General features: G+C 72.1%; 103 protein-coding genes and 2 tRNA genes (1 of these 105 running past the window's edge). 44 read left to right on the top strand and 61 right to left on the bottom strand.

From position 1 onward, the window contains the following. Positions 1-1,178: the 5' portion of an efflux RND transporter periplasmic adaptor subunit gene (locus ACE3Q8_RS00525; RefSeq protein ID WP_374467909.1), read on the bottom strand. The gene continues 10 nt to the left of window position 1, outside the view; only the first 1,178 of its 1,188 coding nucleotides appear in the window; the start codon lies at positions 1,176-1,178; the stop codon falls past the left edge of the window. Between the two features lie 224 nt (positions 1,179-1,402). Here ACE3Q8_RS00525 and ACE3Q8_RS00520 point away from each other — a divergent pair, with 224 nt between their 5' ends. Further along, on the top strand, positions 1,403-2,005 hold the full coding sequence (locus ACE3Q8_RS00520) for a TetR/AcrR family transcriptional regulator (protein ID WP_374467907.1): 603 nt from the start codon (positions 1,403-1,405) through the stop codon (positions 2,003-2,005). Here the strand turns inward: ACE3Q8_RS00520 and ACE3Q8_RS00515 are convergent. Further along, on the bottom strand, positions 1,963-3,099 hold the full coding sequence (locus tag ACE3Q8_RS00515) for an acyl-CoA dehydrogenase family protein (RefSeq protein WP_374467904.1): 1,137 nt from the start codon (positions 3,097-3,099) through the stop codon (positions 1,963-1,965). The genes ACE3Q8_RS00520 and ACE3Q8_RS00515 overlap by 43 nt on opposite strands. 149 nt (positions 3,100-3,248) lie before the next feature. Here ACE3Q8_RS00515 and ACE3Q8_RS00510 point away from each other — a divergent pair, with 149 nt between their 5' ends. Next, positions 3,249-3,947, top strand: a complete 699-nt coding sequence (locus ACE3Q8_RS00510) for a winged helix-turn-helix transcriptional regulator (protein WP_374467903.1) — start codon at positions 3,249-3,251, stop codon at positions 3,945-3,947. 40 nt (positions 3,948-3,987) lie between these two features. Next, complete coding sequence (locus ACE3Q8_RS00505) at positions 3,988-5,793, top strand: M14 family metallopeptidase (RefSeq protein WP_374467901.1); 1,806 nt, start codon at positions 3,988-3,990, stop codon at positions 5,791-5,793. 3 nt (positions 5,794-5,796) lie between these two features. On the opposite strand, the gene ACE3Q8_RS00500 is transcribed toward ACE3Q8_RS00505, so the two are convergent. Continuing rightward, on the bottom strand, positions 5,797-6,129 hold the full coding sequence (locus tag ACE3Q8_RS00500; RefSeq protein WP_374467899.1) for a TfoX/Sxy family protein: 333 nt from the start codon (positions 6,127-6,129) through the stop codon (positions 5,797-5,799). Positions 6,130-6,137: 8 nt separating this feature from the next. Next, a complete protein-coding gene (gyrB, locus tag ACE3Q8_RS00495; protein WP_374467897.1) occupies positions 6,138-8,564 on the bottom strand; it encodes a DNA topoisomerase (ATP-hydrolyzing) subunit B in 2,427 nt (808 codons plus the stop codon). A 222-nt stretch (positions 8,565-8,786) separates the two neighbouring features. On the opposite strand from gyrB, the gene ACE3Q8_RS00490 reads away from it, so the two are divergent. Beyond that, positions 8,787-10,376 (top strand): TonB family protein, encoded by a 1,590-nt coding sequence (locus ACE3Q8_RS00490; protein ID WP_374467895.1) that lies wholly within the window; start codon positions 8,787-8,789, stop codon positions 10,374-10,376. On the opposite strand, the gene recF is transcribed toward ACE3Q8_RS00490, so the two are convergent. Then, positions 10,331-11,470: a DNA replication/repair protein RecF gene (recF, locus tag ACE3Q8_RS00485; protein ID WP_374467893.1), complete on the bottom strand. Its 1,140-nt coding sequence runs from the start codon at positions 11,468-11,470 to the stop codon at positions 10,331-10,333. The genes ACE3Q8_RS00490 and recF overlap by 46 nt on opposite strands. 103 nt (positions 11,471-11,573) lie before the next feature. Here recF and ACE3Q8_RS00480 point away from each other — a divergent pair, with 103 nt between their 5' ends. Both ACE3Q8_RS00480 and ACE3Q8_RS00475 read left to right on the top strand, forming a co-directional pair. Further along, complete coding sequence (locus ACE3Q8_RS00480) at positions 11,574-13,292, top strand: tetratricopeptide repeat protein (protein ID WP_374467891.1); 1,719 nt, start codon at positions 11,574-11,576, stop codon at positions 13,290-13,292. A gap of 86 nt (positions 13,293-13,378) precedes the next feature. Beyond that, complete coding sequence (locus tag ACE3Q8_RS00475; RefSeq protein WP_374467889.1) at positions 13,379-14,182, top strand: isocitrate lyase/phosphoenolpyruvate mutase family protein; 804 nt, start codon at positions 13,379-13,381, stop codon at positions 14,180-14,182. Here ACE3Q8_RS00475 and ACE3Q8_RS00470 read toward each other — a convergent pair. Beyond that, a complete protein-coding gene (locus ACE3Q8_RS00470) occupies positions 14,172-14,786 on the bottom strand; it encodes a hypothetical protein (RefSeq protein ID WP_374467887.1) in 615 nt (204 codons plus the stop codon). The two genes, ACE3Q8_RS00475 and ACE3Q8_RS00470, sit on opposite strands and share 11 nt — an antisense overlap. Before the next feature lie 149 nt (positions 14,787-14,935). Between ACE3Q8_RS00470 and polA the strand changes: the two genes are divergently transcribed. Continuing rightward, positions 14,936-17,806 (top strand): DNA polymerase I, encoded by a 2,871-nt coding sequence (gene polA / locus ACE3Q8_RS00465; RefSeq protein WP_374467885.1) that lies wholly within the window; start codon positions 14,936-14,938, stop codon positions 17,804-17,806. Positions 17,807-17,809: 3 nt separating this feature from the next. Here the strand turns inward: polA and ACE3Q8_RS00460 are convergent, their stop codons facing one another. Together ACE3Q8_RS00460 and ACE3Q8_RS00455 are read right to left on the bottom strand one after the other, a co-directional pair. After that, on the bottom strand, positions 17,810-18,649 hold the full coding sequence (locus ACE3Q8_RS00460) for a metallophosphoesterase family protein (protein WP_374467883.1): 840 nt from the start codon (positions 18,647-18,649) through the stop codon (positions 17,810-17,812). A gap of 14 nt (positions 18,650-18,663) precedes the next feature. Beyond that, positions 18,664-18,852: a hypothetical protein gene (locus ACE3Q8_RS00455; protein ID WP_374467881.1), complete on the bottom strand. Its 189-nt coding sequence runs from the start codon at positions 18,850-18,852 to the stop codon at positions 18,664-18,666. 152 nt (positions 18,853-19,004) lie between these two features. Between ACE3Q8_RS00455 and ACE3Q8_RS00450 the strand changes: the two genes are divergently transcribed. Next, the gene (locus tag ACE3Q8_RS00450; RefSeq protein WP_374467879.1) at positions 19,005-19,367 is read left to right on the top strand and encodes a hypothetical protein; all 363 of its coding nucleotides are present in this window, start codon (positions 19,005-19,007) and stop codon (positions 19,365-19,367) included. Here the strand turns inward: ACE3Q8_RS00450 and ACE3Q8_RS00445 are convergent. Both ACE3Q8_RS00445 and ACE3Q8_RS00440 read right to left on the bottom strand, forming a co-directional pair. Then, positions 19,364-20,836: a CehA/McbA family metallohydrolase gene (locus ACE3Q8_RS00445; protein WP_374467877.1), complete on the bottom strand. Its 1,473-nt coding sequence runs from the start codon at positions 20,834-20,836 to the stop codon at positions 19,364-19,366. The two genes, ACE3Q8_RS00450 and ACE3Q8_RS00445, sit on opposite strands and share 4 nt — an antisense overlap. Then, the gene (locus tag ACE3Q8_RS00440; RefSeq protein WP_374467875.1) at positions 20,836-23,346 is read right to left on the bottom strand and encodes a TonB-dependent receptor; all 2,511 of its coding nucleotides are present in this window, start codon (positions 23,344-23,346) and stop codon (positions 20,836-20,838) included. Before ACE3Q8_RS00440 ends, ACE3Q8_RS00445 begins: the two co-directional genes overlap by 1 nt. A gap of 223 nt (positions 23,347-23,569) precedes the next feature. Here ACE3Q8_RS00440 and ACE3Q8_RS00435 point away from each other — a divergent pair, with 223 nt between their 5' ends. Further along, on the top strand, positions 23,570-24,670 hold the full coding sequence (locus ACE3Q8_RS00435) for an endonuclease/exonuclease/phosphatase family protein (RefSeq protein ID WP_374467873.1): 1,101 nt from the start codon (positions 23,570-23,572) through the stop codon (positions 24,668-24,670). Here ACE3Q8_RS00435 and ACE3Q8_RS00430 read toward each other — a convergent pair. The 4 genes from ACE3Q8_RS00430 to ACE3Q8_RS00415 form a co-directional block, all read right to left on the bottom strand. After that, the gene (locus tag ACE3Q8_RS00430) at positions 24,664-25,479 is read right to left on the bottom strand and encodes a hypothetical protein (RefSeq protein WP_374467872.1); all 816 of its coding nucleotides are present in this window, start codon (positions 25,477-25,479) and stop codon (positions 24,664-24,666) included. The genes ACE3Q8_RS00435 and ACE3Q8_RS00430 overlap by 7 nt on opposite strands. Beyond that, positions 25,472-27,007: an alkaline phosphatase gene (locus ACE3Q8_RS00425; protein ID WP_374467871.1), complete on the bottom strand. Its 1,536-nt coding sequence runs from the start codon at positions 27,005-27,007 to the stop codon at positions 25,472-25,474. Before ACE3Q8_RS00425 ends, ACE3Q8_RS00430 begins: the two co-directional genes overlap by 8 nt. A gap of 4 nt (positions 27,008-27,011) precedes the next feature. Further along, positions 27,012-29,576, bottom strand: coding sequence for a TonB-dependent receptor (locus ACE3Q8_RS00420; protein ID WP_374467869.1), 2,565 nt, complete (start codon positions 29,574-29,576; stop codon positions 27,012-27,014). Positions 29,577-29,668: 92 nt separating this feature from the next. After that, entirely contained in the window at positions 29,669-30,775 is a 1,107-nt protein-coding gene (locus tag ACE3Q8_RS00415) for a phytase (RefSeq protein WP_374467867.1), read from the bottom strand. Positions 30,776-30,877: 102 nt separating this feature from the next. Here ACE3Q8_RS00415 and ACE3Q8_RS00410 point away from each other — a divergent pair, with 102 nt between their 5' ends. Next, on the top strand, positions 30,878-33,148 hold the full coding sequence (locus tag ACE3Q8_RS00410) for a TonB-dependent receptor plug domain-containing protein (protein ID WP_374467865.1): 2,271 nt from the start codon (positions 30,878-30,880) through the stop codon (positions 33,146-33,148). Between the two features lie 10 nt (positions 33,149-33,158). Here the strand turns inward: ACE3Q8_RS00410 and ACE3Q8_RS00405 are convergent, their stop codons facing one another. Next, positions 33,159-33,473, bottom strand: coding sequence for a hypothetical protein (locus tag ACE3Q8_RS00405; RefSeq protein ID WP_374467863.1), 315 nt, complete (start codon positions 33,471-33,473; stop codon positions 33,159-33,161). A 281-nt stretch (positions 33,474-33,754) separates the two neighbouring features. On the opposite strand from ACE3Q8_RS00405, the gene ACE3Q8_RS00400 reads away from it, so the two are divergent. After that, complete coding sequence (locus ACE3Q8_RS00400) at positions 33,755-34,252, top strand: recombinase family protein (protein ID WP_374467862.1); 498 nt, start codon at positions 33,755-33,757, stop codon at positions 34,250-34,252. Then, complete coding sequence (locus tag ACE3Q8_RS00395; protein ID WP_374467859.1) at positions 34,253-34,900, top strand: prepilin peptidase; 648 nt, start codon at positions 34,253-34,255, stop codon at positions 34,898-34,900. It begins immediately after the preceding gene. Here ACE3Q8_RS00395 and gspN read toward each other — a convergent pair. From gspN to ACE3Q8_RS00325, 14 genes are all read right to left on the bottom strand, one after another. Further along, complete coding sequence (gene gspN / locus ACE3Q8_RS00390) at positions 34,897-35,598, bottom strand: type II secretion system protein N (protein ID WP_374467857.1); 702 nt, start codon at positions 35,596-35,598, stop codon at positions 34,897-34,899. The two genes, ACE3Q8_RS00395 and gspN, sit on opposite strands and share 4 nt — an antisense overlap. Continuing rightward, positions 35,598-36,062, bottom strand: coding sequence for a type II secretion system protein GspM (gspM, locus tag ACE3Q8_RS00385; protein WP_374467855.1), 465 nt, complete (start codon positions 36,060-36,062; stop codon positions 35,598-35,600). The genes gspN and gspM overlap by 1 nt, the downstream gene beginning before the upstream one ends. Beyond that, a complete protein-coding gene (gene gspL, locus ACE3Q8_RS00380) occupies positions 36,059-37,168 on the bottom strand; it encodes a type II secretion system protein GspL (RefSeq protein WP_374467853.1) in 1,110 nt (369 codons plus the stop codon). The genes gspM and gspL overlap by 4 nt, the downstream gene beginning before the upstream one ends. After that, positions 37,165-38,133: a type II secretion system minor pseudopilin GspK gene (gene gspK, locus ACE3Q8_RS00375; protein WP_374467851.1), complete on the bottom strand. Its 969-nt coding sequence runs from the start codon at positions 38,131-38,133 to the stop codon at positions 37,165-37,167. The genes gspL and gspK overlap by 4 nt, the downstream gene beginning before the upstream one ends. Beyond that, positions 38,130-38,717, bottom strand: a complete 588-nt coding sequence (gene gspJ / locus ACE3Q8_RS00370) for a type II secretion system minor pseudopilin GspJ (protein ID WP_374467849.1) — start codon at positions 38,715-38,717, stop codon at positions 38,130-38,132. The genes gspK and gspJ overlap by 4 nt, the downstream gene beginning before the upstream one ends. After that, the gene (gspI, locus tag ACE3Q8_RS00365; RefSeq protein WP_374467847.1) at positions 38,714-39,079 is read right to left on the bottom strand and encodes a type II secretion system minor pseudopilin GspI; all 366 of its coding nucleotides are present in this window, start codon (positions 39,077-39,079) and stop codon (positions 38,714-38,716) included. The genes gspJ and gspI overlap by 4 nt, the downstream gene beginning before the upstream one ends. Next, complete coding sequence (locus ACE3Q8_RS00360) at positions 39,063-39,548, bottom strand: GspH/FimT family pseudopilin (protein WP_374467846.1); 486 nt, start codon at positions 39,546-39,548, stop codon at positions 39,063-39,065. The genes gspI and ACE3Q8_RS00360 overlap by 17 nt, the downstream gene beginning before the upstream one ends. Next, positions 39,517-39,966, bottom strand: a complete 450-nt coding sequence (gspG, locus tag ACE3Q8_RS00355) for a type II secretion system major pseudopilin GspG (RefSeq protein WP_374467844.1) — start codon at positions 39,964-39,966, stop codon at positions 39,517-39,519. The genes ACE3Q8_RS00360 and gspG overlap by 32 nt, the downstream gene beginning before the upstream one ends. A gap of 8 nt (positions 39,967-39,974) precedes the next feature. Next, entirely contained in the window at positions 39,975-41,192 is a 1,218-nt protein-coding gene (gene gspF / locus ACE3Q8_RS00350) for a type II secretion system inner membrane protein GspF (protein ID WP_374467842.1), read from the bottom strand. Next, complete coding sequence (gene gspE / locus ACE3Q8_RS00345) at positions 41,179-42,654, bottom strand: type II secretion system ATPase GspE (RefSeq protein ID WP_374467840.1); 1,476 nt, start codon at positions 42,652-42,654, stop codon at positions 41,179-41,181. Before gspE ends, gspF begins: the two co-directional genes overlap by 14 nt. Next, entirely contained in the window at positions 42,651-44,723 is a 2,073-nt protein-coding gene (gene gspD, locus ACE3Q8_RS00340) for a type II secretion system secretin GspD (protein ID WP_374467838.1), read from the bottom strand. Before gspD ends, gspE begins: the two co-directional genes overlap by 4 nt. After that, a complete protein-coding gene (locus ACE3Q8_RS00335) occupies positions 44,720-45,544 on the bottom strand; it encodes a type II secretion system protein N (RefSeq protein ID WP_374467836.1) in 825 nt (274 codons plus the stop codon). Before ACE3Q8_RS00335 ends, gspD begins: the two co-directional genes overlap by 4 nt. 109 nt (positions 45,545-45,653) lie before the next feature. Then, positions 45,654-48,269 carry a TonB-dependent receptor domain-containing protein gene (locus ACE3Q8_RS00330; protein ID WP_374467834.1) on the bottom strand — a complete coding sequence of 872 codons (2,616 nt, stop codon included), beginning with the start codon at positions 48,267-48,269 and terminating at the stop codon, positions 45,654-45,656. Positions 48,270-48,337: 68 nt separating this feature from the next. Then, complete coding sequence (locus ACE3Q8_RS00325) at positions 48,338-49,816, bottom strand: hypothetical protein (protein WP_374467832.1); 1,479 nt, start codon at positions 49,814-49,816, stop codon at positions 48,338-48,340. A gap of 249 nt (positions 49,817-50,065) precedes the next feature. Between ACE3Q8_RS00325 and ACE3Q8_RS00320 the strand changes: the two genes are divergently transcribed. Continuing rightward, positions 50,066-50,275, top strand: a complete 210-nt coding sequence (locus ACE3Q8_RS00320) for a hypothetical protein (protein ID WP_374467830.1) — start codon at positions 50,066-50,068, stop codon at positions 50,273-50,275. Between the two features lie 172 nt (positions 50,276-50,447). On the opposite strand, the gene ACE3Q8_RS00315 is transcribed toward ACE3Q8_RS00320, so the two are convergent. Then, positions 50,448-50,523 (bottom strand) — tRNA-Ala (locus ACE3Q8_RS00315). A 123-nt stretch (positions 50,524-50,646) separates the two neighbouring features. Between ACE3Q8_RS00315 and ACE3Q8_RS00310 the strand changes: the two genes are divergently transcribed. The 5 genes from ACE3Q8_RS00310 to ACE3Q8_RS00290 all read left to right on the top strand — a co-directional run bounded on the left by ACE3Q8_RS00310 (position 50,647) and on the right by ACE3Q8_RS00290 (position 53,351). Next, positions 50,647-50,964 carry a YggT family protein gene (locus ACE3Q8_RS00310; RefSeq protein WP_374467828.1) on the top strand — a complete coding sequence of 106 codons (318 nt, stop codon included), beginning with the start codon at positions 50,647-50,649 and terminating at the stop codon, positions 50,962-50,964. A 3-nt stretch (positions 50,965-50,967) separates the two neighbouring features. Beyond that, positions 50,968-51,249 carry a DUF167 family protein gene (locus ACE3Q8_RS00305; RefSeq protein ID WP_374467826.1) on the top strand — a complete coding sequence of 94 codons (282 nt, stop codon included), beginning with the start codon at positions 50,968-50,970 and terminating at the stop codon, positions 51,247-51,249. A gap of 67 nt (positions 51,250-51,316) precedes the next feature. After that, complete coding sequence (locus tag ACE3Q8_RS00300) at positions 51,317-51,601, top strand: hypothetical protein (RefSeq protein WP_374467825.1); 285 nt, start codon at positions 51,317-51,319, stop codon at positions 51,599-51,601. Positions 51,602-51,825: 224 nt separating this feature from the next. Continuing rightward, positions 51,826-52,557, top strand: a complete 732-nt coding sequence (locus tag ACE3Q8_RS00295; protein ID WP_374467823.1) for a BON domain-containing protein — start codon at positions 51,826-51,828, stop codon at positions 52,555-52,557. Between the two features lie 47 nt (positions 52,558-52,604). Then, a complete protein-coding gene (locus ACE3Q8_RS00290; RefSeq protein ID WP_374467821.1) occupies positions 52,605-53,351 on the top strand; it encodes an NAD-dependent deacetylase in 747 nt (248 codons plus the stop codon). Between the two features lie 23 nt (positions 53,352-53,374). Here the strand turns inward: ACE3Q8_RS00290 and minE are convergent, their stop codons facing one another. The 10 genes from minE to hemC form a co-directional block, all read right to left on the bottom strand. Next, positions 53,375-53,635, bottom strand: a complete 261-nt coding sequence (minE, locus tag ACE3Q8_RS00285) for a cell division topological specificity factor MinE (RefSeq protein ID WP_374467819.1) — start codon at positions 53,633-53,635, stop codon at positions 53,375-53,377. Next, on the bottom strand, positions 53,632-54,453 hold the full coding sequence (gene minD / locus ACE3Q8_RS00280) for a septum site-determining protein MinD (RefSeq protein WP_374467817.1): 822 nt from the start codon (positions 54,451-54,453) through the stop codon (positions 53,632-53,634). Before minD ends, minE begins: the two co-directional genes overlap by 4 nt. A gap of 40 nt (positions 54,454-54,493) precedes the next feature. Beyond that, positions 54,494-55,192: a septum site-determining protein MinC gene (minC, locus tag ACE3Q8_RS00275; RefSeq protein WP_374467815.1), complete on the bottom strand. Its 699-nt coding sequence runs from the start codon at positions 55,190-55,192 to the stop codon at positions 54,494-54,496. Beyond that, positions 55,189-55,392, bottom strand: coding sequence for a hypothetical protein (locus tag ACE3Q8_RS00270; protein ID WP_374467813.1), 204 nt, complete (start codon positions 55,390-55,392; stop codon positions 55,189-55,191). The genes minC and ACE3Q8_RS00270 overlap by 4 nt, the downstream gene beginning before the upstream one ends. A gap of 105 nt (positions 55,393-55,497) precedes the next feature. Beyond that, positions 55,498-56,211 carry a division plane positioning ATPase MipZ gene (locus ACE3Q8_RS00265; RefSeq protein WP_374467812.1) on the bottom strand — a complete coding sequence of 238 codons (714 nt, stop codon included), beginning with the start codon at positions 56,209-56,211 and terminating at the stop codon, positions 55,498-55,500. Between the two features lie 128 nt (positions 56,212-56,339). Continuing rightward, positions 56,340-56,415: transfer RNA gene (locus ACE3Q8_RS00260), tRNA-Thr, on the bottom strand. Positions 56,416-56,453: 38 nt separating this feature from the next. Next, positions 56,454-57,980: a heme biosynthesis protein HemY gene (locus ACE3Q8_RS00255; RefSeq protein ID WP_374467810.1), complete on the bottom strand. Its 1,527-nt coding sequence runs from the start codon at positions 57,978-57,980 to the stop codon at positions 56,454-56,456. Then, complete coding sequence (locus tag ACE3Q8_RS00250; RefSeq protein WP_374467808.1) at positions 57,977-58,831, bottom strand: COG4223 family protein; 855 nt, start codon at positions 58,829-58,831, stop codon at positions 57,977-57,979. The genes ACE3Q8_RS00255 and ACE3Q8_RS00250 overlap by 4 nt, the downstream gene beginning before the upstream one ends. Next, the gene (locus ACE3Q8_RS00245) at positions 58,828-59,532 is read right to left on the bottom strand and encodes a uroporphyrinogen-III synthase (protein ID WP_374467806.1); all 705 of its coding nucleotides are present in this window, start codon (positions 59,530-59,532) and stop codon (positions 58,828-58,830) included. The genes ACE3Q8_RS00250 and ACE3Q8_RS00245 overlap by 4 nt, the downstream gene beginning before the upstream one ends. Positions 59,533-59,636: 104 nt before the next feature. Beyond that, positions 59,637-60,599: a hydroxymethylbilane synthase gene (hemC, locus tag ACE3Q8_RS00240; RefSeq protein ID WP_374467804.1), complete on the bottom strand. Its 963-nt coding sequence runs from the start codon at positions 60,597-60,599 to the stop codon at positions 59,637-59,639. A 72-nt stretch (positions 60,600-60,671) separates the two neighbouring features. Here hemC and tsaD point away from each other — a divergent pair, with 72 nt between their 5' ends. The 5 genes from tsaD to ACE3Q8_RS00215 all read left to right on the top strand — a co-directional run bounded on the left by tsaD (position 60,672) and on the right by ACE3Q8_RS00215 (position 64,608). Next, positions 60,672-61,760 (top strand): tRNA (adenosine(37)-N6)-threonylcarbamoyltransferase complex transferase subunit TsaD, encoded by a 1,089-nt coding sequence (gene tsaD, locus ACE3Q8_RS00235; RefSeq protein WP_374467802.1) that lies wholly within the window; start codon positions 60,672-60,674, stop codon positions 61,758-61,760. Beyond that, the gene (locus tag ACE3Q8_RS00230; RefSeq protein WP_374467800.1) at positions 61,757-62,746 is read left to right on the top strand and encodes an NAD(P)H-dependent glycerol-3-phosphate dehydrogenase; all 990 of its coding nucleotides are present in this window, start codon (positions 61,757-61,759) and stop codon (positions 62,744-62,746) included. The genes tsaD and ACE3Q8_RS00230 overlap by 4 nt, the downstream gene beginning before the upstream one ends. After that, on the top strand, positions 62,746-63,033 hold the full coding sequence (locus tag ACE3Q8_RS00225) for a YciI family protein (RefSeq protein ID WP_374467798.1): 288 nt from the start codon (positions 62,746-62,748) through the stop codon (positions 63,031-63,033). Before ACE3Q8_RS00230 ends, ACE3Q8_RS00225 begins: the two co-directional genes overlap by 1 nt. Continuing rightward, on the top strand, positions 63,017-63,382 hold the full coding sequence (locus tag ACE3Q8_RS00220; protein WP_374467796.1) for a Rieske (2Fe-2S) protein: 366 nt from the start codon (positions 63,017-63,019) through the stop codon (positions 63,380-63,382). Before ACE3Q8_RS00225 ends, ACE3Q8_RS00220 begins: the two co-directional genes overlap by 17 nt. A gap of 140 nt (positions 63,383-63,522) precedes the next feature. Continuing rightward, positions 63,523-64,608, top strand: a complete 1,086-nt coding sequence (locus tag ACE3Q8_RS00215) for a cell wall hydrolase (RefSeq protein WP_374467794.1) — start codon at positions 63,523-63,525, stop codon at positions 64,606-64,608. Here ACE3Q8_RS00215 and ACE3Q8_RS00210 read toward each other — a convergent pair. Continuing rightward, on the bottom strand, positions 64,605-65,363 hold the full coding sequence (locus ACE3Q8_RS00210) for a creatininase family protein (RefSeq protein ID WP_374467792.1): 759 nt from the start codon (positions 65,361-65,363) through the stop codon (positions 64,605-64,607). The genes ACE3Q8_RS00215 and ACE3Q8_RS00210 overlap by 4 nt on opposite strands. Positions 65,364-65,903: 540 nt before the next feature. Here ACE3Q8_RS00210 and ACE3Q8_RS00205 point away from each other — a divergent pair. Genes ACE3Q8_RS00205 through ACE3Q8_RS00195 form a run of 3 tightly spaced genes read left to right on the top strand, consistent with a single transcriptional unit; the run spans position 65,904 to position 70,430 of the window. Beyond that, positions 65,904-66,395, top strand: a complete 492-nt coding sequence (locus tag ACE3Q8_RS00205; protein WP_374467790.1) for a hypothetical protein — start codon at positions 65,904-65,906, stop codon at positions 66,393-66,395. A 29-nt stretch (positions 66,396-66,424) separates the two neighbouring features. Next, positions 66,425-68,437, top strand: coding sequence for a TonB-dependent receptor plug domain-containing protein (locus ACE3Q8_RS00200; protein ID WP_374467788.1), 2,013 nt, complete (start codon positions 66,425-66,427; stop codon positions 68,435-68,437). 55 nt (positions 68,438-68,492) lie between these two features. Then, positions 68,493-70,430, top strand: coding sequence for a methyl-accepting chemotaxis protein (locus ACE3Q8_RS00195; RefSeq protein ID WP_374467786.1), 1,938 nt, complete (start codon positions 68,493-68,495; stop codon positions 70,428-70,430). Between the two features lie 7 nt (positions 70,431-70,437). Here ACE3Q8_RS00195 and ACE3Q8_RS00190 read toward each other — a convergent pair whose 3' ends face one another. Continuing rightward, entirely contained in the window at positions 70,438-70,992 is a 555-nt protein-coding gene (locus ACE3Q8_RS00190; protein ID WP_374467784.1) for a DUF2939 domain-containing protein, read from the bottom strand. Between the two features lie 109 nt (positions 70,993-71,101). Between ACE3Q8_RS00190 and acs the strand changes: the two genes are divergently transcribed. Next, the gene (gene acs, locus ACE3Q8_RS00185; protein ID WP_374467782.1) at positions 71,102-73,054 is read left to right on the top strand and encodes an acetate--CoA ligase; all 1,953 of its coding nucleotides are present in this window, start codon (positions 71,102-71,104) and stop codon (positions 73,052-73,054) included. A 4-nt stretch (positions 73,055-73,058) separates the two neighbouring features. On the opposite strand, the gene ACE3Q8_RS00180 is transcribed toward acs, so the two are convergent. Next, a complete protein-coding gene (locus ACE3Q8_RS00180) occupies positions 73,059-74,039 on the bottom strand; it encodes a small ribosomal subunit Rsm22 family protein (protein ID WP_374467780.1) in 981 nt (326 codons plus the stop codon). Positions 74,040-74,169: 130 nt separating this feature from the next. Here ACE3Q8_RS00180 and ACE3Q8_RS00175 point away from each other — a divergent pair, with 130 nt between their 5' ends. Next, positions 74,170-75,402, top strand: a complete 1,233-nt coding sequence (locus ACE3Q8_RS00175) for a pentapeptide repeat-containing protein (RefSeq protein ID WP_374467778.1) — start codon at positions 74,170-74,172, stop codon at positions 75,400-75,402. Between the two features lie 7 nt (positions 75,403-75,409). On the opposite strand, the gene ACE3Q8_RS00170 is transcribed toward ACE3Q8_RS00175, so the two are convergent. Together ACE3Q8_RS00170 and ACE3Q8_RS00165 are read right to left on the bottom strand one after the other, a co-directional pair. Beyond that, positions 75,410-76,183, bottom strand: coding sequence for a molybdopterin-dependent oxidoreductase (locus ACE3Q8_RS00170; RefSeq protein WP_374467776.1), 774 nt, complete (start codon positions 76,181-76,183; stop codon positions 75,410-75,412). Next, positions 76,180-77,010, bottom strand: coding sequence for a cytochrome b/b6 domain-containing protein (locus ACE3Q8_RS00165; RefSeq protein ID WP_374467774.1), 831 nt, complete (start codon positions 77,008-77,010; stop codon positions 76,180-76,182). The genes ACE3Q8_RS00170 and ACE3Q8_RS00165 overlap by 4 nt, the downstream gene beginning before the upstream one ends. Positions 77,011-77,116: 106 nt before the next feature. Between ACE3Q8_RS00165 and ACE3Q8_RS00160 the strand changes: the two genes are divergently transcribed. Further along, the gene (locus ACE3Q8_RS00160) at positions 77,117-77,413 is read left to right on the top strand and encodes a hypothetical protein (protein WP_374467773.1); all 297 of its coding nucleotides are present in this window, start codon (positions 77,117-77,119) and stop codon (positions 77,411-77,413) included. A gap of 54 nt (positions 77,414-77,467) precedes the next feature. Next, positions 77,468-78,388 carry a thioesterase family protein gene (locus tag ACE3Q8_RS00155; RefSeq protein ID WP_374467771.1) on the top strand — a complete coding sequence of 307 codons (921 nt, stop codon included), beginning with the start codon at positions 77,468-77,470 and terminating at the stop codon, positions 78,386-78,388. On the opposite strand, the gene ACE3Q8_RS00150 is transcribed toward ACE3Q8_RS00155, so the two are convergent. Further along, positions 78,385-79,272 carry an alpha/beta fold hydrolase gene (locus ACE3Q8_RS00150; RefSeq protein ID WP_374467769.1) on the bottom strand — a complete coding sequence of 296 codons (888 nt, stop codon included), beginning with the start codon at positions 79,270-79,272 and terminating at the stop codon, positions 78,385-78,387. The genes ACE3Q8_RS00155 and ACE3Q8_RS00150 overlap by 4 nt on opposite strands. A gap of 52 nt (positions 79,273-79,324) precedes the next feature. On the opposite strand from ACE3Q8_RS00150, the gene ACE3Q8_RS00145 reads away from it, so the two are divergent. Together ACE3Q8_RS00145 and ACE3Q8_RS00140 are read left to right on the top strand one after the other, a co-directional pair. Continuing rightward, the gene (locus tag ACE3Q8_RS00145) at positions 79,325-79,759 is read left to right on the top strand and encodes a DUF488 family protein (RefSeq protein WP_374467767.1); all 435 of its coding nucleotides are present in this window, start codon (positions 79,325-79,327) and stop codon (positions 79,757-79,759) included. 55 nt (positions 79,760-79,814) lie between these two features. Continuing rightward, positions 79,815-80,690, top strand: coding sequence for a crotonase/enoyl-CoA hydratase family protein (locus tag ACE3Q8_RS00140; protein WP_374467765.1), 876 nt, complete (start codon positions 79,815-79,817; stop codon positions 80,688-80,690). A 21-nt stretch (positions 80,691-80,711) separates the two neighbouring features. On the opposite strand, the gene ACE3Q8_RS00135 is transcribed toward ACE3Q8_RS00140, so the two are convergent. Next, the gene (locus ACE3Q8_RS00135) at positions 80,712-81,263 is read right to left on the bottom strand and encodes a hypothetical protein (protein WP_374467764.1); all 552 of its coding nucleotides are present in this window, start codon (positions 81,261-81,263) and stop codon (positions 80,712-80,714) included. A gap of 165 nt (positions 81,264-81,428) precedes the next feature. Here ACE3Q8_RS00135 and ACE3Q8_RS00130 point away from each other — a divergent pair, with 165 nt between their 5' ends. The 3 genes from ACE3Q8_RS00130 (at position 81,429) to ACE3Q8_RS00120 (ending at position 83,331) form a co-directional block, all read left to right on the top strand. Continuing rightward, positions 81,429-82,115, top strand: coding sequence for a TMEM175 family protein (locus ACE3Q8_RS00130; RefSeq protein WP_374467762.1), 687 nt, complete (start codon positions 81,429-81,431; stop codon positions 82,113-82,115). A 203-nt stretch (positions 82,116-82,318) separates the two neighbouring features. Then, on the top strand, positions 82,319-82,738 hold the full coding sequence (locus ACE3Q8_RS00125) for an ester cyclase (RefSeq protein ID WP_374467760.1): 420 nt from the start codon (positions 82,319-82,321) through the stop codon (positions 82,736-82,738). 2 nt (positions 82,739-82,740) lie between these two features. Beyond that, on the top strand, positions 82,741-83,331 hold the full coding sequence (locus ACE3Q8_RS00120) for a TetR/AcrR family transcriptional regulator (RefSeq protein ID WP_374467758.1): 591 nt from the start codon (positions 82,741-82,743) through the stop codon (positions 83,329-83,331). Positions 83,332-83,426: 95 nt separating this feature from the next. Here the strand turns inward: ACE3Q8_RS00120 and ACE3Q8_RS00115 are convergent, their stop codons facing one another. The 3 genes from ACE3Q8_RS00115 to ACE3Q8_RS00105 all read right to left on the bottom strand — a co-directional run bounded on the left by ACE3Q8_RS00115 (position 83,427) and on the right by ACE3Q8_RS00105 (position 85,637). Beyond that, complete coding sequence (locus tag ACE3Q8_RS00115; RefSeq protein WP_374467756.1) at positions 83,427-83,915, bottom strand: NUDIX domain-containing protein; 489 nt, start codon at positions 83,913-83,915, stop codon at positions 83,427-83,429. A gap of 181 nt (positions 83,916-84,096) precedes the next feature. Further along, complete coding sequence (locus ACE3Q8_RS00110; protein ID WP_374467753.1) at positions 84,097-84,447, bottom strand: hypothetical protein; 351 nt, start codon at positions 84,445-84,447, stop codon at positions 84,097-84,099. Between the two features lie 8 nt (positions 84,448-84,455). Next, entirely contained in the window at positions 84,456-85,637 is a 1,182-nt protein-coding gene (locus ACE3Q8_RS00105) for a S1C family serine protease (RefSeq protein WP_374467751.1), read from the bottom strand. Between ACE3Q8_RS00105 and ACE3Q8_RS00100 the strand changes: the two genes are divergently transcribed. After that, a complete protein-coding gene (locus tag ACE3Q8_RS00100; protein WP_374467749.1) occupies positions 85,636-89,613 on the top strand; it encodes a CHAT domain-containing protein in 3,978 nt (1,325 codons plus the stop codon). The genes ACE3Q8_RS00105 and ACE3Q8_RS00100 overlap by 2 nt on opposite strands. A gap of 7 nt (positions 89,614-89,620) precedes the next feature. On the opposite strand, the gene ACE3Q8_RS00095 is transcribed toward ACE3Q8_RS00100, so the two are convergent. Beyond that, positions 89,621-90,295: a CHAP domain-containing protein gene (locus tag ACE3Q8_RS00095; RefSeq protein ID WP_374467747.1), complete on the bottom strand. Its 675-nt coding sequence runs from the start codon at positions 90,293-90,295 to the stop codon at positions 89,621-89,623. Positions 90,296-90,795: 500 nt separating this feature from the next. On the opposite strand from ACE3Q8_RS00095, the gene ACE3Q8_RS00090 reads away from it, so the two are divergent. Then, positions 90,796-91,599, top strand: a complete 804-nt coding sequence (locus tag ACE3Q8_RS00090) for a TerC family protein (RefSeq protein WP_374467745.1) — start codon at positions 90,796-90,798, stop codon at positions 91,597-91,599. A gap of 120 nt (positions 91,600-91,719) precedes the next feature. After that, the gene (locus ACE3Q8_RS00085) at positions 91,720-93,396 is read left to right on the top strand and encodes an ice nucleation protein (RefSeq protein WP_374467744.1); all 1,677 of its coding nucleotides are present in this window, start codon (positions 91,720-91,722) and stop codon (positions 93,394-93,396) included. A gap of 4 nt (positions 93,397-93,400) precedes the next feature. Here the strand turns inward: ACE3Q8_RS00085 and ACE3Q8_RS00080 are convergent, their stop codons facing one another. Further along, a complete protein-coding gene (locus tag ACE3Q8_RS00080; RefSeq protein ID WP_374467742.1) occupies positions 93,401-95,560 on the bottom strand; it encodes a primosomal protein N' in 2,160 nt (719 codons plus the stop codon). A gap of 66 nt (positions 95,561-95,626) precedes the next feature. On the opposite strand from ACE3Q8_RS00080, the gene fsa reads away from it, so the two are divergent. Genes fsa through ACE3Q8_RS00065 form a run of 3 tightly spaced genes read left to right on the top strand, consistent with a single transcriptional unit; the run spans position 95,627 to position 97,892 of the window. Beyond that, complete coding sequence (gene fsa / locus ACE3Q8_RS00075; RefSeq protein ID WP_374467740.1) at positions 95,627-96,280, top strand: fructose-6-phosphate aldolase; 654 nt, start codon at positions 95,627-95,629, stop codon at positions 96,278-96,280. A 17-nt stretch (positions 96,281-96,297) separates the two neighbouring features. Continuing rightward, on the top strand, positions 96,298-96,981 hold the full coding sequence (locus tag ACE3Q8_RS00070) for a DUF484 family protein (RefSeq protein ID WP_374467738.1): 684 nt from the start codon (positions 96,298-96,300) through the stop codon (positions 96,979-96,981). Continuing rightward, entirely contained in the window at positions 96,966-97,892 is a 927-nt protein-coding gene (locus tag ACE3Q8_RS00065) for a tyrosine recombinase XerC (RefSeq protein WP_374467736.1), read from the top strand. The genes ACE3Q8_RS00070 and ACE3Q8_RS00065 overlap by 16 nt, the downstream gene beginning before the upstream one ends. Here ACE3Q8_RS00065 and ACE3Q8_RS00060 read toward each other — a convergent pair. The 8 genes from ACE3Q8_RS00060 to ACE3Q8_RS00025 all read right to left on the bottom strand — a co-directional run bounded on the left by ACE3Q8_RS00060 (position 97,858) and on the right by ACE3Q8_RS00025 (position 107,398). After that, positions 97,858-98,193: a hypothetical protein gene (locus ACE3Q8_RS00060; protein WP_374467734.1), complete on the bottom strand. Its 336-nt coding sequence runs from the start codon at positions 98,191-98,193 to the stop codon at positions 97,858-97,860. The genes ACE3Q8_RS00065 and ACE3Q8_RS00060 overlap by 35 nt on opposite strands. Before the next feature lie 51 nt (positions 98,194-98,244). Further along, positions 98,245-98,709: an N-acetyltransferase family protein gene (locus ACE3Q8_RS00055; RefSeq protein WP_374467732.1), complete on the bottom strand. Its 465-nt coding sequence runs from the start codon at positions 98,707-98,709 to the stop codon at positions 98,245-98,247. After that, complete coding sequence (gene lpdA / locus ACE3Q8_RS00050; protein ID WP_374467730.1) at positions 98,691-100,088, bottom strand: dihydrolipoyl dehydrogenase; 1,398 nt, start codon at positions 100,086-100,088, stop codon at positions 98,691-98,693. The genes ACE3Q8_RS00055 and lpdA overlap by 19 nt, the downstream gene beginning before the upstream one ends. Positions 100,089-100,188: 100 nt before the next feature. Continuing rightward, complete coding sequence (odhB, locus tag ACE3Q8_RS00045; protein ID WP_374467728.1) at positions 100,189-101,472, bottom strand: 2-oxoglutarate dehydrogenase complex dihydrolipoyllysine-residue succinyltransferase; 1,284 nt, start codon at positions 101,470-101,472, stop codon at positions 100,189-100,191. Positions 101,473-101,538: 66 nt separating this feature from the next. Next, positions 101,539-104,490, bottom strand: coding sequence for a 2-oxoglutarate dehydrogenase E1 component (locus ACE3Q8_RS00040; RefSeq protein ID WP_374467726.1), 2,952 nt, complete (start codon positions 104,488-104,490; stop codon positions 101,539-101,541). Positions 104,491-104,574: 84 nt separating this feature from the next. Further along, positions 104,575-105,453 (bottom strand): succinate--CoA ligase subunit alpha, encoded by an 879-nt coding sequence (sucD, locus tag ACE3Q8_RS00035; protein WP_374467724.1) that lies wholly within the window; start codon positions 105,451-105,453, stop codon positions 104,575-104,577. Between the two features lie 5 nt (positions 105,454-105,458). Further along, positions 105,459-106,658 carry an ADP-forming succinate--CoA ligase subunit beta gene (sucC, locus tag ACE3Q8_RS00030; protein ID WP_374467722.1) on the bottom strand — a complete coding sequence of 400 codons (1,200 nt, stop codon included), beginning with the start codon at positions 106,656-106,658 and terminating at the stop codon, positions 105,459-105,461. A gap of 191 nt (positions 106,659-106,849) precedes the next feature. Beyond that, a complete protein-coding gene (locus ACE3Q8_RS00025; RefSeq protein ID WP_374467720.1) occupies positions 106,850-107,398 on the bottom strand; it encodes a DUF2306 domain-containing protein in 549 nt (182 codons plus the stop codon). Between the two features lie 155 nt (positions 107,399-107,553). Between ACE3Q8_RS00025 and ACE3Q8_RS00020 the strand changes: the two genes are divergently transcribed. Continuing rightward, positions 107,554-108,330: a LytTR family DNA-binding domain-containing protein gene (locus ACE3Q8_RS00020; RefSeq protein WP_374467718.1), complete on the top strand. Its 777-nt coding sequence runs from the start codon at positions 107,554-107,556 to the stop codon at positions 108,328-108,330. On the opposite strand, the gene ACE3Q8_RS00015 is transcribed toward ACE3Q8_RS00020, so the two are convergent. Next, on the bottom strand, positions 108,327-108,869 hold the full coding sequence (locus ACE3Q8_RS00015) for a GNAT family N-acetyltransferase (RefSeq protein WP_374467716.1): 543 nt from the start codon (positions 108,867-108,869) through the stop codon (positions 108,327-108,329). The two genes, ACE3Q8_RS00020 and ACE3Q8_RS00015, sit on opposite strands and share 4 nt — an antisense overlap. A 119-nt stretch (positions 108,870-108,988) precedes the next feature. Between ACE3Q8_RS00015 and ACE3Q8_RS00010 the strand changes: the two genes are divergently transcribed. After that, positions 108,989-110,218: a hypothetical protein gene (locus ACE3Q8_RS00010; protein WP_374467714.1), complete on the top strand. Its 1,230-nt coding sequence runs from the start codon at positions 108,989-108,991 to the stop codon at positions 110,216-110,218. Between the two features lie 90 nt (positions 110,219-110,308). Beyond that, positions 110,309-110,693 (top strand): hypothetical protein (locus ACE3Q8_RS00005; protein ID WP_374467712.1); only part of this gene is annotated, 385 nt, incomplete at its 3' end.

Genomic DNA, 110,693 nt, shown 5'->3' with positions numbered 1-110,693 from the left:
GAGCGACCCGTGTCGGCTTGGGCGACGCGCAGGGGCGCGCCGGTGAGCTGGGCCAATTCGGCCTCGGGCAGGCGGAAGGGCTGGACCGTGGGCTTCACGGCTTGTCCGGGCTTCACCCGCTGGCCGCCGTTCACGATGACCACGTCGCCGGGCTTGAGGCCGGCGCGCACGATCCTGAGGTCGCCCACGCGCGGGCCGACCGTCACCGCCCGGTACTGGGCGACGCGGTCCCCGCCCACCACCAGGACAAAGCGCTTGCCGAGGTCGGCGGCGATGGCGCGGTCCGGGATGAGGGCCACCGGCTCGGGACGCGAGCCCACCAGCTTCACGCGGGCGAACAGGCCCGGCGTGAACCGCCCGTCGGGATTGCTGAAGATGGCGCGCCCCTGGATCGTGCCGCTCTGGGCGTCGACCACGTTGTCGACGAACACCAGCCGCCCCTCGTGGGGATGCCCCTGCTCGTCCATCAGGCCCATGTAGACGGGCCCCGGCTGAGTGCGCGCCGTCTCGGCGTACTTCAGGTAGGTCTGCTCGTCGGCGTTGAAGGTGGCGTAGATCGGGCTGTCGGAGACCACCGTGGTCAGCACATCGGAGCTGCTGACCAGGTTACCCTCGGTGATCAGGGCCCGCGACACCCGGCCGGAGATCGGCGCGGTGATGCGGGTGAACTCGAGGTTGAGCTTGGCAGAGGCAAGGGCGGCGGCGGCGGCGTCGAGGGTCGCGCGGGCGGCCTTCTCCTCGGAAACCAGGCGATCGTACTCGCTGCGGGCGAGCGCCGCCTGCTCCACCAGCCGCTCGCCACGACCGCGGTTGGCCGCGGCGAGTTCGAGCCGGGCGCGGCCGGCGGCGACCTCGGCCGTGAGCCGGGCCACCTCGGCCTGGAACGGCCGCGGGTCGATCTGGAACAGCACCTGGCCCTTGCGGACCGTGGCGCCTTCCTGGAACCGGACGCTGTCGATGTAGCCGCCCACGCGCGGGCGGACCTGCACGGTGTCGACGGCTTCGAGACGGCCGGTGAACTCGTCCCAGGTCGGCAGCTCGCGTACGACCACCGGCGACGCGGTCACCTGCGGCGGCGGCGCCTCGGCGGGCCCCTGCTGGGCGCGGGCGCCGCATCCGGCGATGAACAAGGACAGAGCCATCATGGCGCCGAAAGGCGCGATGGAACGCACACGCATGACCAAGCTCCAGCTTCAGTTTGGGCCGCAGGCGTCTTGAACTCCGCGCCTGATCGGCTCACATTGGCGATGTGACTATACCGTTCGGTATCACCTGCAAAGACGATACTGACCGGTCACTCACACGTCAATGCAAGGAAAAATGAAAGTTGGTGGGAGGGAAAATGGAAGGTGGGAGTACAGCCAAGGTGGGTAGCGCTACCGTAGGTGGCAAGGGACCGGACGTGAAAAAGTCCGCCCGCGATCGAATTTTCGAAACGGCCTGCGAGCTGTTCTACGAGCGCGGCATCCGTGCGGTGGGCGTCGAAACCATCGCAGCCGAGGCCGGCGCGACCAAGATGACGCTCTACCGGAACTTCCCCTCGAAGGATGAGCTCGTCGCCGCGTGCCTGCGCGAGCAGGCTCGGGAAAGCTGGAGCTGGTGGGACGAGGTCATCGCCCCGCACGCGGGCGATCCGCGCCGCCAGCTCGAGGCCCTGTTCGAGGCTTTCGGCCAGAAGACCTGCGGCGACACCCGCGGCTGCGCGCTGTCGAACGCCGCCATCGAACTGCACGAGCCGGACCATCCGGCGCGGGGGGTGGCGGTGGATCACAAGACGGAGATGCGAGCCCGGATCGGCGACCTCTGCCGCGAGGCGGGCGCGCCCGACGGCACACTGGCGGACGGGCTGTTCCTGCTGCTGGAAGGCGCCTACGTGGCCCGGGTGACGTTGGGCGAAGACGGCCCTGTCCGCGGCCTGAGCGCTGCGGCCAGGGCCCTCATGACCTGTGCGCTGGACGGCGCTCAGCCGTCGAGGTCGAGCCCCAGGGCCAGCCGCCCCGCGTAGCGGAGCTGCGGCTTCTCCTGCAGGGGATGGAAGCGGGCGCCCTGCACGTCCCGGAACGCCCGCTCCAGCCCAAGCTCGCGGTAGAAGGCGCGACCGCCCACCGCTTCCATGGCGCGCTCCGCGGTCCGGATGGCGGCCTGTCCGGCGATCTGGCGCAGCGCCATGACCCGGCCGGTCGTCTCCGGCCCTGGCCAGGATGACGCAGCAAGCTGAACCATCGCATCGACAGCCGTCTCGCAGCCGATGAAGGCCGTCTCCATCTCCCCGACAAGCTGCACGAGCCCCTCGTCGGGCGCCCGCTTGCGGACCGCCTCGAGCGCGATCGCCCGGGCGCCTCCCGCCACACCGCGATACGCCGAGTAGATGATCGGAAAGGCGATGAGGCTGATGGCGTGGAACAGGGGGTTCCACATGCCCTGCGGCCGGCGCCCGGCGATTGCGGCGTCCGGCACGAACACCTCGGAGAGCTCCACGTCGTGCGACCCCGTCGCCCGCATCCCGAGCGTACGCCAGGTGTCCAGGATCCGGACCCCGTCCGCCTTCAGCGACACAGCGAAGTGCAGAACCGTGGGGCCCGCTTCGGGATCGTCGTAGACCGCGCTGGTGTTGAGCAGGTCGCCCGCGGGACAACCGCTGGAAAAGGCCTTGCGGGCCGTGATGCGGAACCCGCCGTCCACCTTCTCCGCGCGGCCGACGCTTTGAAGCCAGTCGGACCCGCCACTGGAGACCAGCACGAGGTCCTCGGCCGCGACCCGCTTCAGCAGGCCCTCGGTGGGCGCCCCCTCGTGCGTCCGCCGCCACACCGCCAGGGCTACGATGTGGCTGTGCATGGCGAAGGCCAGGCCGGTGGAGCCGCAGCCTGACGCCAGGATCCTGACGACCTCACAGAGCGACGCGTAGCTGGCCCCGCCGCCGCCGAGGTCCTCAGGCACATGCGCCTTGAACAGTCCGGCCGCCTTGAGCAGCGCAAACGCGTCGGCGGCGAACAGGTCCTCGGCGTCGCATCGGGCGGCGCCGGCGGCGATCTCGCCACGCAGCGCCTCGGCGCGAGCGGCCCACTCTGCGGGACGGGAAAGGGTTTCGACTTGGGTCATGGGGAGAGCCTTCGGAAGATCGTTGTTCCGCGAGCATCCGCCTGCCGCCGCCCCTTGGCCAGTTCAGGATCTGAACCGCGGCCGGTACAGCATCTGAACTAGCAGCGTTCTTCGAAGGGCGTACTCTTGGCCCAGCAAGGGAGGCGCCCATGGCTCAGTCCGGATATCTGCAGTTCTGCCCCGTCGCCATGGCGGCCGAGCTGCTGTGCACGCGCTGGACAGCCATAGTGCTGCGGGAGCTGCACGCCGGAACCGCGCGGTTCAACGACCTCCGGCGTGGCGCGCCGCGCATGTCGCCGGCCTTGCTCTCCCAGCGGCTGAAGGAGCTGGAGGCGGCCGGCCTGGTGGTGCGCCGCCCGGCTGCGGGCGAGCCGGGCGTGCTCGAGTACCGCCTGACCGACGCCGGCCTGCAGACACGCCCCTTCGTCGAGGCGCTGGGCGCCTGGGGTCAGCGCTGGATCGACCCTGAGCTCTCGCTGCAGCGCCTCGACGCCCAGTTGCTGATGTGGGACATGCGCCGCAACCTCGACCCCACCCCGCTGCCGCCGCGCCGCAGCGTCATCATGTTCAGGTATCCGGAGCAGCCGGAGGGCCTGCGGTCGTTCTGGCTGGTGGTGGCGCCCGACGCGCCGACGGACCTCTGCTCTGTGGATCCTGGATTCGACGTCGATCTCTACGCCACCAGCGACCTTCGGACGATGACCGCCATCTGGATGGGGGTGGACACCGTGCGGGCGGCCGTGAACAGCGCGCGCCTCACCCTGGTGGGTGACGGCAAGCTGGCGGGAGACATGCAGAGCTGGCTGGGGCTCAGCCCGTTCGCCCGGGAACAGAGGCTGGCAAGCTGAGCCGCGCTTCCCCGGGCCCGGTCATGCGGTAAGAAGGCGCATGCGCGCCCTTGCCCTCGCTCTCGCCGCCGCCCTGTTCGCCGCGCCCGCAGCCGCCCAGCCGGAGGCCCGCTTCGCCGACATCCTGCCGCCGGCCCCCGCCTGGCGCGGGGCGAGCGAGCGGCTCGTGGCGCCGGCGAACCACCCCTGGATCACTCCGGCCGAGAAGGCGGGCTTCCGCACCACGCCGTCCTACGCCGAGACCCTGGACTACCTGCGCCGGCTCGCCGCCGCCTCCGACCTGATCCGGCTCGAACGGTTCGGCGACACGCCGGAGGGGCGGGAGCTGGTGGTGGCGGTGGTCAGCAAGGACAAGGGCCGGCTGGATCCCAAGAAGCCGGTCGTGCTGGCCCAGGCCGGCATCCACTCGGGCGAGATCGACGGCAAGGACGCCGGCCTCATGCTGCTGCGGGACATCACCCAGCGCGGCAAGGCGGACCTGCTGGACAGCGTCAACCTGCTGTTCGTGCCGGTGTTCAACGCCGACGGCCACGAGAACACCTCACCGTACAGCCGGCCCAACCAGCGCGGGCCCGAGAGCCAGGGCTTCCGCACGACGGCCCAGAACCTCAACCTGAACCGCGACTACGCCAAGCTCGACGCGCCCGAGATGCAGGCGATGCTGGCGCTGATCGGCCGCTATGACCCGGACCTTTACCTCGACCTTCACGTCACCGATGGCGTCGACTACGTCCACGACATCACCTTCTCCTTTCCCGGCTGGGGCGGGCGCTACGCCCGCAGCCCGCGTTCGGGCGCGTGGCTGGACAAGGCGCTCCGGCCGGCCATCGAGCAGGCGCTCAGCCGCAACGGCCACTTCCCGGCCCCCTACCTCGACCCCATCGACCCGCGGGCGCCGGAGAAGGGCTTCGCCGTGGGAGCGGACACCGCGCGCTTCTCCACCGGCTTCGGCGACCTGCGCCGGATGCCGACCGTGCTGGTCGAGACCCATTCGCTGAAGCCCTACCGCCAGCGGGTGCTGGGAACCTACGTCCTGCTGGAGGCGACCCTTCGCGCCACCGCGGCGGGCGCAGCCGAGCTGGAGGCCGCCCGGTCGGCGGACCGGACGCTCAGGCCCGACCGCGTGGTGCTGTCCTGGAAGCCCCTGGCGCAGCCGGTGGACCGGATCCTGTTCCGACCGGTCCGCCGGGAGACCTGGCGCTCGGGGGCGTCGGGCCGTGAGGAGGTCCGCTGGCTCGGCCGGCCTGGCGAGCCGGTGCAGGCGCCGGTGTTCGTCTCCGAGCCGGACGTGGTGGTCCAGCGGCCGGCCGCCTACTGGGTGCCGGCCCACAAGTCCGAGGTGATAGACCGGCTTCGCCGGCACGGGGTCTCCTTCGAGATCCTCCGGGCGCCGCGCACGGTGGACGTCGAGCTCACCCGTCTCGTGGCGCCGAAGCAGGAGCCGGCCATGGAGGGCCGCTTCCCGGTGGGCGCGCAGGACTATGTGGCCGCGCGGCGGAGGGTGACCTATGCGCCGGGCTCCGTCCGCGTTCCCACCGACCAGCCGCTGGGCGAACTCGCCAGCATCCTGCTCGAGGCGCGCAGCCCCGACAGCTTTCTGGCCTGGGGCTTCTTCCCCGAGATCCTGCAGCGCACCGAGTACATGGAAGGCTACGTCATCGCCCCGCTCGCGGAGCGGATGCTGAAGGACGACCCGAAGCTCGCCGCCGAGTTCCGCGCCCGGCTTGCCGCCGACCCGGCCTTCGCCGCTGACGGCGACGCCCGCCTGCGCTGGTTCTACGAGAAGACGCCGTACTTCGACCCGCGCTACCTGGTCTATCCGGTGGGGCGCGAGACGGCGGGCTGAGGCTCAGCCCTTGCGCCAGGCGGCCTCCAGGGCGCGGCGGGTCCAGGCGGCGGCCACGTCGGGATCCTCCCAGACCTCTTCCGGCGCCTGGCGGTACGAGGTCTCGCGCACCTCGCCGGTCTTGGTCGCGTAGCGGAAAGGCTCAAGGGCGAGCTCGTCGAACTCGGCCGCGGTGACCGCATCCGACTTCAGGTAGAGCGTGTCGGCGATGGCCAGCGCGAACATGCGCTCGCCGGAGAACACGCCGACGCCGCCGAACATGCGCCGCGTCCGCAGCTCGGGGGCGGCGGCCAGCGCCTCCCGGACCTGCTCGAGGAAGGACGCGCTGACCGCCACGGCGGGCCCTAGACGTCGACCTCGGCGTCGAGGGCGTTCTCCTGGATGAACTCCCGGCGCGGCTCGACCAGATCGCCCATCAGCCGGGTGAACATGTCGTCGGCGTCGTCCGCATGGGTCACCTTCACCTGCAGCAGGGTGCGGGCGTCGGCGTCGAGCGTGGTCTCCCAGAGCTGATCCGGGTTCATCTCGCCCAGACCCTTGTAGCGCTGAATCTTCAGCCCCTGACGGCCGGCGTCCATGATCGCGTTCACCAGGTCGATTGGACCGCGGACGGTGGTGGTCTTGTCACGCCGCGTGAAGGTGGCGACGCCCGAGAAGACCTCCGCCAGCTCCTTGGACCGCTCGGCCAGGCGACGCGCGTCGGCGGCGTGCAGCAGGATGTCGTCCAGCACGATTCGTTCCGAGACGCCGCGCCGGACCCGGCTGAACACGTAGCTGTTCTGTTCGCCCTTCTCGCCGCTCCACGAGCCGTCGCCTTCCTCGGCGTAGAGGTCGAGACGCCGCGCCGCGGCCATGGCGTCGCCGCCGCCATCAACGAAGAGGCCGGCCAGGGCCGACTGCTCGATGGCGAAGGCTGGCGCGCGTGTGGCCAGCCGCTCCACGTTGGCCTTGGCGCCGCGCGAAGTGTTCACCAGCGCCAGCAGATCCTTGCCCGCGAGCCGCTCGCCCGAGGCGAGGTCGAGGGTCGCCCCGTCGGTGCCCTCGTCGACGAGGTAGGTCTCGAGCTCGGAGTCGTCCTTCAGGTAGCGGGAGGACTTGCCCTTGGCCGCCTTATAGAGCGGCGGCTGGGCGATATAGAGATACCCGCGCTCGATCACCTCCGGCATCTGGCGGTAGAAGAACGTCAGCAGCAGGGTGCGGATGTGCGCCCCGTCCACGTCGGCGTCCGTCATGATGACGATCTTGTGGTAGCGCAGCTTCTCGATGTCGAAGTCGTCGCGGCCGATGCCGGCGCCCAACGCCGTGATCAGCGTGCCCACCTGGTCGGACGACAGCATCTTGTCGAACCGCGCCCGTTCCACGTTCAGGATCTTGCCCCGAAGCGGCAGGATGGCCTGGTTCTCACGGTTGCGGGCCTGCTTGGCCGAGCCCCCGGCCGAGTCGCCCTCCACCAGGAAGATCTCGGACTTGGCCGGGTCCTTCTCCTGGCAGTCGGCGAGCTTGCCGGGCAGCGAGGTGATGTCGAGCGCCGACTTGCGGCGGGTGAGCTCGCGGGCCTTGCGGGCCGCCTCGCGGGCGGCGGCGGCCTCGGCGATCTTCTGGACGATCATCCGGGCCTCGTTCGGGTGCTCCTCGAACCAGGTCCCCAAGCCCTCGTTCACCAGGCTCTCCACGGCCGGGCGCACTTCCGAGGACACCAGCTTGTCCTTGGTCTGCGACGAGAACTTCGGGTCCGGAACCTTCACCGACAGCACGCAGGTGAGGCCCTCGCGGGCGTCCTCGCCCGACACGCTGACCTTCTCGCGCTTCGCCGCGCCGGAGCTCTCGGCATAGCCGGAGATGATCCGCGTCAGCGCCGAGCGGAACGCCGCCAGGTGGGTGCCGCCGTCGCGCTGCGGGATGTTGTTGGTGAAACAGAGGACGTTCTCGTGGTAGCCGTCGTTCCACCACAGGGCGAGGTCCACCTCGACGTTCTCGCGCTTGCCGCGGACGACGATGGGCTGCTTGATCAGCGGGGTCTTGGCCTTGTCGAGGTGACGCACGAAGGCCTCGATGCCGCCCTCGTAGCTCATCACCTCCTCGAACGGCTCCGCGCCGCGCAGGTCCTTCAGCCAGATGGTGACGCCGGAGTTGAGGAACGCCAGCTCGCGCAGGCGGTGCTCCAGGGTCTTCAGGTCGAACTCGATGAACCGGAAGGTGTCGGTCGACGGCAGGAAGGTGACCTCCGTGCCGGTGAGGAACTCGCCGTTGTCCCGCTTCGGCGACGTCCCCGTCACCGCCAGGGGGGAAACCGCGTCGCCGCGACGGAACTCCATCTCGTGGGTGAGCCCGCCACGGTGGATCTTCAGCTTCAGGAAGTCCGACAGCGCGTTCACCACCGAAACGCCCACGCCGTGCAGACCGCCGGAGACCTTGTACGAGTTCTGGTCGAACTTACCGCCGGCATGGAGCTGGGTCATGATGACCTCGGCCGCCGAGACGCCCTCGCCCTCGTGGATGTCGGTGGGGATGCCGCGGCCGTCGTCGGTGACGGTGCAGGAACCGTCGGCGTTGAGGATCACCTCCACCCGGGTCGCCCAGCCGGCCAGGGCCTCGTCGATGGCGTTGTCCACCACCTCGTAGACCATGTGGTGCAGGCCCGAGCCGTCGTCGGTGTCGCCGATGTACATGCCGGGGCGCTTGCGCACGGCGTCGAGGCCCTTCAGGACCTTGATCGACTCCGCGCCGTACTCGGCCGCGCCATTCCCGTTGGTCTCGTTCTCTTCGCTCATCACACGTCCAGTTGAATCGGACCGGAGACCCCGACTGGAGGCCGCTCGCCCGCATTCCAATGCAGAGGGACCGGCGCCTTCCCGCGCCCGCCGGCCGGAATCGGCCGAATCTGTCACGACAATATAGGGATGATGCGCGCGCGGCGCACCTGCCCGCGTGCGCGCACGTACGCGCGAGCGGCCACGCTTGCTCCCCGGAAGCCGGCTGGCCACTGTGGCGGCATGCCGTCCGCCCTCCGCTTGGCCCCCCTCCTGGCCGCCCTCCTCGCATCGCCGGTCGCGGGCCAGGGCCTGGTCACCGAGCCCGACTGGCTGCGCCGCCCCTCCGGCGAGGACATGGCCGACGCCTACCCGATGATCGGGCAGGTGCTGGAGATCGAGGGCCGTGCGGTGATCGCCTGCGCGGTCAGCACCGCAGGCCTGCTGGAGGGCTGTTCCGTCGTCGAGGAGGCGCCGGCGGCGATCGGCTTCGGAGCGGCGAGCCTCGAGCTCAGCCGCCTGTTCCGGATGCGGCCGCTGTCGCGCGACGGGGAGCCGGTGACGGGCGGGACCGTGCGGATCCCCATCGCCTTCCGCCTGCCGCCTCCGCGCCCCGACCCGCCGACGGCGGGCGTCCCGCCGACCGCGGCGGCGCTGGCGGCCGGCCGCGCCATCGTCGACGGGCTCGAGGTGATCCCCGCCGCGCAAGCGCACTACGAGGCGCGCGCCCAGACCCTGATCACGACCACGCAGACGGCCGCGGCCGAAGCCGACCGGCGGGCCGCCGCCGAGGCGCTGCGCGCCGCCGTCGGCGCCCGGATGCCGGAGCTGCGGGAAGCCTATGCCGCCGCCTTCGCCCGCGCGCTGAGCGAGGCCGAGCTCACGGCCCTGGCGCAGGAGGCCGGCACGCCTGGTCGGGCGGTGTGGCGGCCGGGGCAGGCGCGGGAGGCGCTGGAGCAGGACCTCCACGGCGAGTTCCTGCGCCGGGCCGCCCCCGTGGCCCGCGCGGCCTTCTGCGCGAAGCACGCCTGCGCGCCGCGAGGTTCGGCGTTCCTGCCGCGCGCCGACGATCCGATCTGGGAGCCGATCTGGGCGGACCGGCCGAACCCCGGCGCGGTCATCGCCGCCACGCCCATGGTCGCGAAGCTGATGGGGCTGGGCGGTCAGGTTCGGCTGCGCTGCCGGGTGACGCGCAACGGCGTGCTGGAGGACTGCCGCGCGGTCGCCGAAGCGCCCGCCGGCCTGGGCTTCGCCGCCGCCGCCGTCCGGCTCTCGCAGGCCTATCGCCTGAGCCCCACGCAGGCGGCGGGAGGCGCCGCCGGCCAAACCATGGGGCTCGACATCGTGTTTCCGGCCCTGATCCCGCGGGCCGCCTATGCCCCGCGCAAGGGCGCCAGCCGCGCGGCCCGAGCCGCCGCCGAGGCCTATGTGGCGGCCGCCTATCCGGACCCGCCGTTCAGCGAGGCGCAGCTCGCCACCATGCTCGGCGAGCGCCCGCAGGGCGCGGACGCAGCCGCCTACGCGGACGCCCTCGCCGCCGTGCGCCAGGGATTCGCCCAGGCGACGGCGGAGATCCAGGCGCTGCGGGCCGACGCCTATGCCGCGGAGTTCGCCGCCGAAGAACTGACCGCCGCCGCCGCCTTCGCCCGGACGCCCAGCGGCCTGGCGCTGCGGCGCGCCGGCCCTACCCTGGGACCGGCGCTGAACACCGCCTATCAGCAGTGGCACGCACGCATCCTCGCGGAGGCCCGCACGGCCTACTGCCGGGGACGCCCGTGCGGTCAGCCTCAGCCGAGCGGCGCGAGCTCCGCCCCGTCCACACGGACCCCCTGAGCACGGCCCTTCAGCTCCTCGAACAGGTGCTCGTCGGTGCCGGTGAGGAAGGCCTGCAGGCCCAGCGCGGTGATCTCGTCGAACAGGGCCGCGCGGCGGCGGCGGTCGAGGTGGGCGGCCACCTCGTCCAGCAGCAGGATCGGTGAGGGCGAGGCCGAGGCGCGGGCGAGCCGCGCCGCCTGGGCGAGCACCAGGTTCAGGATCAGCGCCTTCTGCTCGCCGGTGGAGCACTCGGCTGCGGGACGGTCCTTCTCGGCGTGCAGCACGGCGAGGTCGCCACGGTGCGGACCGGTGAGCGCGCGGCCGGCGGCGGCGTCGCGCTCGCGCGCGCGGCGAAGGGCCTCGGCGAGGCGGCCCTCGATCTCGGCGATCTCCGCCCCCGCTCCGGCCATCTGCTCCCACTCGCCGGTCAGGCTGAGCCGCGCCTGCGGGAAGGGACGCTCGCCACGGGTGCCGATCTCGGCCTGCAGGGCGCCCAGCGTCCGGGCGCGGGCCTCGGCGATCAGCGCGCCGGCCTCGGCCAGCCGGGCCTCCAGGGCGTCCAGCCACGCCGGGTCGGCCGGCCCGTCGACCAGGAGCCGCATGCGCTCGCGCTGGGCCTTCTCGTAGGCGGTGGCGTGCGCCGCGTGGCGAGGCTCGGCGGCGAACACCAGACGGTCGAAGAAGCGCCGCCGCTCGCCCGCGCCTTCCAGGAACAGGCGGTCCTGGGCGGGCGTGAGCCAGACTTGGCGCACGTGCTCGGCGAGCCGGCCGGGCGGGACGGTCTCGCCCTCGATCCGCACCGTGCGGCGTGACGCGCCGGCCTGCTCCACTCCCGTGCCGAGGCGGGTCTCCTCGCCCGCCGCCGACACCAGGGCGGCCACCGCCCAGGCCCGGCCAGCCGTCTCGCCCGGAAGGCGCCGGCCCACCTCGGCGAGGCTGGAGCCCCGCAGGCCGCGGCCGGGGGTGAAGAAGCTGACCGCCTCCAGCAGATTGGTCTTCCCGGCGCCGTTCGGGCCCACGAGGAACACCGACAGGCCGTTCAGGGCGACATCGGCCCGGGCGTAGGACCGGAAGTCCGTCAGGGTCAGGCGGGTCAGGGCCGTGGCGGTCACCGGCCGGTCATAGCCGGTTTGCGGGGCGCGAGGCGAGCGCCGGCCAGACGATCTTGGCGCCGCGCCGGCGCCACGGCTAAGACGGGACGAACGGGAGCTTCGCGTGTCCCCCAGCAGCGCCGCCATCGACCCCAGGATCGAACAGGCCCGGGCCCACCACCGGGCCGGCCGAGCGGCGGAGGCGCAGGCGCTCTGCGAGGCGGTTTTGGAGACGGCTCCGGACGATCTCGCCGCGCTGAACCTCCTCGGCCTGCTGCTGCTCCAGGCGGGGCAGCACGACCGCGCCGCGCCGGTCCTGCGCCGGGTGGTCGCCCTCGATCCCTCCGCCTGGCGGGCCTTCGGCCTGCTGGGTGTGGCGCTCCGCAGGCGCGAGCCGCGCGCCGCACTGGAGGCCTACGACCGCGCGCTCGCCCTGAACCCGCGCGACGCGGCCAACCAGAACAACCGCGGGAACGTGCTGCTCGACCTCGGCCGTCACGCCGAGGCGGCGGCGGCGTTCGAAGCCGCCGTGGCGCTCAGGCCGGACTATGCGGTGGCGATGATCAACCGCGCCCGGGCGCTGGTGGCGCTCGGTCGTCCGCAGGAGGCGCTCGAGGCCGCCGAGGCGGGCCGGGCGCTGGGGCTTGACGACGCCTCGGCGCGGCTGGCCTGGGCCGGCAGCCTCATGGGCCTGGAGCGCTGGGACGAGGCGCTCGCCGCCTACGACTCCGCGCTCGAGCGCGACCCGCGCAGCGCGGCGGGCCACCACGGCCGCGGGCAGGCTCTGCTGGAGCTGGACTTCCTCAAGCCGGTCGCGCCGGAGACGAACCGCGCGGCCCTGGCGAGCTACGACCGGGCGCTGGAGCTCGACCCCCACGCGGCGGAGACCCGCTGGAGCCGCGCCCTCACCCGCCTTCGCCTCGGACTGCTCGCCGAAGGCTGGGACGACTACGAGGAGCGGTGGCAGGCGCACAGCTTCGTCAGCCGTTCGGCCGGGCTGGTCCTGCCCTCGCTGCGCGGCCGCCTCGCCCACCGGGCGGAGCGTGAGCACCTCGCCGGCAAGCGCGTGCTGCTGGTCTCCGAACAGGGGATCGGCGACGTCCTGATGTTCGCCAGCATGATCCCGGACCTGCAGGCGCTGGCGGGCGGCGTGGCCCTGATCTGCGAGACCCGGCTCCACCGCCTGTTCGGGAACAGCTTTCCGGGCTTGGAGCTGGTGGCGCCCGGCGCGCCCGCGCCGCCGCACGACCTGGTGCTGGCGATCGGCAGCTTAGGCCGGCTGTTTCGCCTCACGCCCGCGGATTTCCCCGGCCGCCCCTACCTCTCGCCGTCGGAGCCCGCACGCCGCGCCTGGGCCGAGCGGCTGGGGCCCAGGCGCGGTCGGCTGCGGATCGGGGTGTCGTGGCGGGGCGGGCTGGCCAGCACGGGGCGCTCGGCGCGGTCGCTGGAGCTCGCGCAGCTCGCGCCCCTGCTCGACCTGCCGGACTGCGAGTTCGTCAGCCTGCAATACGGCGAGGTGGCCGAGGAGCTGGCGCAGGTGAACGCCGGCCGCGGGATCCCCATCGTTGCGCCGGCCCCGGACACGGTCAGCGACTTCGACGACCTTGCCGCGGCCGTGCTGGCCATGGACCTGGTCGTGTCCGTCCAGACGGCGCTCGTGCATCTGAGCGGCGCGGTGGGTCAGCGGTGCCTGGTGATGGTTCCCCGGCGTCCGGAGTGGCGCTACGGGCTGAGCGGCGAGGCCATGCCCTGGTACGGCTCGGTGCGGCTGTTCCGGCAGGGGCACGAGGGCGACTGGAACCGGGTCATCGCACGCGTCGCCGACGAGATCCGGCGCGCCTGACGGACCGAGTCCGAATTCCGCGAGCGGGATGTCACAAGCCTCGCCATATCCTCGTCCTGCACGGGCAAGCCGACGAGGAGGGCGAGATGGACCAGAAGAACACGGCGCAGGCGTTCGAGGCGCTGCACCACGGGCCGGAGATCCTGATCCTGCCGAACGCCTGGGATGCGGCCAGCGCGGCCCTGATGGCCGACGCCGGCGCGAAGGCGGTGGCCACCTCGTCGGCGGCGGTGGCCTGGGCGCACGGCTACCCGGACGGCGACGCCCTGCCGATGGAGAAGGTCATCACGACGGTGGCCGAGATCGCCCGGGTGACCGATCTGCCGGTGACCTGCGATTTCGAGGGCGGCTACACCGACGACCTGGAGGTGCTGGCGGACAACATCGTGCGCGTCATCGAAGCCGGCGCGGTGGGGGTGAACCTCGAGGACGGTGGCCGTGATCCCGAGCTCCACGCCCGCAAGATCGCCGCGGCACGGGCGGCGGCCGAGCGCGCTGGCGTGCCGCTGTTCATCAACGCCCGCACGGACGTCTATCTGCGCGGTCTGGCTGAGGGCGAGGCGGCGTTCGCTGAGACCGTGCGGCGCGCGGCGCTCTACGCCGAGGCCGGCGCGAGCGGGATCTTCACGCCGGGCGCCAAGGACGAGGGCCTGATTGGCCGCCTGGCCGAAGCGATCCGGCTGCCGCTGAACATCATGTTGCTGCCGGGCCTACCACCCGCCGCGCGGCTCCGGGCGCTGGGCGTGCGGCGGCTGAGCTCGGCGACCGCGCCGTTCCGCCTGGCCTATGCGAGCCTCGCCAAAGGGGTCGCCGCCTACCTGCAGACCGGCGAGGCCGGAGCCTTCGCGTCCGAGGCCCTGCCGAACCTGAACCAGCGCTTCAGCGCCTGAGCGCCACCTCGCCCATGTGGGTCAGCCCGCTGTGCGTGTCGGCCCACACCTCGCCGCCGATGTCGCGCCAGCGGCGTCCGAAGGCCTGCCAGTCGTTCAGGTAGCGGCGGGTCCCGGGCTCCACGAAGCTGTCGAAGACCATCAGAGCGTCCGGCGCGCGGGCGCCCTGCACGTCGCCCAGCTTGGCCACCAGGTGCGGATAGGCGGTCCGAAGCCGCTCGGCGGCGGGGCGGGTGATCATCAGGAACCCGGCGCCGAGGGCGGCCACGCGGCGGAAACCGTCGGCCCCCGCAGCGGTCGGCTGGGGCAGCTCGTCCGCCTCCCAGGCGAGCGCGCCGGCGGCGAGCGCGGCCGGATCCTGCGCTCGGCGCGGATACAGGCCGCCCGCCACCTCGTGCCCGCTGTCGAGCAGGCGGAACACCGCCTCGGGCGGGAAGCCCACGTCGGCGTCGACGAACAGCAGGTGGGTAGCCTCGGAACGCAGGAACGCCGAAAGGTAGCTGCCCCGTCCGCGGCCGATCAGCGCCTCGCCGCCGCCGACGTCGGTCCACAGGCTGACCCCACGCGCCGCGCAGGCCGGCCGCAGCGCCAGGAGCGAGCGCATGTAGGTCACATGGGCCTGACCGCCGTAACAGGGGGTCGCGAGGTGGAGAAAGGGTGCGGAGCCGGCCACTCCCGTTCCTTAGACGCGCGGCGCGGTTTCGGCCAAGGGTCGCAGATGACCTTCCGGCCTCGCGCGCCTATGTTCCGCCCATGACCGACACCCTCGACGCCGCCCCCCAGACCCTGGCTGAGATCCCGCGCGAGCCGACGCAGGACGGCCCCAAGGTCCGCCTCTACCTGGTGGACGGGTCGGGCTTCATCTTCCGGGCGTTCCACGCCCTGCCCCCTCTGACCCGAAAGTCGGACGGTCTGCCGGTGGGCGCGGTGTCGGGGTTCTGCAGCATGCTGTGGAAGCTGCTCGTGGACATGAAGACGGCCGAGGACGCGCCGACCCACCTGGCGGTGGTCTTCGACCACTCCGAGGACACGTTCCGGAACAAGCTTTACGACCAGTACAAGGCCCACCGCCCGCCGCCGCCCGAAGACCTGGTCCCGCAGTTCCCGCTGGTGCGCGAGGCGACCCGCGCCTTCGGCGTGCCCTGCCTTGAGCTGCCCGGCTACGAGGCGGACGACCTGATCGCCGCCTACGCGTGCAAGGTCCGCGATCTGGGCGGCGAGGTGATGATCGTCTCGTCCGACAAGGACCTGATGCAGCTCGTCGGCCCGCAGGTGTTCATGCTGGACACCATGAAGAGCCTGAAGATCGGTATCGAGCAGGTCATCGAGAAATTCGGCGTTCCGCCGGAGAAGGTCGTCGATGTGCAGGCGCTCTGCGGCGATTCGGTGGATAACGTGCCGGGCGCCCCCGGCATCGGCATCAAGACCGCCTCGCAGCTCATCAATGAGTACGGCGACCTCGACACCCTTCTCGCCCGGGCCGGCGAGATCAAGCAGCCCAAGCGCCGCGAGACCCTGATCGAATACGCCGACCAGATTCGCCTGTCGCGCGAGCTGGTGAAGCTCGACTGCGACACGCCGCTGCCCTGCCCCATCGACGAGCTGGCGGTGGACGATCCCGATCCGGCGGTGCTGGCCGAGTTCCTCGAGCGGATGGAGTTCCGGACGCTGGCGCGCCGGATCGGCGACGGCAAGGCCGGCGCCCAGGCGCCCGTGGCGACCCCCGCCCCGGAGGCCCGCGCCAGGCCCGCCCCGCAGCACGGCCCCGTGGACGTGAAGGCCTACCAGTGCGTCCGCGACGTGGCCACGCTCGAGGCCTGGATCGTGCGGGCGCGCGAGAGGGGCGTGGTCGCCTTCGACACCGAGACGGACGCGTTGTCCGCCACCAGCGCCAACCTGTGTGGCCTGTCGCTGGCGGTCGCGGCCGGGGAGGCCTGCTACATTCCGGTCGGCCATGAGCACGAGGGCGACGGCGGGCTGGACTTCGAGGCCAAGGAGGACCTGGCCCAGATCCCCTGCGAAGAGGTGATCGCCCACCTGAAGCCGCTGCTCGAGGACCCCTCCGTCCTGAAGGTGGCGCAGAACGGCAAGTACGATCTCGCCGTTCTGTCGCGCTACGGGATCCAGGTGTCGCCGATCGAGGACACCATGCTCATCTCCTTCACCCTTCAGGGGGGCCTGAGGAAGAGCCACGGCATGGACGAGCTCTCCAAGGAGTGGCTGGGCCACGAGCCGATCAGCTTCAAGACCGTCGCCGGGACCGGGAAGGGCCAGAAGAGCTTCAAGCACGTGAAGCTGGACGAGGCGACCTGCTACGCCGCCGAGGACGCCGACGTGACCCTGCGCCTCTACGAGCACCTGCGCCCGCGGCTGGCCGACGAGAAGCTGGTCACCGTCTACGAGACCCTCGAGCGGCCGATGCCGAAGGTGCTGGTGGAAATGGAGCTGGCCGGCGTCAAGGTCGACCCCGAGCGGCTGCGCCAGCTCTCCAACGACTTCTCGGTGCGGATGGGCGAACTGGAGGCCGAGGCGCACCGTCTGGCGGGCCGGCCCTTCAACCTGGGGTCGCCCAAGCAGATCGGCGAGATCCTGTTCAAGGAGATGGGCCTCGGCTCGGGCAAGTTCACCGCCACGGGCCAGCTCTCCACCGACGCCTCCATGCTGGAGGACCTGGCGAACCAGGGCCACGAGCTGCCGCGTGTGCTGCTCGACTGGCGGCAGCTCTCCAAGCTGAAGGGCACCTACACCGACGCCCTGGTGGCGGCGATCGACGAGAAGACCGGCCGGGTGCACACGTCCTACTCGCTGGCGGCGGCCACCACCGGGCGGCTGGCTTCCACCGACCCGAACCTGCAGAACATCCCGATCCGCACCGAGGAAGGCCGCAAGATCCGCCGCGCCTTCATCGCCGAGCCGGGCAACGTCCTTATCAGCGCCGACTACAGCCAGATCGAGCTGCGCCTGCTGGCCCACATCGGCGACATCCCGCAGCTCAAGCGGGCGTTCAAGGAGGGCCTCGACATCCACGCCATGACGGCCTCGGAGATGTTCGGCGTGCCGGTCGAGGGCATGCCCGCCGAGGTCCGCCGCCGGGCCAAGGCCATCAACTTCGGCATCGTCTACGGCATCTCGGCCTTCGGCCTCTCCAACCAGCTCGGCATCAGCCGCGAGGAGGCCGGGGCCTACATCAAGACCTACTTCGAGCGCTTCCCGGGCATCCGGACCTACATGGACCGCATGCAGCAGCAGGTGCGCAGCCAGGCCTTCGTCACCACCATCTTCGGCCGCAAGGTCCACATCCCCGCGGCCCGCGGCAAGAGCCAGGCAGAGCGCGGCTTCGCCGACCGGGCGGCGATCAACGCCCCGATCCAGGGCGCCGCTGCCGACGTGATCCGTCGGGCCATGGTGCGGATGCCAGGGGCGCTGCGCGAGGCCGGCCTGACGGCGAAGATGCTGCTGCAGGTGCACGACGAACTCGTGTTCGAGGCGCCCGAGGCCGAGGCCGACCGGGTGATCGAGGTGGCGCGCCGGATCATGGAGACCGCCCACGAGCCGGCGGTGTCCCTGTCGGTGCCACTGGTGGTCGAGGCCCGCGCCGCGCCCAACTGGGACGACGCCCACTAGGCCTCAGCCGAAGCGCCGCTCGGCCTTCACCTGGATCAGCCGCTGGTCCTCGCCGTCCAGCCGGACGGCGGTGAGCACGCCCGTGGCGTAGCAGCCCGTGTCGACGCCCAGGCGGTGCGGCAGGAGCTGCGCCTCCTCCATGGGCGTGTGGCCGTGGACGATCACCTTCCCGAAGGGGCCCTTCTCCTGGAGGAATTCCTGGCGGATCCAAAGCAGGTCGCGCTCCGCCTGCTGGTCCCAGGGGACGCCCGGCCGGACACCGGCATGCACGAACGCGTAGTCGCCGACGTCCACGATCAGCTCCAGGCCCTGGTAGAACGCCCGGTGCTCCGGCGGCAGGCGCCGGTCGAGGTCGTCACGCACCCGTGCCCACGCCTCGGTGTCGGTGCGGGTGGCGGGCGGCTGCACGCCGTAGGAGACGAGCGTCGGCCCGCCGCCGTGCTCCATCCAGGTGGCGCCGAAGGCGGGCTGGTCGAGGAACTGCAGCAGGGCCTCCTCGTGGTTGCCCTTCAGCGTGCGCACCTCGAGGCCGGCGGCGTCGCGCATCTTCAGCACCAGGTCGACCACGCCGCGGGACTCCGGCCCCCGGTCCACGTAGTCGCCCAGGAACACCAGCAAGGCCGGCGCGGCGGGCGGCGCGGCCTCCAGGTCATCGGCGATGGCGCGGATGAGCGGCTGCAGGGCATCGAGCCGGCCGTGGACGTCGCCCACGGCATAGACCCGCCGTCCGCCCGTGCTGGGCGGGGCTTCACGCTTCTTGATGCGGCCGAACAGGCGGTCGAGGAACAGGGGGCGGGCTCTCGGTTGAGCTCGAAGGATAGGCGCGGCGGCGGGCCGGGACAACGCGGCGCGGCGGCTCAGGCCGCCAGGACCATCACCTGCTCGCCCAGGCGCCACGCTTCGATGCTCTGAAGGCTGAGGTCGGAGATCTTCCGGCGCATGGCCGCCAACAGCTCCACCTCGTCGGCGCAGGTGAGCGCCTCGAACTGGGGCGGCTGGCCGTCGTCCCTGTGCAGGTAGAGCTCGTAGGTCTGGCGCAGCGCCACGTTCTGGACTCCCCGGCGCAACCTCGCGCCTTGTTCCACCCGCCCGATACCACCATCGGGTGCGGCGTTCGCCTCCGGTTCGATACGGAGGGGGCAACCGGGCGCGGGACCGGCGCTTTTCACCTTTTACGGCTGGGTTGCAGGAGACAGCGATGGCGAAGAAGCGGAACAAGGTCCCCAAGCGGATCGCGGGCGTGAAGGTGCCGAAGGCGGTGCGCCGGGGCCTGAAGGACCTGGCCCGGAGCCAGAACGGCAAGACGGTGATCGCAGAGGCGTTGCTGGCGGCCGGCGCGCTGCTTGCCGCCGTGGAGGCGAAGCCGGGCTCGGCCGCCCGGCGGGGCGCCACGTCGGCCGGTCGGAAGCTGAAGCCGGCGGCGGTCGCGGCCACGGCCGCGGCGGTGGAAGGTCGCGCCTCGCTGGCCGCAGCCTTCGAGCACGCGACCCGCTCGTTCACCGAGGCGCTACGGAGCCCCCGCTCGATTGCGACTCGCGAACCTCCGACCGCCGCGCACTAGCGCGGCGCGAGGTAGACCGGGTTTCCAAGCAGCCAGAGCCGGCCATCCGGCCCCCTCACGTCGACGCGCACCCAACCGGAGGCTCCTGGCGCCAGCGAGAGCGTGCGGGTTTCCTCAGGGGCCAGCACCGCCTCGCCGCCCGACGCGCCCTGCGCGCCTGGACCCGCCAGAGAGATCCGCCCGCCCGGCGCGCCCTTGACGGTGGCCGCGAGGCGAACCGACGCGCCGGCCGGCGGGAAGAGCACGCCGCCCATGTGCGCCGAGGCCGGGCCGGCGCTGGCCGTCACGTCCAGCAGGCGGTCGCGCGAGCCCTCGACATCGACGAACACCCGACCGGACTTCAGTCCGGCGAGAATGGCCGCCTGGGACAGGTTCTCGGCGTAGACCACCGTGGTCGGCGAGCCCACCGACTGCGGCTCGGCGAGTGGCTTCAGGGCATCGTGGTTGTCGGACCCGCCCACGCCGGTGATCCGGCGGCCTTCATCCAGCCGCGCCTCCCAGAACCGGATGCCCGACAGCGGTCCCTCGGCGCCGCCCGGCGTGCCGCCGTTCACCGCCTCGATCATCGGAATCCGGGCGTAGTCGGTCGCGGCCGTCCAGCCGCAGCCCATGCAGGCTGCGCCCGAGGGCATCCCGGGGTGGTTCAGCGAGATCAGGCCGGCGGCGGCCTCGACCTGGTCCAGGATGCGCCCGAGCGTCGGCGCCCGCGGCCCGCCGAGCTGGAAATCCAGCGGCGCGGTGACGCCGAAGACGTTGGCGTGGCCCTGGAAGGTTGTGATCTCGCGCCCAGGGATCAGCAGCAGGCCGGCGAAATAGGGCTGCAGCTCGGCGAGGGCTTGGTGGTGCGAGGGCGTGTTGTGCTCGGTGACCGCCGCGAAATCGAGGCCGCGGGCCTGGGCGGCGGTGAGCGTCAGGTCGAGCGGACACGGCACGCGGGCCCCGCCCGTCGCGGCGCACGAGCCGTCCGAGTGGCCGGTGTGCAGGTGCAGGTCGCCCCGGTACCAGCCCGGCCCGACTTTCAGCGGCGCGGGCGCGAACCCCTCGAACCGTCCGCGCTCGAAGGTGATCCGCGCCGTGTAGGGCGTGCGCGCATCCTTGCGGATGTGGGGCACGCCGAGGATCAGCTTCCACTCGCCGGCCGGCAGCGGCCCGGGCAGGTAGGAGGGCGTGGCCCAGGTCTCGCTGACGCTGAACCGGACCTTGGCGCCGCCGCTCCAGCCGCGGAACCGCTGCGGGTCGCGCAGGCCGAGGTCGATGACCGTGCGCTGAGCCTTGTCGTAGTCGAACTCCACCGTCACCGCCGTGACCCCGGCCGGCACGCGGAAGGGGACCTCGCGATAGGTGGCGTTGTCGGTCCCCGTCATCTCCCCCGTCAGGGTGAGGTCCGGGGCGGCGGCCGAGGCCGGCGGCGCGAGCAGCGCCGCGGCGACGGCCGCCGCCGTGGCGAGGGCGGCGGCGAGTTTGCGCATCAGAACCAGAATAGCACGGCCGCGCGGAAGGTCCGCCCCAGCTCCGGACGGGCCAGGTAGTACTTCGCGCCCGCCTCGCCCGAGATGAACTGGCCGGCCCGCGGGTTGCCCTCGGTGAGGCCGATCTCGTTGGTCAGGTTCGTACCGTAGGCGTAGAGGCTGACCTGGTCGGTCAGGTTCCAGCGCACCTGGGCGTTGATCAGGTGGTAGTCCGGGATGACCAGGGTGTTGGCCAGGTCCGAGAACCGCTTGCCGAAGTACTGCACGTCGAGCTCGGCCCGCAGCCGGCCGTCCAGCAGGTTCAGCGCCGGGGTGAAGCGGGCGCTGACCTTGGGCGAGCGGATGATCAGGTTGTCCGAGAAGTCCCGGGGACGCAGGCACTCCGTCGGGGAGGCCGGCGTGTCGGTGGGCGCCGGACAGGCCGCGCCCGCCGGACGGGTCACCCGCTCGCTGAACACGAAGTGGCCGAGGCGGGGATCCTGCAGGGTCGCGGTGAGCGTCGCGTCGAACCAGTCGACCGGGCGAACCGTCCCCTCAAGCTCGACGCCGTAGGCCTTGGTGGAGGCGAACTCGGTGCGGCTGACGAAGGCGTTGGTGGCCGCGTCGTAGCGCGTCTCGGTGAAGCTCTGGCTATCGAAGTGGGTGTAGAAGGCGGTGGCGTAGACCGTGAACATCGGCCGGTTGATCTTCACCCCGGCCTCGGCCAGATCGATGCCCTGGGCCCGCGGATCGGTGCGGGTCGGGTTGGTGATGAAGTCGCCCAGCGACGGCAGGCGGAAGCCCTTGGTGTAGCGGGCGAAGACGCCGAGGTCCGGCTGGATCTGGTAGTTCACGCCCACCGTGGCGCCCCAGTCGTCGAAGCTGCGGTCCAGCGCGTCGTAGACGCCCGTGCCGCTGATCGCCTGGTCGTCGGCGAAGTTGTTGGCCAACTGGTTCAGGTTGATGGTCGCGCTGCGCTCGTTGCGGCCGGAGAGCTCGATCTGCTCCCAGCGGACGCCCAGGTCCACGCGGAGCCGGTCGGTGATCCGCCACTCGTCCGAGGCGTAGAGCGCCCAGGTGTCGGACTTGCCCTCGGCGTTGTTGAACTGGCTGCCGTAACGGGACACGCCGTTGTCGGTGAAGCTGGTCACCACCTGGCCCGCCGCGTTGAGGCCGACGAGGTTCAGCAGGCGAGCCTGTTCGCGCACGTCCACCAGGACCGCCGCGCCCTGCTGGATGAAGCTCTCCTCGGCGCGAGCGTAGTAGAGGCCGAGCGCCACGTCGTGCGACTGACCGCCGACGTCGAAGGTCCGCTGCAGGCGCAGGTCGTTGACCACCTCGTCGAGCTCGATGTCCTGCTCGCGCATGAAGGCGTCCATGACGAGGCCCGTGCCGTTCTGGCCGGCCACGTCGAAGGCCTGGCCGCCGTTCACGTAGGTGAGCCGGCCGGTGGTGACGCCGATCGGGGCGCGAGCGAGATCGCGGGCGATGCGCGCGGAGGCCGCCTCCGGCGTGTTCGGGTAGAAGCCGGCGCGGACCAGGTGGCTGGTGCGATAGCGGAAGCCGTCGCGAAGCTCCCAGCCGCCGAGGTCCAGCGAGCCCTGCAGCGTGTACTGGGTGAGCTTCAGGTCCGAGCCCTTGGTGTTGTCGAAGGTCACCGGGCCGCGATTGGTGCGGAAGGTCAGCTTCGCGGTCTCCGGGCCGGCGAGCGTCCCGTAGTTGGCGTCGAAGCCGGGGATCTCGGCCGTGTCGCCGTTGCTGTCGAAGGTCAGCGGCACCGGCAGGTAGAAGATGGTGTTGTCGTCGATATGCTTGACGTTGAAGTCGAGCGAGCCGCCCTCGAAGTCGCGGCCGACGGAGAACCGCACCTGGCCGCCCTTGTTGGCGTCGTAGCCGGGGTCGCGGACGCCGTCGTCCTGCCGGTAGAAGCCGCCCAGGCCGACGCGGAAACCGGCCACCTGGCCGCCCACCCAGGCGTCGCCGCGCCAGTAGCCCCAGTCGCCGACCTCGGCCTTGGCCACGCCCTCGAAGTCCTGGGTGGGCTTGCGGGTGATGAAGTTGACGATGCCGCCGGGCGCGTAGGAGGCGAAGATCGACGAGGGGCCGCCGCGCACCACCTCCACCCGCTGCACCGTCTCGTCCAGCCGGAACGAGAAGTCGGAGTTCAGGAAGCCCAGCCCCCCGTCGTGCTGCACCGGCAGGCCGTCCTCCTGCAGCGCGATCGCCGCGAAGCCCTCGATGGGGATGCCGCGCGCGCGGATGTTGGCGCCGCCGACGCCGCCGGACGCCTCCACCCAGAAGCCGGGCACGTTTTTCAGCACCTCGGCGACGCTTGGCGGGGACTGCAGGCGCAGCTTCTCTTCGGACACCGTGGTGATGGCGTAGCTCGCCTCGACCTTCCGCTGCGCCTCGGAGCCCACGCGGCCGGTGACGACCAGTTCCTCCAGGTCGACGGCGCTCTCCTGGGCGAGCACGGGCTGGGCGGCGGCCAGCGCACAGGCAGCCGCGGCGGCGAACAAAGCGTACTTCATCGGAATTCCCCTCTCGATTGGCCGGGGCTCCTAGTGGCGTTCGATCACGGTGCGGCGACGGGACTGCGACGGCGGCATGACGCTCCGCCGTCGGAAGGCGCCTCCTCGGTTCGGCGAGGCTCGGCTGTCATCCAGATTTGCCTTGGACTTCATGGGCTTGTCACCGACTCGGGCGAGACGGACCGCGCCGAAACGAACCCCCGACGGCTTCGGAGCGAAGGCGATGGACCTGGCGATGCTTGCGATGGCGCCGCTTCACGCCGCCGCCTCGATGGCGGTTCCACTGGCTGCGGCGCCCGCTCCGCCCCCCGCCGCCGCGCCGCTCCCGGTGGCGCGGGTCGACGCCCCCCACTCGGCGGAGATCAGCGTCCTGACCTACAATGTGAAGGGCCTGCCCTGGCCGGTCGCGAAGGGCCGCGCCCGCGCCCTGCGCGAGATCGGCGAGGAGCTCGCCGCCATGCGCCGCGAGCGCCGGCAGCCGGACGTGGTGCTGCTGCAGGAGGGCTTCCGCGGCGAGATCGCCGAGCTGGTCGGCGCCAGCGGCTACGCCTACTGGGCCAAGGGCCCGGATCGCGCCGCCCAGCCCGCGGCGGGCGGCGCGCGGCGCAGGCTCGCATCCCTGCGCTACGCCCTGTCCGGCGAGGGGTGGGGCAAGCTCACCGGCGGCGGGCTGCACGTGCTGAGCGACCTGCCGATCCTGGAGGTGAAGGCCGCCGCCTACAGCGCCTGCGCGGGCTTCGACTGCTTGGCCAACAAGGGCGTGATGCTGGTGAGCGTGGCGCTGAACGACGCGCCGGTGGAGATCGACGTCGTCAATACGCACCTGAACTCGCGCCGCGCGGCCAAGGCGCCGGTCGAGCGGACCCTGGCGGCGCACAACCGCCAGATGGAGGAGCTGCTCGCCTTCGTGGCCGACAACGCCGGCGCGGGCCGCCCGCTGCTGGTGGGCGGCGACTTCAACGTCAGGAACGCGCCCGAGCGCTACTATCACAAGGCGTCGGCCCGGCCCTTCCGGGTCGTCAGCGAATACTGCCGCACCACCGACCCCGCCTGCGCCCCGCCCGGCGAGGAGGCCGAGCCCTGGCTGCGGTCGCAGGACCTGCAGGCCTTCGCGAGCCCGTCCGACGTGCAGGTTCGGCCGATCCGGGTGGAGACCGCCTTCGACGGGGCCCGCAGCCCCAGGCTCTCCGATCACGACGGCTATCTGGTGCGTTACCAGCTCACCTGGTCGCCGGCCGAGCGGGCGCAGCCCCAGCCGGCCCGCGGGCTGACCGTGAAGCCGCAGTTCCGCAACCTCGGCGCCCGCGTCTCCTGGACCTACTGAGCCGGACCGCCGACCTCGGGCAGGCGGGCGGCGACCACCTCGCGCACCTGCCGCCGGATACCGAACAGCACACGCCCGGCCGAGCGGTCGAAGGCGATGGCCTGCCCCTCCATGGGAACCTCGATGGTCGCCAGGTGCTGCAGCACCGACCCGCCCCTGGGCAGGGACAGGACATAGGCCTCGGTGTGGTCGTGGCCGGTGACGTAGAGCCGGCCGTCGGGGCCCCAGGCGCCGCCGGAGGTGCTGCGCGGCGCGAACCGGGCGAGGACCGCGTCGGGGAAGCTCCAGGCCTCGAGCCGGCGCCACTGATCGTCGAACTTCAGGAGGGCCGTATAGCGGTGGTCCCGGCCCGGCTCGCCGCCGCGGCCGTCGTAGTTGGCGAACGCCGCCCACCAGGCGCCGTCCTTGCGGTCCACCCAGGTGAGCGAGCCCGGCTGCTCGGGCCCGAGCGCGACGCTGCGCAGGTGGGCCATCCGCACCGGATCGAACACCTCGACCGAGCTGCTCATCGGCAGGGCCGGATAGTTGGAGGCCGCGCAGACCAGCTCCCGGCCGACGACGGCGCACGAATTGAGGTGCGGGAAACGCGCCGGGTCGCCGGACCATTCGGCCACCTTGCGCCCGGTCCGCCGGTCGTACTTGGCGATCACCGAGTTGCCCACGGCGTAGAAGTGGCGCGCGTCCACCGCCACGCCCTGGTTGGCTTCCGGGGCGGGCCAACGGCCGACCGTCTCGGCCTTCAACGCCGGCTGGGCGGAGGCGCCGGACGCCAGGAAGGCCAGCGCGACGGCGAGAAGCGGCCTAAGCACGCTGCAGCCCCGGACGGCCGGCCTCCACGTGGAAGCGGACAATGTCGCGCACCGGCGACTCCGGCACGAGCGCACTGTCGATGGCGCGGAAAGTGACGTCGCAGCCGCCGGGCGTGATCTCCACGCGGCCGTAGCCGCGCCGCTCGCCCTCCGTGAAGGTCAGCCGCGGGTTAGCCTGCATCAGCGCCTGCAGGTCGGCGTTGGTGGCGCCGAGGGAGCTGATCGAGCCGCCCACGAACTCGCTGGCGATCGGCCGCCCCTCCTCCAGGCCCAAGTCGGCGGCGATGAAGCAGTGGATATCCCCGCCCAGCACCACGGGGTTCGGGACCTCGGCGTCGCGCCAGCGCTCCAGGATCCGCCGGCGCGTCTGGGCATAGCCGCCCCAGCCGTCGTTGGAATAGCGCAGGCCCTCCGGCGTCGGGCGCTGGATCTCCCCCATGGCGTACTGCTGGGCGAGCAGGTTCCAGCGGGCTTTGGAGCCGCCGAGCGTGTCCAGCAGCCAGCGCTCCTGCGCGGCGCCGAGCAGCGAGCGGGAAGGGTCCGTCCGTTCCGGGCAGTCGGGGATCAGCTTCTCGTCGGAGAGCACGTCGCAGGTGCGGTGCGGGCGATTCTGGCGCGTGTCGAGAAACTGGAACTGCGCGAGCCGTCCCCAGTCGAGGCTGCGGTGCAGCAGCATCTGGGGCCCCACCGGGATCGACCGGCGGCGGAGCGGCATGTGCTCGAAATAGGCCTGGTAGGCCGCCGCCCGGCGGCGGAGGAACAGCGCCGGGTCACTGTTCGCCCGGTCCTGGTCGCCGCCGTAGTCGTTCTCCACCTCGTGGTCGTCCCAGATGACCATCCAGGGCGCCGCAGCGTGCGCCGCCTTGAGCTTGGGATCGGACTTGTAGGCGCCGTACCGGATACGGTAGCCGCTCAGGTCGGTGGGCTCCGGACCGGGATGCCGGCGCACGCCTTTGTTGGTGGCCGCCTGCTCGTAGATGTAGTCGCCGAGGAAGAGGACCAGGTCCGGGTCGTCGGCCACCAGGTGGTCGTAGGCGCCCCAGAAGCCGGCCTCGTATTTCTGGCAGGAGCCGTAGGCGAGCCGCAGGCGCCGGACGTCCGCGCCGCGGGCGGGCGCCGTCCGGGTGCGGCCGGTCGGGCTGGCGTGGCCGCCGGCGGTGAACCGGTACCAATAGGGCCGGTCGGGTCGCAGGCCGGCGACTTCCACATGCACCGCATGGCCGCCCTCGGCGACCGCGAGCGCGGATCCCGACCGCACGACCCGCCGGAGCTGCTCGTCCTCGGCCACCGTCCAGCGGACCTCCACCGGCGCCGGCGCCATGCCGCCGTCCGGCTGCAGCGGTCGCGGCGCAAGCCGGGTCCAGAGGACCACGCCGTCCGGCTCCGGCTCTCCCGAGGCGACGCCGAGCGCGAACGGGTCCTCCGGCAGGCGGGCTTGGGCGAGCGCCGGGGTCCAGGCCCCGGGCAGGAGGGCCGCGCCCGCCGCGAGGGCGGCGCGCGCGAGCAACTGGCGGCGGATCAGGGTCATGGGCTCACCATCGCGCAGAGACGCCCAGGTAGTAAGTCCGTCCGTAGCGCTCGTAGTTCGTCAGCCAGTCGCGCCGGCCGCCCTGGTATTCGCGCAGCACCTCGTCGTTGAGGTTCTGCAGGTCCACGAAGACCTCGAGGTTGTCGGTCAGGCGGTAGCTCGCCTTGGCGTCCAGCCGCTCGTAATCGTCGTCGTAGGTGTCGGCGTCGTCGTCCGCCCCGAGCCCCTGCACCGCCTTTCCGGTGTGGTGCCACGAGAGCGCCGCTTCCAGGCGACCTGCCTGGTAGAAGAGCTGCGCCCCCCACAGCAGGTCGGACTGGGCCGGGAATGGCAGCTCGCCGCGACCGGGGACCGTCAGGCTGGAGTCGGTCCAGGTGACGTTGGCCGCCGCGCCGAAGCCGCTCCAAAAACCGGGCAGGAAGGTGAACTGCTGCTGGTACTGCAGCTCCAGGCCCTTGATCTCGCCTTCGTCGGCATTGCGCGGCTGGGCGTATTCCAGGCGCGAATAGGTCCGGCCGTCGATGACCACGCCCGAGAGCGTGTCCTCGAAGGTGAAGATCGGATCCTTGATCTTCTTCCAGAATGCGCCTGCCGAGAGCAGGCCGCCCGGCGCGAAGTACCATTCCGCCGAGAGGTCGTAATTGTCCGAGCGGAACGGCTCCAGGTCGACGTTGCCCTCGGCGAGCTCGCCCTCGAAGGTCCCGTCGTTCAGCGCCGTGGAGATCAGGGCGCCGCCCGGCCGGAGCTGCGGGTACTGCGGCCGGCCGAGCGTGCGGGTGTAGGCCGCCCGCAGGACGACGTCCTCGCGCGGCTCGAACCGCAGGTGCAGGTTCGGCAGGAAGCTGGTGTACTCGCCCTCGCGCTCGACCGAGGTCACCGTCGAGCCGGTCAGGCGGAAGCCGGTGACCTCGGTCCTGGTGTGCTCCACGCGCCAGCCGCCGATCACCCGGACCGCGCCGAAGTCCACGTCGGCCATGACGTAGCCGGCGGTCACCCGCTCGCTGAGGTCGTAGTCGTTGAGGGTGTCGTTCGACAGGCTGGTGGCCGTGTTCCGCACAAAGCGCGGGCCGGAGAGGTTCTCGGCCGTGAACTTCCGGATCGCGTCGGCGTCGATCGTGAAACGGTTGAAGTAGGTGTAGTCGCCGAGATCGACCTCCATCACCGGCCCCTGCAGGCCGAAGTCGGCCAGGGTGAAGCGGTTGGGGCCGGCGGCCGCGCGGTCGTACTGGTCGGTGCGGCCGTCGAAGGTCTTGTCGGTGTCGCGCACCTTCAGGCCGAACTTGAGGTAGCTGCCGGCGCCGATCTCGAGGTCGCGGCGGATATCAACCTTGGCGGCGATGTTGGTCTCGTCGCCGCTCTCGTCCTGCACCGTGTGCTGCCGGAAACCCAGCAGCGAGGCCGAGGCGTTGCGGGCCTCGGCCGTGTAGAGCAGCGGGCGCATGTCGAAGTCGACGGTCAGGTTCGCGCTCGTGGCGCGGAACTGCCAGAGCTGGTTCGGCTCCACGAGCTCGTTGTAGCCGTAGGAGAGGTCCCAGGTGGCGAGCCACGGGCCGCGCTCGTGCTCGGCGCCGAGGGAGTAGGAGGAGATGCTCTTCTCCTTGTACTCCAGCCGCAGATCCTGGCGCGCGTCGACGTTGCGCGCCACGCCCGTGGCGCCGTCGGCGTTGAAGGTCAGGTTGGCCGGGTTGGCCGCGAAGTCGAGCCGCCACCGCTGGCGGTACTCGTCCTCAGTGAACCGCGAGTAGAGGCCGCGCAGGTAGAAGCGGTCGGTGTCGTTCGGGCGGAACTCGAGCGTGCCCGCCGCGGCGATCCGCTCGCGCTTGAGGCGGTAGTTGGTGACTTTGAGGTTGGTGGGCAGGCCGCCGCGGGCGACCCCCGGCACGGTGCGCCAGTCGTCCGGATAGAGCCCGTCCGAGCGGTAGTCGCGGGACGAGCCGCTGATCCCCAGCAGCACGCCCCAGCGGCCGTCGCCGGAGACCGCACCTAGCGAGAGGTCGCCCTGCACCGGGGTCTTCTCGTTGAACTCCTGGTAGCCGACCTGGACCGAGCCGCGGGCGACGCGGTCGGCGCCCAGGTCGAAGGGCGATTGGCTGACGAGGTTGATGGTCCCGCCGATGCCCTGGGCGTCGTACTCGGGGGTGACGGCCTTCACCACCTCGATCCGCTTCAGGAGCTGGCCCGAGATCACGTCGAGGGGCAGCGCGCGGCTGTCGCCGTCCGGGTTGCCCACCTCGACGCCGTTCAGGGTCACGTTGTTGAGCTGAGCCGGGGTGCCGCGCACCGAGACGTAGCGGCCCTCGCCCTGGTCGTAGGCGACGCCCACGCCCGGCAGGCGCTCCAGGTTCTCGGCGACGTTCTTGTCGGCCAGGCGGCCGATCTCGTCGGCGGAGATGGCGTCGATGACGCTCACCGACTCCCGCTTGGTCTCGATGGCCCGCTGTTGCGACAGCCGCTGGCCGGTGATGACCAGCTCCTCCACTTCGCCCGAGGCCTGGGCGCTCGCCGCGCCCGCCGAGCCCAGGGCCGCGATCAGGGCGAGACGCCCCACCGCCATCTTGTCGACCTTCATAGAACCCCCGTTGTTTGGCGGGGGTCCTTAGGTCGCGCCCGCGTCAGGCGCGTCACGGTTCCACGACGATCCCGTGACAGCCGCCGGAACGATCAGGGGAGCTGGAGAGCCCGCTTCACCTCGCGCCAGTCCACCAGCTTGAAGTTCTGGCGGGCGCGGCCCGGCGACGGTTGCTCGCCGTCGGTGTCGCTATCGTCCTGGGCGACGAACAGGCCCTCGGCGAAGGGACCGACGGGCCCGCCGTGCGCGGCGACACCATCGGTGCCCGTCACCGGGTCGGCCCCGTTGGCCCCCATCACCGAGAAACGGCCGGCGTAGATAGTCTGCGGCGGGTCGACACGCCATACCGCAAAGGCGCTGTCGCCCTGGCTCGAGGCGATGAGCCAGGTGGCCGCGCCCTCGCGCAGGAGGGTCAGCCCCTCCACGTCCGGCTGCAGCACGTTGGACGGGGCCGCGGCCAGCAGGGTCCCGGTCGCGCCCCCCGCCGGGTCCAGCGGATAGCGCCAGACCCCCTTCGCCTCCTCGCCAATGTAGAGGACGCCGCGCTGGTCGTCCGCGACGCAGCCCTCCGTCTGGCTGGAGAGCCCGAACCGGCGCTGCTCCGTCGCCCGGATGGCGCCGTCGGGCGCGGCCTCCACCCGCACCTGGCGCACCTGTCCGTCCGTGCCGTTGACGACGACCACGAAGGCGTCGCCGAGCCTCGCCATGCACAGGCCGTAGGGCTCCGCGAGATCGAGCGACACGACGCCCCAGGGCCGCACCTCCAGCGTCGCAGGATCCATCAGGTAGAGGGCCGCGCCCAGCCGGCCGCGGTCGCTGGCCGCCACCAGGACTCGGTCGCCATGGGGCGTGGGGAAGTCGCTGCGCAGGTCCACGTTGTTCAGCTTGCCCTCGGGCAGGAAGGCGCGGACGCGTCCGTCGAGGCCGTACACGTAGAGGCCCGCCTGTTTGTCGGTGCCGAAGATCACCGCCCGGGAGGGATCGCGCGGATCGACCCAGATCTCAGGATCGTCGGCGGCGTCGGCGTTTGTGGTGGCGACCGCCTGGGTCTCGCCGGCGGCGGGGACGGGCGTACCGACGCCGGCCAGCATCTTGCCGGAGTCGGACTGCGCCTCGGGGTCCAGATGCGCGCAGGAACTCGCAAGCAGAGCGGCCGCGACAACTGACGCAAAACTGTAACAAAACCGCAAAGGAAACATCACTGGCCCCCCGACGACAGCAAAAGCTAATTCCCGGCGGCATTTCCACAGTCCAGGCCGCACGTCAACACGGCTGGATTGCGATCGGGGGATATGGAGATCATGAAGAAGTCCACGCTGTTCGCGCTGACGGCGATCGCTCCCGTGCTGCTCGCCACTGAAGGCCACGCCCAGGAGTCGAGCCTGGCCGTCGCCGCCGCGCCGGCCACGGTCGAGGAGCTGGTGGTGTCCGGCGAGATCGTGTTCCGCAATCGCACCGAGGACGCGGTCCCGACACTCTCCTACGACCTCGAGTACTTCCAGCGGTTCGAGCCGCTGACCGCCGGCGACGCCATGAAGCGGGTGCCCAGCGTCGCCTTCCTGTCGGACGTGCTGGAGTCGGACGGCGCGCGCCTGCGCGGCCTCGATCCCGGCTACACCCAGATCCTGATCAACGGCGAGCGGGTGCCAGGCGCCGGCGTCGACCGCTCCTTCTTCGTGGACCGCATCCCCGCGGAGCTGATCGAGCGGGTGGAGGTGGTGCGTTCCAGCTCGGCCAACCGTAGCGGCGACGCCGTGGCCGGCGCGCTGAACATCGTGCTGCGCAACGGCTACTCGCTGGAGGGCGGCTATCTCCGCGCCGGCGGCATCCTGCTGGACGACGGGCGGGTGCGCGAGACGGTCGGCGGGGTCTATGCGGGCCAGGTCGGCCCCGGCCGGCTGCTGGTCGGCGCCAACGTCCAGGGCCGCCGGAACCCGAAGCGCAAGGAGAGCCTGCGCTACGACGAGCCGGGCGGCGAGTTGCAGGACGTCGAGCTGCAGACCGACACGCGCAACGGCACCGACTATTCGGCCAACGCCAGCTACGATCTGGAGTTCGAGGGCGGCGCCCTGCAGCTCTCCGGGTACATCATCCGCACCGACCGTCGCGAGGATGAGGACTCCATCGAGTACGCCGGCGGCCGGATCCGGTCCGAGGACCTGCTGACGCTGAACGACAACAACGTCGACATCGTCACCGACAACTGGACGCTCGGCGCGAAGTACGACCGCGAGATGCTGGGCGGCCGCTTCAAGCTGCGCCTGGGCTATGCGGCGATCGAGGACAAGCAGGACGAGATCGAGGAGGAATACGAGTACCTCCGCGACACGCGCCCCTATCCCGAGGACGACCGGTTCACCGGCGACCTCACCTTCCTGCGGCTGAAGGACACGGAATTCAGCGCCCAGGTGGCGCAGAGCTTCCCGCTCGGCGGCGCCGAGCTCGAGGTCGGCCTCCAGTACGTGGACAAGGACCGCGACACCGACATCACCACCGACCGCAATCGCATCACCATCCCGAACCCGCCCGCGGCGCGGCCGGGCATCCCCGGCCCCTATGGCCCCTTCCTGCCGGTCGCCGGCGGGGTCAGCGCCATCGAGGAGCGGCGGCTCGACCCCTATGTCATGCTGTCGGGCAAGTCCGAGCGGCTGAGCTGGGAGGCCGGCCTGCGCTACGAGACCACCGAGACCAGGATCACCGACGAGACGGCCGACCCGGCGGACCGCGTGCGCGAGACCGACGAGGCCATCCTGCTGCCCTCCGCGCACCTCCGTTACAGCCTCACCGAACAGGACCGGTTGAGCGTGTCGGTGGCGCGCACCATCCGCCGCCCGAGTTTCAACCAGCTCTCGCCGGCCCTGCTCGAGGCCGAACTGGGCGACAACGACTTCATCGGCAATCCGGAACTGGAGCCGGAGACCGCCTGGGGCCTCGATGTGGGCCTGGAGCATCGCATCGGCCGCCGCGGGGTGGCCGGCGTGAACGTCTTCTACCGCGCGGTCGACAACCTCGTGGAAGTGGCCAACACCGGCGAGGAAGGCAGCGAGGGCGAAGGGACCTTCGTCTTCACGCCGCAGAACACGGGCGACGGCAAGGTCTGGGGGATCGAGTTCGACCTGTCGACGCCGCTCACCTTCGCCGGCCTGGAGAACACCGGCGTGTTCCTCAACTACTCCTGGCTCGACAGCGAGATCGACGACGCCTTCGGCCAGCGCCGTTTCAACGACCAAGCCAAGTACGTGCTGAACGTCGGCTTCATCCAGGACCTGCCGGTCTGGAAGGCGGCGTTCGGCGCCACCTACCGCAAGCAGGGCGACGCGTTCGGGCGGGTGATCGGCGAAGAGGTGGAGACCTCCTACGGCGCTGACCTGGAGGTGTTCGTCGAGAAGCGGTTCGGCGACCGCTTCGTCCTGCGCCTCACGGGCTCGAACCTGCTGGACTCGTCCAAGGACGAGGTCTTCCACAAGTTCACCACGCTCGAGGACCAGGTCGACCGGTCCTACGACGAGTACGAGCTCGAGAGCGAGAAGGCCGGCCCGGTCTTCCAGCTCGTCGGCCGGATGACCTTCTAGGCCTCAGGGCTCAGCGGGCGCTGACGAGCTGCTTCAGCTTGCGGGCTTCCGCGCGGCTCATGCAACGGGGCGCGCTCCAGGTCTCGGCCTTGGCGGCGGCCTCGGCGGTGACGAACTCGGCGGAGCCGAACTCGCGGGCGAAACCGCGCCGGGTCTCCGCCGAGCCGTCGCAGATGTACACTTCGCGCGGAGCCTTGGCGGTGTCCGCCTGGGCCAGAGCCTCCTTGCCATGAGCCTGGGCGCTGGCGGCCCTGCCGGGCGACTGGGCCAGGGCCGGGGCAGCCCCGAAAGCCACGACGGCGGCGATGCAGAGCATCGTGCGCATCTGGTTTCTCCTCTCGTCGGCGGTCTCTCGGCCGCCGTTACGGGGAGCTTGAGCGCCGCCACCGCCTTTCGCAACAATCTTGTGACAAACGCACGACGTCGCATAACACGTTATCCGACAGCGGCGTGTTTCGTCGTCGAACTCTCATCCAAGCTTCACCGGCCTGTCGCACTGGGCGCCGATAGTGCCGCCGGATCGGGAAGCGGGGCCGCCCACGGCTGCGCGGGCGGAGCGGGGTTCTGCTAGAGTTGCGATACGGCATCGTTCGAGAAGTCGCGGGCATGCCGCCGCCGGTCGCGCAGAGGCGCCTCCTCGAGGCCGCTCAGTGCGACCTTGTGCTGGAAGAGGGTCCGCCCACGCCCGAGGCCCAGCGCCGGCTGGCCCGACTGCTGTCGGGCCTGAAGGTGGGCGACGAGGTCCTGGTCCACAGCCTGGACGCCTTCCAGCGGACCACGGGCGAGCTCGCGCAACTCATCCGCACCTTCCTGGAGCTGGGCGTGAGCCTGCGCATCGTCAGCGCCGCCGACGAGGTGGAGACCCTGCCGCCGGCCGAGAACGTACGCAAGGTGCTGGCCCTGCTCGCCGATCACGAGGCGCGCCGGCCTACCCGCCTGCCGCCGGGCTCGGCCTCCAGCCGCAACGCCGGCAGCCGCAAGCCACTCTCGAAATACCAGGTGGAATACGCCCGCAAGCTCCACCGCGAGGGGACCTCGCTCCGCTCGATCAGCCTGCTCTTCCAGGTCTCGCCCAACGAGGTCTGGGAAGCCATCGGCGACTAGATGCCGCCCGCCCCAGGCCCGTTGGGCTGGGCCGCGCTCGCGCTGGGCGTGGCGCTCGGACCGGTCCTCGCCGCGCTCTCCGTGCGCCTGCCCGGGGGCACCGAAGCCTCTCCGGGGCCGGGCCGGATCGCCCTCTTCACCCTCGCCTGCCCGGCGCTCGCCGCCTGGTCCCTGGCGGCGCATCCGGGCGCCGGCGGCGTGCTGGGTGCGCTGCTCGCCTGGCAGCTCCTGCTGCTGGCCGTCCTCGATGCCGAGCATTTCTGGCTGCCGCGCCTGCTCACCGTCCCGCTGGCGGTGACCGGGCTGCTCGCCGCCGCCCCCCTGGGGCCTGAGGCTCTGCAGGCGCGCGCGATCGGCGCGGCGGCCGGCTTCGCGGCGCTCGGTCTGCTCGCCCTGGGTTACCGGCGGCTACGTGGCCGCGAGGGTCTCGGCGGCGGCGACGCCTACCTGCTGGCCGGCGGCGGCGCCTGGGCGGGCTGGACGGGGCTTCCGACGATCCTGGTGATCTCGGCGGCGGCGGGCCTCGCCGCGGTGGCGGCCCTAGCCGTCGTCGGCCGGCGGCCGAGCGGAGCCCAGCCGCTGCCGTTCGGCGTCGCCCTCGCGGCAGGCGCCTGGCTGACGTTCCTCTACGGCCCGCTCGGCGGCTAAGCCCCGGAGAGCCGGCCGCGGTCCGTCCGCGCGAAGCCGTCCAGGCCACGCGCGAAGCCCGCCGCGGCGGCGGCGGCCTGCACCACCGGATCGGTGGCCCGGAGCCGAGTGTCGAGCTGGTAGCGGCCTGCTGCGTCGATGCGCAGCACCGCGTCCACCGCCGCGCCGCCGGACTGGCCGGCCAGCGGGACCACCAGGACGCCACCCTGGCAGCTCGCCCGGCCACCGAGCTGCAGGCCAGCGAGCGGCGCGCCGGAGAGCGTCACCTCGCGCAGCCGCACCTCGCCACCGGCCCGGCGACAGCCGTCGCGCCGAAACTCGGCCTCGAAGCTGCGGAAGTGCGCCCGGCCGCCGATCGGCAGGCCGCCGGCGACCCGCTCCAGGCTCAGCTCTGCGTCCACCCCGCGGAGCGACAGCCCGCCGGCGCTTCCGCCGACCACCCCGCGCCCGCGCAGCTCACCGTCCGCCGCAAGGCGCAGCCCGCCGCCGACGACGTCGAGCCCGGCCCGGGCGTCGCCCAGGCGCAGGCCGCGGAAGCGGGCGTCGATCAGGGACCCGCCCCAGACGGCGCCCTCCACCGCGCGGGCCGAGAGGCCGGCCTGGTCGGCGTCCATCCAGCCCAGCGCTATGCGGAGCGGCAGCATCGCCGCGGCCGCGAGGATGAAGGCCACGCCGAAGATCGGCAGCACGCGGCCCATCAGTCCGCCCCGCCGAAGGTGGCGTCCACCGACAGCGCGCCCTGGTCGTCCTTGATTACCGTAAGGTGGCGCGCGGTGACCCCGTACTCCGTCTGCAGGGCGGCGAGCCACGGGAAGACCCGGGCCGGGGCGACCCCCTGCACCGCCACCTGCACCCCGCCGGCCGGATCGGGCTCGACGCGGGCCAACGTGAGGCCCGCGGCCCGGGCCGCTGCGTTGACCGCCTCCGCCGTCGGCAGGGTCGGGCGCGGGGCCCCGGTCGGGGTGGCGCGGACAGCGGCGGCGGCCTGCGCCACCACCGCCGCGTCGCGGACGGCGCGCTCATAGCGACGCTCCGCCGCCACCCGCGCCTGCTCCAGCGGCCGCCAGACCCCAAACCAGAGGCCGAAGAGGAGGACCCCCGCCGCCATTACCGCCAGCAGCCCCTGCTCGCGCCGGGTGCGCGCCTCGAACCATGCCCTCATGACCGGGCTCCCACGATGACGTCGGTGACGATGCGGCCGCCCTCCTCGCGGGTGGCCCCTTCCCGGAGCGCCATGCCGGCCCGCGCCAGGGCGCCTCGCAGCACCTCCACGTCGGAGTAGTTGGTGTGGCTGACCGTGGCGCGGAGCGCGCCGTCCGGAGATACGATCAGGCTTTCCGCCTGCGCCTGGTCGATTTCGGACAGCGCCGCGAACAGCCGGGCCGCTAGACCGGCCGGCCCACCGCCGGCGGCGAGCTGCGCCCGCTGCAAGGCGGCCTGGGCCTGCACGGCGGGATCGTTCACCGCCGCGCCCTTCGGCAGGATCCCGGCCACCGTGCGGGCCGCCTCCTGCTCCAGCCGGCCGGCCGCGAGATTCAGCCGGACGGTCCCGGCGGCGTCGATGATCAGCGGACTCGCCAGAAGGACGCCGGCCAGGATCCCGGCGCGGACCAGATCTCGCCGGGCCGGCCGGCTCGTATCCGCAGCGGCGAAGGCGCCTTGCCGCAGATCGAGGCCGGCGAGCGATGCGCCCGCCGCCAGCCGCCGCTCGGCCGCCTCGCCCTCCTCCACCGGCGGCATCGGATCCAGCAGGGCGGGCGCGAGCTCCGGCTCGCAGGTGAAGGCGAGCCGACGGCCGCGCACGACCACCAGGTCTCCCCACCGCACGGCGACAGGCGCCTCGCCCTCGGGCTCCGCGACCATCAGGTGGTCGGGGACCACATGGTCGAGCGCCAGCCCGTAGGTGCGGGCGAGGTCCAGCCAGCCGCGCAGCCGCGGCTCGGTCACCGCGGCCACCAGGCGATGGCCGTCCTCCTCCAGCGCCCCGACAGCCAAGTGCAGCGGCTCGTCGGCCAGCGCCGTCTCGCCCTCGAGCATGAGGGCGGCGGCGGCGCGCGCCTGGGCGTCGGACCGGGTCGGCAGGTGCAGCCAGCGCGCGGTGACCTCCACGCCGGGCACCACCAGCACCACGTCGGTGGCGGGATCGGGCGGTCCGGCCTGCACCGGCTGCTCGCCGCGGCCGACCACGTCGCCGAACGGATCCACGAGCAGGTAAGTCGGGGCGCGCTGCGGATCCTGCGGCGCGAAGACCAGGCAGATGCGTCTCATTCCTCGGGCCCCCAGCGGCGGGCGACCACCCGCACGCGACCGGCGGCGTCGCGGGCGAGCAGGCTGGTGGCGACGGCTTCGGCGTCTCCAAGGGTCACCTCGGTTTCCAGGCGAAACCAGGACGAGGTGTCGGTGAGCTGGCCGCTGGCCTCGGCCGGCAGGGCGGCGGCGATGACCGCCGGCAAGGCCAGGAAGTCGCTCCGCGTCCAGCCCTGAGGCGGGCGGGCGGCGATCAGTCGCCGCGCCGCCTCCGGCGGCAGGGGTTCGGGGGCGAGCATGCCGATCAGCACGGCCTTCTCCTCGGGGATGGTGTTGATGTTGAGCGGCGACAGTTGCGCGGCCGGCAGGGCGCAGACGAAGGGGCGCAGCCGCCGGTAGACCTCGGGCGTGAAACCGCGGACCGCGCGAAGCTCGCTGGGCTCGGCCAGCAAGGCGCCGGACGTAAGATAGCCACCGTCCGCGCTGCCGTAAGACTCGTCCTCCGCTCCGGACGCTTCACGCAGCGGATCGCTGTCGATCCAGTCGACGAGCGCGGCCGCGAGCATCTCACCCTCCCGCCGGCGAAGGCCCAGGGCGGACGCGAGGTTGACGAACTGCCGAACACCTTCGTCATTTCGCCGGTATGCGTCGGGCGCGCCGGCCACCACGCTGTTCAGGTTGAAGCAGGCCGCGCCGTCGTCGATGCGGGCTCGGATCAGGCCGCCCTCGACGGGGAAGCTCGCGCCGCGGCCGCTCCACGCGCCCGCCACAGATCCGCTGGCGGCCAGCCGCGCCACCTGCGCGCGGGCGAGCTGTTCGGCGCCCATGGCGTACCACCGCGCCTGGCCCACGGCCTCGGCGTTCGCCGTCCGGCGGATGGAGAACCGGATCTCCTCCAGCACGCCGGCCGCGAGCGTGGCCATCACGGCCACCAGCAGCAGGACGGTGAGCAACGCCACCCCGCGCTCGTCGTCGGCCCGGCTCATGCGCCCTCCCCCGACACGACGAAGAGCTGCGTGAGTTGGCCGTAGTCGTCGAGCGCCAGGTCGAGGCGCAGCGCCTGCGGCAGCGGCTGGTGCGTCCCGTTCGGCGTGGTCTCGATCCACTGGCCGCCGACGAGGAAGGCGACGCGCGCCTCGCGCACGCCGGTGAGCAGGACCTGCGGAGGGCGCCAGGCGGCGCCATCCAGCGCCCAGCGGGTGCGCCGCTCCAGCCGACCCTCCGTCAGCCGGTATTCCACGGCCTGCAGTGACGCGCGGGGCGCGCCGTCGGGATTGTCCCAGCCCCGCCGGACGAGCTGCAGCACGGGCCCGCCCACCGCCTGCTCGCCGCCCCGGAGGTTGCGCACCGCCGGGCGGCCGTCCTCGCCCCGGGTGCGTCGGGCGGCGGCCTGGGCGAGGTCGGCTTTCAGCGCCTGGCGCGCCCGCTGGATCTCGCCCAGCCGGTGGCTGCGCGCCCGGACGACCTGCTGGTTGTCCATGCTGAAGCTGAGCACGCTCACGCCTGCGGCCGAGACCAGGCCGAAGATCAGCAGCGCCACCATCATCTCGACCAGGGTAAAGCCCTTCACGGCGTCCCCCGGAAGACGGTGACCTCGCCCGCGGTGCGCCCCGCGGGACCGGCCACACGGACGTCGATGCGCAGGACCGCGGGATCGGCCGTCCGGCCCACCGTGCGCACCCAGCGCCAGGATTGCCCGCCGGCCGCCTCGACTCCCGCCTCGCGACCGAGCGCGGGGGGCGCGGCGGCGGTCAGGGCTTCTACCGCCCGGTTCTCGGCGACGACGCCGGCGAAGAGCCGGCTCTCCACCGCCCCGGCCTGGCGGGTGTTCTCGCCGGCCAGGTTGAGGAGGGCGAGAGCGCCCAGACTGAGCACCGCCAGCGCCACCAGCATCTCCAGCAGGGTGAAGCCCTGGTCAGCCCGCGCGGTCATCGACCCTCACCTCGCCCTGGGCGTCGACGCTCAGCCGCACCGCGCCGCGGCGGTTGGCCAGCCGCACGGTCGCGGGATCGGCGCCGCCGGTGGAGTCGAAGCGCACGGCGCTCCGCCCCTCGGCGCTCTCCACCGCCACCTGCAACCCCTCCGGCCAGGCTTTCCGCGCGAACGGGCCGTCGTCCAGGGGGACCCACACACCGCGCCGCTGTTCGCGGAAGGCGTAGCCCTCTGCGTCGATGACCATCTCGACGGGCCGGTTGGCCGTGAGCGCGGCTTCGCGGGCATGCGCCAGGCGACCCGCCAGCCGCTCCGCCTCGTCGGCGAGACGCGGGCCGGGGTCCGGCACGGTCAGCAGCACGGCCGACGTCAGCAGCGCCATTACCAGCAGGGCCACCATCACCTCGACGAGGGTGAAACCACGCTCGGCGGGCGCCCTAGAGGGTCCAGTTGCCGATGTCGGCCTCATCGCCCTCTCCGCCCTTCTGGCCGTCGGCGCCCATGGAATAGACGTCGAAGCGGCCGTTCTCGCCCGGATAGCGGTACTGGTAGGCGTTGCCCCAGGGGTCCTTCGGCAGCCGCCGCACGTAGCCGCCTTCGCGGTAGCGGTCCGGCCGCGCCAGGCCGGGCGGCGGGCTGACCAGCGCCGACAGCCCCTGCTCGGTCGTCGGGAAGGACAGGTTCTCCAGCCGGTAGCTCTCCACCGCCTGCTCCAGCACCGCCACGTCGGCGCGCGCCTTCTCCTTCATGGCCCGGTCCTGGCTCGGCAGGACGTTGATCATCACCACCGTGGCCAAGAGGCCGATGATGACGATGACGACCATCACTTCGATCAGGGTGAAGCCGGCTTCGGCGCGGGCGTGGCGGTGGGCTCGGATTTCGGTCATGGCGGGTCTCAGCGGTAGGCCAGGGTGTTGATCTGCAGGATGGGCAGCAGGATCGAGAGGACGATCACCGTCACGATCAGGCCCATGACGATGATGATGGCGGGCTCCAGCAGGCTGAGCGCCACCTGGACGACGGCGTTGAACTCGCGTTCGAGGTACTCGGCGGCGCGGCCCAGCATGAGGTCGACGCGCCCGGCGTTCTCGCCGCTGGCGGCCATGTAGAGCAGGATCGGCGGGAAGACGCCGGCCCGCCGCATGGCGCCGGACAGGCTGCCGCCCTCGCGCACGGTATCGGCCATCCCCTCGACCGCCGCCCGCAGGGCGCGGTTGTGCACCGTGGGCACGGTGAGCCTCAGCCCCTCCAGCACCGGGACGCCCGCCGCAATCATGGTGGACAGCGTCCGCGCCAGGCGGGCCGCGTGCAGGTCGCGGATCAGCCGGCCCAGGAAAGGGACGCGCAGCAGGGCGGCGTCGAACCTCAGGCGAAGCTCCGGGCGGCGCAGCGCCTGGGCGGCGCCGAGGCCCGCCACCAGGAGCAGCAGCAGCAGGAGCCAGCCCCAGTCGCGGCTGAAATCCGAGAGGAAGATGATCGCGCGGGTGAGCCAGGGCAGGCGCTGGCCCATGCTGTCGAACTGCTCGACCACCCGCGGGACCACGAAGGTGATCAGGGCGGCGATGACGCCCAGGGCTGTGACCGCCAGGGCGGCCGGATAGACCAGCGCGACCAGCAGCTTGGAGCGCGCCTGCTCGTCGCGCTCCAGAAGGTCGGCCAGACGCTCCAGGATCTCCGGCAGGGCGCCGGAGCTCTCGCCCGCGGCGACCATCGCCCGGTAGAGCCGCGGGAAGGCGTCGCCCTGGCGGCCCATGGCGTCGGAGAGCCGGTAGCCCTCCAGCACGCCCGCATGCGTCGCGAGCAGCACCCGACGCACCGCCGGCCGCTCGGCCTGCAGGGCGAGCGTGCGCAGCGCCTCTTCCAGCGGAGCGACGGCGATCAGGGTCGCGAGCTGGCGGGTGACAAGCGCGAGCTGCCTGGCGCCCAGCCGGTCGGGGACCAGCCGGCGGAGCCAAGAGGGGGTCGCGGCGCGCTCCGCCGCCGGCTGCACCTTCACCGGAACCAGGCGGCGGCCCTGCAACTGCTCGCGCGCCGCGCGCTCGCTGGCCGCCTGGACGACGCCTTGGCGGGTGCGGCCGCCGGCGTCGAGGGCGACGTATTCAAACGCCGACATCGGCCCCGGTCTCCTGCCGCGCCACGCGCAGCGCCTCTTCCAGGCTGGTGACGCCCTCGGCCACGTAGCGGCGGGCCTCGTCCTGCAGCGTGCCGCCGTTCGGGAAAGCGGCTTGGACGATGGCGTCCTCGTCGGCCTCCTCGCCGACCAGCCGGCGGATCCGGTCGTCCACCCGCAGCGCCTCGTACACGCCGACCCGGCCGACGTAGCCGGTGTTGGCGCACTGCGGACAGCCGGCGGCGCGGTAGATCGTCTGCCCCTCAGCGATCCCGGCGAGGCGGGCGGCCGAAGCGTCGGCCGGCTCGGGCCGGCGGCAGTGCGGGCACAGCCGCCGCACCAGCCGCTGGGCGACGATGGCCCGCAGGGTGGAGGCCAGCAGGAAGGGCTCGACACCCATGTCCCGAAGCCGCGTGATGGCGCCGGCCGCGTCGTTGGTGTGCACCGTGGAGAGCACCAGGTGGCCGGTGAGGCTGGCCTGGACGGCGATCTGCGCCGTCTCCACGTCCCGGATCTCGCCCACCATCACCACGTCCGGGTCCTGGCGCAGGATCGCGCGCAGCCCGGCGGCGAAGGTCATGCCGACCTTGGCGTTCACCTGGGTCTGGCCGAGCCCCTGGATTGCGTACTCCACCGGATCCTCGATGGTGAGGATGTTGCGGGTGGCGTCGTTCAGCAGCGAGAGGCCGGCATAGAGGCTGGTGGTCTTGCCCGAGCCCGTCGGCCCCGTGACCAGGATGATGCCGTTGGGTTCGGACAGCGCGCCGCGGAACACCTCCAGCGCCCGGGGCGACATGCCGAGGTCGGCCAGCCCGAGCTGCGCCTGGCCCTGGTCGAGGATCCGCATCACCACGCGCTCGCCGGCCCGCGCTGGCAAGGTCGAGACACGTACGTCGAGGCTGCGGCCGCCGAGCGCGAGCGAGATGCGGCCGTCCTGCGGGATACGCTTTTCGGCGATATCCAGCCGGGCCATCACCTTCACCCGGCTGACCAGCAGCGGCGCGATCCGCGGCGCGAGGCTCAGCACCTCCTTCAGCACGCCGTCGACGCGCAGCCGGACCACCAGCGCCTGCTCGAAGGGCTCGATGTGCACGTCCGACGCGCCCTGGCGGACGGCTTCGGCGATGACGCCGTTGATCAGGCGGATGATCGGCGCGTCGTCCTGGGCGTCCAGCAGGTCGGCCGCAGCCGGCAGCTCGTCGGCCAGGCTGTCGAGGCCGGCTGGGAGGTCCAGGTCGTCGGCCGGCGCTCCCAGCCCCTCCCCCGCGTAGGCCTCCGACAGCCGACGCTCGAATTCGGCGCGGGCGAGCGGCGTCACCCGGATCGGCGCGCGGAGCGCCCGGCGCGCCTCCAGGACCGCGAGCGGGTCGGCCCCCTCGCGCAGGCCGAGGAGCGGCGTCTCGCCGTCCTCCAGCAGGACGACGCCGTGCTTCTTGGCGAAGGCGTAGGCGAGCGCGCGGGTCATGGCCGCGCCGGGACGGGCGCCGGAGCCGGCGCAGCCGGCGGCGCGGACGGCGCGTAGCGCGGCGGCTCGGCCTGCAGGTACTCTCGCACCAGCCGCTCCAGCTCGGCCTGGCGCGCCGGGTTCCGGAGCGCCTGCTGGCCCGCGATGTAGTCATACTTGGGCGCGGTGACATAGCGCGCGTCCTCGGCCGTGCGGACGATCTTCGGCCGGATGAAGACCATCAGGTTGGTCTTGCTCTTCTGCCGGCTCGTGCTGCGGAACAGCGCGCCCAGGCCGGGCACGTCGCCGAGGATCGGGGTCCGCTGGGCCGACTGGCGGTCGGCCTGGTCGAGCAGGCCGCCGAGCACGACGATCTCGCCGTCGTCGACGTTCACCGTCGTCTCGAGTTCGCGCTTGTTCAGCACCAGGTCGCCGACGCTGTCGGTGAGCTCGCCGGCGATGCTGGAGACCTCCTGGCGCAGGCTTAGCGTGATGGTCCCGCCCGCGTTCACCTGCGGCGTCACCTCGAGCTGGATGCCGACGTTCTGGCGCGCCGTGGTGCGGAAGGGATTGGCGTTGTTGTCGCCCAGCACCTCGCCGGTGGTCACCGGCACCTCCTGGCCCACCAGGATGGTGGCCGGCTGGTTGTCCAGGGTCAGGATGGAGGGCGTGGAGAGCAGGTTCGAGGCGGTATCCGACTTCACTGCGTTGATCACGAAGCCGAACAGCACGTCGCCGCTGCGGCCGCCGCCGCCCAGCAGGGCGCCGTTGGTCCCCAGGAGGGACTGGGCCGCCGCCGCCCTGAGCTGCGCCAGCAGCGGGGAGTCCTTCGGCAGGTTGTTCTCGCCCGCCGCCGCTCCGATGATCGCGGGTAGGTTCGGCCCAGCGTTGGAGTAGCTGGTGGAGGCGAACGGCACGGCCGAGCCGTTCACCCCGGCCAGCGCGAACTGCGCGCCCAGGCGTTTGGCGGTGTCGTCCGAGACCTCCACCACGATGGCCTCCACCAGCACCTGCTGGCGGCGCACGTCGAGCTGGCGGATGACTTCGGCCAACATCCTTTGCGTGTCGGGGTCGGCGGCGATGACGATGGCGTTGGTGCCGGGATAGCGCGCGATGTTGGCGCGCGCGGCGCCGCCGGAGGCCGGCGCGAGGGCCGCCGGCGTCGGCGAGCTGGCCGCCGCGGCCGGGCGCCCAGGGCGGGGTGGCGCGGCAGGCGCGGCCTCGGGCGACGCGTGGCTGGCCGCCTGCCCTACGAGCTGCTGCAGCACGGGCACGAGCTGCTCGGCGTTGGCGTGCTGCAGGGTCACCACCCGCACGTCGCCGGCGGTCTCCGCCCGGCGGTCGAGGTCGTTGACGACGGCCAGCAGCGGCCGCACCGCCTCGGCATCGCCGCGCAGGATGATCGAGTTGCTGCTCTCCACCACCACGATAGAGACCACGCCGTTACGGGCCTGGGGGTCGGCGCCCGGCGGCTTCAGCAGGTCGTTGAGGACGCCCGCGATCTCCCGGGCCGAAGACGAGCGCAGGGTGACCGTCTGGGTCATCGCCCGGTCTTCGTCGATCTGTGCCAGGAGGCTGCGAATACGGCGCAGGTTGTCGGCGTAGTCGGCGACCACGATCATGTTGCCGCGCGAGGACGGGATGATCGCGCCCTGCCGGCCGATCAGCGGCTTCAGCGTCTCCGCCGCCGAGGCGGCGTCGAGGTTGCGCAGACGGAACACCTGGGTGGCGAAGCCGTAGCCCGCCGAGGCGCCCAGGGTGGCCGGCTGCTGGGCGGCGCCTTCGTCCGGGGCGATGCGGTAGGCGCCGGAGCCGGTGGGCACGGCCACTAGGCCGTTGGCCCTGAGCGTCGACATCAGCACGTCGAACAGCTCGGCGCGGCTCAGCGGCTCCTGGCTGGCGACGCTCACCTTGCCCTGCACGCGCGGGTCGATGATGAAGGTGCGGCCGGTGGCGCGGGCCACGTCCTGGATGAAGACGCGGATGTCGGCGTCCTGCAGGTTCAGCACCTGCTCCTGGGCGACGGCGGCCGCCGGCAGGTTCAGGGGCGAGGCCGCCGCTAGCATGAGGATCGTGACGAGCTTCTTCACTGCGGCGCCATCCGGATACGCGTGGTCAGGGTCTGGCCGCCCCGCTCGAAGCGGATCTCGGCGGCGGTTGAAGCGGCGAGCGACTGGGGCAGCTCGCTCACCCGTTCGGGCGTGAGGGCGACGCCGTCGATCGCCAGCAGCACGTCGCCTTGCTGCAGGCCCGCCTGGCGCAGCACGTCGGAGCCGCCGCGCGGCAAGACGGTGTAGCCGGAGGGCCGACCGTCCCGCATCCGGGGGACCAGCGTCGTCTGGCCGAGCAGCCGCTGAGGGTCGATGGCCGGCCCGGGGCGGGACGCGGCCGGGCCCTCCAAGCTCGGGCCGGAAAGGGTGGAGACCGCCGGCAGGACCGCGGCGCCCGGCTGCGGGACCGGGAAGCCGACGCGCTGCCGCGCTCCGCCCCGGCTGAGGATCACGTGGTCGGCGCCGACCACGGCGAGCACCAGGCCCGGCGAGACCTCCTCGCCCACCCCATACGACCGCTGCGGACCGCCGCCGGCCGCCAGAATGGCCGAGCCGCGGCCGCCCGAGCCGGCGCGCACGCCATAGAGGATCACGGCGTCGCTCGAGCCTGTGGCCTGCCCCGCGGCGGCGGCGCCCTGCACGCGGAAGAAGGGGTCGAAACTGGCGAGGATGGAGAGGTCGGCGATCGCGCGGGTCGCGGGCTGCGGCCGCGGCGCTTCGCCGAAGGGCCCGAGCGGGGTCACCAGGAGCCAGACGAGCCGGCCGGCCTGAATGGCCAGGCCCACCGCCAGCACGGCTTCCAGCGCGATCAGCGCGGTCCGCGGACGGACCGCGCGCAGACTGTCGAGCGTGAGCTTCAAGCCTTCCCCCGTTCCGCCTGTGCGGCGGCGATGGGGGACTCTTGGCGGAGGACGCCGACGTTCCCGTGAAGCTTGGATGAAGCTACCGTGACAGTCGCCGTCCGCCGGCTCAGAACCGCGTGGAAAGGCTGACCGAGAAGCTGCGGCCGATCTCATAGTTGTTCAGCCGGATCTCGTCGCCGCCGCGCTCCTGGTGCTCGTCGAACTCCTCGCCCAGCAGGTTGCGGGCTTCGAAGCCGAAGGTGAACTCCTGGTTCCAGACGGCGAACCGCTGGCGGAAGGTGAAGTCGAGCAGCACGCCCGGGTCCTGCACGAAGTCCGGCGCGCCCGCCTGGCCGCGGGCGGTGATCCGCTCCGAGGCGTAGTTGGCGAGCAGGGTCGCCTGGGTGGCGCCGTCGGCGCTTTCCAGGCCGAGCTGCACGTTGCCCAGGTGCTCGGACTGGCCCTGCAGCGGGCTGCCGTCGATGACGAAGTTCTCGGCCGGGGCCGGGTTGCCGTTGTTGGTGATCGGGAAGACCACGTCGCCCGAGCCCACCTTCACCTCGGCCTTGGTGTAGGTGTAGTTGGCGGCCACCAGGAAGCGGACGCCGTCGATCCAGCCGAGGTTCAGCTCCGGCTCGAAGAACTTCTTGAACTCGGCCTCGAAGCCATAAAGCGTCGCCTTGGGCGCGTTCAGGAAGCTCTGCTGCAGGCCCGAGCCCGACTCGTTCACCACCGACTCGATGGGCCGGTCGATGTCCTTGTAGAAGACGCCGAGCGTGGCGAACTGCCCGCGGTCGAAGTAGCGTTCGTACCGGGCGTCGAGGTTGATCAGCTCGGAGTCCACCAGGAACGGGTTGCCGATGAAGGTGCGGTCCGATTCCGGGTCGAGGTAGAGCTGCGGCGCCTGCTCGCGGAACTGCGGGCGGGCGATGGTCTTCGACGCGCCGAAGCGTAGCTGCTGGTTCTCGGCGAAGTTCCAGGTGATGGTCGCCGCCGGCAGCAGGTACTCGTTCTCGAGCTGGCGCCCGGCGAGGTCGGCGTTCGGGTTGAACAGGTCGATGGCCTGCACCGACTGGTCAGCCGACTCGTAGCGGGCGCCGAAGGTGGCCCGGACGGCTGGCAGGATCTCGCCCTCGCCCTGCAGGTAGATGCCGTGGGTGGTCAGCGACGCCTCGTAGGCCGCCGCGCCCTCCGACCCCGTCACCTCGCGCAGGATCAGGCCGTCGGGCCCGATATTGAAGTCGGAGTAGAGGAAGTCCACCCGCTGCATCTGGAAGGCGATGGAGGGCGTGGAGTTCATGGTGAAGCGGAACACCCGGCTGTCGGAGAACCGCTCGTTGTCGTACCAGGCGTAGCCCGCGGAGACGGTGAAGTCGGCGATCAGCGGGTTCTCGAGGCGGTAGCGCAGGTCGACGCCGAAGCCCGAGGCCTTGTCCTCCAGTTCGCTGAACCGGATGAAGTTGGCGTCGGCCTGCGGGTTGTGCAGATAGGTCCCGTCGACCCGGCGGTAGCGGACCTGGCGCTCGTAGGGCACGTCACGCTCGGTGCGGGCGTAGGAGCCGCGCCAGTCGATCTCCAGGTCGCCAAAGCGGTGCTGGCCGGTGAGCTGGGTGTCGATCAGCTCGCGCTGGTACCAGGCGGTGAAGTCGTCGCGGATGTAGTTGGACGCGCGCGAGCTCTCGCCTTCGACCGAACGGGCCTCCTTGGTGACGTTGCGGACGTAGAAGTTCGTCCACTTGAAGGTGTGGTTGTCGAGCTCGAGAGCGACGCTCGTCAGGCCGTTGATGACGATGTCGTTCTGGGTCGAGTTCGACTGCAGGTCCTCGAGGACCGCCAGACCCTCCAGGCTGACGACGCCTTCCTGCTGGATCGCGCGGCGGGTCTGCCAACTCGAGTCATAGCCGCCGACGGCCACGAAGCCGAGGTTGCCCCAGTCGAAGGTCCACGACGTTCCGCCCGAAATGTCGAAGCTGCCGTTGAACGGCACGTCGTTCGTGGACTGCAGCAGGTTGATATTGGCGTTCTGGAAGCTGCGGCCGATGACGGTGAGCTGTTCCGGGCTGAAGTTCGAGGAATCGATCCGCTTGCCGGTCTCGATCGCCTGGCGCACCGCCTGCGGCAGCTCGCGGGTGCCGTCGTCCACGCCGGTCCAGTCGGAGTCCCCGCCGTAGTAGGTGAAGCCCTGCTTCAGCGAGGTCTCGTCGTTCATGCCCGCGCTGACGCCGAGCGCGATGAAGGACTCCTCGGGGATGTCGATCGTGCGCAGGTCGATCAGGCCGCCGCCGAACTCCCCCGGCAGGTTCGGCGAATAGGTCTTCTGGACGTTGACCCCGGCCAGGACGTTGGACGGGAAGAGGTCCAGCGGCACCACGCGCTGCAGCGGCTCGGGGCTAGGCAGGGGGGAGCCGTTCAGCAGGGCCGACGAATAGCGCTCGCCAAGGCCGCGCACGTAGACGAACCGGCCGCTGACCACGCTCAGGCCGGCGAGCCTCGTCAGCGCCTGGGCCGCGGTGTCGTCGCCCTGGCGGACCAGGTCCTCAGGCGTCACGATCGAGGCGACCTCGGAAGTCTCGCGCATCACTTCGGGAATGTACTTCCCGCGGACGACGATCTCCTCGACCTCGGCCCCCGCCGGCGGCGCGCCGGTCTGCGCCGCCGCAGTCTGCGCATGGACGAGCCCGGGCGCCATCAGCGCGGTGGTGCAGAGGAGCAGCCCGGCGAGCGGGCGGTGAAGCTTGGTCATGAGGAGATCGCCTTCAAGAGTGCCCTGACGCGGAGAGGGCGGGGCCTCGGCGGCCCCGCCCCGCGGGATCAGCAGCTCGAGCCGCTGGCCAGGCCGCAGGTCCAGCCCTGCCACCAGGTGTCGCTGGCGTCGCGGACGGCGCCGACGTAGTTGGTGGCCACGTAGAACGAGCCCAGGGTCGAGGCGTTGAACGGCGTCACCGCCGCCTCGTTGGCGCCGTTCACGAAGCCGCCGGCCAGGGTGTTGGTGAAGCTGGGGTTGTTGTTGGTCCCGGCCGCGAACAGGGCCTGGGCCTCGGCCCCGGTCACGTCCGTGTCGTTGCGGAAGTTGACCGAGCAGGAGAGCACCACCGAATCCCACCGCGGGGCGGCGGCGACCGTCGAGGCGGTGTCCACGTCGATACAGGCGGTGGCGGTGTTGGCCGACACGAACACGCCGTTGACGAAGCGGCCGCCGGTGCCGGTGTTCAGCACCTGCAGGTCGCCCGCGCCGGTGCGGCCCGAGCCGATGGCGGTGAAGTTGGCGATGGTCGGGCGCGAGTTCAGAGACGCCTGGACGCCGGCCGAGCTCATCTCGAACACCCGGTCGCCGCCGTTGGCGCGCTGGCGGGCGATCAGGAACTGGATGCCGCCCCGCCAGCCCTCGTCGGTGTCGATGCTGTCGTCGTCGGCGCCGGTGATGACGATGTTCTTGAGCTGGACCGTGCCGCCGAAGAACTCCATGCCGTCGTCCGAGCTGTTGTGCACCTGGACGTGGTCGACCACCGTGCCCGATCCCACGCCGAGGAAGCTGATGCCGTTCAGCTCACGGTTCGGCTGCACCTCGAAGCCCGGGTAGCGGACCTGGACGTAGCGCAGGCGGCCGGAGTTGTCGGTCGGGCTGTTGCCGCCGTAGAGCGACACGCCGCCCTCGAAGGTGGCCACGCAGTTGATGTTCGGCGGGGTCGTGCCGGCCGGGCAGCTGGCGATCGGCGCGCGGCCGGCGATGACGATGCCGCCCCACTGGCCGATCAGGTCGGCGCCAGAGTTGCCCTCGATGTTCGAGCGGCTGGTGAAGATGATCGGGTTGGTGGCCGTGCCCTCGGCGAAGATCTGCGAGCCGCGCTGCACGTTGATGTAGTCGAGGCCGCCCGAGCCGTAGAGGCGCACGCCCGGCTCGATCGTCAGGATGCCCTGCTGGGCGCCCGCGATCGGCGCGTTCGGGTCTGCGCCGCGGTCCTGGCCGACGTCGACGCGGCCGCTGATGGCGTAGACGGTGCCGGCCCGGTTCGCGAGCACCAGGTTGCCGGTGATGGTCTGCGGCAGTTGGCAGGCGCGCAGGGTGCCGTTGGCCACCGTGCCGATGTTGGCGAGGCCGGTCGGGCAGTCCGCCGCCGCCTGGCCGGGCGGCGGGTTGGTCGTGCCGCCGCCGTTGTTGCCGCCGCCGCCCGGCGGGAAGGCGCCTTCGCCGGGGGAGGCCACGTTGTCGGCGCCGCCGCCGCAGGAGGCCAGAGCCACCGCACTCAGCGAAGCGAGAAGAAGGGTTTTCAGCTTGGTGACGCCGGTCATCGAGGTTCTCCCACCTGGCTCGTCGATGGCGCATGCGGGAATCCGGCCTCGACCCCTGCCGAGGCGCCAGCCCGCCTGCCCTGGGCGGGTTCTAGGGACGGGCGATGACAGCGACCCGACAGATGCGTGACAGCTTTGTTGCAGCGCTTGTTCGGCGCATGCCGCGTTCACCGCGGCGGGTCCGGACTGACACGAGGCTGTCGCGCAGGTTGTGTAGAGCGCGACGCACATCGCTGCGGAGTGCGTTGGATGCGGCAGATCATCGTGCGCCGGACGGACGGGGCCTGGGCCCTGCAGACCGGCACGGATATTCTCTATTTCGTCACCGGCGCCCAGGCCGAGCGCCGCGCCCGGGACCTCGCCGCCCGTCACGCTGCGGATGGGGAGCCCGCGGAGGTGCAGGTCTTCGATCTCTCCGGCCGCCCGGTGGGCCGAGTCTCCTTCCCCGCCGCGGCCTGAAGCCCGAAAAAGGGAGGACCGGACGGGGGGTCCGATCCTCCAGGCGCGGGGTACAGACCAAAAGCTCGTCGAGCCCGTCCGGCCACGCCCTGGCTAGCAGACGCGCGCGACGCCGCCGCGACCGAACCGTGACAGGTCGCTGACGCCGGATCTCAGGTGTCGGGAAGGTTCCTGGTGGAGCCGAGGGGAGTCGAACCCCTGACCTCCTCATTGCGAACGAGGCGCTCTACCAACTGAGCTACGGCCCCAGGAAGGCGCGGAATAGCCCTATCGCGCGGCCTCCTGTCAAGCGCCCTCGGTGCGGTGCGGCGCCTTGCCTGCGGCGCAAAGCCGGTTAGAAGCCGATGAGGCACAGCGGGACACGGGACACGATGGGCGCCATCATCAACTTCATCTTCTTCATCGTGGGGGCCCTGATCAGCTTGCTGATCTGGGCGATCATCATCAACGCGATCCTGTCGTGGCTGGTGGCGTTCAGCGTGATCAACGTCCGCAATCCGTTCGTCTACAACGTGACCCGCTTCCTCGACGCCGTGACCGATCCGGTGCTGCGGCCGTTCCGCCGGTTCGTCCCGACGCTGGGCGGCGTCGACATCAGCCCGATCATCGCCATCCTCGTGCTGACCGGAATCCAGCGCTACCTGCTGCCGGCGGCGCACAACGGCCTGCTCAGCCTGCTGGCCTACTAGTCGATGCGCTTCGCCGTGCGGGTGACGCCGCGCGGCGGCCGCGACGCGGTGGAGGGCTGGGCGACGGACGAGGCCGGGCGGCCGGTGCTGCGGGTGCGGGTCTCCGCCGCGGCCACGGAAGGCGCCGCCAACGCCGCTGTGATCGCCCTGCTGGCCAAGGCGCTCGGCCGGCCGCGGTCTTCGTTGCACATCGTGCGCGGGGAGACCTCGCGCACCAAGCAGGTGGAGGCGGAGGATCTGGAACAGGCCGACCTCGCCCGCGCCTTCGGCGATCCCCCCGGCTGACCGCAAGAAGGGAACAGGTCCCGCGCCCCGGGGCTTCCTCTGGCCGAACAGGCAAGAGGAGACGGCCATGCCCGAGAACCAGAGCCAGCCCAACATCGCCGGGAACCCGGCCAACCCCGGCGGCGAGCCGCGCGTCATCCCGCAGCCGGACTCGCCCGAGCCGGACCGGCCCTCGGATACCGAGGCGGCGCACAACTCCGAGGAAGGCGGCGCCGTCCGCGACCCGGCCGCCGACACCGCCGACTCCGCCGACCAGAACTACGGCAGCCTGGACGGCCACGCCTCGAAGGACCCACGAGGCGACGCCCAGACCGGCGAGCGCCTGGCGGACCGCGGAAACCGCCTCGGCTGAAAAAATCCCGCCAACGCTGGAACTTGCCTTTTGACAGGAAGTTAAGGGCGTGTCGTCGGATCGCTCATTCGGTCAGACGGCATTGACCGGCCCGGCCCACACCCCTGGCATCCCCCGACCATGGCCGGGCCGGTCACCTTCCTTCCCCAACTCGGATCGCCCGCGGAACGGCCGGCCGGCTGGCCGGTTAGGCCTGCGAGGCTTACTTGATCAGGAGCGGACCCATGGCGGATCGTGACAGCGGCGCGCGCGGCGGACAGGCGGGCTTCCAGGGCGGCCAGCTCGGCGGCGGCCTGCGCAAGCCGGGCTATGGCGAGGGCTACGGCCGCGACTTCGGCGGCGGCGGGCTGAACCAGGGCTTCGACGGTAGCTGGGGCCAGGGCTACGGCGGCAGCCTGGGGGCCTCCGACTATCGTGAGGGCTACGGCGGCGACGCCTACGGCGGCGGCCTGTCGGGCGCCGACTACCAGCGGGGGGGAGGCCCGCGCGGCGAGGACATGGCCGCCGATGCGGGCTACGCCGGCGCCGACACGCGCAGCTGGATGGATCGCCGCGCCGACGAGCAGGCCGGCCCGCACGCCGGCCGGGGCCCGCGCGGCTGGAACCGCTCGGACGAGCGGATCCGCGAAGCCGTCTCCGAAGAGTTGATGCACGACCCCCTCCTCGATGCGCGCGAGATCGAGGTGCAGGTGGAGGGCGGCGTGGTCACCCTGAAAGGCGAGGTGCCCGGCGCCTCCGACATCCATCTGGCCGAACGGCTCGCCCGCCGCTGCGGCGGGGTGAGCGAGGTCCGCAACGAGCTGCAGGCGCACGGCCGCCCCCGCGGCGAGCTCGAGCTGCCGGGCGACGCGGGCGAGGCGCCGAACCCCTACCACCCGGCGGGGCAGGACCACGCGGTGACCGCCACCCAGCGCAACGCCGCCCTGGGCGACGGCGACGACCCGCAGCGCCACTGAGCGCCCGGGGACTGGCACAGGGCCTGCGCGGCGATCACATTGCGTCCATGGCTTCCCGCGCAGACCTCGCCGAACTCCTCGCCCGGTCCCGTCGCGCCGTGGTGTTCACCGGCGCCGGCATTTCCACCGAGTCCGGCATCCCCGACTTCCGCTCCCCCGGTGGCGTGTGGAGCCGGATGAAGCCGATCTACTTCCAGGAGTTCGTGTCCGACCCGGCCAAGCGCCGGGAGGCGTGGGAGCGGGCGTTCAGCGGCAAGGCCGGCTGGACGGGTCGGCAGCCGAACGCCGGCCACTACGCGGTCGCCCGCCTGGTGGCGCGGGGCAAGGTCAGCGCGATCATCACCCAGAACGTGGACAACCTGCACCAGGACAGCGGCGTGCCGCCGGAGCGGATCATCGAGCTGCACGGCAACGCCACCTACGCCACCTGCCTGGAGTGCGGCGAGCGTCACGAGCTGGAGGAGCTCCGGACCGGGTTCGTGAAGGCCGGCGAGATCCCCTACTGCCGCCGCTGCGGCGGGCTGGTGAAGACCGCCACCATCTCCTTCGGCCAGTCGATGCCCGAGGAGCCGATGCTGCGGGCCGAGGCCGAGACGCTGGCCTGCGACCTCTTCGTGGTGCTGGGCTCGTCGCTCGTGGTGCACCCGGCGGCCGGCTTTCCGGCGCTCGCCAAGCGGAACGGCGCGGCGCTGGCCATCGTCAACCGCGAGCCCACGCCGCTCGACCCCTACGCCGACCTCGTCCTGCACGACGAGATCGGCCCGGTGCTCACCGAGACGGCGCCGCCCGACTAGCCGTCCAGGCGGCGCGCACCGCCTCAGGTCCGTGCGAGGGCCGCGTCGGGCAGCTCGATGTCGATCTCGAGCGTCGAGACCTGACGCCCGCGGTCGAGGCGCACCGTCACCTTCTCCGTCTCGATGTCCACATGGCGGCCGATCACCTCGAGGATCTCCCGCTGCAGAATCGCCGCCAGGTCGCGGCGGTCGGAGAACGCCCGCTCGTGCGCCAGCAGCACCTGCAGCCGGTCGCGCGCCACAGGGGCGGAGCGGTTGCGGGTGAAGAAGTTCAGGATGCTCATGCCGCCGCCGCCTTCCGGCCGAACAGGCGATCGAACAGGCTGCGGCGGTCGGCGGGGGTGCTGATCGGGATGGACTCGCCCATCAGCCGGCGGGCGGCGTCGGCATAGGCCCTGGCCACCGGGGAGGCCGGATTGTGGAGGGTCACCGGCGCGCCGACGTTCGAGGCGGTGAGCACGTCGGCGCTCTCCTGCACGATGCCGAGCAGCGGGATGGCCAGGATCTCGAGCACGTCGTCCACCCGCAGCATCTCGCCGCGCGCCGCGCGGGCGGAGTCGTAGCGGGTCAGCAGGAGGTGCTTCTCGACCCGGCCCCCCTCCTCCGCCTGGCGGGTCTTGGAATCGAGCAGGCCGATGATCCGGTCGGAGTCGCGGACCGAGGAGACCTCGGGGTTGGCGACCACCACCGCCACGTCGGCGAAGCGCATGGCGAGCGTCGCCCCCTTCTCGATGCCGGCGGGACTGTCGCAGATGATCCAGTCGAACCGCCCGCGAAGCTCGCCGATCACCGCCTCGACGCCGGCGTCGGTGAGCGCGTCCTTGTCGCGCGTCTGGGAGGCCGGCAACAGCCAGAGGTTCTCCAGCCGCTTGTCCCGGATCAGCGCCTGCGGGAGCTTGGCGTCGCCCTGCACCACGTTGACCAGGTCGAAGATGACCCGGCGCTCCGCGCCCATGACGAGGTCGAGGTTCCTCAGGCCCACGTCGAAGTCCACCACCACCACCGACTGGCCGGCCTGGGCCAGGGCGGCGCCGAGCGCCGCCGACGACGTCGTCTTCCCGACGCCGCCCTTACCGGACGTGACCACGACAACCTTGGACATCAGACGCACTCCATTCCCGCCCGCGGACGGGTTCCGCTATTCAAGTCAGGGGGCTCAGCCGGAGCGCGCCCCGGTCGCACAGCACCTGCGCCGCGCGGCCATGCAGCCCAGGGCCCCAGTGCTCGGCCGTCCGATAGAGCCGGTCGATCCCCACCAGCTCGGCTTCCAGCCGGCTGCAGAAGATCCGGCAGCCCGGCCCCGCCTTGAGTCCGGCGATCGCGCGGCCGCGGAGGGCGCCGTAGACATGGATCGAGCCGCCGGCGAGCACCTCCGCCCCCGAGGCCACGGCGCCCAGGATGGTGACGTCCCCTGCCTCGAAGACGATCGACTGGCCGGAGCGCACCGGGCGGTCCACCAGCAGGGAGGGCTCGTCCGCCCTGGCGGCAGGCGGCGGCTCCAGCGCGATGTCGCGGCCGGCCAGCCCCACCGCCAGGCGGGCCCAGGGCGTGCCGAACAGCACCGCCGGCTCGACGCCTTCGACGCCGACCAGGCGCAGGCGCCGAGCGTCCAGGCCCTCCAGCAGGATGGCCGCGGCGCCCGGCCCGGCCTCCGCGACCACATCGGAGAGGTCGACGACGACGGGACGGCTCTCGAAGAAGCCGGGCGCACGCGCCAGCTCGCGGTCCAGGGCGTCGAACCAGTCGCGCATGGGGAAGGCGGGCGTCATCACCAGCGCCATGAAGCTGCGGTTGAGGAACCGGACCGGCGTCGGCGGGAGCGCCTGGGCGGCGCTCCTCATCGGCCGGACGCCAGCCAGGCGGTGATGAAGGCGTGCGTCTTGCGGACCAGGGCCGACGGCCCGGAGAAGTGGAACTCGCTGCCGAACATCCGGCGACGTTCGGTCCAGCGCAGCGCGCCGGTGTCCTCGCTGGAGAGCACGGCGCGAAGCTGATCGCGCTTGGAACGCGGCACGAAGGAGACATAGGTCACGGTCGTCACGGCGGCCTCCACCCGTTGCGAAGCCTCGATCAGCCGGTGAGTCTGCGGCGCTGAAGCGGGCGAAACGGGGCCATTCCGTGGCGCAGCTTGGCCTTGGCGCGCGACTCAGAAGGTGCGCGCCTCGGCGATCGCCTGGCCCGACCGGGCCGACTCGGACGCCTGGACGATCTCCACCACGTCCCGGACATAGGCCTGGGCGTTCTGCCGGGCGGCCGCCGCGCCCCAGACGCCGTTCATCTCCAGGGCCTCGAAGCCGCTGCCGATGGAGAACAGCGCGCGGAACGCTTCCTTCTCGAGGAGGGGCGTCGGCAGGATCTGCATGCCGGCCTCGCGCAGGCTCGTGACCACGCTCTTCAGCATCTTCGGCCGGATGGCGGCGGGCACGCGGGTCAGCACCGCCCGGTGGGGGATGGGACGGGCCGACCGGCGGCTGAACGCCTGGACGATCTCCGCCGCCTTGATCGCCTCGGCCAGGTCGAGGTGCGATCCGGCCAGCGGGGTGAGCACCAGGTCGAACCGCAGGGCCGCGAGAACCGCCGCGCCGCGCTCCGTCCCCTCCGTGTCGAGGATCACCCAGTCCGGCCTGCGGCGCTGGGCCTCCCGGGCCGCGTCGCGGATGTCCGGCACGGTGGGGGCGGGATGCACGCTGATGGCGTCGCTGCGGTTCGGGAGCGAGGCCCAGCGGACCAGCGGCTTGTTGGGATCGGAATCGATCATCGCCACCCGGCCGCCGCGCTCGGCCAGGCCGAGCGCCAGGGTGAGGGCGGCGGTCGTCTTTCCGGCGCCGCCCTTGGGGCTGATGAAGACGACGTTCGGCATGGGACGCCCTCCTGCGAGCGTCCTGTCTGACCGTGGAACTCGGGCGCTTTCGTGTCTCGCAACGCCGACGACCGCCCCGCGCGGCCCGTGCCGCGCCGGTGTCCGGGCTCCGAAACCGTCAGGAGAAGTGGTGCCGCCTAGGTGACTCGAACACCTGACCTACGCATTACGAATGCGCCGCTCTACCGGCTGAGCTAAGGCGGCCCACGGTGCGGACAGGGGACCTGGCCGCCGGGAGGCGCCTATTTAGCGGACCTGCCCGCGTTCGCCAAGCGCCGGCGCGAGGGCGCGCGGCGTTGCGGCGCGGGCGCGGTGGGCGCGGGCGGCGGCTCGTCCTCGCCGAACGGGTCCTCGTCGGCCGCATAGAGCACCGGCTCCTGCACCTCCTCGCCCAGGAAGGCGGCCGGGTCGGCGTAGGACAGCGGCAGTTCCGGCAGCTCGCTCAGGCTGCGCTCGCGGCGTTCGTGGCGCGGGTGAATCAGCTCCCCCGTCTCGGCGAAGGTCGCCACCAGGCGCGACCAGTCCGAGGCGTGGTAGGCGAAGGCGCGGCCTTCCGGGTCGAGATCGGACCAGTCGGGCTCGTGCGGCGCGCTCATGCCCCGGGCCAGCCAGACACGGGCCTCGTCGGCGCGACCGCCGGCGTAGGCGACCCGCGCCATCAGCCCGGCGATCCGCGCCGTCACCGGCTCGCCCTCGAGCGCCTGGGCGGCCTCGGCGGCGGCCGGGGCTTCGCCGGCGATCAGGGCCTGCTCCACATAGAGGATGCGGCTCTCCCGATGGGCCGGGTTGCCGGCCGCCAAGCCCATCAGCCGCGTGGCTCGGGCCGTCGGCGTCTCGTCGGTGCGCAGGTCGCGGTAGGCCAGGAACAGGGCCGGATGCGGCGCGGCCTTCCAGGCGGCCTCCAGGGTGGCGGCCGCGCGCTGCAGCTTGCCGGCCTGGGCGAGCAGGCGCGCGGCCATGACGACCCCGGGCGCGAAGCCGGGTTGCAGGCGGGCGGCCTCGACGGCGCTGTCCAGCGCCTGGGCGCGGGCGCGGGGCTCGGGGGCGTGCTCGAGCTGGGCGGCGGTGGCGGCGAGCAGCGCCGCCCGCGCGCGCTCCGCCACCCGCGGGCTCACGACCTTGCGCTCCAGCGCCTGTTTCACGAGCTCGAGGGCGGCGTCCCAGTCGCCGGCCTCCAGCCGCGCTTCGAGGAGCGCACGCCAGGCCCACCGCGCAGCGCCGGTCTGCCCGAACGCCGCCTCGGCGTGGCGAAGCGCGGCCGGGCGATCCCCCTGGGCCAGGGCGAGCTGCATCAGGCCCCGGTGACCGGCCAGCCGCATCTCGGGAAAGCCGAGCATGGCGGTGTAGGCGGCGTGCGCGGCCGCGGCGTCGCCAGCCGCCTCGGCGGCCTGGGCGGCGAGGATCCGGGTGAGCCCCGGCGTCTCGGTCGCGAGATCGGCGGCCTTGCCGGCCAGCCTGCGCGCCTCCGAGCCGTCGCCGGCGGCGACCGCCAGGAAGCCCCGCGTCAGCACCTCGTCAGCCTGGCGGCGGCGGGACTGGGCCAGCGCGCGCTCCGCCCGCGCCGGCGACTCCAGGATCCAGATGAGGGTGCGCCAGAGCACGGTCGCCAGCAGGGCGCCCAGGCCGGTGATCAGCACGGCCGCGGCGGCCGTCATATCCGCCCGCCAGCCCAGCCAGACGACGCTGGCGCGGCCGGGATCGCCGGTGAGAGCCAGCACCGCCACCGCCAGCGCCAGGACCAGCAGGATGACAAGGCCGGCGCGGATCACGCGGCGGGCTCCGGCGACAGGGCGCGGAGCGCCCGAGCCCGGAGGGCGGCGGCCTGGCGGTCGATCTCGGCGCGGCGCTCGGCGCGCACCCGCCAGGGGGCCAGCGCTTCCCGAGCGGCTGGCGGCAGGGCGTCGAGGGCGCGGAGCGCGCCGTCGAGGTCGCCGTCCTCGGCCAGCCGCTCGGCGCGGGCCAGCCGGGCGTCGACGCCGTCGCCCGTCGCCTCGCCCACGCGGCGCACGGTGACGATCCGGGTGAGCGCATAGCCGATGCGCTCGCCGACGCCCGCGCCCTCGCCCGGCGCACGGGCGGCGGCGGCGGCGCGGGCGGCGTAGTCGGGGAAGCTGGCGGCGAGCGCGGCGCGTGTGGGGGCGCCGGTCTCGGCGAGGCGCGCCAGGCCGGCGAGCTCCGGCAGTCCCGGCGTGGCGGCGCGCAGGGCGGCGAGCTCCTCGGGGAACGGCCGGGCGGCCTGGGTCGCCTCCACCAGCGCGGCGGCGGCCAAGGTGGCGGCGGCGGCCTGGCCGGCGGAGCGTTCCTGGGCCTCCAGGGCGGCGACCCGGGCGGCGAGCCGCTCGATCTCGGCCGATGAGGCCGCGGGGGCGACCACCACCGCCTCTGGACGCGGCGTTGCGGACACGGCCGGCGTGGCCGCCAGGGGCACCTCCCCAACCGGCGGGAGCGGCGGCTGCGGGCGCGCCGCCAGCAGGCGGGGCAGGAAGAGGCCGAGGCCTGCGCCGGCCAGGACGCAGAGCACGCAGAGCGCCGCCACCGCCCAGCCGCCGCCGGGCTGGCCCCGGTAGGCGGCGGGGTCCTTAGGCGCGGAGAGGTCGGTGGGCTCGGGCGGCGGGGTCATGGGGCGCGGTCGATCAGGTTGAGCAGCGCCGCCTCCAACGGAAACGGCGGATAGGCCTTGGCGGCGAGCGGCGTGCGGGCCAGCGGCTTGATCACCGCTTTGGAGAGGCCCAGCGCGCGGAGTTCGGGCGCGGGGTGGGCCTTCAGCACCTTGGCCAGCACCTGGGCGGCGCGCGGGGAATGCACCAGCGCCGCGTCGGCGCGGATCAGGGTCTCCACCTGGCCGTCGGAAAGCGAGACGGGGCCGGTCTCGTAGAGCACGAGGCGTCGCGCCTCGACGCCATGCTTCTCCAGCGTGCCGGCCAGATCGCCGGCCGGCTCGGCGGCGCCGGGGTGCAGCACCGCGCCCTTCAGCTCGCCGCGACGGGCGGCGATCCCCTCGGCCAGGGCGTCCACGTCGCCGTCCGCAGAGAGCACCGAGCGGAAGCCCGCCGCGCGGGCGGCGGCGGCGGTGGCGGCGCCCACCGCGAACACCTTCAGCGAGCGGTCGCCGCTCTTGTCGGCGAAGGCGCGCACGCCGTTGGCGCTGGTGAAGGCCAGGGCGGCGACGCCGGCCAGGTCGATCTCCACGTCGTCGAGGGTCTTGACCGCCAGCAGCGGCGCCACCAGCGCCTCGTGGCCCATGGCGCGGACCCGTTCGGCCGTGGCGTCGGCGCCGGGCTGCGCGCGGGTGATCCAGATTCTCTGACGGCGGCCGGGCATCCGCAGTCCTTATAACGGCCAAGCTTAAGCTTTGACGACTGGACGCCCAGGGTGGCCCCAGCCGGGCGCACGATCAACGGCCCGCGGCGTCCTGGCCGGCAGCCTCAGAGGACGATGCGGTCCCCGGCCTCTTCCTTCACCGCCATGCCGAGCGACCAGCCCAGGTCGCGGGCGGAGGCGACGGGGTCGGCGAGCTGCGACAGTTCGGTCTCGCCGGCGTGGCGGAACCGCAGGACGCCGTCCGGCGTCAGCGCCTCGACGATCAGCTTCAGGGCGCCGCCCTCGAACCAGGCGTGGGCGCCGACCGCCGTCTTGCACGAGGCTTCCAGCGCCGCCAGGGCGCCGCGCTCGGCGGTCACGGTGATCTCGGTGGGCGCATGGCGCAGCGCCTGGACCCACGGCAGGTCGCGGTCGCGCTCGCGGGTCTCGATGGCGAGCGCGCCCTGGCCGGGGGCCGGCGGACATTCCATCGGGTCGATCAGGCTCTTGGGCACATGACCGAGGCCGAGGCGACGAAGGCCGGCGTAGGCCAGGAGGATCGCGTCCGCCTCGCCCGCCTCGAGCTTCGCGATGCGGGTGTCGACGTTGCCGCGCAGCATAGAGACCTGCAGGTCGGGGCGCCGGTGCAGCATCTGGGCCTGACGGCGGAGGCTGGCGGTGCCGAGGTGCGCGCCCTGCGTCAGGTCCTCCAGTCGCTCGGGGCCGCGGGAGAGGAAGGCGTCGCGCACGTCCTCGCGCTCGGGCACGGCGGCGATGCACAGGCCGGACGGCAGCTCGGCCGGCATGTCCTTCATGGAGTGGACGGCGCAGTCGATGCGCCCGTCCAGCATCGCCTCCTCGATCTCCTTGGTGAACAGGCCCTTGCCGCCGATTTCCAGCAGCCGACGGTCCTGAACCCGGTCGCCCGTGGTGGTGATGACGATCAGCGGCGCGACGGTCTCCACCTCGGCGGGATTGGACGGATCGGCGCCCAGGGCGGCCGCGATCTGCCGCTGCATCATCCCGGCCTGGGCGAGCGAAAGCTTGGAGCCGCGGGCGCCGATCCGGACGGGCGGTTGCGTGGGCACGGTGGGCGGTCTACCTGCAAGGCCGAAAGAGAGACGTGCCTGCTACAGGAGCGGGCCGCACCCGGCAACCGGATGACCCCCACGCACACTGTCCTGGGCCTCGAGACGAGCTGTGACGAGACCGCCGCGGCCGTGGTCCGCCTCGTCGGCGACGAGGTCGAGGTGCTGTCCTCCGTCGTGGGCAGCCAGATCGCCGAGCACGCGCCCTATGGCGGCGTGGTGCCGGAGATCGCCGCCCGCTCGCACGTGGAGACCATCGACGCCATCGCCGATCGCGCGCTGGCCGAGGCCGGTCTGGGCTACGACGACCTGACCGGGGTGGCGGCCACGGCCGGCCCGGGGCTGGTGGGCGGGGTGATGGTCGGCCTCTCGTTCGGCAAGGCGGTCGCCCTCGCCCGCGGCCTGCCGCTGGTGGCTGTGAACCACCTGGAGGGCCATGCGGTGTCGGCCCGGCTGGGCGCGCACCTGCCCTATCCCTTCCTGCTGCTGCTGGTCTCCGGCGGCCACTGCCAGCTCCTGGCGGTGGACGGGGTCGGCGCCTGCCGCCGGCTCGGCTCCACGATCGACGACGCGGCCGGCGAAGCCTTCGACAAGATCGCCAAGACGCTCGGCCTGCCCTACCCGGGCGGCCCGGCGCTCGAGAAGCTGGCGCAGGGCGGCGACCCGGAGCGCTTCGTCCTGCCGCGCATGCTGCTCGGCCGAAAGGACTGCGACTTCTCCTTCTCGGGCCTGAAGACCGCCGCCGCGCGGCTCGCCGCCGGCCTCACGGAGGAGGCGGACCGCCGCGATCTCGCCGCCGCCGTCCAGACCGCCATTGCCCGCCAACTGGCCGAGCGCAGCGACCGGGCCATGCAGGCCTTCGCTGTCGCCCGCGGCGGCCGCGACCTGCGCTTCGTGGTGGCGGGCGGCGTCGCCGCGAACCGGACGGTCCGGGCCCAGCTCGAGGCCGTCGCCGCCGCCCGCGGCTTCAGCTTCGCCGCCCCGCCGCTCGCCTACTGCACGGACAACGCCGCCATGATCGCGCTCGCCGGCGCCGAGCGACTCGCGCTCGGCCTCTCCGACCCGCTGGACGCCGCCGCCCGGCCACGCTGGCCGCTGGACCAGGCGGCCGCGGCGGCCAACCCGACCCACGTGCCCGGCCGCAAGGGCGCCAAGGCATGACCCGGGCCGGCGTCATCGGCGGCGGCGCCTGGGGCACCGCGCTCGCCCAGGTCTGCGCCCGCGCCGGCCTCGAGCCCGTGCTCTGGGCCCGCGAGCCGGAGGTGGTGGAGGCGGTCAACGCCGCCCACGAGAACCGGCTGTTCCTACCGGGCGTGGCGCTCGACCCGGCGATCCGGGCGACGGGCGACCTCTCCGACCTGGCCGCCTGCGACCTGGTGCTCGCGGTGCCGCCGGCCCAGCACATGCGCGCCTCGCTGGCCGCCTTCGCGCCCCACGTCCGCGACGGCCTGCAGGTGATCCTCTGCTCCAAGGGCGTCGAGCAGGGCTCGCTGAAGCTGATGACCGAGGTGTTGGCCGAGACCCTGCCGCAGGCGAAGCCCGCCGTCCTCTCCGGTCCCTCCTTCGCCGGCGAGGTGGCGCGCGGCCTGCCGACCGCCGTCACCCTGGCCTGCCCGGACGAGACCTGCGCCCGCGACCTCTCCGAGACCATCGCCACGCCCGAGTTCCGGCCCTACTTCGCCACCGACATGGTGGGCGCGGAGGCCGGCGGCGCGGTGAAGAACGTGCTGGCCATCGCGACCGGCATCGTCGAGGGCCGCGGCCTCGGCCGCTCGGCGCATGCGGCGCTGATCACCCGGGGGTTCGCCGAGCTGACGCGGCTGGCCGTGGCGCTGGGCGGCAAGGCCGAGACCGTGGCCGGCCTCTGCGGCCTGGGCGACCTGGTGCTCACCTGCTCCAGCCCACAGTCGCGCAACATGAGCGTCGGCCTGGCGCTCGGCCAGGGGCAGACGCTGGAGGAGGCGCTGTCCGGCAAGCTGTCGGTGGCCGAGGGCGTGGCGTCCGCGCCGGCGGTGCGCCAGCTCGCCGCGAAGCTCGGCGTCGACGTGCCGATCTGCGAGGCCGTGGCCGCCATCCTGGCCGGGGAGACCGGCGTCGACGCCGCCATCCGCGGCCTGCTCTCCCGACCGCTCCGCGAGGAACACTGATGCCCCTCTACATGCTGGCCTGTTTCGACAAGCCCGACGCGCTCGACCTGCGCATGGCGACCCGCGAGGCTCATCTCGCCTGGGCCCGGGACAAGCACGAGCGCATCCGGATGGCCGGCCCGATGCTGGACGAGCAGGACCGCATGGCGGGGTCCCTGTTCTTCCTGGAAGCCGAAACCGAGGCCGACGTGCGCGCCTTCAACGCCGACGACCCCTACACCAAGGCCGGGCTCTTCGAGCGGGTCGAGATCAAGCGGTTCCGTTCGACCCTTGGCCAGCCCCTCTAGCGGCAATCCCGCCCGGCCGCCGGCCGGGGTCCGGCTGTGCGCGCTGGGAGACATCGCCGATCCCGGCGGCAAGAGCTTCCGGTTCCGGGCGGAGAGCAAGCTGTTCGCCGGCTTCGTGCTGCGCCGCGGCGACGCCGTGGCGGGCTGGGTGGACTCCTGCCCGCACGCGGGTTGGCCGCTCGCGCCCCTGGACGACCGCTACCTCACACGATCGGGCGAGCACATCCTGTGCGCCGGCCACGGCGCGCTGTTCAACCTGGACGGCGTCTGCGTCACCGGACCCTGCCTCGGCGAGCGCCTCGCGCCCTGGCCCGTGGCGCTGCGCGACGGAGACGTGTTCACCGCCTGACCTGCGCCTGCTCTAAGGGTCTGTATTCGCAGGCCTTCGCGGTCATGTGGTTAACCACGAGTTAAAGAAAAGACTCGCCTCACACGGGTCTTTCGCCTAACGGGTCCCGCCTGAAGCCAAGCTGCATGGGGCCTTCGCGCTTGCTTTCCCGTCTGCGTCCTTTCACGTCCCGACTTTCGCTCGACCGCGGCCAGGCGGCGCTCGTCGCCGGCCTGGGCGTCGTCGTCGCGCTGACGGTGCTCGCGCTGAGCGGGTTCACCTTCGCCCGCGGGACCGCGCCCGTGGCGCCGGCGCCGCGCGGCCAGCCGGCCGGGCTGCAGCAGGCGGCTGTGGCGCTCACCGCCCAGCCGGTGGCCGAGGACGCGGGCGGCCTCATCCGCCTGCAGGACCTGTCGCCCGAGGCGGCCCGCCTCTGGAACGCGTCCAACCCGGTGTCGGATCTGCCGAACCCGCCGGCCAAGCCGTTCTTCCTGAAGGCCGAGGGGGTGATCGACGAGGCCCGCGCGATCGACTGCATGACCGCCGCGATCTACTACGAGGCGGCCTACGAGAGCACCGACGGCCAGCGCGCGGTGGCGCAGGTGGTGCTGAACCGCATGCGCCACCCGGCCTTCCCGAAGACCGTCTGCGGCGTCGTCTTCCAGGGCTCCGAGCGGGCCAGCGGGTGCCAGTTCACCTTCACCTGCGACGGAGCTTTGGGCCGCAAGGCCACGGACGAGGGCTGGGCCCGGGCGCGCAAGGTCGCCGAGGCGGCCCTGAACGGCTCCGTGATGAAGAAGGTCGGTAACGCCACGCACTACCATGCGGACTACGTGGCGCCGTACTGGAGCCCGACCCTGGTGAAGGTGGCCACCATCGGCGCGCACATCTTCTACCGGTGGACCGGCGCCTCGGGTATGCCCCCGGCGTTCGGCGGGCGGTATGCCGGCGGCGAGTCCGACGCGGTCCGTCTGGCGACGCTGGACGGACTGGCCGCCGATAAGGCGGAGTTCGCCCTGGCGGCCAATGTGACCGAGCCCGAGGCGACGCACGAGCCCCCGGTCAGCGTCGAGGCCGCGACAGCGCCCGCAGCGGCGGCCGAGCCGGTCCTGGTGGTGGCGGCCGAGACCGTGCCCCAGGATCCGAAGACCATCACCCGGCCCGAAGAGCTCGACTGGACCGGCCGGCCGAAGCCGAAGGCGCCGCCCAGGATCGCGGTGCCCGGGCGGATGGGCCCCGGCTTCTAGGCGTCGGCCGGGCCGCCTTCGCGGCCGAACTCCGCCACCTCCTCGATCAACGCCTGGGCGGCCGCGGCCACGAGCTCGCCGCCCTTCTCCGGGGTCGCCTGCCCGGGATCCGAGCCCATGCGGCCGTCGGCGTAGCGGGCCCGGAAGTCCATCGCCTCGCGGATTGGCCCGGTGGGCGCAACCTGCGGCGCGTAGTTGGCCGCCTTGATGCTGTCTGGATAGGCCCACTGAGTGACGGCGATCTCGGACGGCGTGGCGTGGCTGCCATGCCCGGTGGGGAACTGGCGATTGGCGAGCGCCATCACACCGCGCAGCTCCCACCAGTTGCGCAGCCGGCAGGCGAAGCCGCGCGGCCGACCGGCGTAGCTCGCCTCCGCGTACAGCTCCGAGAACGCCGCCTCGATGGTGGCGACGTTCCCGCCGTGGCCGTTCAGGAAGTAGAGCCGGGTAAAACCATGGTGCGCCAGGCTGCGGCACCAGTCGCCGATCGCCAGCATGAAGGTGGACGGCCGCAGGGCGATGGTGCCCGGGAAGTCCAGGTGGTGCTGGGCCATACCGATGTTGAAGGTGGGCGCCACCAGCAGGCCGGGCGAACGCCGCTGCGCCTCGTGCGCGATGATCTCCGGACACAGCCAGTCGGTGCCGAGCAGACCCGTCGGTCCGTGCTGCTCGTTGGATCCGATAGGGATCACGACGGCCTTGGAGCGGCCGAGCTGGTCTTCGATCTCGGCCCAGGTGGACAGATGCAGGAGCATGCGGCGGAATCCTTCTTGCCCGCCCGTCGATAGCCCGCCGCCGGCGGCTCCGATAGGGGCGGCCGCTCACTCGCTCAGGGGGCGAGGCGAAGATTTGCTCATCCGCAGATGGTGCGACAACTTGTCCGTTTTCAGCGCGAGCGTCGGTATCCGAGCCGTTCAGCGCCGGCCGCCGCTGCAGGTAGGGCTCCGGTAGAGCCGGACGAGCGCGCAACAGCCTGTCACGATATCTTTGTTCGCGGCTCAACTCTGCAACGAGTTATCACAGTCCGGTTGAGCAGAAACCAAGGATTGCTTGCAATCTTCAGGGTAGCGCCGACGGCATCGACTTTGACGACATTCATAGTCGTACCGCAGTTTACCCAATATTAGCTCGCCATCTTCTTGCCCATAGCACGCTAATCTCCTGGCATTAACCCTCTATTCAGTCGCGATTGTGCTTTTTCACACGCGATCAGCCCGAGGGGGGCAAGGAAAGATATGCGAGTTACTCAACGCAATACTATTAGCATCGCAAGCAATTGCGCGGCGCTCGTCGCCGTGGCGGGCGTGCTCGGCGCGCCTGGCTTCGCGTCTGCGGATCCGGCCAAGGACCTTCAGGTCGCGGGCCGCGCACTGACCTTCCTGGAGAACGGGCCCACGGGCCGCGCCACCCTGGGCGTCGTCTTCGATCCGTCGAAGCCGAACTCGGTGGCGGAGAAGAACGCGGTCATGGCCGCGATCGGCGGCGGCTACAGCGCCGGCGCGGTGACCCTGGTGGGCAAGCCGGTGGAAGCCGGCTCGGTCGCCGGCGTCTCGGGCGTCAACGCGCTCTACGTGACCGAAGGCGTGAATTACGGCGCCGTCGGCGCGGCCGCGAAGGGCAAGAAGCTGGTGACCATCGGCTCCGACCCCGCCTGCGTCCGGTCGGGCGCCTGCGTCATGGGCGTCACCACCGTCCCGAAGGTCGAGATCACCGTGAACCGCGCAGCGGCCGCGTCCGTCGGAGCCGCCTTCAAGGCGGCCTTCCGCATGATGATCAAAGAAATCTGATCGGCCGCGGACATAGAAAGTTGAAACCAATGAAGAAATTTCTCTTTGCCGCCGGCGCCGCCGGCCTCGCGCTGACCGCGGCCCTGCCGGCCGCCGCGCAATCCATCGACTACGGGTCCCTGCAGGAGCTGTTCAACGAGCCGGTGACCACGAGCGCCACCGGTTCGCCGCAGCGCGCCTCCGAGGCCCCGGCCGACATGCAGATCATCTCGCAGGATGACATCCGCCGCTCGGGCGCGACCGACCTGCCGACGATCATCAGCCGCGTCGCCGGCATCGACGTGCTGAACTGGTCCGCCGGCCACACGGACGTGAACGTCCGCGGCTACAACCAGTCGAGCTCGCCGCGCCTGCTGGTGCTGGTCAACGGGCGCCAGGTCTATATGGACCACTACGGCCTGACCTTCTGGCGGAACATCCCCGTCCAGCTCCAGGAGATCCGCCAGATCGAGGTCGTGAAGGGCCCGAACACGGCGCTCTTCGGCTTCAACGCCGTGTCCGGCGTGGTGAACATCATCACCTTCAACCCGAAGTTCGACTCCGTGAATGCGGTGGAGGTCCGGGGCGGCACGAACGATTACGGCGGCGTCTCCGTCGTGGCGACCGGCAAGCTGGGCGAGAAGCTCTCCGCCCGCCTGTCGTTCGGCGCCGAGAAGCAGGACGAGTGGAAGAACACGATCGGCCTGGCCGACGTGACCCGCATCCATGATCCGGAGAACGTCAGCGCCTCGCTCGACACCGTGGCCCAACTGACCGACAAGACCCAGCTCCGTGTCGAGGGCTCCTGGTCGAACGTGCAGGAAAGCACGATCGCCGGCGCCTCCTACTCGCCGACCAAGAGCGCCGTCTCCTCGGTGAAGGCCACCCTGGCGTCCGAGACCAAGCTCGGCCTGCTGCAGGTCTCGGCCTATCAGAACGACCTGAGCGCCAAGTACATCATCCTGGGCCGCACGGAGTGGGAGAACCGCATCCGCGTGGTCAGCCTGCAGGACCTGTTCAAGGTCGGCGCCGCCCACACCTTCCGGATCGGCGCCGAGTACCGGAACAACACGCTGAACACCGCGCCGCTCAAGAACGGCGACATCGGCTACGATGTGTTCGCCGTGTCCGGGATGTGGAACTGGCAGATCAGCGAGAAGATCGCCACGACGATCGCGCTCCGCCACGACACCATGGACATCGAGCGCACCGGCGGCTTCCCGGCCGGCGCCCCGCTCGCGGACAACGCGCTGTGGGACCGCAAGGTCAAGGAACTGAGCGTCAACGCTGCGGTGGTCTTCCGCCCGACGTCCGAAGACACCATCAAGCTGTCCTACGGCCGCGGCGTCCAGGCGCCGACCCTGGTCGAGATGGCCGGCCTGTCGGGCACCACGCCGGTCTCGCCGACGGTCAACCTCGCCTTCATCGGCAACCCGACCCTGCGCCCGAGCATCGTCGAGAACTACCAGGTCTCCTACGACCGCAACATCACGGCCCTGAACGCCAAGGTCGGCGTGCGGGCGTTCGTGCAGAAGTGGGAGGACATCAAGGGCCTGCCGAGCACCTCGGGGATCGACATCGCGCCGACCCGGACCACCCTGCCGGCCGTCCAGTTCATCAACACCTCGGACTCCGAGATGAAGGGCTTTGAAGTCCTCGCCTCGGGCAACGCCAAGAACGGCTTCCGCTGGAGCGCCGATTACACCTACACGGACGTCGAAGACGAACCCTTCGCCGGCGTGAACACGGTGCTGCGGAGCACCGCCTTCGAGCGGACCAGCCCGAAGCATCGGGGCAACCTGGCCGCCGGCTGGGCCAATAAGGCCTGGGAAGCGGACGCCTTCCTGCACTACGTCGGCAAGTTCGAGACCGTCCGTCAGGTCGGCACCGGCCTCGGCGAGGTCGACGCCTTCACGACCCTCGGCGCCCGCGTCGCCCGCAAGCTGGACAATGGCGTGACCTTCGCGGTCGCCGGCCAGAACCTGCTTGAGAAGCGCCAGCGCCAGACCAACGGCCTGGAAGCCGAACGCCGGATGTTCGTCTCCATCAGCAAGGCCTGGTAAGCCCTTTGCGGCCCCGCAGAAACGCGGGGCCGTTCCCTCTTCCGGGAGCAAGCGTATGAAAATGCCTCGTTTCGTCGATCTCTCCCTCGTGGTGAAGATGGCGTTCGCCCCGGCCTTCGCGGTCGTGGTCCTGGCGCTCGTCTCGGGCGGCGCCTTCTACAGCCAGCAGCAGCAGTCCCAGGCGCTCGACCGCATCGTCCAGCACGACATGGCGGTCAGCCTCCGGGTCGCGGCGCTGTCGAACCGCATCACCGCCGCGCACCTGCAGATCTATCAGGCGATGACCAACCAGGCCGGCGCTGTCGTCGGCGGCCCGTCGGACGCGCCCGCCAAGCTGCAGGCCCTCATGGGTGACGTGGACGCCATCAAGGCGGACCTCGAGAAGCTCAAGAAGGACCTGCCCAAGGCCCAGCAGGCGCGGTTCAACGACGTCGCCAAGGACCTGACCGACTACCGCGGCGGCATCGAGGTCGTGAGCTCGATGATGGGCGTGGACTTCGCCACGGCCGTGGCCTTCGTCCAGCCGTTCGAGGAGCACTACTCCCGGATGACCGACACGCTCGCCCAGGCGCGCAACGCCGTGCAGGCGGATGCGGACCGGCGGGCCAAGGACAGCGCCGCCCAGGCGGCCCTGACCGGCAAGATCGTGATGGGCGGCTCACTGCTCACCCTGGTGGCCGTGGCCTGGCTGTCGGTCGCCATCATCATGGGCGTGCGCCGCGGCATCGACGGGATCGCCCGCGCCACGGAAGCCCTGGCCGGCGGCGACCACCACGTCGACCTCGAGCCGCTTCAGCGCGGCGACGAGCTCGGCGCGATCGTCCGCGGGCTCGGCGTCTTCAAGGAGAACCTCCAGCGCATGGACGCGATGCGCAAGGAACAGGAGGAGAGCCACGCCCGCGAAGCCGCCATGCGCGAAGAGGTCGAGGCCGAACGCGCCCGCACCCAGGAAGCCCAGGTGGCGGTGGTGCATGCGCTCGCCGACGGCCTGGCGCGCCTGTCCCAGGGCGACCTGAAGCACCGGCTGAACACCCCGTTCTCGGCCGAGTACGAGCAGCTCCGCGCGGACTTCAACGCCGCCATGGAGAAGCTCCAGGAAGCCATGCGGGTGATCACCTCCAACGCCGCGCAGATCGGCGCGGGCGCCGACCAGATCGCCGGCGCGTCCGACGACCTGTCGCGGCGCACCGAGCAGCAGGCGGCCAGCCTCGAGCAGACCGCCGCCGCCCTGGAGCAGATCACCACCACGGTGAAGAAGTCCGCCGAGGGCGCCCAGAACGCCCGCTCGGCCGTGCAGACCGCCAAGTCCGGCGCCTCGCGCGGCGAGGAGGTGGTGCGCCGTGCGGTGTCCGCCATGGGCGAGATCGAGAAGTCGGCCGGCCAGATCAGCCAGATCATCGGCGTGATCGACGAGATCGCCTTCCAGACCAATCTGCTGGCCCTGAACGCCGGGGTCGAAGCGGCCCGGGCCGGCGACGCCGGCAAGGGTTTCGCGGTGGTGGCCTCCGAGGTGCGGGCGCTCGCCCAGCGCTCGGCCGACGCGGCCAAGGAGATCAAGACCCTGATCTCCGCCTCCACGGCTCAGGTCGAGCAGGGCGTGGCCCTGGTCGGCGAGACCGGCGAGGCCCTGCAGCAGATGGTCAGCCAGGTGGACGCCATCGACTCGCTCGTCGGCGACATCGCCACCTCGGCCCAGGAACAGTCGTCGGGCCTGCACGAGGTCAACGTGGCCGTGAACAACATGGACCAGGTGACCCAGCAGAACGCGGCCATGGTGGAGGAGACCACCGCCGCCACACACGCGCTGCGCAACGAGGCCGCCGAGCTCCGCCGCCTGATCGGCGAGTTCGACACCGGCGAGTCGGCCGAGCCCTCTGCGAAGCCGGCCGCCGCGCCGGCCAGGGAGCCGGCGCCGACGACGGTGCGCGCCAAGCTGGCCTACGCCTCCGGCGCGGCCACTGCGGCCCAGATCGACAACTGGGAAGAGTTCTAGTCCCGGCTCATCCTTCCCGAGCCTGACCCTGCGCCCGGCGAGCCGTCTCGCCGGGCGTTTCCTTGTCGGACGCCGGGAGGGCGATGGTCAGGTCCTGCGCCGGCATGCTGACCAGCCGCCAGCGCGCGCCCTCCTCGCCCTGCTGCCGGGCGAAGCTCAGCAGGCAGTGCTCGGCCTGGTCCTGCACGCAGACGCGGCCCTTGGCCTCCACCTTCATCATCCCGGCGATCTGCTGGGCGCTGGGCGGCTCCGAGACCCGCTGGCCTTCGGCGTCCACCAGCCGGAAGGCGTCCGGGCCGATCATCCGGTCGAGCGCGAACTCGGACGGCCCGCCGTCCACCTCCAGCCCCTGTCTCCGGGCCACGGCGACGAGCTGGCCGCGCAGGTCCTCGCGCACGGCCCGGCGGTCCACCGCCGCCTCGAAGGCCACGCGGTCGCGCGCCACCACGGCGGCGAAGAGCTGCTCGGCGCCGGCCACCGCGTCCTTCGGCACGCTGCGCCCGCAGCCGCCGAGGGCCGCCAGCGCCGCCACCGCCATGAGGGTCAGGCCTGTTCGAAGCATCCGGCCAAAATGGCCGCCGGCCTGAGTCGCCTCAACCAGGCATGCTGCCGCGTGTTGCGCCCCGGCGGCCTCGTCGCATAGTGATCCACAACCTTTTGCGGAGTGCGCGGTGATGTCCGACGGCGAGGTGTTTCCGGTTCCTGAGGCTTGGGCCAAGCGGGCGCACATGGACGCCGCCGGCTACGAGGCCGCCGTGCGGCGCGCCGAGACCGATCCGGAGGGCTACTGGCGCGAGGTCGCCGGCCGGCTCGACTGGATGACACCGCCCACCCAGATCAAGGACGTGTCCTTCAACCGCGAGGACTTCCGCATCCGCTGGTTCGCCGACGGCGTGCTGAACGTCTCGGTGAACTGCCTCGACCGGCACCTGGCGACCCGGGGCGACCAGACGGCGATCATCTGGGAGAGCGACGACCCGGAGGTCTACGACGCGCTCACCTACCGGCAGCTCCACGCCGAGGTCTGCCGCTGGGCCAATGTGCTGAAGGCCAAGGGCGTCAAGAAGGGCGACCGCGTCACCATCTACCTGCCGATGATTCCGGCGGCTGCGGCGGCCATGCTGGCCTGCGCCCGGATCGGCGCGGTGCACTCGGTGGTGTTTGGCGGCTTCTCGCCCGACAGCCTGGCCGGGCGCATCCAGGACTGCGACTCCCGGCTGGTGATCACCGCCGACGAGGGCGTCCGCGGCGGCCGCGTCGTCCCCCTGAAGCGCAACGTGGACGAGGCGCTGAAGGAGTGCCCGGGCGTGACCGACGTGATCGTCGTGCGGCGCACGCGCGCCGAGGTGCCGATGACTCCCGGCCGCGACGCCTACTACTCGGACCTGAAGCAGACGGTGTCGGACCAGTGCGATCCGGAGCCGATGAACGCCGAGGATCCGCTGTTCATCCTCTACACCTCGGGCTCGACGGGGAAACCGAAGGGCGTGCTGCACACCACCGGCGGCTATCTGACCTGGGCGGCGCACACCCACGAGCTGGTGTTCGACTACCGACCCGGCGAGGTCTTCTGGTGCACCGCCGACGTGGGCTGGGTGACCGGCCACAGCTACGTGGTCTACGGCCCGCTGGCCAATGCGGCCACCACGCTCATCTTCGAGGGCGTGCCGAACTACCCCACCTCCTCCCGGTTCTGGGAGGTCTGCGACAAGCACAAGGTGGAGATCTTCTACACGGCCCCCACCGCCATCCGCGCCCTGATGCGCGAGGGCGAGGAGCCGGTGACCCGCACCTCCCGCCAATCGATCCGGCTGCTCGGCACCGTCGGCGAACCGATCAACCCGGAGGCGTGGCTCTGGTACCACCGCGTGGTAGGCGAAGGCCGCTGCCCGATCGTCGACACCTGGTGGCAGACCGAGACCGGCGCCTGCCTGATGAGCCCGCTGCCCGGCGCGCACGCGCTGAAGCCCGGCTCCTGCGCCAAGCCCCTGCCCGGCGTGAAGCCGCAGCTCGTCGACGCCGACGGCAAGGTCCTGCAGGGGGCGGTGAGCGGCAACCTCTGCCTGACCGACTCCTGGCCGGGCCAGATGCGCACCGTCTACGGCGACCACGAGCGGTTCATCACCACCTACTTCACCACCTACCCCGGCAAGTACTTCACAGGGGACGGGGCGCGGCGCGACGAGGACGGCTACTACTGGATCACCGGTCGGGTGGACGACGTGATCAACGTCTCCGGCCACCGCCTGGGCACCGCCGAGATCGAGAGCGCGCTGGTGGCCAACGAGAACGTCGCGGAGGCCGCCGTCGTGGGCTTCCCGCACCCGGTGAAGGGCCAGGGCATCTACTGCTACGTGACCCTCAAGGCCGGCGTGGAGGCCACCGACATCCTGGAGGCCGAGCTGAAGGGCTGGGTGCGCCGGGAGATCGGGCCGTTCGCCGCCCCGGACGTGGTGCAGTTCGCGCCGGGCCTGCCGAAGACGCGCTCGGGCAAGATCATGCGCCGGATCCTGCGCAAGATCGCCGAGGACGACCTGGGCAACCTGGGCGATACCTCGACGCTCGCCGACCCGGGCGTGGTGGACGACCTCGTGAAGCACCGGGCCGCGGCCGAAAAGGCCTGAGCCGTCAGGCGTCCCAGGCGTCGCCCCAGCCCAGGCGCCGCGCCCGGGCGTGGGCGGCCTTGTCGCGCTTGCCGACGAAGCGGGTCTCCAGCCCCTCGGGGCCGCACAGCCTGAGCTCCAGGCCGGGCTTGCCGCTCCGCGGGTGGCGCAGGACGCGCGAGGCGGCGGCGCCCACGCCGACGCCTGGCCGGGCGGCCGCCAGGTAGGCGAACTTCTCGTCCTCGAAGGGGGCGTCGGCGCCCTTGGCCAGGCGATGGTCGCGGCTACGCGGCAGGCGGACGGCGAAGTGGCACCAGTCCGGCGCCGCCAGCGGGCAGGCCCGGGCGTGCGGGCACGGCGCCAGGATGTCCGCGCCCTGGGCGACCAGCGCCTCCCGCGCCCGCAGCAGCCGCGCGAAGCCGGCGGGCGTGCCGGGCTCCACCAGCACCAGCAGTCCGCTGGCCGCGGCCCACAGCGCGCCGACCACCTCCGCCTGACGGGCCTCGGGGATCTCGGCAAGTGCGTAGCTTGCCGCCACCAGGTCGGCCTTCGGCCAGGACGTCCCGCCGCCGGTGAGGTCCGCGCGCAGCCGCGCGGCCCCGTGGATCGGCGCGGGCGCCTCCGCGGCCAGCCGGCCCGCGAGATCGAGGAACGGGCCGCTGGCGTCGAGCCAGGTCACCGACTCCACGCCGGGCCAGGCTTCCAGCGCCGCCCAGCTCGCCGCCGCGGGGCCTGAGCCTGCGTCCAGGACGCTGCGCGGCGCGAAACCCGGCGCCCGGCGCGCAGCTTCGTCGAAGACGCTGGCGCAGGCGGCGTAGGTGGCCGGCAGCCTCGCCAGCGCATAGGCCAGCGCGTCGTCCAGTCCCCGGATCACCCCAGCCGAGCCCTGGCCCGCGCGGTAGGCGGCCGAGGTCCTGGCCGCCCGCTCGGCCAGTCCGCGGCGGGACACGCCCTCGAGCTCGCGCTCGAGCGCCGCCCTCAGCGGCTGCGGCAGGTCGGGGCTCATGTCGGGCGTACGCGGTCGGCGGGCATCGGCGCCTCCTGTCCTCCATTCCGGCCCGGCAGGGAAGGCCGTTAACCCTCGCAACCGTTCCTTAAGCGCCCCGGGCGCAGGTTGGACGCGAACAAGGCCTGCGATGTCGACCCAAGCCGTCCCGCACCACGTCAGCCTCGACGCCAACGCGCTGCGCGACGCAGTGGAGGCGCACCAGCGCTATCTCGCCGGCCGGTCCGGCGGGCGGCGCCTGTCGCTGACCCACGCCGACCTCTCCCACTGCTCGCTGGAAGGCCTGGACCTGCGCGAGGCCGATCTCGCCGGGGTGAAGCTCGACGGGGCGAACCTCGCCCGCGCCAACCTCAGCCGCGCGATCCTGTTCGGGGCCGACCTGCGCGAGGCCGACATGCGGCGGGTGAACCTGAAACGCGCCGACCTGCGCGGCGCCTGCCTGCGCGGCGCGAACCTGGCCGGGGCTGACCTCGCCGGCTGCGACCTGCGCGAGGGCCGCATCGCGCTGCAGGACAAGCTCGATGGCTTCCGCGTGCTGCGCCACGAGCATCGGCCGGGCGAGCTGAACTACGCCATCCTCTCCGGCGCCAACCTCGCCGGCGCCCAGTTGGCCGGCGCGGTGGCCATGGCCGTGGACTTCACCGACGCCAGCCTCGCCGGCGCGATGCTGGCCGGCGCGCGGCTGCACAACGCGGTGCTCGACGGCGCCGACCTGTCGGGCGCCGACCTCGGCGGCGCGGACCTCACCGGCGCCTCCATGAAGCGGGCGGTCCTGGCTGGCGTGAACCTGGAGCACGCGCGGCTCGACGACGCCGACCTGACCGACGTGCTGCGGGCCCCTCCGCCGCTCGTCTACATCGACGACCAGTCGCTCGACGAAGTGCTGGCCGAGCACGAGGCCTACTGCGAGAGCAACGGCGCGCGGGGCCGGGTGATGAGCCTGCCTGGCATCGACTTCCGGCCGCTCAAGCACCTGCGCCAGCGCAAGCTCACCGCCCTGGTGGCGCCGCGTTCCATCCTGTTCGGCATGGACCTGCAGGGCGTGCAGCTGCAGGGCGCCGACCTGTCCGGCTGCGACCTGCGCGGGGCGAACCTGCGGGACGCCGACCTGCGCGGGGCGAAGCTCGCGGAGGCGCAGTTGACCCGGGCCGACCTGCGCGGCGCCCGCATGGGCCCGCTGATGATCGCCGAGGGCCGGTTCGTGCGCACCGACTTCACCCGCGCCTGCCTGCGCCATGCCGACTTCCGAGGCGCCTCGGCGGTCCGCGCGCGCTTCGTCGAGGCGGACATCACCCAGGCCCGCATGGCCGGCTGCGACCTCACCGGCGCCGAGGTGGAGGTCCTGGCCCAGGACGTCGCCTGACCAGACCTCAGATCCCGGCGTACCACTCGTAGCCGCGGTCCTCCCAGAAGCCGCCCTTGCCGCCGCCGATGTGGGCGAAGTCGGCGACCGCCTCGATCCGCTGGACGTACTTGGCGTGCTTGTAGCCGAGCTGCCGCTCCACCCGCAGGCGCACCGGCGCGCCGTGCGGCACGGGCAGGACGGCGTCGTTCATCTCGTAGGCCAGGATGGTCTGCGGGTGGTAGGCGTCGATCAGGTCGATGCTCTCGTAATAGCGGTCGGTGGCGTCCTGGTTCGGCCCCAGGTGGTCGGCGCAGTGGAACACCAGATAGCGCGCCTCGGGCTTCAGTCCCGCGCGGTCGACCAGCGGTCCGAGCCTCGCCCCGGTCCACTTGCCGATCGAGGACCAGCCCTCCACGCAGTCGTGGCGGGTGATCTGGGTCCGGGCGGGCATGGCGCGCAGCTCGGCGAGGCTGAGGGAGAGCGGCCGCTCCACCAGCCCGTCCACCACGATCCGCCAGTCGGCGAACCCGGCGGCGGCCTGGGCGGCGTACGCCGCCGAACTCGGCCGCAGGGTGCCGTTCGCCTTGAAATCCGGCGAGATGTCGGCCGGCGAAAACTCGCGCGCGAGCGCCTTGCGGTCCGTGACCATGCGCTGGGCGCGGCGGGTCAGGTCCTCGGCGCCGGCGAGCACGCGGGAGAAGCCTGGACTGGCGTTCAGCCGATCGCAGGCGGCCAGCGTCAGCCCCGCCAGCGAGGCGCCCGCCGCGCGGATCAGGCCCCGGCGACTGGCCCCGCTCATGGCCGCGGCCCTTCCGTCTCGATGGCGTATCGGCCGGTGATCATGGACCGCATGTTGTTCCAGAAGCCGGAGAGCACCACCAGGGCGACGTGCACGAGCACGAACAGCACGATCAGGCCCGCGCAGATGAAGTGCACCGACCGCGCCGACTGTCGGCCGCCGAACAGGTCGATGAGCCAGGGGGCCGCGGCGTTGAAGCCCGGCGACATGGAGAGCCCGGTGAGCAGCATCAGCGGCAGCACCCCGAGGATCATGGCCAGGTAGGTCAGCTTCTGCAGGACGTTGTAGGTCCGGGCCGCCTCCCCCTTCGGAAACCGTAGCCGGGCATGGTCGAGAACATCGCGCCAGATGTGACGGAGCCGCCACTGCTCGCGGGTGGGCAGCAGGTCGCGCCGGTGGCGGCTGAGCAGGGCGGCGGCGAGGTAGACCAGGCCGTTGATGACGAACAGCCAGGCGAAGAAGAAGTGCCAGCGCCGCCCGCTCGCGAGATCCCGGTAGCTGGGGACCGTCGCCCACGCCGGGAAGCCGCGCGGCTCGCGGCGCCCCTCGGCGCCGGAGTAGCCGAACAGGCCGGTGGTCTCGAAGGCGCGGTCGCCGACCATGGTCACGCCCACGGGCCGGTCGCCGATCTCCGCCAGGCCCATGTAGAGCCAGGGGTCGGCGAAGGTGGACTTCTGACCCCAGTAGAGCGCCGGGTGGGCGTTGAAGATCTGCAGGCCGCTCATCAGCAGCAGGCTGATCGCCAGCACGTTGACCCAATGCGTCGCGCGCACCAGGCCGGAGTGCCGCTTGTAGACAACCGTCGTGGGTCGGGCCTCCCGGGCCATGGCCGCTCCTTCGCCGCGCGGCGGCGATCCTGCCACAGTCGGGCCGCGGGGTGGAACACGGACGGCGCCCCCGCGCTTCTCCTGCCGACAGAGCAAGGAGGCCCGCATGTCCGAAGGACGCGACGAGATGAACACCGAAGGCCGCGAGGGCAACGCCGCCCAGCCGCTGAACGCCGCCGAGGACAACGCCGGCGCCGAGCGCTACCCCTCGGTCCGGCAGGACGACTCGGTGGAGCGCACCGGCCGCACCGAGCAGGTGACCGGCGAGAGCGGCGAACCGCGCAGCTTCGACCCGGCCGCCGACGCGCCGACCCGCCAGGGCGCCGGCGACACCACCGCCCCCACGTCGGCCAACGAGGGCCGGCTGGGCCCGGGCGCCGATCCCGTCGAGGGCAAGCGCTAGCGGTCCCGGGCGGGCGCCCCTAAGCTCGCCGGCCGTCAGAGGGGGAGCGGGCCGGTGAGCAGCGAGGGCGTGGAGGTCTGGCGGGGCAGCGTCGCCACCTGGGAATGCGACGCCATGGGGCACCTCAACGTCGGCTTCTACGTGGCAAAGTCCATGGAGGGGCTGGCGGGACTCGCGGCCGAGCTCGGCATGCCGCAGGCCTTTGCGCCCCATGCCGACGCCACCCTGCTGGTCCGCGAGCAGCACATCCGCTTCATCAAGGAAGCGCGCCCCGGCGCCCCGCTGCACATGACCGGCGGCGTGGTCGACATGGGCGAGGACACCGCCCGCCTGCTGCTCCTGCTGCACCACCGCACGGGCGAGCTGGCGGCCAGCTTCCAGACCGTGGTGGCGCACGCGACGCCACGGGACGGCTGCGTCTTCCCCTGGCCCGAGCGAATTCGCCGGCGCGCCGAGGCGCTGGCGATCGCCGTGCCCGAGAAGGCGGCGCCGAAGAGCATCGGGCTGGATCCGGTGGAGAGCCGGGCGAGCCTGGCGCGGGCCGACGAGCTCGGCCTGAAGCGCACGGCGCTGGGCGCCATCCGATCGGCCGACTGCGACGTCTTCGGGCGGATGCGGACCGAGCTGATGATGGCCCGGATCTCGGACGGCATCCCGCACTTCTTCGACGGCCAGCGGCCGGGCTCCGCCGAGCACGGCGCGAAGGTCGGCGGCGCGGCGCTGGAGTACCGGCTGGTCCACCTCGACTGGCCCCGGGCCGGCGACCGGGTGGAGCTGCGCTCCGGGCCGGGCGGCGGCGACGCGCGGTTCCGCCGGCTGGTCCACTGGCTGCTCGACCCCGATACCGGCCGCCCCTGGGGCGCCGCCGAGGCCATCGCGGTCTCCTTCGACCTGGAGACCCGCAAGATCATCACCCTGTCGGACGAGGCGCTGGCCGCCGCGAACGCCACGGCCGTGCCCGGGCTCAGCCTCTAGGCGGCAAGCTCGCGCAGCACCTGGCGGACCAGCTCGGGCCGCTCCATGGGCAGGAAGTGGCTCGTGCCGGCGACGGTCTCGACGGCGATGCGGCCCGTGGCGTCCAGCTCGGCCTGGCGATCCTCGAGGCGGGCGGTGGAGCCGGTCTCCGCCCGCAGGATGCGGGTCGGGCAGCGCAGAGCCCGGAAGGCGGCCCACGGGTCGTAGTTGTGGGTGCGGAAGTTGGAGGCCTCCCACTCCGGCCGGCAGGCGAGGGTCACCCCGCCGTCGGCGCGCTCCACGAAGCCGGCCTCCACGTAGTCGGCAAGCTGGGCGGGCGACCAGGTGCGGAAAGCGCCCCGGCCGGTATAGGCCTCGAAGGCGGCGCGGCGGCTGGGGAAGTCGGGCCGGCGGCGCAGCGCGCCCTGCACGAGCGGCGAGTCGGCCACGGCCGGGTCCGCCTCCGAGCGCGCCCCGGGGTTGGGGATCAGCACCGGATCGAAGAGGGCGAGCGCGCGCACCCGCTCGGGCGCGGCGGCGGCGGCGAGCAGGCTGGTCGTCCCACCCATGGAGTGGCCGGCCAGCACCACCGGTCCCTGCGTCTCGGCGGCGAGGAAGGCCAGCAGGTCGTCGCGGAACTCGGCCCAGCCGGGGCGGCCCTCGACCACGGCCGGGAGGGTCGTGGCCCCGTGGCCGCGCAGGTCGATGGCCAGGATGCGCAGCGCATCGGCCAGCGGCGCCAGGATGGTGCGGTAGGTGCGGGCGTTGAACCCGTTCGCATGGGAGAAGACGATGTCCGCCGGCCGGTCGCGGGGGCCGTAGTCCAGGACCGCCATGGCGCCCGCGCCCCGGCCCGGCAGCTCCACCCGCCGCGCGCGCGGCTCGTACTCCACTTCGGCGTCCATGCGTTCCCCTCCGAGCGCCCCCATATAGCGGCCTGACCTCACGGAAGAAGACATGAAGCTGGCGACCATCGGCTACGAGAGCGAAACCCAGGACGCGGTGATCCGCCGGCTGAAGGACGCCGGTGTCGAGGTGCTGATCGACGTGCGCGCCGTGGCCGCCTCGCGGCGGGCCGGCTTCTCCAAGACCCTGCTGGCCGCCAGCCTGAAGGACGCCGGCATCGACTACGTCCACCTGCGGCAGCTCGGCACGCCCAAGCCCGGCCGCGACGCCGCCCGCAAGGGCCGCGTGGCCGAGATGCGGGCCATCTTCGAGGACCATCTGGCCGAGCCCGCCGCGCAGCTCGAGCTCGCCAAGGCGACCGAGATCGCCCGGGGCCGCAAGGCTGCCCTGCTCTGCTACGAGGCCGATCACCGGGGCTGCCACCGGGCCATCGTCGCCGAGCGGATCTGCGAGGCGGTGGACGCCTGCGAGGTCGAGAACCTCTGAGCTTGGCTTCCCCCGCGTCCCCGGCCGATGATGCCGGCCAACGGAGGACACCGCCATGAACGCGCCGGCGAAGATCGACTGCACGACCCAGGCCTGGACCTGCTTCGACGTGAGCATCGAGGACCACGTCGCCCACATCCGGCTGAAGCGGCCGGAGGCGATGAACACCATGGTCCGGGCGTTCTGGAATGAGCTGCCGGCCATCGTGAACGACATCAACACCAACGCCCGGGCGCGCTGCATCGTCATCTCCTCCACCGGCAAGCACTTCTGCGCCGGCATGGACCTGGCGGTGTTCGGCGGCGGCGGGTCCACCTCCTCGGCGGCGTCGGAGGACCGCTTCGTCAACGCCGAGGCCATGCGCTTCCACGTCAAGCTGCTGCAGGACAGCTTCTCCTGCCTGGACGAGGCGCGGATGCCGGTGATCGCGGCCATCCAGGGCGGCTGCGTCGGCGGCGCGGTGGACATGACCAGCGCCTGCGACATCCGCTACTGCACCGCCGACGCCTTCTTCGTGATCCAGGAGATCAACATCGGCATGACCGCCGACGTGGGCACCTTCCCCAGGCTCTGCAAGCTGATCCCCGAGGGCTGGGTGCGCGAGCTCGCCTACACCGGCCGCCGCCTGCCGGCGCAGAGGGCCAAGGAGATCGGCCTGGTGAACGAGGTGTTCGAGAGCCACGAGGCGCTGATCGACCACGCCCTGGTCACCGCCCGGGAGATCGCCTCCAAGGCGCCGCTGGCCGTCACCGGCTCGAAGGTGATGATCAACTACGCCCGCGACCACAGCATCAAGGACGCGCTGGACTATATCGCGGTCTGGCAGACGGCGATGTTCTCCGGCCCGCACATGGCGGAGGCCTTCCAGGCCAAGGCGGAGAAGCGCGAGGCGAACTTCCCGGACCTCGCGCCCCTGCGCGGGGAGATGTAGGCGGCGTCGGCGCGCGCTGGCTCAGGCCGAGCTGCGCCAGGGCGGCGCGGCGTCCGCACAGGCCGGGGCGTCCGCTCCGGCGGCCGAAGGGTCCAGCACCGCGCGCAGAGCCGCCAGCAGGCGCTCGACCTGCTCCCCGGCGGGCTCGGCCAGGAAGGTCTCCAAGGCGGCCTCGCGCTCGATATGGCCGGCGATCATCGCCTCCACCGCCGCGTCGTCCAGATTCTCGTACTCGTCCCACAGCTCCGAACGCAGCCGCGAGCGGACCTCCGCCTTGCGGACGAAGACAGCCCGCGCCAGCTCACGCGCCTGCTCGGCGGCGCGGCTGACCGGGTAGTCGCGGGCCTCGGCGGCCGCGCGCCGGCGGTCGCGTTCCAGCTTCGCCTCCAGCGCCATGGACTGGCGCACCGAGCGGGAGACCCGCTGGAAGGCGAGCGCATAGTCGTTGGCGAGCTTGGGATCTTCGGCGGTCACCGCCTTGTCGTGCAGGGCGCGCGCGAGGGACAGACCAAGCTCGGTGAGCTCCGCCAGCACCCGGCCGTGCCGTTCCGCCATGTCGTCGGATGAAGACATGAACAAAAGAAGAACGCGAGATTCCGGAAACGCCAAACTTTTTCAGCCGGAGACGCTGCGCTTGACGGCCGCGCAGGAGCGGACGCACCGAAGGTCACCTAAGGGTGGAGAGCTGCCTTTTGGCAGACTCGGCAACTGGCGCAGGTCGCCGCCGGTTCCTGCAGGATGAGCGACCGCCGATCCACCAACACTCTTGGCGCCGAACGCGGGCTCAATCGCTTCGAAGGCTTCAGCGATGCGGTCTTCGCCATCATCCTCACCCTGCTGTTCGTCGAGATCAAAGTCCCGGGATCGCCGGAGGGCCCACAGGGCTACACCGACCTCGCGAAGGCAATGGCCGAACAGTGGCGCGAGCACCTCGCTCTCGTGCTCTGCTATGCTGTGATCGGCGCCTATTGGCTGCAGCACCATTACTCGGGCCGCATCTACGCCCGCAGCGATCATGGGTTCGGCGCGATCAACCTGCTGTTCCTCTTTGCAGTGGGCCTCGCCCCCTATCCGATCCGCGCCTGGTGCTTCCACCTCGGCACCAGGTTCGAGGACGTTGCGGCGGTGACCCTCGTGGCCGGGCTCGCCCTGATCGCCTGCGCCTGGATGGCCAAGTGGTTCTACGCGATGCCGGGGCGTCGGATCATGGACGAGCGGCTCGCGCCCGACTTCCTCCGGCAGATGACGCGCCGCTACGGCGTCGCGACGCTGATCCAGATCGCGGCCGTTCCAGTGGCCGCTGTGGCGCCTGCGGCAGGCGTGACGATCGCACTTCTCTGCGTCGCGTTCTTCCTGCTGCCGCCACCCAAGCCGCGCTACAACCCCGGCCAGGAGCCGAGGGCGGAGGAGAAGCTCAGCGAATAGGACGGCGGTGAATGTCCGCAGCGGGTCGTCAGCGGAACTCGAGTTTCGCAGTCAACGCGCTTAAGCGGCCGCTTCGGGTAGGAAGCGGACATCAGGATCGATCCGCTCGGGCGGCCCGATCGCGGACGGGATGTGAGATTCTCGTCTTGTGGTGAGACGATTGTCTCAATATAAGCTGCGCCGTCGGATCGATGGAGGCGCAGATGGCGCTGTCTCGCGCGCAGATGGACGCAAAGCTGGACGAGCACTTCAGCTATGAGATGAACGATGACGTGGACGGGGTGCTGGCCACCCTGACGCCGGATGTGGAGCACGATGTCGTCGGCTGGCCGGCCGGACCGGTGCGCGGGCGGGACGGCGTGCGGCCGTTCTACGAGACCCTGTTCGGCGACCTGGCCGAGGGCCGGGTGGAAAGCCTGCGCCGCTACTACGGCGAGGGCTTCATGGTCGATGACAGCCTGTGGAGCGGCACCGCGCCGGGGCGGCCGTTCGGCCTGGACGGGCGCGGCCGCCCGCTCTCGTTCCGGCTGCTGCACGTGCTGGAGTTCGCCGAAAGCGGCGAGATCAAGCGCGAGAACGTGTGGCTAGACGTGGCGGCCATCTTCCAGCAGCTGAAGGACTGAGCATGGCCGACGGCGACCGCAGCCGCGCCAACCAGAAGCGCCGCACGCGAAAGGACCTGCTGGACGCCGCCGCGCGCCTGATGAAAGCCGGCGGCAAGCCGAGCCTGGAGGAGGTGGCGGAGGCTGCGATGGTCAGCCGGGCCACCGCCTACCGCTACTTCCCGAGCATCGAGGCGCTGCTGGCCGAGGCCAGCGTCGACGTGGTGTTCCCGACGCCGGCCCAGGTGTTCGATCCGCCCTCCCACGACGTCGCCCGGCGCCTGCAGCAGGTGGACCAGGCGCTGCACGACATGGTGCTGGCGAACGAGGCGCCGCTGCGGCTCATGCTGGCCAGCACGCTCACGGAGGCGGCCAGGGGCGCCGACGTCCCCGCCCGGCAGAACCGCCGCTCGCCGCTGATCGAGGCGGCGCTGGCGCCGATGCGCGATCAGTTCGCCCCGGACGTGGCCGAGAAGCTCGCCCAGGCCGTCGCCCTGCTGGTCGGAGTGGAGTCGATGATCGTCTTCAAGGACGTCCTGCAGCTCGACGACGCCCGGGCCCGGGAGGTCAAGCGCTGGGCCATCGAAGCCCTGGTGCGCGGCGCCCGATCCTGAGTTCCGCCGGCAGGCGGCGCGGCTCGCCGGCGCCATGAAGCGGACCTCCCGACGGGCTGAGGAGGGTGCGCGGCTGAGCTGCCCGCGGCTGCCGGTCAGATCATCTGAAAGGCGCCCGTCTCCTGAAACCTGCGATAGGCCTCGACAGTCCGGCGCATGTTGGGAAGCATCTCCGGGAGGGTGGCGACGTCGAACCAGCCGACGGCGTAGCTCTCGTCGTCCGCCACCCTCGGCTCGCCTTCGAATACGTCGGTGTGGAAGAGCATCACGAAGAACTGGCACTTGTGGCCATTTGGGTAAGTGACGGTTTCGAACGCCGGGTCGGACGCGAAGCCGAACGGGACGGGCGGCGGGATGACGAGGCCGACCTCCTCCTCAACCTCGCGCGCGATGATCGAAGCCAGGCTTTCGCCGTCCTCGGCGTTGCCGCCCGGCAAGCCCCAGAGCCCAAAGTCCGCCCGGTGCTGCAGCAGGATGCGCCCGTCAGCCGCTTCTATGACGATGCGCGCACCCGGCATGAGGATGAGGCGATCACCGACGATCCTGCGGAGCCGCCCGAGATAGGTGTCGCCAAATCCTGCCATCGAGGCGATAGGCTAGGCCGAACGGCCCAGGTTGCGGAAGACCCCCAGCGCGGTCCGCTCACGAGCGAAACTGCCTAACGGACCTGACGGGGTGACCAACCTCGGTCCATGGATCGCGATCGCCCGTCGGCCGCCGACCGGTGAGCTTCGCGCGGGCTGCCGGCATGCTCCCACCAGTGGCTCAGCCTCCGCCGTGCGCGAGCCAGAGCCGCGCGGCGAGCAGGGTGAGGCCCATGGCCAACAGGGGGCCGAAGACCTTCATGGTGTGGCGGGTGAAGCGCTCGGGGAACCAGGTGTCGGAGACGTGGGCGGCGCCTTCGTAGCGGGCCGCCACGGCGGTGAGCGGGCAGCGCAGGCCGGCGCCCAGGTAGACCGCCGCCTCGATGCCCACGAGCAGGAGGGCGACCGGCAGCCAGGGCCCGGACGCGCCGGTGAGGCCGGCGTAGAGGACCGCGAGCGTGGCCAGGGCCATGACCACATAGATGACCGTGTGGACGGTGCGGACCGCCGCCAGCCGTTCTGCGTCCGTCATGGCCCCTCTCAGTCCTCCTTGATCTTCTCCATGCGGTAGGGCTCGTCCTCGCCCTTGCGGAACGTGCCGCGCAGGTCGGGCTTGCCGTTGGCGTCGGTGTCGTAGAGGGCGGTGTCGGGCTCGCCGTCGCGGTCGTTGTCGAACAGCATGGTGTCGAGCTTCCCGTCGTCGTCGCCGTCGTAGAAGATGACGATCGGCTCGCGGTTGCTGTCGGGTGTCTCGACGATGGTGTCGCCCTCGCCGTCGCAGTCGGTGTCCACCAGGGTGCGGACGCCCTTGGGGTCGCGGGTCCGCTCCTCCTTGACCGCCTGGCTCTTGCAGGCGGCCTGGGCCGCGGCGCGCTGGACCTGGGTGACGCGGTCCTCGGTGCGGGCCAGGAACGACTTCACGTCCTCGGCGGAGACGGCGTAGTTCAGGCCCTCCCCCTCGCCCACGAAGCTGTTGATGCCGACGATCCTCAGGCTGTCGTCGAGCAGCGGCCCGCCGGAGTTGCCCGGATTGATCGGGGTCTGGGTCTGGATGATCGTCGCCTCGTGCGGGATGGCATCCTCGGTCTGCCAGCGGTGGGCGCGGCGGATCTGGCTGACGATGCCGCGGGTGTAGGTCCAGGTCTGGCCGGTGGGATGGCCGATGGCGTGGACGTCGGCGCCCACCTCCACGGTGGTGGAGTTGCCGAGCTCCAGCGGCGTGACGCCCACCGGGACCTCGGCCACCCGGACGAGGGCGAGGTCGGTCACGTCGTCGCGGCGGATCACCTTGCCCACGCGAACGTCGGCCTCGCCGATGGCGGCGCCCTCCATTTTCGGCTTAAACACCACGCCCACCTCGTCGGCGTTCCCCACCACGTGCAGGTTGGTGATGATCCGGCCGTCCGCCGAGATCAGGGCGCCGGAGCCCAGGCCTTCGTCGGTGACGATCAGCACCACGGCCGGGGCCGCGCGCTGGTAGATGCCGGTCTCCTTGGCGCCGCGGGTGTTGGCGCGGCCCTCCGGCTGCAGGTCGCGGAGCACCTTGCCGAGGCGCACCCCGGAGGTGTCCGGCAGGTCTGGGAGCGCCGGCGCGGGGCCGGTTGGCGCGGTCCCCCCGGCCAGGGCGGCGGGCCCCCCAAGCAGAGCTTCCGGCGGCGCGGCGTACGCGTATGATGCGAGCGACAGGGCCACGCCCAGCGTGGCGATCCGGAACCTTTTCATGGCCTTGCGCCCCCGAAGAACCTTTCAGCGGCGCAGCTTACGGGGTTGGTTTCTAACCACAAGTTGCGTTCTGGCGGCGGGCGCGGCGGCGGCGGCGACGCCGGCGGAACGCATTGGCCAGGCCCGCGCCCTGCACGCCTCGGGCCGGAGCCTGGCGGCGCAGGCGGCGCTGGAGGGGGCGCTCGCCGACCCCGGCCTGCAGGCCCCTGAGGCGCGGCTGCCGGCGCTCACGGCGCTGCTGGACATCTGCCTGGAAAGCCGGGCGCAGGGCTGCGTCGGCCGGCACGTGAGCGCCTACATGGCCGCCGCGCAGGCCGCCCCGATGGCGGACCCCGCCGAGGCCGCCGTGCGGCTGCAGACCGCCACCTACTACTTCGACGCCGCGAGGCTGGGGCTCGGCCGCGCCGAGATCACCGCCCAGATCCTCGACGGGCCGGGCTGGTCGACAGAGATCGCCGGCCGGCGCGAGCTCTACCTGCGGCGGGCGCTGCTGGCCGCAGAGGTCCGGCTGGGGCAGGGCCAGCGGGCGGAGGCCGGCGCAGCGGCCGACCGGCTGCTCTCGATGGTGGCGGGGCTGTCGAACCCCGAGGCGGACCGGGCGGGGGTGGCCCGGGCGGCGGCGGGGGCGATCGCGGTCCTGGTCGACGCCGGCCAGGCGGAGCGGGCCTACGGGCTGTACCGCGCGACCGCCGCCACCCTGCCCGAAGCCCTGCCGGCGCGCAGCGTCGACCTCGCCGCGCACCGGCTGACCGAGGCGCGGTTGCTGGGCGGGCGCGGCGAGCTGCGCGGAGCGCGGAGCGCGGTGGAGGCGGCCCTGTCGCTGATCCGAACCCTGGAGCTGGAGGCGCCGACCCGCGCGCGGCTGCTCGGCGAGGGCCTGACGCTGCAGGCGGCCACCTGCGCGGCGGCCGGCGACCTCGCGTGCGCGCGGGAGGCGCTCGCCGCGCAACCCCCGGCGGTCGGGGCGGACGGTCCCGACGAGGCGCGCGACGCCTACCTCGCCGCGCGGGCGGCTGTGGCCGCGCTGTCGGGCGAGGCCGCGCCCGCGCCGGACGCCCGGGACGCGCCCGACGGGCGCGGCGGGACCTACCGGCTCGTCGCCGCGGCGCTGGCCGCAAGCCCCGGGCCGGAGCGGGGCGCGGCGCTGACCGCGGCCGCCGGGCGGCTCAGCGCGCAGGCGCCGGAGGACCTCGGGGCCTGGGGCGCGCTCGGGCCGCTGCTCGTCTCGCTCCTGCTGGCGGAGGGACCGTCGGCGGTGCAGGACCCGGACGCGGCCTTCGCGCTCTTCCAGCTCGCCGCCCGGGGCGGCTCGGCCTTCGACGCCGACGCGGTGGCGGCGCTCGCCCGGGCGCCGGGGGAGCTCGAGCGGCGCGCCACCCACCCCGCGCTGCGGCTGCCCCCCCGGCGCGACCGGCTGGAACGGGTGGCGGTGCCGGCCGGGCTCGCCGCGGCGGCGGCGACCCCGCCGGACGGCGGGGCCCTGCGGCACGATGCCGGGAAGCGCCTGCAGCTCCGCGACTTCGCCGTGCGGATCGCCCGGGCGGAGACCGCCGGCGGCCTGGCCAAGACCGGCGCCGGGCCCACCACGCTCCGCGCCCTGCAGGCGGTGCTGGGGCCGCGCGAGGCGGCCCTGGCGGTCGCCCGCACGCCCGGCGGCCTGGCCTATCTGTGCGTCCGCCGTTCCGGGGCCGTCTGGCGCACCGGGACGGCGGACCTCGCCCGGGCGAAGCTCGACGGACGGCTGGTGCAGCAGGCGCTGACCGCCGGGCACGCGCCCTCCGAGCGGCTGGACGCACAGTTTCCGGTGGAGGCGGCCGGGCGGCTGCACGACGTCTACATCCGGCCGTTCGCCGACTGCCTGAAGCCGGGCGACGGGATCGTCTGGCTGCCCGGCGTGGCCGGCCTCGCCGCGCCGCTGTCGGTGATGCTGCCCGCGGCCCCGCCGAAGCTGGAGGGCGGCGGCTGGGACCTGGCCCGCGCCGACTGGCTCGTGCGCCGGCACGCGATCAGCTACGCGGGCTCGGCGGCCCTGCTGACCGCCACCCGGAGGGCGGCGGCGACCGGCGGCGGCGACTTCGACTTCCTGGGCGTCGGCGACCCGGTGCTCACCGGCGAAACGGCCACGGGCGAGGCGCGGGGGGCGGTGGCCACCCGCGGGGCCCGGGTGGCCGGGCTCGCCCCGCTGCCCGAGACGCGCGACGAGCTCCTGGCCTCGGCCAAGGGCTTCCGGACGAGCCGGCTGCTGCTCGGCCCCGAGGCCACCGAGCGCCGGCTCCGCGCCCAGGTGACCGGCGCCTATACCTATGTCTCCTTCGCCACCCACGGCCTGATCCGCGAGGACCTGCAGGGCCTGGCCGAGCCCGCGCTGGTGCTGACGCCGGTGGCCGGCGACGACCCGCTGGACGACGGCCTGCTTACCGCCAGCGAGATCGCCGACCTGAACCTGCGCGCCCGGTTCGTGGCGCTGTCGGCCTGCAACACGGCCAACTTCGACCTCGACCAACTGGCCCGCGACCTGCCGGCGCTGTCGTCGGCGTTCGCGGTGGCCGGCGTGCCGGCGACGCTGGCCACCCTGTGGCCGGTGGACTCCGAGACCGGCCGGCAGGTGGTGACCGGCGCCTTCGAGCGGCTGCGGGCCGACGGCGCGGCGCCGGCCGAGGCGCTCGCGTCGGCGCAGCGGGCGTTCCTCGTCGCGCCGCCGGGCAAGGCCTGGCTGCATCCACGCTTCTGGGCGCCGTTCGTGGTGCTGGGCGACGGCGGCGCGGCGGTCGCGCCCCGGCCGCCGCAAGGCGTGGGGCTGGGCTCCGTGGAGGTGCTGACCACCCGCGGCGGCGAGGTGCTGGGGCTCGACCGGACCGGCGGCGCGACGGCCGCGCGGCTGATCTCCGACGCCGACGGCGCGGGGCGGCACGGGGCGGCGGTGCGGGCCGCCGGCCCGGAGGGCGAGGCCTGGCGGCGGGAGAGCCCCGGGGTCGGCGCGAGCCGCCCCACCTTCCGGCTGGGCGCGACCCTGGTCACCACGGGGTACCGGGCTGGTCCGGACGGGCGCTACGCGCCGGTGCTGGAGGCGGTGGACGCAGGGGGTCGCCCGGCCGGCGTCTGGCGGGCGGAGCCGGCGGCGGAGGGCCGCGACGCCTTCGTGCTCGCCGGGACGGCGGTCGACGCGGGGCGCGCCGTGCTGGCGGTGGGCGAGCTTGGCCTGCGCGGCGCCGCCCGCGGGCGCGGCGGGCGCCTGCGGCTGCTGGAAACCGGGCCAGAGCTCTTGCCGCGCGTCCTGGCCGAGATCGACCTGCCCTCAGGCGGCAGCCCCGCCGAAGCCACGGTCAGTCCGCTGGGCGGCGACCTGCTGGTTACCTACACCGACCGGGCCGCACCGCCGGCGGCGCGGCCGGGCGCCACCCTGGACGACTGGGAGGAGCCGCTGTGCGCGGTCCATCCGGTGACCTGGATCGAGCTCCGGGACGGCCGGACCGGCGCGCTGAAGGCCCGCCGCGAGCTGGCCGGCGAGGTGGCGGTGAGCGCGATCGCCAACGGCGCGCGTGTGCTGCTGGGGGGCGCCGCCGCGCCCGCCTGCGGCGAGGACGCCCGGGCCAGCGTCGCGGCGGTGGGGCCGGACCTAGCGCCGCGGACGCTGTGGACCGATCCGAGCCTCGGCGCCTCCGAGGTGCGCGCGCTGGCGGCGCTGCCCGACGGGCGGATCCTGGTGGCGGCCAGCAAGGCGGCGGTGGTCGACTTCACGCCACCGCCGGCGCCGGGCGCCGCGGCCGATCCCTACCGCTGGCGACGGACCGACCGGACGTTCTCAGGGATGCTGCTGACGCTCGGGCGGGACGGCCGGGCCGGGCCGCCACGGCTGCTGGACTCCGGTTCGAACGTGATCGTCACCGCGCTGGAGGCCAGCCGGTCGGACGACGTGCTGCTGGGCGGGTCGCTCGCCGGCGAGGCGGCGATCTTCCACCTGAAGGTGGGGCGCTAGGGCCGGCTCAGCGGTCGGCCGAGCCCTGGCCGGTGGCGGCGGCGAGCAGGGCGCCGATGCGGTCGGTGGAGTCGGCGGCCTGGCTCAGCATGGCCAGCGGGCCGGCGCCCGGGCGCACGGCGGCGGAGACCTGGTTCGCCGCGGACTGGGCCATGGCGAGCGCGGTGTTGCCGATCTGGTTCCAGCCGTTGACGGCCAGCTTCTGGGCCTGGGCGTCCTGGTAGATGAAGCCGTAGGTGGGATAGGTGGAGCCGCCGAGGTCGCGGGTCGGGTCGTACCAGACCTTCACCTGGCTCCAGTCGCCGGCCGGGGAGACGTCGACGATGGTGACGTCCTTCTCGATCTTGCCGCGCGAGCCGTCGATGGGCGACCAGTTGGCGTGGGTGATCTGGACCACCCGGTCGGTGAGCACCTGGGAGACCACGGCCACGTGGCCGAGGCGCATCCGCTCGGTGGGCTTGAAGCACAGCACCGCGCCGGCCTTGGGCTGGAAGCCGGTGTCGTACTTGCCGACGGCCTGCTGCCACCAGGTGCGGGCGTCGCCGAAGATCTGGATGCCGGAGAGCAGGCGGGCGAAGGGCACGCACTGCCAGTAGGTGTCGGCGGCGGCGGTCACGGGCGTCATGCCGACGAAGGCGGCGACGGCCAGGGAACCCAGCAGGGTCCTCATCCGTTTACGCATGCTTGGGCACTCCCCGACGCTACAGTCGAAGGGATAACCGTAAGCTCCCACCAGTGAAAAGAGGGTTTACGCCGCTGCGACCGCGGGTCGCCGCGCGTCATCGCGGCGGCAATGGGGCGGCCCGGCGACAATAGCCGCGTCGCCCAAGAGCTTAGAAGACCAAAACGTTAACGCCCGGCGCGCCGTTAAGAACACTATGCCATCGGCCGCCCCGAGCTGGGCCGCGATAAGCTGACGCCGGCCAGGCTGGGAGGAGCGGATATACTGAAAGGGCTATCGCTATACTTCGGCTCACGGGGCTGCAATGATCTGAAACAAGTCCTCGGGCGCGCCCTTCGCGCCGAAGGCAAGTGGTCGGCGCCCCCAACTCGCCCGGTTCACGAAAACGCGAGCGTCGCATTCCCCTGTGGATAAGCTTGCGCGAAGGCGGCGGCGCCTAGCCGAAGCGGCGCCGCGACCTAGATAAGGCCGGGGAACCCAAAGGGAGAGAGACACACACGATGGAGAACATCACGGCGCTGCTCAGCGATCCGGCGGCCTGGGCCGCCTTGATCACCCTTGTGGTGATGGAGGTGGTTCTGGGGATCGACAACCTGATCTTCATCTCGATCCTCTCGAACAAGCTGCCCGAGCACCAGCGGAGCAAGGCGCGCCGGGTGGGCATCTCGCTGGCGCTGATCATGCGGCTGGGCCTGCTGTCGACCATCGCCTTCATCGTCACCCTGACCCAGCCGGTGTTCTCCCTGCCCTGGCAGGGCCCGCTGAACAGCCACGGCGAACCCTCCTTCGAACTGGCCTTCTCGTGGCGCGACCTGATCCTGATCGCCGGGGGCCTGTTCCTGGTGTGGAAGGCGACCACCGAGATCCACGAGAAGACCACGCCCAACGACGGCCACGGGCTGATGGACACCGGCGGAAGGGTGGCGGCCAACTTCGGGGCGGCGATCTTCCAGATCCTGCTGCTCGACCTGGTGTTCTCGATCGACTCGATCCTGACCGCCGTGGGCATGACCGAGCACCTGCCGATCATGGTGGTGGCGGTGCTGGTGGCGGTGAGCGTGATGATGTTCGCCGCCGACCCGCTGGCCAACTTCATCAACAACAACCCCACCGTGGTGATGCTGGCCCTGGGCTTCCTGCTGATGATCGGGGCGGTGCTGATCGCCGACGGCTTCGGCGTGCACGTGCCCAAGGGCTACATCTACGCCGCCATGGCCTTCTCGGCCCTGGTGGAGGCGCTGAACATGCTGGCCAGGCGGGCCTCGACCCGCAAGGCGGACGGCAGCGGCGACACCGTCCACTAGGCCGCAGGGCGGCGGGGAGGTTTTCGTTAAGCTTCCCCGTCCGGCATATCTTAAGCTCGACGTGCGAATCACCCCCCGCGCCGGCATCGCGGCGCCGGGGGCCACGCGCCAGGGGCCAGCATGCCGATCAGCTATCTTTCGGCCGCTCAGATCGCCAAGCTGTCGATGACGCGGCTGCAGTCGCTGAACGAGACGCAGCTCGGCCAGATGAAGTCGAACCAGGTGGCGGCGATCAGCACCACCGGCATCGAGTCGCTGTCGACCACCCAGCTCAACGCGCTGTCCGCGACCGGCGTGAAGGGGCTGTCGACCACCCAGATCCAGCACATGGCGCCGGCGCTGGTGTTCGACGCGGACCAGTTGATGGCGCTGTCCGGGGCGCAGTTCAACGCGCTCTCGATCACCCAGGTGAGCGCGCTCGACGAGACCCGCCTGGATGTCCTGTCGTCGACCCAGATCGGCGCGCTGTCGGGCTCGAAGGTGGCGGCGCTGTCCGCCAGCCAGGTGGCCTCGCTGACCACCACCCAGCTCCGCGGGCTCTCCGCCGTGCAGTTCGCGGCCCTCACCGAGACGGACATCGCCGAGTTCACCACCACCCAGGTGGGCGGGTTCAGCACCAGCCAGGTCGCCGGCCTCGGCGCGGCGCAGGTCACCGCGCTAAGCGCCTCGCAGGCCGCGGCGCTGTCGAGCCAGCAGGTGGGCGCGCTGAACGCCACCGCGCTGTCGGCCCTGAACGAGACCCAGGTCTCCGGACTGACGCGAACCCAGATCGCCGGCCTGACCGCCACCCAGATCCGCGGCCTGAGCGCCGCCGACTTCGGCGAGCTGACCGAGACCCAGGTCTCGTCGCTGAACGCCACCCAGATGGGCGCGCTGTCGGGCACCAACCTCGGCCAGCTCTCCAGCAGCCAGATCCAGGCGCTGACCTCGACCCAGGTCTCGGGCCTGACGGTCACCCAGCTCGGCGCGATGAACGCCACCAACTTCAGCAAGTTCAGCACCACCCAGGTGGACCTGCTGACGCCGACCCAGCTCTCGGGGCTGTCGGTGGAGAACCTGTTCAGCCTGTCGGACACCCAGATCCAGGGGCTGACGACCACCAAGATCCAGGGGCTGTCGAGCTATCAGATCAGCTCGCTCTCCACGACCGACTTCCAGCGGCTGACCGACACCCAGGTGCGGGCGCTCACCGCCACCCAGCTCGGCTCCCTGTCGGTGGAGAACTTCTCGTCGCTGGACGCGACGATGATCCGCTCTCTGGGCACGGCGCAGATCAAGGGCCTGTCGGCTTACCAGGCCTACAGCCTGAGCGCCGCCGACGCCGGCGAGTTCACCTCGACCCAGTTGGCCGCCCTGTCGTCGGACCGGATCGGCGCCTTCTCGTCCACGGCGCTGACAGCGCTCACCACTACCCAGCTCTCGGGCCTTACCGCGCAGCAGCTCGGCGCGATCTCGTCGTCGAAGTTCTACGCCCTGTCCTCCACCCAGGTGGGCGCGCTCAGCGCCACCCAGGTGAAGGGCCTGTCGGCGCCGGTGCTGAGCAGCATGTCGGCGGCGGACTTCCAGAAATTCAACGCCCTGCAGATCGCCGCCCTGTCCGGCGGCCAGATCGGGGCGCTGTCGACCACGGTGATCTCCGGCCTCGACGCCACCCAGATCCTGGCGATCAGCCCGCTGCAGATCCCCTCGCTGACGGTCACCCAGATCCAGTCGCTGTCGACCACCCAGATCGGCCAGATGACGGCGGCGCAGCTCAACGCCATGACCGCCACCCAGGTCCAGAACCTGCCGAGCTAGGCGCTCAAAGGAAGCTGTAGGGGTCGATGTCGATGGCCACGCGGACGGAGGCCGGCGGCTTCACCCGCGCGCGCCAGGTGGCCATGTAGGCCGACAGGTCGACCGAGCGGTCCGCGCGCACCAGGAAGCGCTTGCGGCGGCGCCCGCGCACCAGGCTGAGCGGCGCGTCGGCCGGGCCGTAGACCTCGACCCCCTCGGCATTGGGCGCGGCCTCGGCCATAGCCCGGACGAAGGCGTCGAGCTGGCCGGGATCGGTCCCTGACGCGATCACCGCCGCGAGCCGGCCGAACGGCGGCAGCTTGGCGAACTCGCGCTCCTCCATCTCGGCGGCGACGAAGGCGTCGCGGTCCTGGGCGGCGAGCGCCTGCATCACCGCGTGGTCGGGGGCGTAGGTCTGCAGCAGGGCCTTGCCCGGCCGGTCGCGGCGGCCGGCCCGGCCGGTGGCCTGGGCGAGGAGCTGGTAGGTTCGCTCGGCGGCGCGCAGGTCGCCGCCCCGCAGCCCGAGGTCGGCGTCGACCACGCCCACCAGGGTCAGCTTGGGGAAGTTGTGGCCCTTGGCGGCGGCCTGGGTGGCCACCAGGATGTCGATCTCGCCCTCGGCCATGCTCTCCACCAGCCGCCTCGCCTCGCGGGCGTCGAAGACGGTGTCGGAGGAGAACACCGCCACCCGGGCGTCTGGGAACAGCAGTCGCGCCTCCTCCTCCACCCGCTCCACCCCGGGGCCGATGGAGACCAGGCTGTCCGTCGCCCCGCAGTGCGGGCAGCGCTCGGGCTTGGGCATGGAGAAGCCGGTGAGGTGGCAGACGAGCCGGCCGGAGTAGCGGTGCTCCACCAGCCAACTGTCGGTATCGGGGGCGGTCATCCGCTCGCCACACGCGCGGCAGAGCACCAGCGGGGCATAGCCGCGGCGGTTGAGGAACAGCAGGGTCTGCTCACCGCGGGCCAGGGTCTCGCGCATGGCGGCGACCAGCGGCGGCGACAGCCACCGTCCGCTCTCCGGCGGATGGGTGCGCAGGTCGATCAGCTCGATATCCGGGAGGCGGGCGGTCCCGTGGCGCGCACCCAGCCGCAGCCAGCGGTAGCGGCCGGTCTCGGCGTTGCGCAGGCTTTCCAGCGATGGCGTGGCCGAGGCCAGGACCACGGCGGCGTCCTCGATCTTGCCGCGCACCACGGCCAGGTCGCGGGCGTGGTAGATGAACCCCTCCTCCTGCTTGAAGGAGCTGTCGTGCTCCTCGTCCACGACGATGAGCTTGAGGTTGCGGAACGGCAGGAACAGCGCGGAGCGCGCGCCGACCACGATCCGGCAGCGGCCGGCCGCCACCGCCTCCCACACCCGCCGTCGGGCGGGCGGGGCGACGTCGGAGTGCCACTCCCCGGGCTGGGCGCCGAAGCGGGCGGCGACGCGGCCGATCACCGCCTGGGTGAGGGCGATCTCGGGCAGCAGGATCAGCACCTGGGCGTCGGGGTCGGCGGCGAGCGCGTGGGCCGCGGCCTCGAGGTAGACCTCGGTCTTGCCCGAGCCGGTGACGCCGTCCAGCAGGGCGACGCCGAAGCCCTTCTCATCCAGCACGGCGTTCAGCGCGTCGGCGGCGGCGCGCTGGCTGGGGCTGAGCTCGGAGCCGGCGCGGGCGAGATCCGGCTCGTCGAAGCGGGCGACGGGATCCACCAGCCGCACGGCCAGCACCCCCTCCTCCACCAGGGCCTTCACCACGCCCGACGAGACGCCGGCGGCGCGGGCCAGGTCGGCCGGGCTCATGGGCGCCTTGGCCGCCTCCAGCACCTTTGTCCGCGCGGCGGTCGCCTTGCCGAGCGGCGCGCCGGTGGGCTCCACCAGACGGACCGGCTTGGGCTTCGGGCAGCGCGCGCCGCGCAGGGCGATGGCCAGGGGTCCGCCCGGGAAGTCGACGGCGTAGCGGGCCGCCCACTCCACGAACTCGATGGTGCCGGGCGGCAGGCGCGGCTCGTCCAGGCGCTCGGCCAGGGGTTTCAGCGGCCGGTTGCCGCCGGCGGCCTCGCGCAGGCCCACCACCACCCCGCGCAGCAGCCGCGGGCCGAGCGGCGCGGCCACCTGGTCGCCCACGGCCAGATCCATGCCCTCGGGCTCGGCGTAGTCGAAGGCCTCCGGCAGCGGCATGGGCAGGAGGACGGAGGCGATACGGCTCATCGGGAGCCTTTTGCGCTTTCCGCCAAGGGGGCTACAAGCGTCTCCCCCATTCGCGAGGTCATCTCGATGCAGCTCTTCCTCGACACCACCGACGTGGCCATCCTGAAGGACCTGGCCGCCACCGGCCTGGTGGACGGCGTCACCACCAACCCCTCCCTCATCGCCAAGTCCGGCCGCAACATGCTCGACGTCATCGGCGAGATCTGCAACGTCGTCGAGGGGCCGGTGAGCGCCGAGGTGGCCGCCGCCGACACCGCCGGCATGCTGGACGAGGGCCGCAAGCTCTCCACCATCGCGCCCAATGTGGTGGTGAAGGTGCCGCTGACCCGCGACGGCCTGATCGCCACCCGCGAGTTCGCCCGGGAAGGCATCCTGACCAACGTCACCCTGTGCTTCTCCGCCGCCCAGGCCCTGCTCGCCGCCAAGGCGGGCGCCAGCTACATCAGCCCGTTCATCGGCCGGCTGGACGACCACGGCGCCGACGGCATGGAGCTGATCAGCGACATCCGCACCATCTACGACAACTTCGGGTTCGACACCGAGATCCTGGCCGCCTCGGTCCGCAACCCGGCCCACGTGAGCCAGGCGGCGATGATGGGCGCCGACTGCGCGACCATTCCGCCCGACGTCTTCCAGGCGCTCTTCAAGCACCCGTTAACCGAGAAGGGGCTTGATCAATTCCTCAAGGACTGGGCGAAGACGGGCCAGTCCATCCTGTAGGAATCCAGAGGCTTGAGATGGACGGCGCGGCCGAGGCGATAGCGGAAGAAGCGACGCTGGAGGCCGAGGTCCGGGCCTACCTGCTGCAGAACCCGGCCCTGATCCGCGAGGACGAGGCCCTGCTCTCCGAGCTGGGCCTGCGGCCCGCGCCGGAGAACGTCGTGGAGTTCGGGCCGGCGGCGCTGGCCCGGGTCCACGAGGCGCACCGCCGCGAGGCCAGCGCCCGCCAGCAGCTCGAGGCCACCGCCCGGGAGAACTACGCCGCCCAGGGTCAGACCCATGGCGCGGTCATCGACCTGCTGGAAAGCCGCAACCACGCCGACCTTGCCCGCCGGGTGGACGACCTCGCCCAGTGGCGGTTCGGCCTCTCGGCCGGCGTCGTCGCGCTGGAGGGCCCGGAGAACACACCGGCCGGCTGGCGCGTGCTGGTCGAGGGCCAGGTGGACATGATCCTCGGCGGCCACCAGGCGCTGCACCGGATGGGCTTCGCGCCCACGGCGCTGGGCCTGTTCGGCGAGCGCGCCGACCACGTGAAATCCATGGCCATGGTCCGGCTGGCGATCTGGGAGCCGGCGCGCCAGGGCCTGATCGCCTTCGGCTCGCCCGACCCCGAGGGCTTCACCCCCGACATGGGCGCCGAGCTCGTGGCCTTCCTGGCCCGGGTGGTCGAGCGCACGGCCGAGCGGTGGCCGGTCCTCTGACCGCACAGGAGGCCCGGGCGCTCTGGCTGGAACACCTGGCCCACGAGCGCCGGGCCTCGCCGCGGACGCTCGAGGCCTATGGCTTCGCCGCGGCCCGCTACATCGCCTTCCTGGAGCAGCACCGCGGCGAGCGGCTGACGGTGCAGGGACTCGCCGAGGTCACCGCCGGCGAGGTGCGGGCCTGGCTCGCGCACCTGCGGCAAGGCGAGACCCCGCTGTCGCCGCGCTCGATGTCGCAGGCGCTGTCGGCGATCCGCACCTTCCACCGTTTCCTCGACCGACGGCTGGATGCGCCGAACGCGGCCGTCGCCCTGGTGCGCGGGCCGCGGGTGAAGCCCGGCGCGCCCCGGCCGGTGACCGAGGACCAGGCCCGCGGCCTGATCGAGGAGCCGGCGCTGGACCCCGACCGGGAGGACTGGGAGATCGCCCGGGACCAGGCGGTGCTGACCCTGCTCTACGGCTGCGGGCTACGCATCTCCGAGGCCCTCTCCCTGAAACGCCGCGACGCGCCGCTGGCCGAGAGCCTGCGGATCATCGGCAAGGGGTCGAAGACGCGGATCGTGCCTGTGCTCCCGGCCGTGCGCGAGGCGGTGGACGCCTACCTCGCCGAGAGCCCGTTCGCGCCGGGACCCGACGAACCGCTGTTCCGGGCCAAGCGCGGCGGGCCGCTGTCGCCCCGGCACGTGCAGGCGACGGTGCAGGGCCTGCGCGGTCGGCTCGGCCTGCCGGCCAGCGCCACGCCGCACGCCCTGCGCCACTCGTTCGCCACCCACCTGCTGGGGGCGGGCGCCGACCTGCGCTCGATCCAGGAACTCCTGGGCCACGCCTCGCTGTCGACCACCCAGCGCTACACCGAGGTGGACGCCGCCGCCCTGCTCAGCGCCTATTCGCAGGCCCATCCCCGGGCCTAGGGGCGCGTTCGGCGGCGCCGGGGAGCAGGTGGCCCTGCCGGTAGCCGGCGGGCGCGGGGATCATGCAGCCGTCGATGCGGCGCACCACCGCGTATTCGAGATTGCCCCAGGGAAGCTCGTCGAGGCGCCGCAGCGCGCGGGGATCGGCCGGCGAGCCTGCCGCCGCGCTCGGCAGCAGCCGTTCCATGACGTCGCGCCGCACGGACCGGCAGGCCGCGGGCTCGTGGAACAGGTTCGGCGTCTCGCGCGCAGTGGGTTCGGCGGCGACGGCCACCTGGGCGGCTATCAGAAGGGCGATCATGCGAGGCTCCTCTTCCGAGGGTCGCCAGGATGCCCGCTCAACCGCAGCGGGTCACGTTAACTTCCGGCCACCCCGGCGTTCGAGCCGGAGCCAGCTCACGTCCGAGCCCGGATCGCGGCCGTGCTCGGTGCAGACGAAGCCCTCCCGGGCGTAGAAGGCCTGGGCGCGGAGGTTCGGGGCCTGGACCTTCAGTGACACCGGCCCCTCGGCGACCGCGCTGACGTGGTCGAGGAGCGCCTTGCCGACGCCCAGGCCGCGCTCGGTGACATAGAGGGAATGCAGGAAGTTCTGCGGCCGGTAGAAGGCCGCCAGGCCGACGAGGCGGCCGGCCAGCAGCGCCACATAGATCTCCTCCTCGCGCGCGGCGCGGAGGAAGTCCTCGCGGCGGTGCCGGTCGGGCGACTGCCAGGTGAAGGTCTCGCGCAGGACCTTCACATAAAGGTCTGCGCAGGCGGCCAGCTCGTCGGGACGGGCCGGCCGGACCGTCAGCCCCGGCGTCAGGCCTGCATCGTCCAACCTTCGACCCCCATGGAGGCCTGGCGCAGCGCCTCGGACCGCGTCGGGTGCGGGTGGCAGATGCGGGCCACGTCCTCGGAGGCCGCGCGGAAAGTCATGGCGACCGCGAATTCGCCGACCATCTCCGAGACCTGCGGGCCGATCAGGTGGGCGCCCAGGATCTCGTCGGTCTGGGCGTCGGCCAGCACCTTCACGAATCCCTCGGTCTCGTGGTTGATCTTGGCGCGGCTGTTGGCGGTGAACGGGAACTTGCCGACCTTGTAGGCGCGGCCCTGGGCCTTCAGCTCTTCCTCGTTCTTGCCGACCCAGGCGACCTCCGGCGTGGTGTAGACCACGCTCGGGACCAGGTTGTAGTCCACGTGGCCGTACTTGCCGGCGATCATCTCGATGCAGGCCACGGCGTCCTCTTCCGCCTTGTGGGCGAGCATGGGACCGAGGATCACGTCGCCGATCGCCCAGACGCCCTGGGCCGAGGTGCGGAAGTGGTCGGTGGGGATGAAGCCGCGCTTGTCCGCCTCCACGCCCACGGTCTCGAGGCCCAGGCCCTCGGTGTAGGGCCGGCGGCCGATGGCCAGCAGGACGTAGTCGGCTTCCAGGGTCTCGGCGGCGCCGCCGGCCACCGGCTCCATGGTGAGCGTGACGCCCTTCTTCGAGGCCTGGCCGCCAGTCACCTTCGTGCCGAGCTTGAACTCCATGCCCTGCTTGGTCAGCGAGCGCTGGAAGGTCTTGGCGACCTCGGCGTCCATCCCGGGCGAGATGCGGTCGAGGAACTCGACGACCGTGACCTTGGCGCCCAGACGCCGCCACACAGAGCCCAGCTCCAGGCCAATGATGCCGGCGCCGATGACCACCAGGTGCTTCGGCACTTCCGGTAGCGACAGCGCGCCGGTGGAGTCGACGATGCGGTCGTTGTCGACGCTCACGCCCGGCAGGCCGGAGGGCTCCGAGCCGGTGGCGATGACGATGTTTTTGGCGTCCAGGATCTGGGTCGCGCCGTCCTCGCCGGTGACCTCGACCTTGCCGGGGCCGGCGATGCGGCCCTTGCCCTTCACCCAGTCGACCTTGTTCTTCTTGAACAGGAACTCGATGCCCTTGGTGAGCGCGGCCACGGACTCGGCCTTCTGCTTCATCATCTGCACGAGGTTCAGCTTGGGCTTCACCTCGATGCCGAGGGTGGCGAACTCGCCGTTGGCGGCGTCGAAGAGCTCGGAGGCGTGCAGCAGGGCCTTGGACGGCATGCAGCCGACGTTCAGGCAGGTGCCGCCCAGCGTGCCGCGCATCTCCACGCAGGCGGCCTTCAGGCCGAGCTGGCCGGCGCGGATCGCCGCGTTGTAGCCGCCGGGGCCGCCCCCGATGATGACGACGTCGTACTGGGCCATGGGTATCCTGCCTGGGAGTTGCTGCGGCCCAGATACAGGTTTGCGGACAGGGGGGCGAGGCTTGGCGGGCCGCCTGAGGGCCTCACCCCCTTCGGGAGCGCTAGACGTCCAGCAGCAGGCGCTGCGGGTCTTCGATGGCTTCCTTGACGTGGACCAGGAAGGTCACCGCGCCCTTGCCGTCGACGATCCGGTGGTCGTAGCTCAGGGCCAGGTACATCATCGGCCGGGCGACGATCTGACCGTTCACCACCATCGGCCGCTCCTGGATCTTGTGCATGCCCAGGATGCCCGACTGCGGGGCGTTGAGGATCGGCGTCGACATCAGCGAGCCGTAGACCCCGCCGTTGGAGATGGTGAAGGTGCCGCCCTGCAGGTCCTCGAGGGCGAGCTGGCCGTCGCGGGCCTTCTTGCCGAGCGCGCCGATCTCCTTCTCGATCTCCGCCAGGCTCATCAGGTCGGCGTCGCGGACCACCGGGGTGACCAGGCCGCGCTCGGTGCCCACCGCGACCGAGATGTCGTAGTGGTTCTTGTAGATGATGTCCTGGCCGTCGATCTCCGCGTTGACCTCTGGCACCTGCTTCAGGGCGTAGATCACCGCGCGGACGAAGAAGCTCATGAAGCCGAGCTTCACGCCGTGCTTCTTCTCGAAGACGTCCTTGTACTGGTTCCGCAGCGCCATGACGTTCGTCATGTCCACCTCGTTGAAGGTGGTAAGCATGGCCGCGGCGTTCTGGGCTTCCTTCAGCCGGCGCGCGATGGTCTGGCGCAGGCGGGTCATGCGGACCCGCTCCTCGCGCTCGTGCACGGCGCGCGGGGCGGACGGGGCCGGCGCGGGGGCCGGAGCCTTGGCGCGGGCTTCCAGGGCCGCGAGCGCGTCGCCCTTGGTCACGCGGCCGTCCTTGCCGGTGCCGGAGATGCCGGCCGGATCGAGGTTGTTCTCGGCGGCGATACGCTGGGCCGACGGGGCCAGCACGGCTTCCGACCTGGCCTTGGCCGACGGCGCCATGTCGGGCACCGGCGCGGAGGTCGGAGCGGCCTTGCCGGGGGTGGCCTCCGGCTGCAGCTCGCCGGCCGGGACCGGCGGCGGGCTGGAGGTCGGGGCGGCGGTCGGCGTCACGGAGGGCTGGCCTCCGGACTTCGCGGCCGAGGCGCCTTCCGAGATGCGGCCGAGCACGGCGCCCGGCTCGACGGTGGCGCCCTCGTCGGCGGAGATGCTTTCCAGCACCCCGTCGGCGGGCGCGGCCACTTCCAGGCTGACCTTGTCGGTCTCGAGCTCCACGAGGATCTCGTCCTTGCGCACCGCATCGCCGGCCTTCTTGGTCCAGCGCGCCACCGTCGCCTCGGTGACGGACTCGCCGAGGGCGGGGGTCATGATGTCGGCCATTGCCGGAGCGCTCCTTAGGTCTTCAACACAAACAGGAAGTTGTGCGGTGAGGGGACGAGGGGGTCGTTAAGCGAAGGCCTCGGTGAGGAAGGCTTCGAGTTCCTTGAGGTGGCGGCTCATCAGGCCCGCGGCGGTGGACGCCGAGGCCGGGCGGCCGACGTAGCGGGCGCGCTTGGACTTCACGTTCAGGCGCTCCAGGGTGAGCTCCAGCCACGGGTCGACGAACTGCCAGCCGCCCATGTTCTTCGGCTCTTCCTGGACCCACATCAGCTCGGCGTTCTTGAACCGCTTCAGCTCGGCGGAGAGCGACTTCAGCGGCCAGGGATAGAACTGCTCGAGGCGCAGGATGTAGACGTCGTCGCGGCCGGTCTTCGCCCGCTGCTCCACGAGGTCGTAGTAGACCTTGCCCGAGCAGAGGATGACCCGCTTGATCTCGGCGTCCGGCTTCAGGGTGACGCCGCCCACGTCGCAGCCGGCCTCGGCCCCGTCCAGCATCACGCGGTGGAAGCTGGTGCCCTCGGCGAGGTCCGCGAGGTTCGAGACGCAGCGCTTGTGGCGCAGCAGGCTCTTGGGCGTCATCACGATCAGCGGCTTACGGAACTCCCGCAGCACCTGCCGGCGCAGGGCGTGGAAGTAGTTGGCCGGCGTCGACGGGTTCAGCACCTGCATGTTGTCTTCGGCGCAGAGCTGCAGGAACCGCTCGAGGCGGGCGGAGGAGTGCTCCGGACCCTGGCCCTCGTAGCCGTGCGGCAGCAGCATCACGAGGCCGCTCATCCGCAGCCACTTGCGCTCGCCCGAGGAGATGAACTGGTCGATGACCACCTGGGCGCCGTTCACGAAGTCGCCGAACTGGGCTTCCCACATGGTCAGGGTGTTCGGATCGGTCAGCGAGAAGCCGTACTCGAAGCCGAGCACCGCCTCTTCCGAAAGGGCCGAGTCCAGGACCTCGAAGTGGGCCTGGTTGGGCCCGAGGTTGCGGAGCGGGAAGTAGATCTCTTCGCTCTTCTGGTCGATCAGGCCCGAGTGGCGCTGGGTGAAGGTGCCGCGCACGCTGTCCTGGCCGGACAGGCGCACCGGGTAGCCCTGGTCGAGCAGAGTGGCGAAGGCCATGTGCTCGGCCGTGGCCCAGTCGAGCCCCTGGCCGCTCTCGATCGCGTCGCGGCGGCCCTGGATGACCCGCTCCACGGTCTTGTGGATGCTGATCCGCTCCGGCACCGAGGTGATCTTGCGGCCGAGGTCGAGCAGCTTCTGCTTCGGCACGCCGGTGACGCGCTTCTCGTCGGCGGTGGGCAGCTTGAGGCCCGACCACTTGCCGTCCAGCCAGTCGGCCTTGTTCGGCTTGTAGGTCTTGCCGGCGTCGAATTCCTTATCGAGGAAGTCGTTGAACTCGGCGACCCAGGCGTCGGCCTCGCCCTGACCGACCACGCCCTCGGCCACCAGACGGCGGGCGTACAGGTCGCGCACCGACGGATGGTCCTTGATCTTCGCGTACATCAAGGGCTGCGTCATCGTCGGATCGTCGCCCTCGTTGTGGCCGAACCGGCGGTAGCAGAACATGTCGATGACGACGTCCTTGCCGAAGAGCTGCCGGTACTCGGTGGCCACCTTGGCGGCGAAGACCACGGCCTCGGGGTCGTCCCCGTTCACGTGGAAGATCGGCGCCTCGACCATCAGCGCCACGTCGGACGGATAGGGCGAGGAGCGGGAGTTCTTCGGGCTGGTGGTGAAGCCGATCTGGTTGTTCACCACGAAGTGCATGGTGCCGCCCACGCCGTAGCCCTTCAGGCCGGACAGGGCGAAGCACTCGGCCACCACGCCCTGGCCGGCGAACGCGGCGTCGCCGTGCAGCAGCAGCGGCAGGACGTGGCCGCGGCCGGCGGTCGGCTGCTCGCGCAGGGTGAAGGCCTGCTTGGCGCGCGCCTTGCCGATCACCACCGGGTTGACGATCTCGAGGTGCGACGGGTTGGCGGTCAGCGACAGGTGGACGCTGTTCTGGTCGAACTCGCGGTCCGAGCTGGCGCCAAGGTGGTACTTCACGTCGCCGGAGCCTTCCACGTCGGAGGGCACCGAGGAGCCGCCCTGGAACTCGTGGAAAATCACGTGGTAGGGCTTGCCCATCACGGCGGCGAGGACGTTCAGGCGCCCGCGGTGCGGCATGCCCACGACGATGTCCTTCACGCCCAGCGCGCCGCCGCGCTTGATGATCTGTTCCAGCGCCGGAACCATGGCTTCGCCGCCGTCGAGGCCGAAGCGCTTGGTGCCGGGGAAGCGGCGGTGCAGGAACTGCTCGAAGCCCTGGGCCTCGATCAGCTTCTTGAGGATGGCGATCTTGCCTTCCTTGGTGAAGGCGATCTCCTTGTCGCGGCCCTCGATCCGCTCCTGCAGCCAGGCCTTCTCCTTCGGGTCGGAGATGTGCATGTACTGCACGCCGACGTTGCCGCAGTAGGTGCGGCGCAGGATCTCGAGGATCTCGCGCAGCGTCGCGGTCTCGAGGCCCAGCACGTAGTCGAGGAAGATCGGCCGGTCGAAGTCGGCTTCCGAGAAGCCGTAGGTGGCCGGGTCGAGCTCGGAGGCGTCGCCCGGCGTGGTGGCGATGCCGAGCGGATCCAGGTTGGCCTTCAGATGGCCGCGCATCCGGTAGGCGCGGATCATCATGATGGCCCGCAGGCTGTCGAGGGTCGCGGCGCGGACCTCGTCCTGGGTGGCGGCGGGCTTCTTCTCGGCCACCTTGGCGCCGAGCTTGGCCTCCACCGCCGGCCACAGGCCGTCGATGGCGGACAGCCAGTCGGGACGCGGCTGCGGCGCGGACGGCGCGGTCCAGGCGGGCTTCTGCGTCGCCCGCTTCACCTCGTCGGCGCGGTCGGACAGGGACGCGAAGAAGGCGGCCCAGGACGGCTCCACCGAGCCCGGGTCGCCCGCCCATTTCGCGTAGAGGTCCTCCACGAAGGCCGCGTTGCCGCCGTAGAGGAAGGAGGTCTCGGCGAGCACCTCGTTGATCAGACCTGCGTCGTCCGCCATTTCGTCCGCTTCCCGGGCGGGCCCGCGGAGCTTCTGATCAAGGAGCCGAGCGCGGACCGCCCATACGCTGAAAAACTATGTGCCTCAGGCGCCCTTCAGCACCTCGAGCAGGGTTTCGCCAAGCTTCGCCGGAGACGGCGACACGCGGATGCCCGCGGCCTCCATCGCGGCGATCTTGTCCTCGGCCCCGCCCTTGCCGCCGGAGATGATCGCGCCCGCGTGGCCCATGCGGCGGCCCGGAGGCGCCGTACGACCCGCGATGAAGCCGACCATAGGCTTCTTGATTGCTGAATTCTTGATGAATTCAGCCGCGTCTTCTTCGGCCGAGCCGCCGATCTCGCCGATCATGATGATCGACTCGGTTTCGGGGTCCTCCAGGAACATCTGGAGCACGTCGATGAACTCGGTCCCCTTGACGGGGTCGCCGCCGATACCGACGGCGGTCGTCTGGCCGAGGCCCACCTGAGACGTCTGGAACACGGCTTCGTAGGTAAGCGTGCCGGAGCGCGACACAACACCCACCGAGCCCTTCTTGAAGATGTTGCCCGGCATGATGCCGATCTTGCAGGCTTCCGGGGTCAGCACCCCGGGGCAGTTCGGGCCGATCAGGCGCGACTTGGAGCCGGACAGGGCCCGCTTCACCTTGATCATGTCGGTCACCGGGATGCCCTCGGTGATGCAGACGATCAGCGGGACTTCCGCGTCGATGGCCTCCAGGATCGAGTCCGCCGCGAACGGCGGCGGCACGTAGATCACCGAGGCGTCGGCGCCGGTCTCGCGCACCGCCTCGCCGACGGTGTCGAACACCGGCAGGCCGATGTGCGTCTGGCCGCCTTTGCCTGGGGTCACGCCGCCGACCATCTTGGTCCCGTAGGCGATCGCCTGCTCGGTGTGGAAGGTGCCCTGGGCGCCGGTGATGCCCTGGCAGATGACGCGGGTTTCTTTGCCGATGAGGATGGACATGGTGGTTACGCGGCCCCCCGCACGGCCTTGACGATCTTCTCCGCGCCGTCCGACAGGTCGTTGGCCGCGATCACGTTCAGGCCGCTCTCGTTGATGATCTTCTTGCCGAGCTCGACGTTGGTGCCTTCCAGGCGGACGACGAGCGGCACCTTCAGGCCCACTTCCTTCACCGCGGCGACCACGCCCTCGGCGATGATGTCGCAGCGCATGATGCCGCCGAAGATGTTCACCAGGATGCCCTTCACGTTCGGGTCCGCGGTGATGATCTTGAAGGCCGCCGTGACCTTCTCCTTGCTGGCGCCGCCGCCCACGTCGAGGAAGTTCGCGGGCTCGGCGCCGTAGAGCTTGATGATGTCCATGGTGGCCATGGCCAGGCCGGCGCCGTTGACCATGCAGCCGATCTCGCCGTCCAGGGCGATGTAGCTGAGGTCGTACTTGGAGGCCTCGATCTCCTTCGGGTCCTCCTCGCTCTCGTCGCGCAGCGCCTGGATGTCCTTGTGGCGGAACAGGGCGTTGGAGTCGAAGCTGACCTTGGCGTCGAGCACCCGGAGCTGGTCGTCGGCGGTGACGATCAGCGGGTTGATCTCGAGCATGCTCATGTCCTTCGCGAGGAAGGCTTCGTAGAGCTGGTTCAGCAGGGTCCGGGCCTGCTTAGCGAGGTCGCCGGAGAGGCCGAGCGCCTTGGCGAGCCGCAGGCCGTGGTGCGGCCAGACACCGGTGGCAGGGTCGATGGAGAAGGTGACGATCTTCTCGGGCGTGGCGTGGGCCACGTCCTCGATGTCCATGCCGCCCTCGGTGGAGGCCACGACCGAGACCCGGCTCGTCTCGCGGTCCACCAGCAGCGACAGGTAGAATTCCTTGGCGATGGCGGCGCCTTCCTCGATGTAGAGGCGGTTCACCTGCTTGCCCTTGGGCCCCGTCTGGTGGGTCACCAGCACCCGGCCGAGCATCTCCTCGGCGTTGGACCGGACGTCGTCCACCGACTTCACCACCCGCACGCCGCCATTGGCGTCGGGACCGAGCCCCTCGAACCGCCCCTTGCCGCGCCCGCCGGCGTGGATCTGGGACTTCACGACGAAGACAGGTCCGCCGAGCTTCTCGGCCGCCTGCACCGCCTCGTCGACGGAGAAGGCCGGATAACCGCGCGGAACCGCGACGCCGAACTCAGCGAGGACGGCTTTGGCTTGGTGTTCGTGGATGTTCATGAGGCCGTGGGGCTGTGACGCCTCGCCCGGGGCGGCGAGTGGGCGCGGTTATAGGCGCCCCCCTCCCCAATGACAACCGCGTGAGGGCGTCAAAAACGGCCTGTTTTCCGCAGGGTGAGCACGTGGGCGCCGCGCTCGGGCCGGAGCATCGAGCGGCTCATGGTCAAGCCATAGACCTCCTCTATCCCGGGTCAGCCGAACAGCAGAGCCCAGAGCGCCCGGCCGGGGATCATCGCCACGAAAAGGTTCAGCGCGAAGCCGCCGTAGAACAGGCCCATCATGGTCCGGCGGTGGCGAACGACCCGATGGCGGCGGGCGGCGACCACCGCCAGCGGCAGGGCGATCAGGGTCCAGCCGGTGAAGAGGTGCAGGATCGACCAGCCGCCGCGGTTCAGGCTGGTGATGAACAGGCTGGAGAGCGCGGTGACCGCCACCAGGGCCACCCACCCCCAGCCGGCCAGGCGGTGGAAGCGCCGGCCCTTTCGCGCCGCCATCAGCACAGCCCCCAGGCCGAGCGCGGCCAGGGCCGCCAGCAGGTGCACCCGGATCGCCGGCGAAAGCCTGGCCCAGACCTCCGGGTCCGGCCCATGGAACTGGGCCCGGGCGGCGATGTCCCCCAGCCGGGTCCAGGCGGGGCCGAGCGCCAGGCCGACGATGGCCGCGGCGGCCGCCGTGCTGGCCAGCATCCGCGGCGCGAACCCCATGCGGCGCTTGGCCTGCGTTTCCGAAATCTGCGACATGATCTATCTCCGATCCTGCGGGCCGCCCGACCGGCCCGTTTCGTTGGGCCGATCAGTGGGGGCTGCCGGGTCGATGCACGAGCGCCGTTACGCCGGATGACGCCGCGCCTTCGCCAACCGCAACCGGCGGCCGTTCACGCTTCGTGGACCGCGCCGTGAACGCGCTGGTCTCGCGGCTCACCCCCTTCGACAGGGGCCGGGACTGGCTGCGCAGTTTCAGCATTGCGCTGGCCGCCGGGCTGTTCCTGACGCTGTCGGGCGCCTTCGGCTCGGGCCACGCGTCGTTCCTGGTGCGCCTCACCTACTGGATGTCGCTGATGGTCCTCGGGGCCGCCTGGGGCGGGATCGTCGCGCGGTTCTTCTTCAGCGAGGCCTCGCGGGCGAAGCGCGGCCTGTGGCCGAACGCCGGCCTGGCGGCGGTGGTCATCGCCGCGCCCTTCACCCTGGTGGTGTTCGCCGCCTCACGGCTGCTGCTGCGCTCCGCCATGGGGCTGGCCGACCTGCCCCTGCTGTTCGTGCCGGTGCTGGTGGTCTCGCTGATCATGACGGCGCTGAACGTGCTGATCGAAGGCCCCCGCGCCCGGGCCGCGGCGGCCGCGGCCGCGGCTGCGCCCGCCCCGCCGAAGTTCCTCGAGCGCCTGCCGCTGAAGCTGCGCGGCGCCGAGGTCTGGGCGGTGGAGGCCGAGGACCACTACCTGCGGCTCCACACATCCAAGGGGCAGGACCTGATCCTGCTGCGACTGGCCGACGCGGTGGCCGAGCTGGAGGGCATCGAGGGCATGCAGGTGCACCGCTCCTGGTGGGTGGCTCGCGACGCCATCGTCGAAGCCCGCCGCGGCGACGGCCGCGCGACGCTGAAGCTGAAGGACGGCGCCGAGGTCCCGGTGAGCCGCACCTACGCCGGCGAGCTGCGCGCGAAGGGTTGGATCTAGCGCCCGCGGCGCGCCAGCCACTGGGCCCGGCTCTGGCCCCAGACGTCCACGGGCAGGTTCAGCGGCGCCGGCAGCACCGCCTGGCGCAGGATGGTCGAGCCGAGCCGTTCGGCCACGTTCGTGGAGTTCACGTTGGCGGGCTCGATGGTGTGGATCACCTCCTCCCAGCCCAAGGTGTCGAACGCCCAGTCAATGGCCGCCGTCGCCCCCTCGGTGGCGTAGCCCTTGCCCCAGGCCTCGCGGACCAGGCCCCAGCCCACCTCGGTCCCGGGCCAGCCCTCCGGCCGCCACGGCCCAAGCCGCCCGACCCAGCGGCCGGTGGCCTTCTCGATCACCGAGAACATGGAATAGCCGCGGATCGTCCACGCGCCGGTCATGGTGCAGATCTGCCGCCAGGCGAGCGGCGGCGGCTGGGCCCCGCCAAGGAACCGCTGGGCCTCGGCGTCGGCGAGGAACTCCGTCCACGGCGCCACGTCCTCGGCCGTCGGCGGACGGAGTATGAGGCGATCTGTCTCAAGCACGGGCGTTGGCGAAGTCATCTCGTGGCCTCATTGTGGCGGCGGGAGAGAAGTCGGGGTGGGGTTTAGCACAGCCGTGGGCGCGGCTGGCGGCCTGTCGCCTCGGCTTTCGAGGGCTGGACCTGAAGAAGGTGGGCCCGATGGCGCAAGACCCGTCCGAAGACCTGAAGCTTCAGCCGCTGGTGGCGGCCGGCGGCGGCCTCAGCCGTCCCGTGCTGCTGGCCGGGGTGGTGGGCGCCTGCGCGCTCGGTGTCGGCGCGGGACTGTGGGCGAGGCCGCACGACGACGAGCGCCGCGCCCTGCAACCCCGGCCGGCCAAGGTGGCCGAGGCGCCGAAGACCGCCCGCACGCTGGAGATCGTGGTCGACGATGGGCCCGCCCCGGTGGGCGCGCCGATCGAGGTGCTGCCGGCGACGACCGGGCGGGCCACGGCGCCGATCCTGCCGTCCGCGCCGCCCGCCGAAACGGTCCCCATGGCGCCCATGCGCCCGCCCGCCGGCCTGGTGCGCGTGCAGGCGGTGGAGCCGATCGCCGTGGCGGCGGAGCCAGCGCCCGCCCCGGTGCGGCCTGCGCCCAAACCGGCTGAGCCCCGCAAGCCGGAGCCGCGCAAACCCGAGACCGCCAGGGCCGAGGTCCGCAAGGCCGAGGTCCGCAAGGCCGAGCCCTCCCCGGCCAAGGCCGCCCGCGCCGAAAAGGCGAAGGCGAAGACGCCGACGGAGCCGGCCCGCAAGGTCGCCCGCGCCGAACCGGAGACGCGGAAGGCCAAGCCGAAGACCGAGCGGAAGGACCGGATTGCGAAGACGCCCGCCGCCAAGGTCGCCAAGGCCAGGCCCAAGGTCGAGACCGCCAAGGCGCCCAGCCGCCTGTCCCGGGCGCTCGCCAAGGTGGCCCCGAAGCCCGCGAAGGACGCCGCCGCCAAGTCGCAGGCGAAGCTCGCCGAGGCCCGCAAGGCGCGCGCCGAGAAAGCCCGGGCCGAGAAACCGAAGACGGTGAAGCCGAAGGTCGAGAAGGCGGCGCTGAAGGCCAAGCCGGCCGCGGCCCCCGCCGCCAAGCCGAAGCCGAAGCTTCCGAAGCCGACGCCAGACAATCCGATCCGCAAGGCCTCGAACCGCTGCGCCTCGAGCGATCCGGGGGCGGCCCTGGTCTGCGCCGACCCGGCGCTGGGCGCCGCCGAACGTCAGCTCGCGCGGGCCTACCGCCAGGCCGAGGCGGCCGGCGTCTCCGCCGCCCAGCTCGCCCGCCAGCAGCAGCGGTGGCTCACCGCCCGCGCCCAGGCCGCCCGCGAGGCGCCGTGGGCGGTGCGCGACGTCTACGAGGCCCGCATCGCCGAGCTGAACGACCAGACCCGCGACGCCCGCGGCGAGTACTGAGCCGGGCGGCCCGAGGCTTCGCCGTTGCAACGGCGCAGGGGGCGAGCGGGTTAGCTCCGGCGCGAGGGACGCGCTGGAGATCGACACGCCATGCCGAAGGATCCGATCGGGGAATCCTGGACGGGAGGCGCCTACAACGGCTTCGCCGGCCACTCCGGCCGAGCCGCGCCGCCCCCGCCCTCGCCCGCCGCGCCGCCCCCGGGCGGACCCACGCGCCGACGCAACCTGATGCTGGGCGGCCTCGCCGGGGCCGTGGGGCTCGGCCTGGTGTTCGGCCTGTGGGCGCGGCCGCAGCTCGGCGAGGACCGGGAAGCGCGCCGGCCCATGGCGGCGGTGACCGCCCGGGCCGAGGACGTTCCGGCGCCGGCGGTGCCGGTGGAGGTCGCCCGCCCGGAGCCCGCGCCGCCCCCGCGCTCCGACGGCCCGCTAGAGGTGCTGCCGCCCGAGCTGGCCCGCGCCGCCCCCGCGGCGCCGG

It is taken from the genome of Phenylobacterium sp. (assembly GCF_041913825.1).
GTDB lineage: Bacteria > Pseudomonadota > Alphaproteobacteria > Caulobacterales > Caulobacteraceae > Phenylobacterium.
Note: the sequence above shows the minus strand (reverse complement) of the source record. Positions and strands in the feature narration are given on the sequence as shown.

Excerpts from the sequence above, each read along its gene's own strand:
- gspM (WP_374467855.1), bottom strand. The coding sequence starts at position 36,062 with ATGAGGGCATGGTTCGAGGCGCGCACCCGGCGCGAGCAGGGGCTGCTG.
- ACE3Q8_RS00295 (WP_374467823.1), top strand. The coding sequence starts at position 51,826 with ATGGCGGATCGTGACAGCGGCGCGCGCGGCGGACAGGCGGGCTTCCAG.
- ACE3Q8_RS00200 (WP_374467788.1), top strand. The coding sequence starts at position 66,425 with ATGAAGAAATTTCTCTTTGCCGCCGGCGCCGCCGGCCTCGCGCTGACC.
- gspK (WP_374467851.1), bottom strand. The coding sequence starts at position 38,133 with ATGAGCCGGGCCGACGACGAGCGCGGGGTGGCGTTGCTCACCGTCCTG.
- minC (WP_374467815.1), bottom strand. The coding sequence starts at position 55,192 with ATGAGGAGCGCCGCCCAGGCGCTCCCGCCGACGCCGGTCCGGTTCCTC.
- ACE3Q8_RS00290 (WP_374467821.1), top strand. The coding sequence starts at position 52,605 with ATGGCTTCCCGCGCAGACCTCGCCGAACTCCTCGCCCGGTCCCGTCGC.
- ACE3Q8_RS00440 (WP_374467875.1), bottom strand. The coding sequence starts at position 23,346 with ATGAAGTACGCTTTGTTCGCCGCCGCGGCTGCCTGTGCGCTGGCCGCC.
- gyrB (WP_374467897.1), bottom strand. The coding sequence starts at position 8,564 with ATGAGCGAAGAGAACGAGACCAACGGGAATGGCGCGGCCGAGTACGGC.
- ACE3Q8_RS00310 (WP_374467828.1), top strand. The coding sequence starts at position 50,647 with ATGGGCGCCATCATCAACTTCATCTTCTTCATCGTGGGGGCCCTGATC.
- minE (WP_374467819.1), bottom strand. The coding sequence starts at position 53,635 with ATGAGCATCCTGAACTTCTTCACCCGCAACCGCTCCGCCCCTGTGGCG.
- ACE3Q8_RS00060 (WP_374467734.1), bottom strand. The coding sequence starts at position 98,193 with ATGATCGCCCTTCTGATAGCCGCCCAGGTGGCCGTCGCCGCCGAACCC.
- ACE3Q8_RS00445 (WP_374467877.1), bottom strand. The coding sequence starts at position 20,836 with ATGCGCAAACTCGCCGCCGCCCTCGCCACGGCGGCGGCCGTCGCCGCG.
- tsaD (WP_374467802.1), top strand. The coding sequence starts at position 60,672 with ATGACCCCCACGCACACTGTCCTGGGCCTCGAGACGAGCTGTGACGAG.
- ACE3Q8_RS00120 (WP_374467758.1), top strand. The coding sequence starts at position 82,741 with ATGGCCGACGGCGACCGCAGCCGCGCCAACCAGAAGCGCCGCACGCGA.
- ACE3Q8_RS00395 (WP_374467859.1), top strand. The coding sequence starts at position 34,253 with ATGCCGCCCGCCCCAGGCCCGTTGGGCTGGGCCGCGCTCGCGCTGGGC.
- ACE3Q8_RS00100 (WP_374467749.1), top strand. The coding sequence starts at position 85,636 with ATGGCCTTGCGCCCCCGAAGAACCTTTCAGCGGCGCAGCTTACGGGGT.
- ACE3Q8_RS00175 (WP_374467778.1), top strand. The coding sequence starts at position 74,170 with ATGTCGACCCAAGCCGTCCCGCACCACGTCAGCCTCGACGCCAACGCG.
- ACE3Q8_RS00435 (WP_374467873.1), top strand. The coding sequence starts at position 23,570 with ATGGACCTGGCGATGCTTGCGATGGCGCCGCTTCACGCCGCCGCCTCG.
- lpdA (WP_374467730.1), bottom strand. The coding sequence starts at position 100,088 with ATGGCCCAGTACGACGTCGTCATCATCGGGGGCGGCCCCGGCGGCTAC.
- gspE (WP_374467840.1), bottom strand. The coding sequence starts at position 42,654 with ATGACCCGCGCGCTCGCCTACGCCTTCGCCAAGAAGCACGGCGTCGTC.
- ACE3Q8_RS00325 (WP_374467832.1), bottom strand. The coding sequence starts at position 49,816 with ATGACCGGCGTCACCAAGCTGAAAACCCTTCTTCTCGCTTCGCTGAGT.
- ACE3Q8_RS00410 (WP_374467865.1), top strand. The coding sequence starts at position 30,878 with ATGAAGAAGTCCACGCTGTTCGCGCTGACGGCGATCGCTCCCGTGCTG.
- ACE3Q8_RS00505 (WP_374467901.1), top strand. The coding sequence starts at position 3,988 with ATGCGCGCCCTTGCCCTCGCTCTCGCCGCCGCCCTGTTCGCCGCGCCC.
- ACE3Q8_RS00165 (WP_374467774.1), bottom strand. The coding sequence starts at position 77,010 with ATGGCCCGGGAGGCCCGACCCACGACGGTTGTCTACAAGCGGCACTCC.
- ACE3Q8_RS00210 (WP_374467792.1), bottom strand. The coding sequence starts at position 65,363 with ATGCTCCTGCATCTGTCCACCTGGGCCGAGATCGAAGACCAGCTCGGC.
- ACE3Q8_RS00130 (WP_374467762.1), top strand. The coding sequence starts at position 81,429 with ATGAGCGACCGCCGATCCACCAACACTCTTGGCGCCGAACGCGGGCTC.
- sucC (WP_374467722.1), bottom strand. The coding sequence starts at position 106,658 with ATGAACATCCACGAACACCAAGCCAAAGCCGTCCTCGCTGAGTTCGGC.
- ACE3Q8_RS00085 (WP_374467744.1), top strand. The coding sequence starts at position 91,720 with ATGCCGATCAGCTATCTTTCGGCCGCTCAGATCGCCAAGCTGTCGATG.
- ACE3Q8_RS00070 (WP_374467738.1), top strand. The coding sequence starts at position 96,298 with ATGGACGGCGCGGCCGAGGCGATAGCGGAAGAAGCGACGCTGGAGGCC.
- ACE3Q8_RS00110 (WP_374467753.1), bottom strand. The coding sequence starts at position 84,447 with ATGACGGACGCAGAACGGCTGGCGGCGGTCCGCACCGTCCACACGGTC.
- ACE3Q8_RS00125 (WP_374467760.1), top strand. The coding sequence starts at position 82,319 with ATGGCGCTGTCTCGCGCGCAGATGGACGCAAAGCTGGACGAGCACTTC.
- minD (WP_374467817.1), bottom strand. The coding sequence starts at position 54,453 with ATGTCCAAGGTTGTCGTGGTCACGTCCGGTAAGGGCGGCGTCGGGAAG.
- ACE3Q8_RS00010 (WP_374467714.1), top strand. The coding sequence starts at position 108,989 with ATGGCGCAAGACCCGTCCGAAGACCTGAAGCTTCAGCCGCTGGTGGCG.
- ACE3Q8_RS00140 (WP_374467765.1), top strand. The coding sequence starts at position 79,815 with ATGAACGCGCCGGCGAAGATCGACTGCACGACCCAGGCCTGGACCTGC.
- ACE3Q8_RS00320 (WP_374467830.1), top strand. The coding sequence starts at position 50,066 with ATGCGGCAGATCATCGTGCGCCGGACGGACGGGGCCTGGGCCCTGCAG.
- gspF (WP_374467842.1), bottom strand. The coding sequence starts at position 41,192 with ATGTCGGCGTTTGAATACGTCGCCCTCGACGCCGGCGGCCGCACCCGC.
- ACE3Q8_RS00150 (WP_374467769.1), bottom strand. The coding sequence starts at position 79,272 with ATGGACGCCGAAGTGGAGTACGAGCCGCGCGCGCGGCGGGTGGAGCTG.
- ACE3Q8_RS00250 (WP_374467808.1), bottom strand. The coding sequence starts at position 58,831 with ATGACCCCGCCGCCCGAGCCCACCGACCTCTCCGCGCCTAAGGACCCC.
- ACE3Q8_RS00405 (WP_374467863.1), bottom strand. The coding sequence starts at position 33,473 with ATGCGCACGATGCTCTGCATCGCCGCCGTCGTGGCTTTCGGGGCTGCC.
- gspG (WP_374467844.1), bottom strand. The coding sequence starts at position 39,966 with ATGACCGAAATCCGAGCCCACCGCCACGCCCGCGCCGAAGCCGGCTTC.
- gspL (WP_374467853.1), bottom strand. The coding sequence starts at position 37,168 with ATGAGACGCATCTGCCTGGTCTTCGCGCCGCAGGATCCGCAGCGCGCC.
- ACE3Q8_RS00300 (WP_374467825.1), top strand. The coding sequence starts at position 51,317 with ATGCCCGAGAACCAGAGCCAGCCCAACATCGCCGGGAACCCGGCCAAC.
- ACE3Q8_RS00040 (WP_374467726.1), bottom strand. The coding sequence starts at position 104,490 with ATGGCGGACGACGCAGGTCTGATCAACGAGGTGCTCGCCGAGACCTCC.
- ACE3Q8_RS00330 (WP_374467834.1), bottom strand. The coding sequence starts at position 48,269 with ATGACCAAGCTTCACCGCCCGCTCGCCGGGCTGCTCCTCTGCACCACC.
- ACE3Q8_RS00425 (WP_374467871.1), bottom strand. The coding sequence starts at position 27,007 with ATGACCCTGATCCGCCGCCAGTTGCTCGCGCGCGCCGCCCTCGCGGCG.
- ACE3Q8_RS00160 (WP_374467773.1), top strand. The coding sequence starts at position 77,117 with ATGTCCGAAGGACGCGACGAGATGAACACCGAAGGCCGCGAGGGCAAC.
- ACE3Q8_RS00170 (WP_374467776.1), bottom strand. The coding sequence starts at position 76,183 with ATGAGCGGGGCCAGTCGCCGGGGCCTGATCCGCGCGGCGGGCGCCTCG.
- ACE3Q8_RS00230 (WP_374467800.1), top strand. The coding sequence starts at position 61,757 with ATGACCCGGGCCGGCGTCATCGGCGGCGGCGCCTGGGGCACCGCGCTC.
- ACE3Q8_RS00510 (WP_374467903.1), top strand. The coding sequence starts at position 3,249 with ATGGCTCAGTCCGGATATCTGCAGTTCTGCCCCGTCGCCATGGCGGCC.
- ACE3Q8_RS00095 (WP_374467747.1), bottom strand. The coding sequence starts at position 90,295 with ATGCGTAAACGGATGAGGACCCTGCTGGGTTCCCTGGCCGTCGCCGCC.
- sucD (WP_374467724.1), bottom strand. The coding sequence starts at position 105,453 with ATGTCCATCCTCATCGGCAAAGAAACCCGCGTCATCTGCCAGGGCATC.
- gspI (WP_374467847.1), bottom strand. The coding sequence starts at position 39,079 with ATGACCGCGCGGGCTGACCAGGGCTTCACCCTGCTGGAGATGCTGGTG.
- ACE3Q8_RS00105 (WP_374467751.1), bottom strand. The coding sequence starts at position 85,637 with ATGAAAAGGTTCCGGATCGCCACGCTGGGCGTGGCCCTGTCGCTCGCA.
- ACE3Q8_RS00090 (WP_374467745.1), top strand. The coding sequence starts at position 90,796 with ATGGAGAACATCACGGCGCTGCTCAGCGATCCGGCGGCCTGGGCCGCC.
- ACE3Q8_RS00415 (WP_374467867.1), bottom strand. The coding sequence starts at position 30,775 with ATGTTTCCTTTGCGGTTTTGTTACAGTTTTGCGTCAGTTGTCGCGGCC.
- odhB (WP_374467728.1), bottom strand. The coding sequence starts at position 101,472 with ATGGCCGACATCATGACCCCCGCCCTCGGCGAGTCCGTCACCGAGGCG.
- ACE3Q8_RS00025 (WP_374467720.1), bottom strand. The coding sequence starts at position 107,398 with ATGTCGCAGATTTCGGAAACGCAGGCCAAGCGCCGCATGGGGTTCGCG.
- ACE3Q8_RS00080 (WP_374467742.1), bottom strand. The coding sequence starts at position 95,560 with ATGAGCCGTATCGCCTCCGTCCTCCTGCCCATGCCGCTGCCGGAGGCC.
- ACE3Q8_RS00360 (WP_374467846.1), bottom strand. The coding sequence starts at position 39,548 with ATGAGGCCGACATCGGCAACTGGACCCTCTAGGGCGCCCGCCGAGCGT.
- gspN (WP_374467857.1), bottom strand. The coding sequence starts at position 35,598 with ATGGGCCGCGTGCTGCCGATCTTCGGCGTGGCCTTCATCCTCGCGGCC.
- ACE3Q8_RS00400 (WP_374467862.1), top strand. The coding sequence starts at position 33,755 with ATGCCGCCGCCGGTCGCGCAGAGGCGCCTCCTCGAGGCCGCTCAGTGC.
- ACE3Q8_RS00475 (WP_374467889.1), top strand. The coding sequence starts at position 13,379 with ATGGACCAGAAGAACACGGCGCAGGCGTTCGAGGCGCTGCACCACGGG.
- ACE3Q8_RS00190 (WP_374467784.1), bottom strand. The coding sequence starts at position 70,992 with ATGCTTCGAACAGGCCTGACCCTCATGGCGGTGGCGGCGCTGGCGGCC.
- ACE3Q8_RS00450 (WP_374467879.1), top strand. The coding sequence starts at position 19,005 with ATGGCGAAGAAGCGGAACAAGGTCCCCAAGCGGATCGCGGGCGTGAAG.
- ACE3Q8_RS00145 (WP_374467767.1), top strand. The coding sequence starts at position 79,325 with ATGAAGCTGGCGACCATCGGCTACGAGAGCGAAACCCAGGACGCGGTG.
- ACE3Q8_RS00515 (WP_374467904.1), bottom strand. The coding sequence starts at position 3,099 with ATGACCCAAGTCGAAACCCTTTCCCGTCCCGCAGAGTGGGCCGCTCGC.
- ACE3Q8_RS00245 (WP_374467806.1), bottom strand. The coding sequence starts at position 59,532 with ATGCCCGGCCGCCGTCAGAGAATCTGGATCACCCGCGCGCAGCCCGGC.
- fsa (WP_374467740.1), top strand. The coding sequence starts at position 95,627 with ATGCAGCTCTTCCTCGACACCACCGACGTGGCCATCCTGAAGGACCTG.
- ACE3Q8_RS00015 (WP_374467716.1), bottom strand. The coding sequence starts at position 108,869 with ATGACTTCGCCAACGCCCGTGCTTGAGACAGATCGCCTCATACTCCGT.
- polA (WP_374467885.1), top strand. The coding sequence starts at position 14,936 with ATGACCGACACCCTCGACGCCGCCCCCCAGACCCTGGCTGAGATCCCG.
- ACE3Q8_RS00420 (WP_374467869.1), bottom strand. The coding sequence starts at position 29,576 with ATGAAGGTCGACAAGATGGCGGTGGGGCGTCTCGCCCTGATCGCGGCC.
- ACE3Q8_RS00490 (WP_374467895.1), top strand. The coding sequence starts at position 8,787 with ATGCCGTCCGCCCTCCGCTTGGCCCCCCTCCTGGCCGCCCTCCTCGCA.
- ACE3Q8_RS00305 (WP_374467826.1), top strand. The coding sequence starts at position 50,968 with ATGCGCTTCGCCGTGCGGGTGACGCCGCGCGGCGGCCGCGACGCGGTG.
- ACE3Q8_RS00470 (WP_374467887.1), bottom strand. The coding sequence starts at position 14,786 with ATGCGCTCGCTCCTGGCGCTGCGGCCGGCCTGCGCGGCGCGTGGGGTC.
- ACE3Q8_RS00115 (WP_374467756.1), bottom strand. The coding sequence starts at position 83,915 with ATGGCAGGATTTGGCGACACCTATCTCGGGCGGCTCCGCAGGATCGTC.
- ACE3Q8_RS00195 (WP_374467786.1), top strand. The coding sequence starts at position 68,493 with ATGAAAATGCCTCGTTTCGTCGATCTCTCCCTCGTGGTGAAGATGGCG.
- ACE3Q8_RS00225 (WP_374467798.1), top strand. The coding sequence starts at position 62,746 with ATGCCCCTCTACATGCTGGCCTGTTTCGACAAGCCCGACGCGCTCGAC.
- ACE3Q8_RS00265 (WP_374467812.1), bottom strand. The coding sequence starts at position 56,211 with ATGCCGAACGTCGTCTTCATCAGCCCCAAGGGCGGCGCCGGAAAGACG.
- ACE3Q8_RS00135 (WP_374467764.1), bottom strand. The coding sequence starts at position 81,263 with ATGTCTTCATCCGACGACATGGCGGAACGGCACGGCCGGGTGCTGGCG.
- ACE3Q8_RS00180 (WP_374467780.1), bottom strand. The coding sequence starts at position 74,039 with ATGAGCCCCGACCTGCCGCAGCCGCTGAGGGCGGCGCTCGAGCGCGAG.